At 54.9% G+C, this 112,863-nt stretch carries 103 protein-coding genes and 31 pseudogenes (1 of these 134 running past the window's edge); 45 read left to right on the top strand and 89 right to left on the bottom strand.

Going from position 1 to position 112,863, the window contains the following annotated elements:
* Window positions 1-382 precede the first annotated feature (382 nt).
* Together HTUR_RS23490 and HTUR_RS23500 are read right to left on the bottom strand one after the other, a co-directional pair.
* Window positions 383-1,525, bottom strand: a complete 1,143-nt coding sequence (locus tag HTUR_RS23490) for a tyrosine-type recombinase/integrase (RefSeq protein WP_012945862.1) — start codon at window positions 1,523-1,525, stop codon at window positions 383-385.
* Between the two features lie 487 nt (window positions 1,526-2,012).
* On the bottom strand, window positions 2,013-2,690 hold the full coding sequence (locus HTUR_RS23500) for an IS6 family transposase (protein ID WP_012945864.1): 678 nt from the start codon (window positions 2,688-2,690) through the stop codon (window positions 2,013-2,015).
* A 55-nt stretch (window positions 2,691-2,745) separates the two neighbouring features.
* Between HTUR_RS23500 and HTUR_RS28745 the strand changes: the two are divergent.
* Both HTUR_RS28745 and HTUR_RS23505 read left to right on the top strand, forming a co-directional pair.
* Window positions 2,746-2,976, top strand: a pseudogene (locus HTUR_RS28745) (tyrosine-type recombinase/integrase); the annotation flags it as partial.
* A 488-nt stretch (window positions 2,977-3,464) separates the two neighbouring features.
* A complete protein-coding gene (locus HTUR_RS23505) occupies window positions 3,465-3,674 on the top strand; it encodes a hypothetical protein (RefSeq protein ID WP_012945865.1) in 210 nt (69 codons plus the stop codon).
* Here the strand turns inward: HTUR_RS23505 and HTUR_RS28285 are convergent.
* Window positions 3,671-3,786 (bottom strand): annotated as a pseudogene (locus HTUR_RS28285) (PadR family transcriptional regulator); the annotation flags it as partial. The gene HTUR_RS23505 and the pseudogene HTUR_RS28285 sit on opposite strands and share 4 nt — an antisense overlap.
* 378 nt (window positions 3,787-4,164) lie before the next feature.
* Here HTUR_RS28285 and HTUR_RS23510 point away from each other — a divergent pair.
* Window positions 4,165-4,431, top strand: coding sequence for a MarR family transcriptional regulator (locus HTUR_RS23510; protein WP_012945867.1), 267 nt, complete (start codon window positions 4,165-4,167; stop codon window positions 4,429-4,431).
* Window positions 4,432-4,530: 99 nt separating this feature from the next.
* On the opposite strand, the pseudogene HTUR_RS27045 reads toward HTUR_RS23510, so the two are convergent.
* Window positions 4,531-4,678 (bottom strand): annotated as a pseudogene (locus HTUR_RS27045) (ISH3 family transposase); the annotation flags it as partial.
* Between the two features lie 78 nt (window positions 4,679-4,756).
* Between HTUR_RS27045 and HTUR_RS28290 the strand changes: the two are divergent.
* Window positions 4,757-5,044, top strand: a pseudogene (locus tag HTUR_RS28290) (hypothetical protein); the annotation flags it as partial.
* 3 nt (window positions 5,045-5,047) lie between these two features.
* Here the strand turns inward: HTUR_RS28290 and HTUR_RS23515 are convergent.
* The 3 genes from HTUR_RS23515 to HTUR_RS26330 all read right to left on the bottom strand — a co-directional run bounded on the left by HTUR_RS23515 (window position 5,048) and on the right by HTUR_RS26330 (window position 8,525).
* Window positions 5,048-6,562 carry a phosphoenolpyruvate carboxykinase (ATP) gene (locus HTUR_RS23515; RefSeq protein ID WP_012945868.1) on the bottom strand — a complete coding sequence of 505 codons (1,515 nt, stop codon included), beginning with the start codon at window positions 6,560-6,562 and terminating at the stop codon, window positions 5,048-5,050.
* 295 nt (window positions 6,563-6,857) lie between these two features.
* Entirely contained in the window at window positions 6,858-7,760 is a 903-nt protein-coding gene (gene pdxS / locus HTUR_RS23520) for a pyridoxal 5'-phosphate synthase lyase subunit PdxS (RefSeq protein ID WP_012945869.1), read from the bottom strand.
* Window positions 7,761-8,147: 387 nt separating this feature from the next.
* Window positions 8,148-8,525: a RidA family protein gene (locus HTUR_RS26330; RefSeq protein WP_081443538.1), complete on the bottom strand. Its 378-nt coding sequence runs from the start codon at window positions 8,523-8,525 to the stop codon at window positions 8,148-8,150.
* A 102-nt stretch (window positions 8,526-8,627) separates the two neighbouring features.
* Between HTUR_RS26330 and HTUR_RS26335 the strand changes: the two are divergent.
* Window positions 8,628-9,185 (top strand): annotated as a pseudogene (locus tag HTUR_RS26335) (IS6 family transposase).
* 60 nt (window positions 9,186-9,245) lie between these two features.
* Here the strand turns inward: HTUR_RS26335 and HTUR_RS23525 are convergent.
* Window positions 9,246-10,325 (bottom strand): pyridoxal-phosphate dependent enzyme, encoded by a 1,080-nt coding sequence (locus tag HTUR_RS23525; RefSeq protein WP_012945870.1) that lies wholly within the window; start codon window positions 10,323-10,325, stop codon window positions 9,246-9,248.
* Window positions 10,326-11,158: 833 nt separating this feature from the next.
* Entirely contained in the window at window positions 11,159-12,298 is a 1,140-nt protein-coding gene (locus HTUR_RS23530) for an alanine racemase (protein WP_148225479.1), read from the bottom strand.
* 22 nt (window positions 12,299-12,320) lie between these two features.
* On the opposite strand from HTUR_RS23530, the gene HTUR_RS23535 reads away from it, so the two are divergent.
* Window positions 12,321-12,749: an IclR family transcriptional regulator domain-containing protein gene (locus tag HTUR_RS23535; protein ID WP_449271842.1), complete on the top strand. Its 429-nt coding sequence runs from the start codon at window positions 12,321-12,323 to the stop codon at window positions 12,747-12,749.
* 46 nt (window positions 12,750-12,795) lie between these two features.
* Here the strand turns inward: HTUR_RS23535 and HTUR_RS23540 are convergent.
* Window positions 12,796-14,086: pseudogene (locus tag HTUR_RS23540) on the bottom strand (dicarboxylate/amino acid:cation symporter).
* Window positions 14,087-15,026: 940 nt separating this feature from the next.
* Between HTUR_RS23540 and HTUR_RS28295 the strand changes: the two are divergent.
* A pseudogene (locus HTUR_RS28295) lies at window positions 15,027-15,134 on the top strand (IS6 family transposase); the annotation flags it as partial.
* Here the strand turns inward: HTUR_RS28295 and HTUR_RS26340 are convergent.
* The 4 genes and pseudogenes from HTUR_RS26340 to HTUR_RS23555 all read right to left on the bottom strand — a co-directional run.
* Window positions 15,132-15,890: an IclR family transcriptional regulator gene (locus HTUR_RS26340; RefSeq protein WP_187291522.1), complete on the bottom strand. Its 759-nt coding sequence runs from the start codon at window positions 15,888-15,890 to the stop codon at window positions 15,132-15,134. The pseudogene HTUR_RS28295 and the gene HTUR_RS26340 overlap by 3 nt on opposite strands.
* A gap of 691 nt (window positions 15,891-16,581) precedes the next feature.
* Complete coding sequence (locus tag HTUR_RS23550; RefSeq protein WP_012945874.1) at window positions 16,582-17,301, bottom strand: alanyl-tRNA editing protein; 720 nt, start codon at window positions 17,299-17,301, stop codon at window positions 16,582-16,584.
* A gap of 101 nt (window positions 17,302-17,402) precedes the next feature.
* Window positions 17,403-17,558: pseudogene (locus HTUR_RS28300) on the bottom strand (RNA-guided endonuclease TnpB family protein); the annotation flags it as partial.
* A pseudogene (locus HTUR_RS23555) lies at window positions 17,548-18,277 on the bottom strand (IS4 family transposase); the annotation flags it as partial. The pseudogenes HTUR_RS28300 and HTUR_RS23555, both read right to left, overlap by 11 nt.
* A gap of 573 nt (window positions 18,278-18,850) precedes the next feature.
* Between HTUR_RS23555 and HTUR_RS23560 the strand changes: the two are divergent.
* Both HTUR_RS23560 and HTUR_RS28870 read left to right on the top strand, forming a co-directional pair.
* The gene (locus tag HTUR_RS23560; protein ID WP_049942136.1) at window positions 18,851-20,161 is read left to right on the top strand and encodes a dicarboxylate/amino acid:cation symporter; all 1,311 of its coding nucleotides are present in this window, start codon (window positions 18,851-18,853) and stop codon (window positions 20,159-20,161) included.
* A 95-nt stretch (window positions 20,162-20,256) separates the two neighbouring features.
* Window positions 20,257-20,331, top strand: a pseudogene (locus tag HTUR_RS28870) (IS6 family transposase); the annotation flags it as partial.
* Here HTUR_RS28870 and HTUR_RS23565 read toward each other — a convergent pair.
* The 3 genes and pseudogenes from HTUR_RS23565 to HTUR_RS23575 all read right to left on the bottom strand — a co-directional run.
* A pseudogene (locus HTUR_RS23565) lies at window positions 20,314-20,607 on the bottom strand (hypothetical protein); the annotation flags it as partial. The pseudogenes HTUR_RS28870 and HTUR_RS23565 sit on opposite strands and share 18 nt — an antisense overlap.
* Window positions 20,604-21,056: pseudogene (locus tag HTUR_RS23570) on the bottom strand (transcriptional regulator TrmB); the annotation flags it as partial. The pseudogenes HTUR_RS23565 and HTUR_RS23570, both read right to left, overlap by 4 nt.
* A gap of 308 nt (window positions 21,057-21,364) precedes the next feature.
* Window positions 21,365-22,216 carry a hypothetical protein gene (locus tag HTUR_RS23575; protein ID WP_012945877.1) on the bottom strand — a complete coding sequence of 284 codons (852 nt, stop codon included), beginning with the start codon at window positions 22,214-22,216 and terminating at the stop codon, window positions 21,365-21,367.
* Window positions 22,217-23,254: 1,038 nt separating this feature from the next.
* Between HTUR_RS23575 and HTUR_RS28305 the strand changes: the two genes are divergently transcribed.
* The 3 genes and pseudogenes from HTUR_RS28305 (at window position 23,255) to HTUR_RS26360 (ending at window position 25,168) form a co-directional block, all read left to right on the top strand.
* The gene (locus tag HTUR_RS28305) at window positions 23,255-23,674 is read left to right on the top strand and encodes a helix-turn-helix domain-containing protein (RefSeq protein ID WP_081443540.1); all 420 of its coding nucleotides are present in this window, start codon (window positions 23,255-23,257) and stop codon (window positions 23,672-23,674) included.
* A gap of 9 nt (window positions 23,675-23,683) precedes the next feature.
* Complete coding sequence (locus HTUR_RS28310; RefSeq protein WP_226377591.1) at window positions 23,684-24,379, top strand: IS630 family transposase; 696 nt, start codon at window positions 23,684-23,686, stop codon at window positions 24,377-24,379.
* Between the two features lie 70 nt (window positions 24,380-24,449).
* Window positions 24,450-25,168, top strand: a pseudogene (locus HTUR_RS26360) (IS6 family transposase).
* A 173-nt stretch (window positions 25,169-25,341) separates the two neighbouring features.
* On the opposite strand, the pseudogene HTUR_RS23605 reads toward HTUR_RS26360, so the two are convergent.
* From HTUR_RS23605 to HTUR_RS26375, 7 genes and pseudogenes are all read right to left on the bottom strand, one after another.
* Window positions 25,342-26,283, bottom strand: a pseudogene (locus tag HTUR_RS23605) (archaea-specific SMC-related protein); the annotation flags it as partial.
* A gap of 869 nt (window positions 26,284-27,152) precedes the next feature.
* Window positions 27,153-27,731 (bottom strand): hypothetical protein, encoded by a 579-nt coding sequence (locus HTUR_RS27735; RefSeq protein WP_187291523.1) that lies wholly within the window; start codon window positions 27,729-27,731, stop codon window positions 27,153-27,155.
* Window positions 27,732-28,376: 645 nt separating this feature from the next.
* Window positions 28,377-28,562, bottom strand: coding sequence for a hypothetical protein (locus tag HTUR_RS23615; RefSeq protein ID WP_012945881.1), 186 nt, complete (start codon window positions 28,560-28,562; stop codon window positions 28,377-28,379).
* Between the two features lie 404 nt (window positions 28,563-28,966).
* Entirely contained in the window at window positions 28,967-29,092 is a 126-nt protein-coding gene (locus tag HTUR_RS28500) for a hypothetical protein (RefSeq protein WP_264183152.1), read from the bottom strand.
* 1,358 nt (window positions 29,093-30,450) lie between these two features.
* Window positions 30,451-30,765, bottom strand: a complete 315-nt coding sequence (locus tag HTUR_RS23620) for a HalOD1 output domain-containing protein (protein WP_012945884.1) — start codon at window positions 30,763-30,765, stop codon at window positions 30,451-30,453.
* A 65-nt stretch (window positions 30,766-30,830) separates the two neighbouring features.
* Entirely contained in the window at window positions 30,831-31,622 is a 792-nt protein-coding gene (locus tag HTUR_RS23625) for a TrmB family transcriptional regulator (RefSeq protein WP_012945885.1), read from the bottom strand.
* 813 nt (window positions 31,623-32,435) lie between these two features.
* Window positions 32,436-33,113: pseudogene (locus HTUR_RS26375) on the bottom strand (IS6 family transposase).
* 328 nt (window positions 33,114-33,441) lie between these two features.
* On the opposite strand from HTUR_RS26375, the gene HTUR_RS23630 reads away from it, so the two are divergent.
* A complete protein-coding gene (locus HTUR_RS23630) occupies window positions 33,442-33,882 on the top strand; it encodes a hypothetical protein (RefSeq protein ID WP_012945887.1) in 441 nt (146 codons plus the stop codon).
* Window positions 33,883-33,993: 111 nt separating this feature from the next.
* Here HTUR_RS23630 and HTUR_RS28320 read toward each other — a convergent pair.
* A pseudogene (locus HTUR_RS28320) lies at window positions 33,994-34,116 on the bottom strand (IS5/IS1182 family transposase); the annotation flags it as partial.
* Between the two features lie 11 nt (window positions 34,117-34,127).
* Here HTUR_RS28320 and HTUR_RS23635 point away from each other — a divergent pair.
* Window positions 34,128-34,370, top strand: a pseudogene (locus HTUR_RS23635) (DUF302 domain-containing protein); the annotation flags it as partial.
* 91 nt (window positions 34,371-34,461) lie between these two features.
* On the top strand, window positions 34,462-35,208 hold the full coding sequence (locus tag HTUR_RS23640; RefSeq protein ID WP_012945888.1) for a DUF2270 domain-containing protein: 747 nt from the start codon (window positions 34,462-34,464) through the stop codon (window positions 35,206-35,208).
* 16 nt (window positions 35,209-35,224) lie between these two features.
* On the opposite strand, the pseudogene HTUR_RS28325 reads toward HTUR_RS23640, so the two are convergent.
* A pseudogene (locus HTUR_RS28325) lies at window positions 35,225-35,572 on the bottom strand (FAD-dependent oxidoreductase); the annotation flags it as partial.
* A gap of 181 nt (window positions 35,573-35,753) precedes the next feature.
* Here HTUR_RS28325 and HTUR_RS23645 point away from each other — a divergent pair.
* Window positions 35,754-36,357: pseudogene (locus HTUR_RS23645) on the top strand (class I SAM-dependent methyltransferase).
* A 473-nt stretch (window positions 36,358-36,830) separates the two neighbouring features.
* Here HTUR_RS23645 and HTUR_RS23650 read toward each other — a convergent pair.
* The 5 genes from HTUR_RS23650 to HTUR_RS26385 form a co-directional block, all read right to left on the bottom strand.
* Window positions 36,831-37,250 carry a hypothetical protein gene (locus HTUR_RS23650; RefSeq protein WP_012945889.1) on the bottom strand — a complete coding sequence of 140 codons (420 nt, stop codon included), beginning with the start codon at window positions 37,248-37,250 and terminating at the stop codon, window positions 36,831-36,833.
* Window positions 37,243-38,181 (bottom strand): ParA family protein, encoded by a 939-nt coding sequence (locus HTUR_RS23655; protein WP_081443550.1) that lies wholly within the window; start codon window positions 38,179-38,181, stop codon window positions 37,243-37,245. Before HTUR_RS23655 ends, HTUR_RS23650 begins: the two co-directional genes overlap by 8 nt.
* Window positions 38,182-38,432: 251 nt before the next feature.
* Window positions 38,433-39,236, bottom strand: coding sequence for a nucleotidyl transferase AbiEii/AbiGii toxin family protein (locus HTUR_RS23660; RefSeq protein ID WP_012945891.1), 804 nt, complete (start codon window positions 39,234-39,236; stop codon window positions 38,433-38,435).
* A 5-nt stretch (window positions 39,237-39,241) separates the two neighbouring features.
* Window positions 39,242-40,072 carry a type IV toxin-antitoxin system AbiEi family antitoxin domain-containing protein gene (locus HTUR_RS23665; protein ID WP_012945892.1) on the bottom strand — a complete coding sequence of 277 codons (831 nt, stop codon included), beginning with the start codon at window positions 40,070-40,072 and terminating at the stop codon, window positions 39,242-39,244.
* 220 nt (window positions 40,073-40,292) lie between these two features.
* On the bottom strand, window positions 40,293-40,478 hold the full coding sequence (locus HTUR_RS26385) for a TRAM domain-containing protein (protein WP_226377574.1): 186 nt from the start codon (window positions 40,476-40,478) through the stop codon (window positions 40,293-40,295).
* A gap of 1,135 nt (window positions 40,479-41,613) precedes the next feature.
* On the opposite strand from HTUR_RS26385, the gene HTUR_RS23670 reads away from it, so the two are divergent.
* The 3 genes and pseudogenes from HTUR_RS23670 to HTUR_RS28330 all read left to right on the top strand — a co-directional run.
* The gene (locus HTUR_RS23670) at window positions 41,614-42,972 is read left to right on the top strand and encodes a Cdc6/Cdc18 family protein (RefSeq protein WP_012945893.1); all 1,359 of its coding nucleotides are present in this window, start codon (window positions 41,614-41,616) and stop codon (window positions 42,970-42,972) included.
* Window positions 42,973-43,701: 729 nt separating this feature from the next.
* Window positions 43,702-43,995, top strand: coding sequence for a PadR family transcriptional regulator (locus HTUR_RS23675; protein WP_012945895.1), 294 nt, complete (start codon window positions 43,702-43,704; stop codon window positions 43,993-43,995).
* A 1,781-nt stretch (window positions 43,996-45,776) separates the two neighbouring features.
* Window positions 45,777-46,045: pseudogene (locus HTUR_RS28330) on the top strand (site-specific integrase); the annotation flags it as partial.
* A gap of 447 nt (window positions 46,046-46,492) precedes the next feature.
* Here HTUR_RS28330 and HTUR_RS28335 read toward each other — a convergent pair.
* Window positions 46,493-46,693, bottom strand: a complete 201-nt coding sequence (locus HTUR_RS28335; RefSeq protein ID WP_081443543.1) for a hypothetical protein — start codon at window positions 46,691-46,693, stop codon at window positions 46,493-46,495.
* A 740-nt stretch (window positions 46,694-47,433) separates the two neighbouring features.
* Window positions 47,434-47,622 (bottom strand): hypothetical protein, encoded by a 189-nt coding sequence (locus HTUR_RS26400; protein WP_081443552.1) that lies wholly within the window; start codon window positions 47,620-47,622, stop codon window positions 47,434-47,436.
* 61 nt (window positions 47,623-47,683) lie between these two features.
* Here HTUR_RS26400 and HTUR_RS23690 point away from each other — a divergent pair, with 61 nt between their 5' ends.
* From HTUR_RS23690 to HTUR_RS23705, 4 genes are all read left to right on the top strand, one after another.
* Entirely contained in the window at window positions 47,684-47,917 is a 234-nt protein-coding gene (locus HTUR_RS23690) for a hypothetical protein (protein ID WP_012945897.1), read from the top strand.
* A gap of 350 nt (window positions 47,918-48,267) precedes the next feature.
* Window positions 48,268-48,621, top strand: coding sequence for a DUF7344 domain-containing protein (locus tag HTUR_RS23695; protein WP_012945898.1), 354 nt, complete (start codon window positions 48,268-48,270; stop codon window positions 48,619-48,621).
* Window positions 48,622-49,000: 379 nt separating this feature from the next.
* Window positions 49,001-49,351 carry a winged helix-turn-helix domain-containing protein gene (locus tag HTUR_RS23700; RefSeq protein ID WP_012945899.1) on the top strand — a complete coding sequence of 117 codons (351 nt, stop codon included), beginning with the start codon at window positions 49,001-49,003 and terminating at the stop codon, window positions 49,349-49,351.
* Window positions 49,352-49,446: 95 nt separating this feature from the next.
* The gene (locus HTUR_RS23705) at window positions 49,447-49,716 is read left to right on the top strand and encodes a hypothetical protein (RefSeq protein ID WP_012945900.1); all 270 of its coding nucleotides are present in this window, start codon (window positions 49,447-49,449) and stop codon (window positions 49,714-49,716) included.
* A 44-nt stretch (window positions 49,717-49,760) separates the two neighbouring features.
* Here HTUR_RS23705 and HTUR_RS23710 read toward each other — a convergent pair whose 3' ends face one another.
* The gene (locus HTUR_RS23710; protein WP_012945901.1) at window positions 49,761-50,597 is read right to left on the bottom strand and encodes a DUF7504 family protein; all 837 of its coding nucleotides are present in this window, start codon (window positions 50,595-50,597) and stop codon (window positions 49,761-49,763) included.
* A gap of 220 nt (window positions 50,598-50,817) precedes the next feature.
* On the opposite strand from HTUR_RS23710, the gene HTUR_RS23715 reads away from it, so the two are divergent.
* From HTUR_RS23715 to HTUR_RS23730, 4 genes are all read left to right on the top strand, one after another.
* Window positions 50,818-51,018: a hypothetical protein gene (locus tag HTUR_RS23715; RefSeq protein ID WP_012945902.1), complete on the top strand. Its 201-nt coding sequence runs from the start codon at window positions 50,818-50,820 to the stop codon at window positions 51,016-51,018.
* A 156-nt stretch (window positions 51,019-51,174) separates the two neighbouring features.
* On the top strand, window positions 51,175-51,408 hold the full coding sequence (locus HTUR_RS28750) for a homing endonuclease associated repeat-containing protein (RefSeq protein ID WP_226377592.1): 234 nt from the start codon (window positions 51,175-51,177) through the stop codon (window positions 51,406-51,408).
* A 217-nt stretch (window positions 51,409-51,625) separates the two neighbouring features.
* Window positions 51,626-52,414 (top strand): TrmB family transcriptional regulator, encoded by a 789-nt coding sequence (locus HTUR_RS23725; RefSeq protein ID WP_012945904.1) that lies wholly within the window; start codon window positions 51,626-51,628, stop codon window positions 52,412-52,414.
* A gap of 546 nt (window positions 52,415-52,960) precedes the next feature.
* Window positions 52,961-53,347, top strand: a complete 387-nt coding sequence (locus HTUR_RS23730; RefSeq protein WP_148225480.1) for a hypothetical protein — start codon at window positions 52,961-52,963, stop codon at window positions 53,345-53,347.
* Between the two features lie 26 nt (window positions 53,348-53,373).
* Here HTUR_RS23730 and HTUR_RS23735 read toward each other — a convergent pair whose 3' ends face one another.
* On the bottom strand, window positions 53,374-54,180 hold the full coding sequence (locus tag HTUR_RS23735) for a hypothetical protein (protein ID WP_012945906.1): 807 nt from the start codon (window positions 54,178-54,180) through the stop codon (window positions 53,374-53,376).
* A gap of 103 nt (window positions 54,181-54,283) precedes the next feature.
* On the opposite strand from HTUR_RS23735, the gene HTUR_RS23740 reads away from it, so the two are divergent.
* The 5 genes from HTUR_RS23740 to HTUR_RS23760 all read left to right on the top strand — a co-directional run bounded on the left by HTUR_RS23740 (window position 54,284) and on the right by HTUR_RS23760 (window position 57,918).
* Window positions 54,284-54,679 carry a CopG family ribbon-helix-helix protein gene (locus tag HTUR_RS23740; RefSeq protein WP_012945907.1) on the top strand — a complete coding sequence of 132 codons (396 nt, stop codon included), beginning with the start codon at window positions 54,284-54,286 and terminating at the stop codon, window positions 54,677-54,679.
* Between the two features lie 265 nt (window positions 54,680-54,944).
* Entirely contained in the window at window positions 54,945-55,796 is an 852-nt protein-coding gene (locus HTUR_RS23745; RefSeq protein ID WP_012945908.1) for a ParA family protein, read from the top strand.
* A complete protein-coding gene (locus tag HTUR_RS23750; protein WP_012945909.1) occupies window positions 55,793-56,263 on the top strand; it encodes a hypothetical protein in 471 nt (156 codons plus the stop codon). The genes HTUR_RS23745 and HTUR_RS23750 overlap by 4 nt, the downstream gene beginning before the upstream one ends.
* Before the next feature lie 62 nt (window positions 56,264-56,325).
* Window positions 56,326-56,781, top strand: coding sequence for a hypothetical protein (locus HTUR_RS23755; protein ID WP_012945910.1), 456 nt, complete (start codon window positions 56,326-56,328; stop codon window positions 56,779-56,781).
* A 948-nt stretch (window positions 56,782-57,729) separates the two neighbouring features.
* Complete coding sequence (locus HTUR_RS23760) at window positions 57,730-57,918, top strand: hypothetical protein (protein WP_012945912.1); 189 nt, start codon at window positions 57,730-57,732, stop codon at window positions 57,916-57,918.
* Window positions 57,919-58,459: 541 nt separating this feature from the next.
* Here the strand turns inward: HTUR_RS23760 and HTUR_RS23765 are convergent.
* The 7 genes and pseudogenes from HTUR_RS23765 to HTUR_RS23785 form a co-directional block, all read right to left on the bottom strand.
* Complete coding sequence (locus HTUR_RS23765; RefSeq protein WP_012945913.1) at window positions 58,460-58,843, bottom strand: hypothetical protein; 384 nt, start codon at window positions 58,841-58,843, stop codon at window positions 58,460-58,462.
* A gap of 186 nt (window positions 58,844-59,029) precedes the next feature.
* Window positions 59,030-59,230 carry a hypothetical protein gene (locus HTUR_RS27080; protein WP_148225481.1) on the bottom strand — a complete coding sequence of 67 codons (201 nt, stop codon included), beginning with the start codon at window positions 59,228-59,230 and terminating at the stop codon, window positions 59,030-59,032.
* Between the two features lie 80 nt (window positions 59,231-59,310).
* Complete coding sequence (locus tag HTUR_RS23770) at window positions 59,311-60,243, bottom strand: ImmA/IrrE family metallo-endopeptidase (RefSeq protein ID WP_012945914.1); 933 nt, start codon at window positions 60,241-60,243, stop codon at window positions 59,311-59,313.
* A gap of 108 nt (window positions 60,244-60,351) precedes the next feature.
* Window positions 60,352-60,492, bottom strand: a pseudogene (locus HTUR_RS28875) (DUF6610 family protein); the annotation flags it as partial.
* A 6-nt stretch (window positions 60,493-60,498) separates the two neighbouring features.
* Window positions 60,499-60,708 carry a hypothetical protein gene (locus HTUR_RS23775; protein WP_012945915.1) on the bottom strand — a complete coding sequence of 70 codons (210 nt, stop codon included), beginning with the start codon at window positions 60,706-60,708 and terminating at the stop codon, window positions 60,499-60,501.
* Between the two features lie 109 nt (window positions 60,709-60,817).
* Complete coding sequence (locus tag HTUR_RS23780) at window positions 60,818-61,849, bottom strand: hypothetical protein (RefSeq protein WP_012945916.1); 1,032 nt, start codon at window positions 61,847-61,849, stop codon at window positions 60,818-60,820.
* A 307-nt stretch (window positions 61,850-62,156) separates the two neighbouring features.
* Window positions 62,157-62,492, bottom strand: a complete 336-nt coding sequence (locus HTUR_RS23785; protein WP_012945917.1) for a hypothetical protein — start codon at window positions 62,490-62,492, stop codon at window positions 62,157-62,159.
* 675 nt (window positions 62,493-63,167) lie between these two features.
* Between HTUR_RS23785 and HTUR_RS23790 the strand changes: the two genes are divergently transcribed.
* Window positions 63,168-63,551, top strand: coding sequence for a hypothetical protein (locus HTUR_RS23790; protein WP_012945919.1), 384 nt, complete (start codon window positions 63,168-63,170; stop codon window positions 63,549-63,551).
* A gap of 444 nt (window positions 63,552-63,995) precedes the next feature.
* Here HTUR_RS23790 and HTUR_RS26415 read toward each other — a convergent pair whose 3' ends face one another.
* From HTUR_RS26415 to HTUR_RS23825, 10 genes are all read right to left on the bottom strand, one after another.
* Window positions 63,996-64,313 carry a hypothetical protein gene (locus tag HTUR_RS26415; protein WP_012945920.1) on the bottom strand — a complete coding sequence of 106 codons (318 nt, stop codon included), beginning with the start codon at window positions 64,311-64,313 and terminating at the stop codon, window positions 63,996-63,998.
* Between the two features lie 386 nt (window positions 64,314-64,699).
* Window positions 64,700-64,855 carry a hypothetical protein gene (locus HTUR_RS27750; RefSeq protein WP_012945921.1) on the bottom strand — a complete coding sequence of 52 codons (156 nt, stop codon included), beginning with the start codon at window positions 64,853-64,855 and terminating at the stop codon, window positions 64,700-64,702.
* 122 nt (window positions 64,856-64,977) lie between these two features.
* Window positions 64,978-65,232 (bottom strand): HalOD1 output domain-containing protein, encoded by a 255-nt coding sequence (locus tag HTUR_RS23800; RefSeq protein ID WP_012945922.1) that lies wholly within the window; start codon window positions 65,230-65,232, stop codon window positions 64,978-64,980.
* Window positions 65,222-65,383 (bottom strand): DUF7563 family protein, encoded by a 162-nt coding sequence (locus HTUR_RS28880; protein ID WP_012945923.1) that lies wholly within the window; start codon window positions 65,381-65,383, stop codon window positions 65,222-65,224. The genes HTUR_RS23800 and HTUR_RS28880 overlap by 11 nt, the downstream gene beginning before the upstream one ends.
* 2 nt (window positions 65,384-65,385) lie before the next feature.
* Window positions 65,386-65,562 (bottom strand): hypothetical protein, encoded by a 177-nt coding sequence (locus HTUR_RS27755; RefSeq protein ID WP_012945924.1) that lies wholly within the window; start codon window positions 65,560-65,562, stop codon window positions 65,386-65,388.
* Entirely contained in the window at window positions 65,562-65,786 is a 225-nt protein-coding gene (locus HTUR_RS23805) for a hypothetical protein (protein ID WP_226377575.1), read from the bottom strand. Before HTUR_RS23805 ends, HTUR_RS27755 begins: the two co-directional genes overlap by 1 nt.
* A 196-nt stretch (window positions 65,787-65,982) precedes the next feature.
* Window positions 65,983-66,369, bottom strand: a complete 387-nt coding sequence (locus HTUR_RS23810; RefSeq protein WP_012945926.1) for a DUF7567 family protein — start codon at window positions 66,367-66,369, stop codon at window positions 65,983-65,985.
* Complete coding sequence (locus HTUR_RS23815; protein WP_012945927.1) at window positions 66,369-66,713, bottom strand: hypothetical protein; 345 nt, start codon at window positions 66,711-66,713, stop codon at window positions 66,369-66,371. Before HTUR_RS23815 ends, HTUR_RS23810 begins: the two co-directional genes overlap by 1 nt.
* Window positions 66,713-67,177 (bottom strand): hypothetical protein, encoded by a 465-nt coding sequence (locus HTUR_RS23820; RefSeq protein ID WP_012945928.1) that lies wholly within the window; start codon window positions 67,175-67,177, stop codon window positions 66,713-66,715. The genes HTUR_RS23815 and HTUR_RS23820 overlap by 1 nt, the downstream gene beginning before the upstream one ends.
* A complete protein-coding gene (locus HTUR_RS23825) occupies window positions 67,174-67,815 on the bottom strand; it encodes a hypothetical protein (protein ID WP_012945929.1) in 642 nt (213 codons plus the stop codon). Before HTUR_RS23825 ends, HTUR_RS23820 begins: the two co-directional genes overlap by 4 nt.
* 364 nt (window positions 67,816-68,179) lie before the next feature.
* On the opposite strand from HTUR_RS23825, the gene HTUR_RS23830 reads away from it, so the two are divergent.
* Window positions 68,180-68,794, top strand: coding sequence for an SAM-dependent methyltransferase (locus HTUR_RS23830; protein ID WP_012945930.1), 615 nt, complete (start codon window positions 68,180-68,182; stop codon window positions 68,792-68,794).
* Window positions 68,795-69,199: 405 nt separating this feature from the next.
* Here the strand turns inward: HTUR_RS23830 and HTUR_RS23835 are convergent, their stop codons facing one another.
* From HTUR_RS23835 to HTUR_RS23875, 10 genes and pseudogenes are all read right to left on the bottom strand, one after another.
* The gene (locus HTUR_RS23835) at window positions 69,200-69,580 is read right to left on the bottom strand and encodes a DUF1428 domain-containing protein (protein ID WP_012945931.1); all 381 of its coding nucleotides are present in this window, start codon (window positions 69,578-69,580) and stop codon (window positions 69,200-69,202) included.
* A 364-nt stretch (window positions 69,581-69,944) separates the two neighbouring features.
* Window positions 69,945-70,292 carry an SWIM zinc finger family protein gene (locus tag HTUR_RS26420; protein ID WP_012945932.1) on the bottom strand — a complete coding sequence of 116 codons (348 nt, stop codon included), beginning with the start codon at window positions 70,290-70,292 and terminating at the stop codon, window positions 69,945-69,947.
* Between the two features lie 550 nt (window positions 70,293-70,842).
* A complete protein-coding gene (locus HTUR_RS23845) occupies window positions 70,843-71,199 on the bottom strand; it encodes a type II toxin-antitoxin system PemK/MazF family toxin (RefSeq protein ID WP_012945934.1) in 357 nt (118 codons plus the stop codon).
* Complete coding sequence (locus HTUR_RS23850; RefSeq protein ID WP_012945935.1) at window positions 71,200-71,469, bottom strand: AbrB/MazE/SpoVT family DNA-binding domain-containing protein; 270 nt, start codon at window positions 71,467-71,469, stop codon at window positions 71,200-71,202.
* 327 nt (window positions 71,470-71,796) lie between these two features.
* Window positions 71,797-72,207: a hypothetical protein gene (locus tag HTUR_RS23855; protein ID WP_012945937.1), complete on the bottom strand. Its 411-nt coding sequence runs from the start codon at window positions 72,205-72,207 to the stop codon at window positions 71,797-71,799.
* A 534-nt stretch (window positions 72,208-72,741) separates the two neighbouring features.
* Window positions 72,742-73,179: pseudogene (locus HTUR_RS23860) on the bottom strand (DDE-type integrase/transposase/recombinase); the annotation flags it as partial.
* Between the two features lie 218 nt (window positions 73,180-73,397).
* A complete protein-coding gene (locus HTUR_RS26430) occupies window positions 73,398-74,672 on the bottom strand; it encodes an MFS transporter (RefSeq protein WP_012945939.1) in 1,275 nt (424 codons plus the stop codon).
* Complete coding sequence (locus HTUR_RS26435) at window positions 74,669-76,258, bottom strand: GMC family oxidoreductase (RefSeq protein WP_012945940.1); 1,590 nt, start codon at window positions 76,256-76,258, stop codon at window positions 74,669-74,671. Before HTUR_RS26435 ends, HTUR_RS26430 begins: the two co-directional genes overlap by 4 nt.
* Window positions 76,259-76,260: 2 nt before the next feature.
* A complete protein-coding gene (locus HTUR_RS23870; RefSeq protein WP_012945941.1) occupies window positions 76,261-77,514 on the bottom strand; it encodes an alkyl sulfatase dimerization domain-containing protein in 1,254 nt (417 codons plus the stop codon).
* Between the two features lie 99 nt (window positions 77,515-77,613).
* Entirely contained in the window at window positions 77,614-78,312 is a 699-nt protein-coding gene (locus HTUR_RS23875) for a helix-turn-helix domain-containing protein (RefSeq protein ID WP_148225483.1), read from the bottom strand.
* A 138-nt stretch (window positions 78,313-78,450) separates the two neighbouring features.
* On the opposite strand from HTUR_RS23875, the pseudogene HTUR_RS26440 reads away from it, so the two are divergent.
* The 3 genes and pseudogenes from HTUR_RS26440 to HTUR_RS23885 form a co-directional block, all read left to right on the top strand.
* Window positions 78,451-78,689, top strand: a pseudogene (locus tag HTUR_RS26440) (helix-turn-helix domain-containing protein); the annotation flags it as partial.
* 155 nt (window positions 78,690-78,844) lie between these two features.
* Window positions 78,845-79,246 (top strand): winged helix-turn-helix transcriptional regulator, encoded by a 402-nt coding sequence (locus tag HTUR_RS26445; RefSeq protein ID WP_148225484.1) that lies wholly within the window; start codon window positions 78,845-78,847, stop codon window positions 79,244-79,246.
* A 31-nt stretch (window positions 79,247-79,277) separates the two neighbouring features.
* Window positions 79,278-79,955 carry an IS6 family transposase gene (locus tag HTUR_RS23885; RefSeq protein WP_012945943.1) on the top strand — a complete coding sequence of 226 codons (678 nt, stop codon included), beginning with the start codon at window positions 79,278-79,280 and terminating at the stop codon, window positions 79,953-79,955.
* A gap of 48 nt (window positions 79,956-80,003) precedes the next feature.
* On the opposite strand, the gene HTUR_RS27760 is transcribed toward HTUR_RS23885, so the two are convergent.
* The 3 genes from HTUR_RS27760 to HTUR_RS23890 form a co-directional block, all read right to left on the bottom strand.
* Window positions 80,004-80,147: a hypothetical protein gene (locus HTUR_RS27760; protein ID WP_187291518.1), complete on the bottom strand. Its 144-nt coding sequence runs from the start codon at window positions 80,145-80,147 to the stop codon at window positions 80,004-80,006.
* A 171-nt stretch (window positions 80,148-80,318) separates the two neighbouring features.
* The gene (locus HTUR_RS26455; protein ID WP_081443545.1) at window positions 80,319-80,624 is read right to left on the bottom strand and encodes a hypothetical protein; all 306 of its coding nucleotides are present in this window, start codon (window positions 80,622-80,624) and stop codon (window positions 80,319-80,321) included.
* Between the two features lie 93 nt (window positions 80,625-80,717).
* Window positions 80,718-80,960: a PadR family transcriptional regulator gene (locus HTUR_RS23890; protein WP_226377593.1), complete on the bottom strand. Its 243-nt coding sequence runs from the start codon at window positions 80,958-80,960 to the stop codon at window positions 80,718-80,720.
* Between the two features lie 374 nt (window positions 80,961-81,334).
* Here HTUR_RS23890 and HTUR_RS28595 point away from each other — a divergent pair, with 374 nt between their 5' ends.
* On the top strand, window positions 81,335-81,943 hold the full coding sequence (locus HTUR_RS28595; RefSeq protein WP_012945945.1) for an HTH domain-containing protein: 609 nt from the start codon (window positions 81,335-81,337) through the stop codon (window positions 81,941-81,943).
* Between the two features lie 602 nt (window positions 81,944-82,545).
* Here the strand turns inward: HTUR_RS28595 and HTUR_RS23905 are convergent.
* The gene (locus tag HTUR_RS23905) at window positions 82,546-83,427 is read right to left on the bottom strand and encodes a DNA-binding protein (protein ID WP_012945946.1); all 882 of its coding nucleotides are present in this window, start codon (window positions 83,425-83,427) and stop codon (window positions 82,546-82,548) included.
* Window positions 83,428-84,752: 1,325 nt separating this feature from the next.
* Between HTUR_RS23905 and HTUR_RS23915 the strand changes: the two genes are divergently transcribed.
* Complete coding sequence (locus tag HTUR_RS23915) at window positions 84,753-85,838, top strand: PAS domain-containing sensor histidine kinase (protein WP_012945947.1); 1,086 nt, start codon at window positions 84,753-84,755, stop codon at window positions 85,836-85,838.
* Window positions 85,839-86,221: 383 nt separating this feature from the next.
* Here HTUR_RS23915 and HTUR_RS28885 read toward each other — a convergent pair.
* The 5 genes and pseudogenes from HTUR_RS28885 to epsC form a co-directional block, all read right to left on the bottom strand.
* Window positions 86,222-86,314 (bottom strand): annotated as a pseudogene (locus HTUR_RS28885) (DUF7567 family protein); the annotation flags it as partial.
* 73 nt (window positions 86,315-86,387) lie between these two features.
* Window positions 86,388-86,753, bottom strand: a complete 366-nt coding sequence (locus tag HTUR_RS23920) for a DUF7568 family protein (RefSeq protein WP_012945948.1) — start codon at window positions 86,751-86,753, stop codon at window positions 86,388-86,390.
* Between the two features lie 2 nt (window positions 86,754-86,755).
* A pseudogene (locus HTUR_RS23925) lies at window positions 86,756-87,244 on the bottom strand (hypothetical protein).
* A gap of 102 nt (window positions 87,245-87,346) precedes the next feature.
* A complete protein-coding gene (locus HTUR_RS23930) occupies window positions 87,347-87,763 on the bottom strand; it encodes a hypothetical protein (RefSeq protein ID WP_012945950.1) in 417 nt (138 codons plus the stop codon).
* 444 nt (window positions 87,764-88,207) lie between these two features.
* Window positions 88,208-89,080 (bottom strand): serine O-acetyltransferase EpsC, encoded by an 873-nt coding sequence (epsC, locus tag HTUR_RS23935; protein WP_012945951.1) that lies wholly within the window; start codon window positions 89,078-89,080, stop codon window positions 88,208-88,210.
* A 658-nt stretch (window positions 89,081-89,738) separates the two neighbouring features.
* Between epsC and HTUR_RS28755 the strand changes: the two are divergent.
* Window positions 89,739-89,894: pseudogene (locus HTUR_RS28755) on the top strand (sulfatase); the annotation flags it as partial.
* A 123-nt stretch (window positions 89,895-90,017) separates the two neighbouring features.
* Here the strand turns inward: HTUR_RS28755 and HTUR_RS28600 are convergent.
* From HTUR_RS28600 to HTUR_RS23945, 3 genes and pseudogenes are all read right to left on the bottom strand, one after another.
* On the bottom strand, window positions 90,018-90,407 hold the full coding sequence (locus tag HTUR_RS28600) for a hypothetical protein (RefSeq protein WP_318842644.1): 390 nt from the start codon (window positions 90,405-90,407) through the stop codon (window positions 90,018-90,020).
* Window positions 90,401-90,847: pseudogene (locus HTUR_RS23940) on the bottom strand (hypothetical protein); the annotation flags it as partial. The pseudogene HTUR_RS23940 and the gene HTUR_RS28600, both read right to left, overlap by 7 nt.
* Window positions 90,848-91,484: 637 nt before the next feature.
* Window positions 91,485-92,531 carry a hypothetical protein gene (locus tag HTUR_RS23945; RefSeq protein ID WP_012945953.1) on the bottom strand — a complete coding sequence of 349 codons (1,047 nt, stop codon included), beginning with the start codon at window positions 92,529-92,531 and terminating at the stop codon, window positions 91,485-91,487.
* A gap of 434 nt (window positions 92,532-92,965) precedes the next feature.
* Here HTUR_RS23945 and HTUR_RS27085 point away from each other — a divergent pair, with 434 nt between their 5' ends.
* The gene (locus HTUR_RS27085) at window positions 92,966-93,310 is read left to right on the top strand and encodes a hypothetical protein (protein WP_049942130.1); all 345 of its coding nucleotides are present in this window, start codon (window positions 92,966-92,968) and stop codon (window positions 93,308-93,310) included.
* Between the two features lie 327 nt (window positions 93,311-93,637).
* On the opposite strand, the gene HTUR_RS28345 is transcribed toward HTUR_RS27085, so the two are convergent.
* Window positions 93,638-93,805, bottom strand: coding sequence for a transposase (locus HTUR_RS28345; RefSeq protein ID WP_226377577.1), 168 nt, complete (start codon window positions 93,803-93,805; stop codon window positions 93,638-93,640).
* Here HTUR_RS28345 and HTUR_RS28350 point away from each other — a divergent pair.
* Together HTUR_RS28350 and HTUR_RS26480 are read left to right on the top strand one after the other, a co-directional pair.
* A complete protein-coding gene (locus HTUR_RS28350) occupies window positions 93,779-93,922 on the top strand; it encodes a hypothetical protein (RefSeq protein ID WP_226377595.1) in 144 nt (47 codons plus the stop codon). The genes HTUR_RS28345 and HTUR_RS28350 overlap by 27 nt on opposite strands.
* Window positions 93,923-94,017: 95 nt before the next feature.
* A pseudogene (locus tag HTUR_RS26480) lies at window positions 94,018-94,440 on the top strand (sensor histidine kinase); the annotation flags it as partial.
* 52 nt (window positions 94,441-94,492) lie between these two features.
* Here the strand turns inward: HTUR_RS26480 and HTUR_RS23965 are convergent.
* The 6 genes and pseudogenes from HTUR_RS23965 to HTUR_RS23985 all read right to left on the bottom strand — a co-directional run bounded on the left by HTUR_RS23965 (window position 94,493) and on the right by HTUR_RS23985 (window position 99,373).
* A complete protein-coding gene (locus tag HTUR_RS23965; RefSeq protein ID WP_012945956.1) occupies window positions 94,493-95,608 on the bottom strand; it encodes a glutamate-cysteine ligase family protein in 1,116 nt (371 codons plus the stop codon).
* Window positions 95,609-95,993: 385 nt separating this feature from the next.
* Window positions 95,994-96,404 (bottom strand): annotated as a pseudogene (locus HTUR_RS23970) (DNA-binding protein); the annotation flags it as partial.
* A pseudogene (locus HTUR_RS28890) lies at window positions 96,392-96,562 on the bottom strand (DUF7437 domain-containing protein); the annotation flags it as partial. The pseudogenes HTUR_RS23970 and HTUR_RS28890, both read right to left, overlap by 13 nt.
* A gap of 120 nt (window positions 96,563-96,682) precedes the next feature.
* Window positions 96,683-97,340: pseudogene (locus tag HTUR_RS23975) on the bottom strand (ISH3 family transposase); the annotation flags it as partial.
* Between the two features lie 121 nt (window positions 97,341-97,461).
* Window positions 97,462-98,397: a cation diffusion facilitator family transporter gene (locus tag HTUR_RS23980; RefSeq protein WP_012945959.1), complete on the bottom strand. Its 936-nt coding sequence runs from the start codon at window positions 98,395-98,397 to the stop codon at window positions 97,462-97,464.
* A gap of 415 nt (window positions 98,398-98,812) precedes the next feature.
* Window positions 98,813-99,373: a hypothetical protein gene (locus HTUR_RS23985; protein ID WP_012945960.1), complete on the bottom strand. Its 561-nt coding sequence runs from the start codon at window positions 99,371-99,373 to the stop codon at window positions 98,813-98,815.
* 278 nt (window positions 99,374-99,651) lie between these two features.
* Here HTUR_RS23985 and HTUR_RS23990 point away from each other — a divergent pair, with 278 nt between their 5' ends.
* Window positions 99,652-99,924, top strand: a complete 273-nt coding sequence (locus HTUR_RS23990) for a HalOD1 output domain-containing protein (protein WP_049942132.1) — start codon at window positions 99,652-99,654, stop codon at window positions 99,922-99,924.
* 67 nt (window positions 99,925-99,991) lie between these two features.
* On the opposite strand, the gene HTUR_RS27765 is transcribed toward HTUR_RS23990, so the two are convergent.
* The 5 genes from HTUR_RS27765 to HTUR_RS24010 all read right to left on the bottom strand — a co-directional run bounded on the left by HTUR_RS27765 (window position 99,992) and on the right by HTUR_RS24010 (window position 110,802).
* The gene (locus HTUR_RS27765; protein WP_012945962.1) at window positions 99,992-100,300 is read right to left on the bottom strand and encodes a HalOD1 output domain-containing protein; all 309 of its coding nucleotides are present in this window, start codon (window positions 100,298-100,300) and stop codon (window positions 99,992-99,994) included.
* Between the two features lie 1,336 nt (window positions 100,301-101,636).
* Window positions 101,637-103,172 carry a primase-associated protein gene (locus HTUR_RS23995; RefSeq protein WP_012945964.1) on the bottom strand — a complete coding sequence of 512 codons (1,536 nt, stop codon included), beginning with the start codon at window positions 103,170-103,172 and terminating at the stop codon, window positions 101,637-101,639.
* Complete coding sequence (locus HTUR_RS24000; RefSeq protein WP_012945965.1) at window positions 103,165-104,091, bottom strand: DNA primase; 927 nt, start codon at window positions 104,089-104,091, stop codon at window positions 103,165-103,167. Before HTUR_RS24000 ends, HTUR_RS23995 begins: the two co-directional genes overlap by 8 nt.
* 56 nt (window positions 104,092-104,147) lie before the next feature.
* Window positions 104,148-108,680 (bottom strand): PH domain-containing protein, encoded by a 4,533-nt coding sequence (locus HTUR_RS24005; protein ID WP_012945966.1) that lies wholly within the window; start codon window positions 108,678-108,680, stop codon window positions 104,148-104,150.
* Window positions 108,667-110,802 carry a helicase HerA domain-containing protein gene (locus tag HTUR_RS24010; RefSeq protein WP_226377578.1) on the bottom strand — a complete coding sequence of 712 codons (2,136 nt, stop codon included), beginning with the start codon at window positions 110,800-110,802 and terminating at the stop codon, window positions 108,667-108,669. The genes HTUR_RS24005 and HTUR_RS24010 overlap by 14 nt, the downstream gene beginning before the upstream one ends.
* 132 nt (window positions 110,803-110,934) lie before the next feature.
* Between HTUR_RS24010 and HTUR_RS28355 the strand changes: the two genes are divergently transcribed.
* Window positions 110,935-111,336, top strand: coding sequence for a hypothetical protein (locus HTUR_RS28355; protein WP_226377579.1), 402 nt, complete (start codon window positions 110,935-110,937; stop codon window positions 111,334-111,336).
* A gap of 11 nt (window positions 111,337-111,347) precedes the next feature.
* Here HTUR_RS28355 and HTUR_RS24015 read toward each other — a convergent pair whose 3' ends face one another.
* The 3 genes from HTUR_RS24015 to HTUR_RS28360 form a co-directional block, all read right to left on the bottom strand.
* The gene (locus HTUR_RS24015) at window positions 111,348-112,298 is read right to left on the bottom strand and encodes a hypothetical protein (protein ID WP_012945968.1); all 951 of its coding nucleotides are present in this window, start codon (window positions 112,296-112,298) and stop codon (window positions 111,348-111,350) included.
* A 6-nt stretch (window positions 112,299-112,304) separates the two neighbouring features.
* The gene (locus tag HTUR_RS24020; RefSeq protein ID WP_226377580.1) at window positions 112,305-112,595 is read right to left on the bottom strand and encodes a hypothetical protein; all 291 of its coding nucleotides are present in this window, start codon (window positions 112,593-112,595) and stop codon (window positions 112,305-112,307) included.
* Between the two features lie 219 nt (window positions 112,596-112,814).
* A protein-coding gene (locus HTUR_RS28360; RefSeq protein WP_226377581.1) for an ATP-binding protein crosses the window boundary here: on the bottom strand, window positions 112,815-112,863 show its 3' portion. Its footprint extends 1,325 nt past the window's final position; the window shows 49 of its 1,374 coding nt (coding positions 1,326-1,374); the start codon falls outside the window, past its right edge; its stop codon occupies window positions 112,815-112,817.

Raw genomic sequence — 112,863 nt, forward strand, 5'->3', positions numbered from 1 at the left:
GGCCCTGCTCAGGGCTTGCTCTGAGCCCAATCGTCGAGTTCAGATAGGCCTGGATCATAGGGCTAACAACCACCCTGGTTAGACCGCCCAGCGGCCAGATTCGGCCGACGTAGTTGGCGTATTCGATCTGACTGCCCATGCTGAATGCATCCTCTGAATTCCTTGCTGGTAACGCTCTCTTCTGTACTTAGCAGTAGGGATCTATACCTGCCTCTCACTATACGCACCATGTATCGCCGTTTTTGAAGCCATGAGTCGTTGCTGTTGGTCGTGATCGTTGACCGCAATTAGGTCGTCCTCAAGGTCAAGTTCTATATCGGCCACAAATTAGCGTTCAATCATTTCAGGTTCGAATATATTGATGGCTGATTCGTAGGCGAGATCAGTCGCGGACTTCGTCGATACTGTTGGAGACGTCTTTCATTTGAAGGTCCGTATACGCCTCGTGCGTGGTTTCGATCGACTTGTGGCGTAACGCCTCTTGGGCCTTTTCAGACATGCCGTTGGCGTATAGGTCGCGTCCAAGCGCCCGTCGTGCGCCGTGGAGTGTGAGATAGTCGTAGTCGCCGTCGGGGTCGATGTTCGCCTCTTTCGTGAGTCGTTTCAACAGTCGGCGGACGCCCTCTTTCGAGATCGACGGCGGCGGGACCTCATGTTCACGGTGCAGGCGGTCGAGAACTGCGGTCTTGCCCTCGTCACCCCCTCCCTTGAGTGCCGCGTTCACCCGTTCCTCGCCGAGTTTCTTGATCAACGCGTCCTCTTTCGAGCCGTAGTGGCCAGTCGGGAAGACAGGCCACTCGTCAGTCGGCGGCTCGAGGTAGTCATACCATCGCTCGAGGACATTGTGGACACTGTCAGGGAACGGCGCCTCTTCGTACTCGCGAGATTTTCCGTACACTTCGATGAGTCGCTGTTCGAAATCGACGTCCGACCACCGGAGGCCGGGCCGTTTGTCGTCTTTCGGGTCGGCGAACAGTTCGGCCCCGCGAGCGCCGGTTCCACCGAGCATGACCACGATCGCCCGGTCTCGCAGCGCCGCTTTCGGATCGGTGCGGATCGTTCCCTCGAGTGCCATGTCGACGCGCTTGGTTGCGTAGGCCTCGAGTTGCTGTCGGTCGTCCTCAGACCAGTATTGTGTTTTGCGCTTCCCGTCGTCCTCGGGGAGCGGGTCCATCGCCGTGTTCGTATTCGCCGGGTTCTGCTCGAGGTGCTGTTCACGGACACACCAGGAGAGGAACGCCCGCACATAGGCGAAGTACGCGTTCGCCGTCGACGCCGCGAGGTTTTCGTCGATCATGACGCGGTCGTAGAGGTGTTCACTGTAGCTGCGAATATCCTGGTCGGCCAACTCGCCGACGCAACCGACGCCGCGCTCGTCCTTGCAGTGATCGGCAAACGACTCGAGTGGCGAACGCATCGTCGTCTCCGAGCCGTCGGCTTTGATCTTGTATCGCAAGTAGTCCTCAACCGCTTCGTGGACGGTCGTGCCCTCGGGGGTAGGTCGTCTCTCGCTGGGAGTAGACATTCGTATGTGGGGTACAGTATCGACCCTAGTAAAGTCCCTTGGTTAAACTGGTATTTAGACAAGTGCACCCACTAAGCCCTGTATCCGCCATTCGTTCCCACCTCGATCCCTCTATCCCTAATTTCGGATTTTATATATCCTATGTCGCTATACCAAAATCCAGCTTCTATCGCTAGACCCTATTCTTCTGGAAACAAGCGTCTGACGCGTTCTAGAAACCGTACGCAAAATGGTGGAGTATGTACACTCTGATCAAGGGGTAGTCTCGAACTCGTCGGCCGAGAGGATCGTGGCCGACTCGCCGTTCTCGAGTTCGGATAGCCGAATTAGAGCGTGAGCCTCACAGTAGTATGTGTGCTGGCGGCCAGAGTCTTGAAACAAGATGCTCAGACGCTGGGTTGCGACCTTCGTACAGTTTCTTTGCCGCCATTCGCAGCGCATTACCGTTCTATTTAGGACTTAGAGGTGTATAACTGTCGGGCACTGTCTAGTTTAGCACCTCGGCTGGCGTTTGTCCGTTGAGTGACTGGTGCGGTCGTTGTGTGTTATAATAGTGTACGAACTGTTCAAGCCACTCTCTGACGCTCGCCCGACTGCCCACCCACGAATTATGGAAGCGGTCAACTCGCATCTTGAAGGTGTGAAACCACGTTTCGATTAAGTTTCGATCAACGTAGTCGAGCTGACCGCTCAATCCTAATCGGGAGAGGGCAGTCAGATAGCCGTAGCCATCGACGAGAAACATGGTGTCGGAGAGATTGTGTTTCTCGGTCAATCGATGCAGGAACGCAGCGGCTGGATCGGTGCCTCGTCGTCCGAACACTGCGACATCGAGAACAAGCCTAGTGTCTACGTCTATTGCAGCGTACACCCAAGACCAGTCGCCGTTAATCTTGACAGCGGTTTCATCAATGGCGACCCGCGACGGCTGCGCCGTCGGCGGGTCTGACACGCTGTCAGCCAGCCGATGTACCCAGTGCCAGATTGCTTGATGAGAGCGTTTGACGCCGATCAAGCGAAGAATCGCTTGTGTCTCTCGAAGCGAACAACCGGTCACGTGAAGGCGGACGGCGAACACCCTGACGGGCGTCGCCGTCCGCTCACGCTCCCAAGCTTCATCAAATTCCGTCGCATAGCACTCGCTGAGCAGGTCTGCGAGCATCATCCCAAACTAACTCCACGACCTGCTCGCTTCTCAAACCACGCTAACTAGACGGTGCCGATTGATGAAACACCTCACGAAGGAGGTAGGTATCGAACCAGACGGTGATTACGACTATCACACACACCACGGCGCACGACGGGCACTCGGTCGCGATCTGTACGCCAACGGACTCTCGGAGAAGGCCCAAGAAGCGCTGCGTCACTAGTCGATTGAAACCACACACGAAGCCTACTCAGATGCCAAGATGAAGGAGGTCTCTGACAGTATTGACGCAGTTCGAGATTGATCTGGCCCCAAGGACATAAATAATTCCATATATAATTCTATTTGAACTCTTTATCTAGTAATATATTATTCTATATATAGGTATTTAAACACTCGCCTGCCCCAAGAGTATGTGACAGATGGTGGCTGACGCTCAGTCGTAGATGTTCCGTCAATGGCCAACTTTCGAACAAACAGCACCTCAGGGTCTTCCTCTCGACGCCACTCAACGATAGCCCGATAGTCGCCTACTCAAAGTGGATCGTGTGGTGAGCCGCTTAGTCGTTTGAGATAATGGCTGAGTTTCCAGACAATGTCGTCGAACTTCGAAACGATTCGCTCAGCGGTCTCTCTCGAGGGATTCCAACGTATCTCCAGATAGGCGTTCTACCAGACTATTATATCGTCGTAATGATTGTCAATCTACCAGCCCCAAAATCGGTTTCAGATTGACGGTCATAGATTATCATGGAAAAAATATTGAAGACGCTGCGATTGGTATGACGTATCATGAGTCAGAACGTGACACTCAAACCGGTTGAAAATGTTCCCTCTGATTCCCGAATTTGCCACTACGACGAACTAGGCGAAGACGCGAAGGAAGAATTCCCGATCCTCACCGAAAACACCGACGCCTCTGTCGATAGTACAATTATGGATGGGTTCGAAGGGTACGACCTCGTAAAGTATACTGACTACTACGAGGTCTCCATTAGCTAATCCATATACTGGGATTCCCACTCTTGTCGTTCCTCAATTGCAGTTTGCCAGGGTCGTTGATGTCGTAGTAATTCGTCTGGCGATCGAGTTGCTCTTTCTCGACCAGTTCCTTAGGGTCGTTATCGGCTCGGCGATCGCCGTTGACTGACCGTCGGTGAGCTGTTGATCGGCCCAAGTGACGGTTACAAGTCCATGATTGGTCTTTGAATTGTGAGAGAAACGAGGCCGGCCAAGCGATACTGAGAGTAGTCCAAATGGCCGTTGAGCATGGTTCGTGTGAGAGCAGTAAGATACCCCATGCCACCGACGAGAGACTCCAAAAACGGTACGTCCGAAGAACCTGCTACGTCAATCTGGAGTTCAGCCTCAATCTAGCAGTGCCCTGCTTCACGGAGTTTCAGATAGATGAACTTGAGCTCGTTTTATAACTGACGAGTATACAAAAGGATAGGAAATATTATTATACTGTATTTGAAATGGGGTGTATACAATGGGTACGTCAGAATCACTGCATCAGAAAACTACTCAAAACGGGTCATGGGACGACATCCGCGACCTGCCACCGAGCGCCAAACTCGTCGCAAAAGTCCTTGAGTACAACGATACAATGACCCAGCAACAGATTGCCGACGAAACGCTTCTGCCAGCCCGGACGGTTCGCTACGCCCTGAATCGGCTCGACGATGAGAACGTCGTCAATTCTCGAGTTTCGTTCTCGGACGCCCGCAAGCGCCTATACAGGCTTGATATCGAGTAACACCGCTGTTCTTCGCTGTCTTCTGTAGTTGTACGTGAATGGCGTCTCAAATATCTGTGGAGGATTTATTCTCACTGAGAACCTGTATAGTGGACGCTACAGCCTTGAGTACCTATTCCCGTCAGCGTATGCGCCGACGAGAACCTCGTAACTGTCTTCAGACGCCGCTTCGGCGTTTGGAGCGATCTAGATCGACTTCCTCATCAATCCTGTTGACGAGGAAATTAAGGAGCTGGTCCTCGTGGATTGAATCGTCTGCTTGCTCGGTACTATGCGCACCTTATGCAAGCAGACTCTTCAACTAACCAGCTTCGTGAAGTGCTGAGACTGGTTAGAGACAGTTCCACCGCAGAACGTGTGTACCCGCTTCTGCGTGTTCTTCCCGGACGGCTACCAGACTGCCCTACGGAACATCATCGATATGATGGCCGCGCTCGGTGCCTGGCGAGTCTGGACCGGGAGCGCAGCCGCGTGCGGCTCCTACGGCCATCACGAACGCCGCGAAGTCCACTACCTCTGGCCAGACCATCCGGTCGAGGAGCTGCTCCGCGACTGGCTCAGTGGTCCTGTAGGAGCTTTTGCACCGGATGGTGGCCGAACCGGAGACATTCGAATCTCAGTATGTTGCGTCCACGATGTCATCGTCGAGGGCGTCGAACTGATCGAGATACGAGCGCCGCTCGGTGCGAAGCGACGCTTGAGCGTCCTCAAAGTCTTCGACGTGGTCAGTGATTACATACTGGTCGATATCGATACCGGGAACCGACGTCGGAACCGTGAGGTCAAGCACGTCGTCATCAACCCACTCGATGGTCCCGCGTGCGACACCGTCGAGAATCGCGACTGTTTCCTCGACGCCAACATCGACGGGATCGTCGGTGCCGACCACGCCCGTGTTGATCACGTAGCACTCGACGTCGAGATTGGCGATGAGGTCCCGGAACCGGTTACCCTCCTCACCCTCCGGGCCGATAATAAAGGGGTTGGTACCGACGACACGAATCGACTCGCCGATCCGTGAGGGATCACCCGCGCTCGTCTCCACGGACTCTCCAAGCATGAACGTGACCGCCGCCTGGGCGTCCGTGAGTTTCGCGATCGGCGGCATAAGGGGGTTTCGGGTGATGAAGAACACTTGGTCGACACCAAGCAGGTCGACATCGTCAGACGCACTTCCGAGGTGGTCACGGCGAATTACGGCCCGCGCGTTCTGGCCGTACTGTGGGTCGTCGAAGTGGACGGCTCCGTCCTCATCGACGGCTACATTCTCGAGAACTGCACTTTCGTCGGTTGCTGCGTCGTGAAGTTCAGGCTGCTCGTCGGCCTCTAGGCCGAGCGTTTTGATGTATAGTCCACCGCCCTCGCTACCCGCGACTGTCCCCGAAGGGAGGAGTGCACAGACATCGTCTTGGATCATCTTTGCGTTCTCAGGGTCCTCAAGCCAGAGACCGTGGCTCGTGAGCGTCGATTTCCCGGTCCCGGAGAGGCCGAGAAAAAGCTGGCCAACATCCTGCAGTCCGTCAGCGTCGTCGATAGTAACGCGCTTACTACCGGCGTGGAGACCGAGCCCACCCTGTTGTTTAGCGCGGAGCATGAACAACCGGAGGAACGACTTTTTCGCCTCACCGGTGTAGTCGCTCCCCAGTACCGTCGTGACACCGGCCTCTGGGAGCACGCGAACCTTCGGTTCTGACGTCGCCTCCGGTATCTGTACGGTCACGAAGTCAGGGTCTGTCCCAGTAGCGGGTTCGAGGAGCTTTGCCCACGCCAGCGCGATGCGGCTGTACTCCCGCGGGAGAAACAACCGGCAGACGTACGACGACTCGGAATGCCGGCCGACGACGCGGTCAATACAAACGACATCGTTGTCGGGGTTTTGGATCCACTCGAAGCCGCACTCGAAGACGCGGAAATCCTCGTCGCCGAAGCTGTCATCGACAGCGTTCTTCGTTTGGTCGGTACTCCGTGAGCGGTATTCGCTGACGTACGCAGGGGCGCCATAGTCCGTCGTCGTCTCTAGATGCGAGGAGTACTCTCGAAGCACTGCCAACGACGGATTGTACGTAATGTGGTCAGCCTTCACTGGGTCAGGATAGTCCGTGATTGTGGGTCTATCGTAAGAGGATCCCATGCTACGGCACTGTAGGAAAAAGGTTAATAAATTTGTGGTCTATGATTTCATTTGCACTCGCGATATTTTCGTAGACCACCGTAAGAGAAACATGGCGTTACGAGATATGTTACATCTTTTTCAGACATCTGAAGGTAAGTGTTCTGAGGACGCTGTCAATGTCGTGTTTCTCGCGTAATTCCGTGAATACACCGGAAGGCGTCTGTTATCATTGTCCACGTCCTCCTGCCGTCGGCTTCACCATAGAGAATTGGATCTTATGTTGGGGAGAATATTAGATAAATGCAATTATATTTCATATCCCTCGGTCTTGGAAATATTCTTCTTCTGGGAGATCTATGTTCGCATCACCTTTCATCCCCTTGCCAAGGTTCTTCGAAATCTTGGTGAGCTGTTCAGGGTCGTTCCAGTGATTCGTTGCCTCGACGACCGCCTTAGCCATCGCGGACGGGTTCTCCGCACCGAAGATACCGCTGCCAACGAAAATTCCATCGCATTCGTGGTACATCATGAGCGCGGCGTCGGCTGGTGTCGCGATGCCACCTGCCGCGAAATTCACGACCGGCAGTCGACCACGGTCGGCGGTCTCGTGGACTAGTTCCATAGGCGCCTCAATCTCACGGGCGTAGGCTTCACGCTCTTCGTGGGTCATTCCTTCCAATTTGCGGATCGAACCCTTAATCTGGCGCTGATGGTGAACGGCCTGGTTGACGTTACCAGTGCCTGCTTCGCCCTTAGTGCGAATCATCGCCGCGCCCTCCTCGATGCGCCGGAGCGCCTCACCGAGGTTGCGCGCGCCACAGACAAACGGCACCGTAAAGTCGCGCTTGTCGATATGGTAGGCGTCATCAGCGGGAGTGAGTACCTCGCTCTCGTCAACCATGTCCACACCAACGGCCTCGAGGATCTGGGCTTCCTTTCTGTGGCCGATACGAGCCTTGCCCATCACTGGAATCGATACTTCGTTGACGATCTCTTCAACGTCTGCGGGGTCAGCCATCCGGGCAACACCGCCACGTTTGCGGATGTCTGCCGGTACTGCTTCTAGTGCCATGACAGCGACCGCACCAGCGTCCTCGGCGATCCGAGCCTGCTCTGGATTGATGACATCCATAATGACACCGCCTTTTTGCATCTGTGCAAAGCCACGTTTGATGAGGTCAGTTCCATATTGGAGACTCTCCAAGTCACTTGCCATTTGCTTCTTCTAATGTATAGATAGATGCTCCATATACTTTTTTTGTATATAGGTTCGAAAATCAAACCTGGAAGAACTACCTCCGAAGGCCGAATGAATCGACTTGGAGTATTCTTCTCAACTACCAGCTATCTACTACTTGCACTGCTTAATTGAACAGCATTCTCAGAAAAACCGTGTGTACTGATACCATTCCCACTACATTCGACCTAGTCGTCGTGAACACCGATGATGAGGTTGTGGTGATTGATCTTCGTACGGACGTGTGGAACGATATCCACAAAAATTTATTTTGTTTTACTCACTTCTCTGGTGAGTAGAGCTAACAATAACCGTTTCCAACAGTAGTAATCGTGAGTATCTCGGTTTTCTCACGATGAGTACTGGCTATTGATCGGTCTTTGCAATGAGCTCTACTTCGACATCGGCTTCTGGACGAGCTAGAGAAACAATAAACGCACTCCGTGCAGGATACGGTTCAGGCATATATTCAGAGTAAACCTCATTGAACCCTTCAAAGTGATCAGTGTCTGTAAGAAGCACAGTCGCCTTCACTACATTATCTAGTGAAGAGTTGGACTCTTCAAGAACAGAAGATAGGTTCTCCATGACTTGTTCGGTTTGTTCTTTAATACCTCCCTCGACGTACGTGCCGTCTGATTCTCTCGGAAGCTGGCCCGATGTAAATACGAGGTCGTCCTCTACAATTGCTTGGGAAAGTGGGGAACTACTAGGTGCAACTTCGCTAGCCTGGATTTGTCTCATGCTACATCAAGATATGAACAGTCCTTATACAAATAGATTTCCATAAGTAGGCAGGGTTCAGATAAGGTCGGAGGTCGAGGCAGACGTAGTTTCTTGGTGTCTATGCCAGAAACTCGCCGCCTCACCGACTGTAGCGGCTTCCCCGAGTTAGGATTTGTGGAGCGAGAGGTGACATCCGAGCCGGCGATAAAGCTCGGTATCCGCTCCACTTGGCGGGGTTGTCGCTGTCAGATACCGTCTTGGTCCTCGAAAGTGGGTGTCAACCGCTGTCGATCTACCAGACAGTGGTTCAGGCTAACGACCAGCGCCACTAGCTTTCCGCCACAGTCACTCCCGACACGAACCGCCTACTACACGTCCGACTCTTTCCGATCAGAACCCAAGCGGTAACCGAAATGTTCCTTTCGGAAATCAAGAGAACCATCTCGTTGAAGACGCCTCTTTCTGGTTGATGGAGCGCCGTGGTTGCAGGCGGACTGTCAACGTCGTGGGCTCCGACTCCAGTATGTCACCCACGGGAATGGGAATGTCGCCGAACACGTATTTAAATAACGGAAATGCCGAACAAACGTATTTGCCAACCACTTCAGACATGCCCAGCCAGAAACCACTGAAACCTGGCTCCGATCATTTTCTGCCTGCTGGATTCAGCTAATCTGAACAATTCCCCTCCCAAATCTGATAACAGTCGAAGAAATAGCTTGACGTTACTCTAGCGAGTCAGGTCTTCAACCCATGCCCTGTGAGCGGCATCACAACGTCCGCGTCCGGCTCAAGACTCCCCTGTTCTCGGTATTCCTGCAGTGCTGCAGGAGCGATCGCCGATGTAGGTTCCACGTAGAATCCGTTCGCATGCAGCCGGTCCAACTCGGCTTCGACTGTATCTTCTGTAATCGCAATGGCATCCCCGTTTGTCGCAGCTATCGCGTCGAGGAGTTGCTGTTTCCGTGTCGGCTCTCGTATGTGGACGCCATCTGCAACATCGTTCTCACTCGTGGGGACTGTGTGGAGTTCACTCGCTATCGGTGCATATCCCGCCGCTTGCGCGCCGAGCAGACGGGGGACCGAATCAATCCACCCTGCTTCAGACAACGCCTTGAATCCACGGTACACTCCGAGGAAGAGCGTCCCGTGGCCGAGTGGCATCACGACCGCATCGGGAACATTCCAGTCACGTTGGAGTGCAACTTCGTACGCGAACGTCGCCGTCCCAGCAAAGAACGCTGGACTCCACGAATGACTCGCGTACCATGCATCGCCCGATTCGACAGCCTCGATGCATGCATCGGTTGCGGCTTGGCGTTCGCCTTCGATTCGAATCGGTGTTGCACCGACCCGTTCGATTCCCCGGAGCTTTCCCTCTCTTACAGAGGCCGGAACGTAAATCTCTGCGTCGAGTCCAGCGCGAGCCGCGTAGGTTGCGATGGCAGCCCCTCCGTTCCCCGATGAATCCTCGACGACTCGATCTGCGCCGCACGCAAGTGCATGGCTGATCGTGGTGGTTGCCCCCCGATCTTTGAAGCTACCTGTTGGCGAGACATATTCGAGTTTAAACTGAGCATCCCATGTCGATGATGAAACCAGCGGCGTCATTCCTTCGCCGAGAGAGACACCTTTCTCAACCGGAATGAACATATCGAACGACCAGAGTCCATCTCGCGTATCAAACTGAGCTGGGTCTGGCCGGTCGGTTGTCGGAAGCGGTTGCTCAGCAAAGTCAAGTACACCGCCGCATTCGCACCGCCATCGGTCTGCATATGTCTGCCCACAAGAGGAACAGACAAGCTCTGGTCGAACCATACATTTGCTCAGTCAGCCGCACCTAAGTAAGCATCGGTTCGATAGGTAGTGACACGTTTGACTGAATACGTGGTCCAGGATGACGGCCCTATACCCAAGTGCGTGCGCGAAGATATGATACTATATGTCGATCGAACCGCTAGTTCTACGAACTGCTCACTCCTTCAATTCCTTAACTAAGAGCTGACCTCTTCAGGAGATTTGAAAACATCGTCAAGGCGCTGTACTGCGATGCCAACAATAGTTCGGATGCGTGTTTTTTGTAGGTTCAAATCACTATAGTAACATCCGAGTTCCTGTAGTGTCTCCTCGCTTCCTCGGTATCCGTAGGTATTCTGTGAAAGTCGGCCTTCAGGACATCGAGTTGTCGCGATAATTGGCGTGTTATTTTCGGTTATAGTTCTTAGTACAGAGATGAGTCACGGAGGGATGTGTCCGGCACCTAGTGTTGCGAGACAGAGCGCATCGCTTTCCTCAGCGGAAGCGAGCTGTTCTGGAGGCATATCTGCGGTCACAACGGCTGCATGTACGTTGTCATACACCCCATTCTGAATTTGTCGGTAGATCAATGGATACTGTCTCAAACCCATGTTTCGTACGATAAGCTGTTACGTGACGTACTCGCCGAAATACTGACCTACCGATTTGCTATAGCCATCGGCAGATGGTGTCCTGGTGGCAGCGAAGTAACCGACACTGTATCTCTATGAAATTCGCCGAACACTAGTGTGATGGTCAGTGCGTATCTTCGGTGAGCTGACTTCCGAGAGCCTGTTAGCTTCAAACCTTCAACTGGTTTCGCATAGGAGTTTTACTGAGTCTATTCGTTGCTGTTAGCGGACCTTCCCTCTCGCCTGCACCTCCCATAACTCTTCGACCTGGTCGTCTCGAACGCCAATGATGAGGTCGTGGAGGTTGATCGTCGTGCAGACGTGGGGGACGATGAACTCCAGCCGGTCGCCCACTGCGAACGACTCGTCCGAGTTGCTGGTGTCGATCCACCCGTGTTCCTCACTGGCGTTGGCGTATTCGATATCGTCCCGATTCTTCGGGACCGGCATCTGTGGTTTGTCCAGGGAGAACGTCTTGCTACCTCCGTCGACGACGAGTCGGTCGTCGTCCGGCACGGAGATGACCGTAGTGACAATCGTCGCGGCGCAGTCGTCCTTCGATACTTCCCACGGGCGGAGTTCGAGTTCGCCAACGTCGTTGAAGGGATACATCCCCGGGTTGATCTCGGTGACCACCGGATGCTTGCCACTGTACCTCGACGTCGCCGTCCCGCCGACCTTCACCTCGTCGACGGGGATTCCAGCGGCCTCGATGTCGTCGACCACGTCCTCGCCGAGTTCCATCGCCTCCCAGCACAGTTCGTCGAACTCCGATTCGGTCTCCGCTTCGGCCTTCACGTGGGACTCGTACGCGAGGATGCCGTCGAACGAGAGGTTGGCCGCTTCGTCGATCCGTTCCGCAAGAGCGACGGCCTCCGGACCGGGAGCGACGCCAGTCCTGTGCAATCCCACGTCGACCTCGAGTATGACGTCGGCCGTTATCTCGTGGGCTTGAGCGGCGTCCTGAAGCAGGTCTATCGTCGCCGCAGAGTCAACCGTCGTTGCCAATTTCTCGACCTTCTGTGAGAGCCAGCAGAACCGGTCGAGTTTCCGCTCGCCGACGACCTGATAGGAGAGGTAGATATCGTCGATCCCGTTTCGCGCCATTGTCTCCACCTCGCCCAGCGTCTGACAACAGATTCCACCACCGTCGGTCATTTCATCCTCAAGCGCCGCGAGTTCGGCGTTCTTGTGCGTCTTGATGTGTGAACGGAGCGTCACGTCATTCTCATCGGCAACTGCCGCGTACTCTTCGATGTTACGCTCCATTGCATCGATGTCGACGAGCAATGCCGGGGTTTCGAGGTCCTCAACTGGTTGATACAGCGTCGGAGCCATCTTGTCCGTAGTCCAACTGGACATATCCCAGGATAGTTCTCTGGAGATGATAAAGGTTGTCAACACGGGTGAACGCAGATTTTCTCCGGTGATGACGCTTAGACAGTACACCCTGATCCATGCGAGTGCCGTAGGGAAGGCGGTTCTGGCGGAGAATCCGATGGAATACGTCCACGACATTATTGAAGGGCTACGGAGACACACGCAGAACACACTCACCGACCGTAAGACGCTCCTTGAGGAACTGAAGAAAATCAGGGAATGGGGATATGCGACGACCGATGGGGAGAGCAGAGACGGGATTCAGGCAGCTGCACGGGTGGTCCAGGGGTCGAACCAGGGCGCCCTCGGTTCGATATCGATCTACGGACCAACGTATAACTTCCCATCATACGAGATAGTAGCCGAGACTCTGTTACCGGCAGTTGATGAACTTGAGGAGGAGATCCGAAGTCGGTGGAAAAAGGAATTGTAGCGTCGCCGTTCGTCAGTCGAACTTAGTGGTGGACTCGGCAATGGACTCAACGGCGGACTCGGCACCTCTGGGGCCCCCAGACACCCGAGCTGAAGTCGATTGCACCATTCCACTTAGCAACAGGCATCGTTACCGCGAGGTCGCCGCTGATGTTCGTCATCATCCGCATTCGGTCTAAGATAGGATCAACGCCCACAACGAATCCGATGGCTTCGAGCGGGAGCCTGAGTTGTGTCAGCACAAACGATACATGAGAAGCTCGACCCAGGCACGCCGGCCGTGCCGATGCTCGCCAGCACCGCCACCGTGACGACAGTGAACTGCTCGACGATGCCGATCTGAACACCGACTAAGTTAGCTGCGAAAATAGCGGCGACGCTCTGGTACAGGGCGGTCCCATCCATATTAATAGTCGCGCCGAGTGGGAGAGAAAAGCTGTACACCTCTTCTTCCACTTGCAAGTTCTCATCAGCGTTCGACATCGACACTGGGAGTGTCCCACTGGAGGAGCGAATGCTGAGCGCCGTAATGAGCGCGTCGCGGATACCGCGGAGGAAACTCGTTGGTGATTGACCGACGAGCAGCACGATAATGCCGCCGAGGTGGACCACCGCCATGTGGAGGGTCACACCGACCGCTAGCGTGAGAATGAGCAAGGCAAACGGCACGATAGCATCTATGCCTGCCTCCCCGAATACGCCTGCCATCAGCGCGAATACGCCGATCACCCCGTACTCCATCACACCCCAGACGACCTTGAACATTGCCTCGGCCCCTGCCTCCGCGAGGTCGTAGAAGATCTCGATACCGTTGCGGATATCTTCACTGTTAGTCCTCTGCTCGACGAGCGCGAGCGCGAGGCCAAATATAATCGCGAAAAAGATGGTTGGAAGCACATCGCCGTTCGCCATCGCGCCGATGGGGTTCTCCGGGACGATGCCGAGAAACACCTCAACGATGCTAGGGGCCTCAGAGGTTTGAGCCTCTGCCTCACCGCTAAGTTCGATTCCAGTGCCTGGATTGATGAAGTTCGCGGCCGCCAATCCAATTGCGACAGCGAAGGCGGACGAGATCGCGTACAGTAGGACGACCTGCCCGCCGATTTTCCCGAGGTGGCTCGGGGATAGCCGTCTGGCCCCCATTACCAGAGTAAACACGACGAGGGGGATGATGAGTATACTCAATAATCTAATAAAAAGATCTCCGAGTGGCTGGAGCCGTGTCGCCAGCTGACCGACAAACAGCCCAACCAGTGAGCCGAGGACAAAGGCTATTCCAATCCGATATTCGATCGGGATTGACCGATACTGCTGCCAGGTATTGCTTACCACACTCATGCTCCATCCCAATGTTTCCCTGGACTCCCATAAACCCTATAGTAATGAAAGTCCATGAGGGACTTCTTCTCTGAGCCCGAATATTTCTCGTTGGGACGGAAGGTTTTCGTATTTATCGAATTTTATATTGGATATGACTGCTATAGTGTAATTCTCTCCGTTAGGATCGCTACCTTCTGTGCTCTCGCCTTTTCCGAATATTCCAAATAAGCCATAACCGCTTCCACATACCGAATTTTAAGTAGGGGCCTGCACATCTTTCGTCTAGCCCTCAAAAGCCATCAAAGACCCCATGGTGTATGTGCCAGGAAAAGATATCCTGGTTAGTAAGCTCCCGATCTTCCCGGCGATAGCGTAGTATTACAGGTTTCTCTATCGAGTCATGATTACGCCAGCATGACGGATACCCTCTCAGTACTGCACTATTCCGGATAATACGAATACTATATTAGATTTCATTCGGCAAGGTGGAACAAGCCCATGAGCAAGACGTATTCTTTCCAAACTGACCCAACTAGATAAGGAGTGTTACAACCATACTACTGTAATGACATCCGGGTTTCTAGGCAAAAAGTATTACAACCGTACTGCTGTAATCGCCCAGATTCGCAATGTACAACTCGGAGTCAACGCCCCATCGACTCTCTGGATATATCTGAGTAGGTCTACTGATCTGCCCATTGGGATGTGCGTTTTTCAGTGCTCATAGTCCAGACTGTACCCCACCGGTATTTAAAATTTGTATTTGTCGAATAGAAAGATCCAGCGAGCTACTGATTTCTAAGAGCCATAGTGGGGGAACCAGCTGTAGAAGAGCCTGGTTCAGTATCTGAGCAAGCCGAACCAGACTTCGACATGAGACTGTCCCCCCACGTCTCACGACGTAATTCGCAGAGATCGGGGTCATCGAAAGCCCAGTTGGACCAGGGCCCACAATTCACAAACCGTGATCCGAATCAACGGCCAGCAGTTCTGGCTGTAAACTGCTGTGGATCTAAAAGCGAACGAATTCTTGCTTCTACGGCTATCTACGTCAACTATAACGTCAAAGTGTGAGTTCTAATTCAAACTCATTGACGATCTCCTTGACTGCACGTGGTAGGTCCTCACGGAACGTTTCCCCTGTCATCGAGTGTTTTGGGCCAGAAACAGAGAAGGCTCCAATAACGTTTCCAGCAGTGTCTTTAGCTGGGACTCCAACTGCTCGAACGCCCTGAATATTCTCACAGTCATTAAGTGCAAACCCGTTCTGACGGATTTCCTTTAGTTCGTCCAGAAGCGGTTCAATATTGGTAATCGTCTTCTCTGTCCGTGCTTCTAGTCCTTGTGCTGTAAGTCTTTCTCGGGCAATGGGTTCGGGTAACTCGGCTAAAATCGCTTTTCCAGTTGCGAGACAATGGAGGGGTGCGTGTTGTCCCGGTTCTTCATGCTCCCAAGATGGCTGGCTACCAGAGAACTTGTGCACGAATATACATTTTCCATGTTCTTCCGTCACAAATTCTGCACGGTACCCTGTTTCCTCGACCAGTTTCTTAGTGTATTCTTCTGCCAGTTCACGAGCTTCTGTTCTGTGTTGTGTATATCTCCCCATTTCAAGGAAGCGAAGCCCAAGATGGTATATATCCCCTTCTTTTACCACCATCTCTTTCTCTTCAAGGGTTTTCAGATATCCATGGATGGTGCTTGGTGCTAAATCAAAGGCGTCTGCAAGCTCTGTAACGCGGGCTCCATCAACTCTCTGGATATGTCTGAGTAGGTCTATCGACCGACCGACAGTTTTGAGTGTGCGTTTTTCAGTGCCCATAGTCCATACTGTGCTCCATAGGCATTTAAAGTTCTCATTTGCCAAATAGAGGATGTCAAAGTTAGAGGATTGCATTGTGAAGAGCTGCGAAGGCTTTGACCCAGTGATCTACTGGTTTCCAGGAGCTATAGTGGGGAACCAGCTGTAGAAGAGCCTGGTTCGGTATTTAAGCAGGCCAAACCAGGCTTCGACGAGAAATCCTCAGCAGGCACTTCGTTGCGGCGTATGAGGGGTATCAGTTTATCTACGCCCATGTTGGCCAGGACGAGGACTATGCTGTCAAGGATGTCAACGATGCCCTTCTCGAGGCAGCCCAGCAGTTACACGGGCTTATCGGTGGGGGTGCGGATGCACCCGGCCACCAGCAACTACTTGATGACACTATCCGCAGGTGTTAGATGGTCGGCGATTCATACTTGCAGGTCCTCGGTGGCGGGCTCGTGTGGGTCAACTTCAGACATCTTCCGCCCGACACACCGCCGCAAGTGGTCGGACATACACGTCACGAGCGGGTGACACAGAAGAGGACGCTCATCTGTGAGAATGTTATCCGTAGAGCCGTTGGGTCGCCGGGAGGCGAAGCAGTCGTCGTGGAAATATCCGACTGGACTACTGTCCTGCGCCGGAAGTCGGACGGAAGTGTGAAAGAAACGTCACCCGTGAGTGAACGTGGCGAGTGAACGACGACGTCCTACTCGCCAAGTTCGAACTCGATACTTTCGACGTCTCCTTTTGAGGATCGATCGGTAATGTAGATAGGTCCGATCGCACCCGTGTGGTCAACGTGAGTCCCGCCACATGGACACAGGTCGAAAGTGTCGATTTCGACGACCCGGAGTGGGTCAACGCTGTCCGGAATCTGGTCAAATTGTGTGCGCCCCTCCGGTGTTTCGGCTTCGACTTCAGTCCGTTGGCGTTCGGCTTTCGTGACTTGGAAGTCCGCATCGACGATACGGTTGGATTCCCGTTCAATGGTCGCTACGTCCGTGGCATCGAAGTCCGCGGGTTCGAAGTCGATGTGGGAGCGGTCGACGTGTACCTGATTGCCGACCGTGGCAGCGTCAAACATGTCTAAGACGACTTTAGAGACGACGTGTTGGGCAGTGTGCATCCGTCGAAGGCGCTCCCGGCGCTGGGCATCTATCTCGCCGGTGATGCAGGTCCCGGAGTCAGGAACTGTCCCCTCAATGGCCTCAACATAGTGGCGCACGTCGCCGTGATTCTTGCGCACGTCTCGAATCGTCGCTGAGCCTCCGTCCCACGAGAGCTGGCCGCGGTCAGCCGGCTGGCCACCACCTTCCGGATAAAAGTACGTCCCGTCCAGTACTAGGTACTCCTGTGTCGCCTCTGTGACTGTCGCCTGGAACGAGGTAACATCGTCTGCATCCGGGAGATATCGGAGTTCGGTCATACTACTCAATAGGGCTGCTCGGCAAAAAACTCCTTGGTTGTGTCGAAGACATCCTCAACCACAGGGGGGATATTACCCGAAAATATTCCTCGCGAGAGTCGATATCGACTGTGGAGTGTGTCACGGTTGTCGTCGGGGAGGACGTACTCAATCTCGGTGCGTCCATCAACGGTTGCCAGCGACACGTACTCGTCGTGGAAGGTCGCACACCGCTTGTCGTAGACAACCGTTGGCTTCGAGAGATGTGGCTTGCCCGCGTTGCCCTTCGAGTGGGATACTGTTGCCCAGCCACGTGCGCAGTTCCTCGACGACCTCCAAGTTCGCACCGTCCTTGACTCGGGAGACAAACCAGCCGTCGTTCGCGTCGATACGGTCGAACAGCCAGAAGTCGTAGGATCCGAGGTCAAGCAAGATGAGTGCATCAGCTACCCACTCGCCGGTGGGTAGCTGGCTCCGCTCTTGGGTTTTCGCGTCGGTTGTCCGGAACCGTGTCGGGAGACCAGTTGAGAGGGACTCGATGAGATGGAGTTTTAGCCCGGCCTGGTCGCCACCGGTTGCTGCGTAGACATCAGCAGCGTCCTGGTACAGCGAGACGATGGTCGCGTCGGCGATGAGGACGTCTTGAAAGCGTTCGAGGCGTCCGTTCAAGTCGGCTCGTCCGGTCTCGAGATTCTCGATGGCGTCATCGAGAATCTCTCGAAGGAGCGCAACGAACGCCGGTTCGAACCAGTCGTAGAACGTTGCGTAGGAGAGTTCGTCACAGTCAGCCATTTCGACGTAGCGTTCGAGAATGCCTGGATCGAGCGATCTGATCCAGCAGCGAAACCAAAGGAAGTGTGTAGAACAGCGCAACCACGTCGAACTTCCGCTCTCGCTCAACCAGTGACGTTGCGCGAGCGCGCTCGCGCAACTCATCGGAGAGAAACGCTCTTTGAATCCGGCCAACGATTACTGAATCCGGTGGGCTGTATGGCATAACACCCACCGGGTTTCTGACACCAGTAGTTCCAGCGATATCTAATCAACAAACAGCGGTTGGTCATTGCGTTAAACTAGAACGCATAGCCCCGGCATAGACTCACCCTGCAGTCATACAGGCGGATCGCCACCTAAATGATCTGGCGATCCGTCCGATAGCACTCGAACAACTTACTCTTCTCCAGCACCTCAGCCAACGCGAGAAGATTCAGGTTATCGGCTCCAATAGGAGCCAACCTTCCCGTCCGTTTCGCGAAGTCAACGGTACCTGTACAATCCGCGACATCCCGATGGGGCGCTTGGGATAGAGCACCGAGTCGAGGAGCATAGTGAGGTCGTGCATTTCAGGCCACCGATATCAGACGAGACGGACAACCACCAGACGCAAGTTGAGCGGACGGACGATATTGTCAGGGACAACCGTCTCCGGCATGTCCGCGATTGAGGCCGCGTTCACGGAGAGCACATGGGGTTCCTCGCACTGTCCCTCCAGCTTGTCAAAGCGATTACCAACTAGATATAGTTAACTTTAAGTGCATGCATAATGGCTCTCTTCCTGTGTCACAGACACATGGCTGGTAATAGCATGCGCAGATCGTGGCAGAAGTATCGTTCCGTTCCCATCATCTATCGGATCGGCGTAGCGTTCATTCTCGGATCGGTTTTAGGACTAATAGTCGGCGAACCGGCGACCCGTCTTGAGCCACTCGGCACTCTTTTTGTCCGACTTCTCACGATGATTATCATACCCATTGTGTTCTTCACTCTGCTGATGGGGGCACGGCGGCTCTCTCCTTCGAGTCTCGGGAAAATCGGTGCTCAAACTGTATTTCTATATATTATTACGACCGGTGTAGCAATCGGATTTGGACTATTAGTTGGGAATTTGATAAATCCTGGAACCGGCCTCGAACTGGCCGATACAAATGTTGAGCCTGAAGAAGCACCCAGTATGCTTGAAGTCTTCCTGAACATCGTCCCGGAGAATCCGGTGGGTTCGATGGCCGAGGGGAGTGTCCTCCCAACGATCTTTTTCACTATCGTGTTCGGTCTGGCGCTGACATACCTTCTAGACGAATACGATGCCGGGACAACCGTTCACGAGGGCGCTCAGACGGTGTTCAACATCGCCGAGACCGGTGCGGAGGCGATGTTCAAAATTGTCTGGGGCGTCATGGAGTATGGCGTTATCGGGGTATTCGCATTGATGGCAGCGACATTTGGGCAAGCAGGCGTCAGTGCCATCGTGCCGTACGCAAAACTGATTGGAGCGGTTGCCCTCGCAGTTGGACTCCACATCGGAGTCACGTACCTCTTAATTATACAGGTTGGGCTACTCCGGAGATCGCCGATAGACTTCCTGCGAGGAGCTAAGGATGCGATGGTGACTGCCTTGAGTATCCGTTCGAGTAGCGGAACGCTTCCAGTTACCATGGAAGACGCTGACAAGAACTTCGGCGTCAACGAGGAAGTTTACAGCTTCTCACTGCCACTCGGGGCGACAATTAACATGGACGGGACAGCGATGTACCAGGGCATTGCAGCTATTTTTGCTGCCAACATGGTGGGACAGACGCTTACCCTCGGAGAGCAACTGACTGTCCTTGTGACAGCCCTCCTCGCAAGCGTTGGAACCGCTGGCGTTCCTGGGAGTGGGTTAATCATGCTAACCTTAGTTCTCACCCAACTCGGACTCCCGCTTGAGGTCGTTGGTATGGTGGCAGGTGTCGATCCGATACTAGATCGGATGCGGACGATGAACAACGTGACTGGTGACCTCGCGGTGACGACCCTCATTGCCGACTGGAACGGCAAGATAGACCTCACGGGAACCGTCTGGGAGGTGACAGATAAGGTGAGTTCGGTTACGAGCACCGACTGAGTCATCAATTGTTCCGATTTAATGACTCGGATAGTCGCATAGGGCGGTGTTCAGATAAGGATGAAGAGTGAGGCGGAACGATCGTTGAGTGGTCAATGCTCGAAATCGCCCGCCTCAACGGAGGTAGAGACTGCTTCGAGTTAGATTTTGTGGAGCGAGAGGCGACACCCATCGTCGTTCTCGACGCAGCTCGTCGCCCCAAGCGCCCGGTAATCTGGATCCAGCGACTGGACCTCCGCGTACCCGAGGTCCATCAGGACGGCCCACAGCTGGCCGTACGCGTCGCCATCCGGGACGACAAGGTCGATATCTTTCGTCGCCCCCTTGAGGTCGCGCAGCGACATCGCGCCACCACCGATCAAGTAGACTGTGAGCGGTGCAGATAGGCCATCCCCGATCCGCTGGAATTCGTTCTCGATGTACTCGCGGCCGAATGTTGGTCTCATTGTGGTAGTGGCAGCTCGTAGTCAGCCGCCAGCTCCTGGAACTCGTTCCATGCCGGGAGACGGTCGTCGTCGACATCGCCGTGCGTCTCGAGGTAGCGGAGCGAGGCGTCGATTTCGGCTTCGAGGCCATACTTCGCCGCCTGCTCTCGGAGGTCCGTCTCGTCGACGTCGACGTGACTGAGCAGGAGGAGACAGTACGAGCGGTGGCGGCTGCCGTCGTCGATGAGCAGCGTGTGACAGCAGAGCTCTGCCGGCGAGACTGCGTCGAGGTCCTCGGAGTAAACGTAGTAGCGGTGGCCGGTGAGCAGGAACTGGAGGTCGAAGGCTGCGAATCGAGCGAGGCTGGTTTCGTGGAACGCCTCCGCATCGATTTCCGTCTCGGTCTGGGCGAGGAATTCGTCGTAGTCCTCCCAGAGAATCGTCCCCTTCGGGGCGACGGCTTCGAGGCGTAGGAGATATGTAGGTACTGTGAGTCGCGTATTTTCGACCACGGTCCTCTCTGTGTCCGCGATTGTGACGATATTGAGTCAGTGAGCGAGCGGCCCTCAACGAGAGAGCACACTGCGGAAACGCCGTGGACAGATGGTGGCCATGGGATCTCCTCCGAATCGGTCCGCGGAGTCGACTGTCGACAGACTGATCGAGCGGTATACGAGTTAGTAGCGGTACGTTGCTTACAACCGCGTGCTGTGTGCAGTGTGTTAAGTTAGGTTGATAGCTGAGAGCTCATGCCCGGTCTGCTTGGTCGGGGACATGGTCACTCGTGGACGTCAACTGTCTCGTCCCCAATGCTCTCCTGGGAGGTCTCTCCAGGGATCTCGGTTCCTTCCATGATCTTGACTCGGCGTTCCTTGCTGGTCACGCCGCTCCGGCCACTCTTGGTCTTGTCAACCTTGATCCGGTCCTTCGTAAGGTCCTTCATGGCGCCGATCGTTCGGGAGACGAGTTTCTTCGCGTAGGCATCGTCAACGGCACCACGACCGAGTTCACGGCGGATCCAGTGCTTCATCTCACTGGCGTCGATGTACGCTCGGACACCCTTGCAGCCGTTCTTCCACGGGTTGTCAACTTCGCTATCACGTGCCTGCCAGAGTCTCGCTGCGAGGTAGTCTCCTTTCGTCTTGGCCGTCCGATCGAGCATCTCGTCGTCCATCTGAGCCAGCTGCTGGATCGGGAGGAGATCAGCGTGTGCCAGGTTCGTCGATCCCCCTCGAGCAAGCGGGTCCTCGCTTTCGGGTAGGCGGTAGTACTCGCCACTGTCCTTCTGAATCTTCTCGAGTCGGCCTTCCTTGATTGGGAGGTCGAACTCGATGACAATCTCCGCGGGCAGATGCGCGCCCTTCTCGAGTTCGCGGGCCATCAATTCGTTCAGCCGATTGTCGTTAAGATCGGTCGCAGCATCGAAACGGGCGTGCTTCCGATCTTGTTCATCGGCGACCTCGTCCAGTTGCTCCTCGAGCTTGGAGATCCGGTTGTCCTTCTGCTTGATGACGTCCTGTTGCTCCTCGACAATCGCCTCGAGTTCGTCGACGCGCTCGCGTAGCTGCTGTAGTTCGGCGGCAAGTTGTTCGTTCGTCGGTGCGGTTGTCGTGTCCGGGTGGATTGACATTCTGTGTTCGAATTCCTGCGATTAGTTTTCTCGCGATGCTTCTACGAAATGCAGACTCGCCTCTCGAGGGGGAGTGGTAAGCCGCGCAAGACAGAGCCGCAGCTCCTCGAGAGGCGAACCTTTATGACGATCTAGGTCGCAGAATTGAGTAGCCAACTTAGGGGGTGCGGTTCCCCCTTCTCCTGCGACCCACACCGATAAGCTGTGGATGTGTTCTTCCTATCGTGTTGCCTAACCGGTAGACGTGGATGGTACTTAAAACCGGCCGTCACGTCAGACGAATCTCCCATCGTGATCCACCCGCTACAGACCGCTGCTGAGTTCCACCATGTGGATCGTAGCTGCCCGTAGCGGAGATTTCCTTGGGACACTCGTCTCAGCGCGTCGCCACTCCCACGCAGTCGTCTCGAGTTTGCACCCAAAGCGGTTGGCTCGAAGGACCGGCGACGCCGCCGCCGGCGGCCTTGAACTGACTCGCGGGACACGTAACCGTCGTCGTGTACTCCGATTCGTCCGGCTGGGCCATCTCTCGGAGTGAGTTCGAATCCGAGAGTGGAACGTAGTCGATGCACGACGACGCCATGATGGTGAGTTCGTCCTCGCTGTCACGAAGCGTGAGCGTCTGGGTCTCGGGGTTGTCGATTCCGACGAGTCCGCGGTCGAACGTGTCGTGCTCGATGGTGATCGTGACCGCCTCGTGGTTGGTCTCGTACTCGACCGGGATGGAGATGCCGCCCGCGAGGACGTGTGCCCCATCGACGATCTAGGCCTCGATAGCGTCGGCTTCGAAGAGCTCATGGAATGCTCAAGGCGTAAGCCGGACAAAGACTTTCTCACGGTCATCCTTATTCGCCCGCTCTGGTGCAGCGAGGCTCTGATGAATCGCCAGAGCCGAGTTAGGCTTTGGCTGGGAGTCGGTCGTCAATCGCCTCGACAATGAGGTCCAAATCGAGGTCACTGCCGTGAGCCCGGCACTGTCTAGTGCGCTCGCAAACGTCGACTGCTTAGCTTATCTCCTCTGAGCACCTCTCTACAGGGATGGGACGGAAGAAGCATATCGTCAACCTCTCTGACGAGGAACGAAGCAAACTTGAGGCGGTTATTTCGACGGGTGAACACAGAGCTGAGGACATCACCCGTGCACGAATCCTTCTAAAGGCTGATGAGGGGCTCACAGATCCCACGATCTGTGAGCACCTCGGCTGTTCGATCTCTACACCGTATCGCACGCGCAAAGCGTACTCCGAGCGAGGGCTTGCGGCGCTACACCGCCGCAAGCCCGACCGCGACTACGAGCCAAAGCTCGATGGTCGTGGTGAGGCCCATTTGGTCGCACTCGCGTGCTCTGACCCACCAGCGGGGCGCTCTCGATGGACGTATCAACTTCTCGCCGATCGGTTGGTCACTCTCGAGGAGATCTCGAGTCGGTCTCCCGAGAGACTGTTCGACAGCGGCTAAAAAAACGATCTGAAACCGCATCGCTCGAACTACTGGCTGATTCCACCAAAACAGAACGCTAAGTTCGTCTACCGCATGGAAGACGTTCTTGCGCTCTACCATGAACCGTACGACGAAGACCGCCCAGTCATCTGCTTCGACGAATCTAGCAAAACGCTCCACAAGCATGTACGCGACCCGCTCCCGGTGCGACCGGGAGCGGTCGCATGCGAAGACACCCACTACGAACGTAACGGTAAGCGAAAAATCCACGTCGTCACCGAACCGCTCACCGGCTGGCGGCACGTCACGGTCACGCCGAGACGACGCAAGCGCGAGTTCGTCGAACAACTGCAAGAGCTTGCGGATGAGCACTACCCGGATGCGACCTGCATCCGGGTAGTGCTCGACAATCTCAGCACGCACAATCCGGCTGCCTTCTACGAGTTTTGTACCCCGAAGGAAGCCCGAGAGTATCTCGACCGATTCGAGTTTCACTTCACTCCGGTTCACGGCAGCTGGCTCAATATGGCGGAAATCGAGCTGAGTGCGCTTCGTACCCAGTGCCTCAACCGACGCATTCCTGACGCGGCGACACTCCGAACGGAGGTCGCCGCGTGGGAACAGCACCGAAACAAGGTTCCATCTGCTATCGAGTGGCAGTTCTCAACGACCGACGCTCGAACCAAACTTCGAACGCTCTATCCCGTCTCGAATGACGCTTGAAGCAACACTAGTTAGCGCGGTTTGAGAAGCGAGCAGGTCGTAAAGCTAGTTTGGCATGTAGCTCGCAGACCTGCTTAGCGAGTGCTACGCGGCGGATTTTGATGAATCTTGGGAGCGTGAGCGGACGGCGACGCCCATCAGGGTGTTCGCCGTCCGCCTCCACGCGACCGGATGTTTGCTTCAGGAGACACAAGCGATTCTTCGCCTGATCGGCGTTGAACGCTCTCATCCGGCGATCTGGAACTGGGTTCGTCGGCTGGCTGACAGCGTGCCAGACCCGCCGACGTCCACGAGAACACAATTCTCGTGCGGCCCATCAGAACGCTTCGCGTTCTGCGGACGGCGCAGCCGTCGCGGGTCGCTATTGATGAAACCGCTGTTAGAATTAACGGTGACCGATCTTGGATGTACGCTGCAATAGGCCTCGACACGAAACTCATCCTCAATGTCGCACTCTTTGGACAGCAAGGCACCGATCCAGCTGCTGTGTTTCTGCATGGACTCGCCGAGAAACACGATCTCTCCGACGCTGAGTTTCTCGTCGATGGTGCTGGCTATCTGACTGCCATCTCTCGATTAGAATTGAGCAGTCACCTCGACTATGTTGATCGAAACCACATCGAAAAGTGGTTTCACACGCTCAAAATGCGGATCGACCGCTTTCATAACTCGTGGGTCGGCAGTCGGGCGAGCGTCAGGGAATGGCTTGAACAGTTCGTACACTACTATAACACACAGCGGCCGAATCAGTCACTCAACGGACAGACGCCAGCGGAGGTGCTAAACTAGACAGTGACGGCTATAGATAGTGATCTCACAGCTGACACCACAACATCACCATCACTCAGTCCTGCGGTTTTCCGTATCTAGACAGTGCCGGAATATCCCAGTTGACCGGACGGGTATATACGCAATGTTTACAGAAGATGAACGTTATAGATCAACCCCTAACATTGGTTTATTTATATTTCCGTGATCTGAGCGTGATTTCCGTCGACGGCCTGCGCGTCCTCTTCTAACAGCGCCACGACGAGATACGGCACGTGGGACTCGAAGTACTCGAGCAGCGTCGCGATCCGCTCGGCGTCGATCGCCTCGAGGGAGTCAAGCAGCATGAACGGCAGCGTCTCGTAGACGTCGTGGACGAGGTACCCCGCGAGCGCGAACACGAGGCCGATTACCTCGCGTTCGCTCTCGCTCAAGTGCGTGATCGTGTCCTCGTAGGCCGCACCGGAGTCGGTGCTCCGCACGATTTTGAGATCGAACGACGACTTCGTAACCTTCCGACGGCCTTCGCGGACCTCCCGCGTGGTGCGATCGATCCAGATCCGGTCGAGATTCTCGTACTCGAGGATCTCGAGGAGGTTCTCCATGTGTTCGTTGAAACTCTCCACGGCGGTCTTCTCGATCTGATCGATCCGCGTTCGAAGGTCCGTCAGTTCGTCGGTGACGTCCTCGCGGCGCTCCTCAAGCGTCGAGCGCTCCTCGAGTCGTTCCTCGATCGACGCGATCTCGTCGTCAATCTCGTCGCGCTCGCGCTCCTTGCGCTCGAGTTCGAACTCGAGCTGGTTGACCTCCTTGTGCTGGTCGAGCACGTCGCTCTGATCGGGTGTCTCGAGGTCGTCGATTTCAGCCTCGAGCTCGTCGATCTCCTCGGTGAGAGCCTCGCGGTCGTCGGTCAGATCGTCGATCCGATCGCGTCGGCGTTCGATCTCGTCCTCGATCGAGTCGAGACGCCGCTGGGCCTGTCGGTACTCAGTTCGATTCTCGTTGATTTTCGACAGCGTTTCCTGGTGCTCCTCGAGTTCGGAACTGATCTCCGAGCGCTCCTCGAGTCGCTCCCGGCGCACGTTCTGCAACTGCTCGACGGTCGAATCGACGTATTCCGCCGCGGGATCAGTTCCGCGGCGGCGTTTTTATATCGGCTCACACTTGAGCCAGTTCTACTGGCGGTTGCGGAAGAAACGTAACAAGCTACTTATTCCAATTCCGACAGCTGAAGCAATATCAACTGACTCGGCAGTAATGAACTGCTTGCGCAATATAGGAGTTCGCGTCCTGGACCGACGTTCACGGCGCCGTGATCCCAGCAGTCCAGAGTACCGCTGAACGAGCGCAGACGATTCGAGGTGAGCAACAGTGAGCGAAACCTACGAACCCCACTGGATCCAGAAACTCCAAACTGGCGAGTATAGAGTCTTAATACGATCAGCAGCGGGCAGAGAAGTCTCCACAAGCTTCCGAACACGGCCCGCCAACGCCTGATCGAATCACCCGGACGCTGTTCGCCCTAGGCCCGAAGGTCCGCCCGATCGTTGAGGCGATCGACGGTCGTAAGCGCAATGATGAGATCGAACTGACGGCGCGGCGTCGGGCCCTCGAGACCGCTGCGGGATCGGTGGCCGTCTACTTCGGCCTCGGCTGTGACCACGAGTGGTGGCTCGCGTACGATCCGGTCGACGGGTACCCAGGTGATTACGACGGCTCGTACCACCTCTGGTCAACCTACCCGACCGGCAGGTGGGACCACCGTCGCTTCCGTCGATCGACCACGAACTCGAGAACGCGTACGGCAAGCATGATCGCGACCGTGAGTGCGAGATTTACAGATCGAAAACGGTGTGTCTCGAGGACGCGCCGAATTTCATTCGACGGGTGGTGTGTAGCGATGGCGAGTAACGGTTGGGATCCCTACGACGTCCTCGAGCGGCCAACACTGGCCGAACAGATCGAGCCCTACCGCATCTATGGCGATACGGAGTTCGCGTTGTCGCTACTGGCCTTCTATTGCCAATATGCCGTCCCGGTCCCGGCGCTCGGAACGGACGGCGATCGCCACACCTTCGAGGTGAGATGCCGACCGGCTGATATCGGTGCGGACTATCACTACTCCAACTGTGTCGAACTCGTTCGAGGCGTTGCTCGGCCTGGAGAACACGTCTGTCAATATCCGCTGTGTAGTGAGACGCCGAGTATGGTAGTACTCGGGTGCGGGGTAAGCGACGATGACTGGCCCGAAGTCTATCCGCCGACTCGAGGAGAGCGACGACGGCGTCCGCGTCGTCACGAAAGACATCTCTGACCTGTATGACTCTCGGCGAACGTCCTCTCGCGAGAGTACCAGGCACTGTTCACCGACACGCCACCGAAGAAGGGCGGCCCCGATCGCGTCCAGGTCGCTAGTGCCGCCCGGATCGATGACGGGGCGCCGTAGCAGATCCACGGGACGAACGGTATCCACGCAGAGGTGCCGCTCGTCGAGTGCAAGCTCACCGACACTGAGCATGCCTACTGTGACGAACATCCGCTGTACCGCGATACTGAGTCGGTCATCGAATTCGAGATCTCGCACCCAGAGGACCTCCGGTCGGCATCACGAACCACGACTGCGGACGCTTCGACTGCCTTGAGGCCGTCATCGAGGACCACGATCGGCGCCACGACATGTTCATGGGGTTGCAGGAACGTCTCGAGAGCGAGCACGTGCGAGCGAATCAGTGCACCTGCATGAGGGAGCTCTCACCAACGTCGACCCCGAGTAAAACCCAGAAGACAGTCACAACGACAGGAAGGCTCGCGAGCATCTGTACGATATGGCAGGGATGCGGAAGGACGCCAATCTGACCGACTTTGAGTCGCTCGCCGGCTTCGAGTACTGGACGCTCTCGAGTGCTCGACGTCCACGAACTAGACCTCAAAATGTGGAATCTGTGTGGTCCAGTGTCGCCGGCTATCCCGAGTGGACCTCCTGCAAGGAGTGTGAACCGTCGGACCGCCGGCGGTGTTCCTGCCGGTCAACCTCGAGCGTCGCGACGGACGGCGTCAAGTCTGCGACCGGTGTGTCGATCGGAAGGCCGGGTGCGATAGCTTCCCACAGTACACAGAAGAGAACGTGGCTACAGCACGTGACGAACGAGCGCAAAACGAAGGTGGTCAACGGAATCTGACCGGAGAATACGAATGAGTCGCCCGTCGATCTCTAAAGAGAAGCGGGTTGTTAGATGTCTTCGTTTTTAGCCGACTTTATCCGCTTCTCTATAAACCGTTCTGGGAACTCATCGAAGTTCTCGATTGCAACCTCGAGTACGATATCGTGTAGTTCCCGGAGTTCGTCGTCGCTGATATCCTGTTTCCGGAGCTCCGGTATCACTTCGATTCCGAGCTGTTTCTCGAAGCGTTTCATTCATTCGAGCAACTACCGAGAAAGTACCTGGCTAGACACGATTCCCAGACAGGGCACGAAAAGCCGCGATGAATGGTTATGAAGTGGGGGTGCGGCAATGACCGTTCTGCCGCATTCTGATCTTAAGTCGTAGGACAGAAATCAGTGACTCCAAAGGATGTTGGCGCAGCATCTATTCCCGAACACACCAGCGCTCGTTGGCACTTCGAACGCTGGTATAGTAGATTCTCGAATCTATCGCGAACGTCATAACGTGTAGTGCACGTAGCAGAGACGTCAGGACGCGGGATGACACACTACGTTTCGAGCGAAAACAGGCCATTCATCGACGTTCCACAAGAGTCCGAGCCGACCCAGCAGCGCGACGAGTGCCGCGTTGCGCGTCGGTGTGCCTCGAGTTCCATTCAGACGTCTTCGTCGCATTCGTTGACGACCCACGGCTCGCCCTCACGGAAGTCGTGATGGGTCACCTCGAACCGGGAATGGGGAACGCTGATCGATAGATGGTCACCGAAGTCGATGATCTCCATGGGCGTCTCAGTGGTCCCCAGAAGATCCCAGCAGGGCGGACGTCGGGGACAATTCCCAACACCATGGGAGAGTTCCTTGAGCTGCCGGCGCGTCAGCTCGACCATCGCGTCCTGGTCGTCGTGGACCTGAACGCGAACCGTCTCAGAATCCGTTTTCCGAAGTAACTCGCGGTCGTGGGGATGCGATTGGCCGTGATTCGTTCGATCTCCATAAGTCTCGCGATGGACGCGCTCCTGCTCGTCAGCAGGTGGTTCGGGTTTCGATGATTACTGGTCTTCGTGGATCTCGACCCGATCGTCGTTCCACTCGACCATCGCCAGTGTCTCGCCGGTATCAGCGTGGACAATCTCGTTGCCCTTGAGGAAGTCGCGATAGCTCATCTCGAACTAGCCGTGAGGAACGTTGATCAGTGTCGGCTGGACAGGACGACGTTGGACCGATCCTCGATTAGTGGTGGGTGTCGCTATAATAGCGCGGATCTCTCGAGAGAGTAAACACCATAGAGGAAAACACTCACTCCATGGCAGAACGACTTTCTATAGGTTCAATCTATGCAGTGACCTCTGTAGCGCTCTTTGCGACCGAGTTGCAACTGTAGAGTAAGCGCCTCAGAGAACCTATCTTCCCGTCACAGCATTATGTTGTTGATCAGAATTACTTAAAGAACGGCTAGGCTGGATTCTTCGCAGGAAACACCCCTATACATTATTTGGGGCTTCTTACTGCCGTTCACGGAGTAGAAACAGTATGGGGGATTTTTACGAACAGGGGTGGGGGAAACACTCGCGGCGCGCACATCACGGTGTAACGCTGGGGGTGGCGCGTTACACCGCAGGAACTCATCCCTTTCAGTGTGCCGCGAGTGTGAGAGATACCACCATATCTATGTATATAAAACTACTCTGAACTAACACCCCGTTGTATGGTCAATCCTATCACTCGAGGACGTTGGTAGCGAAGATTGTAGCAATCCTCAAACCCGAGAATTTAGAAGAACGGCTTACTTTCGTTGCAGACATTCCCCCCCTCAAAGCGTCCATGCAAAGGGCGGGTCAACTGATGTGTGATAGACTAGCAAACAGTCAACTGACCGACCTTCGGTACGATCCCATGATTCCGAAGGTGGGACAAATCCAATCATTGGTCACTCTTGAAGGGGTATTGGCAGGCCCACAATACCCTTTCAACTGAGGCAGTCATAGAACGGTTCTCATACCTACAACACGAATACCCGAATTCGATGAGTAGAAGTGAAGCAGGTAATAGAGTGTCGATCGATTCGGAAACTACATTATCCTCCTTTTTTCATTGCTGAAAAGTCCGACAGAACCTGCTGCCTATCGCGATCCATAGGCGCTTACCGGTCATGTGAGCGAACAGTCAACTTGTCGCCTTCAAACAAGATTCGATAGTGGTCAAAAGTAAAGGAGACAGTGACCAGCTCGGATTTTTGATCCCGGACGAGCTCATCGAGTGCGTCCGGGTCAACGTGATCATATAAGGTGGTTTCGAGTTCGATGGCAAGCTCGGTTGGATCGATACCCGTGACGGTTGCGAGAGCGGAGACTGTGGCGATGCTCGGTGGTGTAGCCGACCAATCGTACGCTCTTTGGAAGTGAATAGTGGTCAAATCAGACCTGTGCCCGCCGCTCACTTGGGTGTCCTCACCCATAGTCTGCCTATGTCAATAAACTCCATAAATGTACTGTAATTTTCCGAGTAAAGGCCGATGTGAGTTCACACTGCTTGTTCTCCGTTGAGTCGCCATGTAAAGATCGTCCGGAGGACGACAACGAGGCTATTTCGATCGCCTGCGCCCCAGATCGCCGTTTCTTCAATCTCATTTGCGCCGTCGGAACCATTTACGAGAGCACTGACGAGCGCCGTCTCTTCGTCAGTGATCAATAGGCTCCCAGCGGGCGTATCCTGCCATTCCCACAACGTTTCGAACAGCTCGGCAGACGGTACTATTTTCTGAATTTGATTTTGGACATCGTCTGAAATGCCTGCAAGGTAGATGTCTACTCCACGGTCTTCGGCGGCCTGAAGCTGATCGAGATGCTCGTCGGTAAGTAACTCATCGACGGTCATATAGACGATTTGCTCGTCTGCGTCGCCGATGAACTCATCAATACGAGACGCGACCGCCTCCCGACCGGTCACCGTCCAGACGCCGAACTGTTCGCGTTGTGGTTGGGCCGGCCCGATCACCTCTAAACACTCTGCAAGTTCAATGATTGTGTTTTCACGTTGGGTGTTGAGCATGCGGATGATCGACTCCTCCGAGATTACCGTGAATTTCCGTGGCGTCGTGTGCTGGATGTCGATGAAGCCCAGTTCGTGGAGCCGATCAGTCGCTTCGTACACACGAGTGCGAGGGACACCGTTGATGCGGGTAATGTCTTGTGTGGTTCCTGTACCGAGCCGAAAGAGGTTGATCAGCGTCTGGGCTTCGTATTGGGATAGCCCGAGATCTTGTAATCGGTCGAGAGCCTCAGCTTCGGCCTGCTCTTCGTCAAATGATACCATATCTGGCGGTATGATCCAGAGTCGAATAAAGCCTGCTCGAGCAACTAGTTCATTGGTTGTTTGTTGAACTCAGTCTCTATGTCGGTCACAACGCTTCTGGCAGAAGCCAAGTAGTTCGGACTACCTGTCTGAACTCACAGTGCGAATGGGGTATGTGATCCGACTTGAATTGTAAATGGGTGCTTGGTCAGTGCAGAGGATATAGTTACCAGTACACTCAGCTATCCTTTGTTCTACATATCTACGTCTTCGAGAACGGACCCATCGCTACTGAGAATACGAAGATCGCCATCGCCACATGTACAAGAGTCATCTCGTCCACTTCCAATAGGCCGTATTTCGCCGTCAGGCCCGAGACGCACTGCATGGGCAGTTCCACAGTTTTCACAGACTGCTGCTGCCCGCTCTCTCTCACCTTCCTTCGTCATAGCTACTCTTGTGTGAGGATGTGAGTTAACCATTGTTCATAGGGAAGAGAGATAGTGTCTTGCTGATCAGTTCGCATACATACTTACCGAATTGTAGAGACTCGATGACTACGACCGATCAGGGCTCGTGGAGTGACCAGTTCGAAAACGTATGATGCAGTCAATCTAGGATTAGAAGCGCCTGACGAATTCAACCTGCGAAATGCTGCAGAACTGGAGTGTCAGGTGGTCGTAGTGTGATTTTTATTCAATCACAGGGAACAACGGCGACTCCGTTATGCGTCGTGGCGAACGAGAACTCAAAGCACAACGTAAGTAGGAAAACCGGGACGTGAGTCTCGAATGATGTATCGACTAACTCGTATATTTGGTACGTTGGCACTGTCTAGTTTAGCACCTCGGCTGGAGTCTGTCCGTTGAGTGATTGGTGCGGTCGTTGTGTATTATAGTAGTGTACAAATTGTTCAAGCCATTCTCTGGCGCTCCCCCGACTGCCCACCCACGAATTATGGAAACGGTCAACCCGCATCTTGAAAGTCTGAAACCACTTTTCGATCAGGTTTCACTCGGCGTAGTCGAGCTGACCGCTTAACCCTAATCGAGAGAGGGTAGTCAGATAGCCGTAGCCAACGACGAGAAACACCGTCTCGGAGAGATCGTGTTTTTCGGTCAATCGATGCAGGAACGCAGCGGCTGGATCAGTGCCTCGTCGTCCAAACACTGCGACATCAAGGATTAATCGTGAGTCTAGGTCTATTGCAGCGTATGACCAAGACCAGTTGCCGTTGATCTTGACAGCGGTTTCATCAATGGCGACCCGCGACGGCTGCGCCGTCGGCGGGTCTGGCACGCTGTCAGTCAGCCGATGTACCCAGTGCCAGATTGCTTGATGAGAACGTTCTACGCTGATTAAGCGAAGAATTGCTTGTGTCTCACGGAGAGAACAACCGGTCGCGTGGAGACGGACGGCGACACCCGTCAGGGTGTTCGCCGTCCGCTCACGCTCCCAAGATTCATCAAATTCCGCCGCGTAGCACTCGCTGAGCAGGTCTGCGAGCATCATTCCAAACCAACTCTACAACCTGCTCACTTCTCAAACCGCGCTAACTAGACGGTGCCGATGGGGAAGTGCTGTCAGTCTGTGTTCCTATCATTCAGATCTAATACACTAAACTCAAATTTAAATACTCGAGGCAGAGCAGGTCGAAAAGTAGTTTCACACCTTCAAAATGCGCGTTGGCCGCTTCCATGACTTGTGGATCGCAGTCGGCGAGTGTCAGGGTGTGGCTTGAATAGTTCATACACTATTATAACACACAACAACCGCACTAATTACTTGACGGGTAGTCGCTAGCGGAGGTGCTAAACTAGATAGTTTCATTCTCGCTAATTTGTTTCTTGCTCTGATCGTTGTCTACGTCCTCGGCTATCACCTTCGCAGCGAGGCGTTCGGTTCGTACGTCTACGCCCCCAGTTACGGGATTTCAACTGTGCTGCTGAGTGCCGCGCTATTTCTGTTTCTCCTCTCACAGCCGAAGCTGTTCGCCAACACGCCGCTCCCCGCGTGGGGAACCTACGCGGTGGGAATCTATGTTACTCACCCGACAGTATTTGCGATCCTGCGAGCCTTGCGTGAGACACTGGAGTCGATGGGCTATGCAATCGATTCTATGATCATCTGGCATCTCGTCACAACACCCGCGACCATCGTCGGCGCGCTCGTAGTCTATCTGCTCGCTCACAAGCTCAGGCTGATAGAGATCGGGGCAGTCATTTGCCCGGGGAACCATGGCTCGAAACTCGCAGGTCGAATTAACACTACAATTCGATGAATCCCTCTTCTATCTCAACTAGTTCCACTAAGAACGTCAAGATGAGACGAACTGGGAACTCCTGATCTGATAGCTGTTTCCTGCGAGAGACGCGCCCTATATTCAGCACAACTGCTGAACTACCTGCGGTGCAATCTGCGTATCGTGTTTTCGTGTTGTCGTCACGTGAATATCGAGAATGGCGTTGGTCGCCGTATCGACCAACAGGATCGTCTTCAACTGCTGGATTTTCAGGTTCATTGGCTGATTTCCGACAGTACAGTATCCTAGGTGCGTGCAATCCGCAGTTGGCCCATCAGAGACTCGAGAACGATCTCGAACTCGGGACATTGCTCCCGTGTAACATCGTCGTATACAACGGTGACAAGGGCATGGTCATCACTGCGGTCGACCCGCAGCGTCTGATTGGTGTCGCTGACGACGACAAGCTTGACCGGATCGGCAACAGCGTGTACGAGCGCTTCGAACGGGTTCTCGAGTCATTATGACCCGGGTCCGGTGCGGCCGTTCGGTCGCTCCCGCCGCACATTTCATGCTGACGCTGCATTCACTTATGGAGCGGGGTGGTGTCCGTCGTGTATGACAGATTCGAATGACGACGAGTTCGACCCGACGGCACCCGACCAGCGTGAAATCGGCCGCGAAATGGTCGACGAAAGCACGGGTCTTGGCTCGGTGATGGCCCACGCGTACCGCGGCGAACTCGGCCGGGTGGATACGTGGCGACAGCGCCTCGACCAGACGACGACGTGGGCCGTGACCGTGATGGCGGCGATCCTGACGTGGGCGTTCTCGAGTCCCGACAATCCCCACTATATCCTGTTGATCGGCATCGTAGTCGTCACGGTTTTCCTCGGTATCGAGGCACGGCGGTACCGGGACTACGACGTCTTCCGGGCGCGCGTTCGGATTCTTCAGGAGAATCTACTCGCGACCGCCCTTGACCCGTCGCGGGGCGTCGAGCACCTCAACTGGCGAGCGGAACTGAGTCAGGACTACCGCGAGCCGACAGTGAAAGTATCGATGCAGGAAGCCCTCGTGAATCGCCTCCGGCGCGTGTATCTCGCGCTACTCGGTGTCCTCCTCGTTGCGTGGCTCTTCAGAGTGACCGCATTTGCGGCACGCGAAGACTGGATCGAAACCGCTGCGATCGCTCGAATCCCTGGATCGATCGTGATCGTGGTCATCGGCGTTTTCTACGCTGCGCTGCTTGTGACCGCGCTGTGGCCGCGAGAACGTCAGGCGAAGGGTGAATTCCGCAAAGAAACAGAAACGGAGGGTGACTGGAAAGATTCAGATGCGAAAGATGAATCGCGTAATCGATGATCAACCGTACGGAACTGTACGCTCGAGCTTCGACGGTCACCTCGTCGTCCACTTGCGAGGCCGCGACGGCCTCCCGTGTAGACGTCGAACCGTTCGGTGTAGCGCTCGGTGAACGCGGCCGAGATGTTCCCGTCAGCCGTCAGGAGGAGCTGTGGGCGACAGCCGACGATCGACACGTCGCGAAGAAGTACGCGAGTTCGGCCGCGATGTAGCCGCTGCCGACGATGACGAGATGATCGGGCGGCACCTCTAACTGGAGTGCCTCCCAACTGGTGATGGAGTCGACATCCTCGGTCCCGTTGATCGGCGGAATCGACGGCCGCGTTCCTGCCGCAACGAGGACGGTATCGGCTCGAGCGTCGCGATGGGCAGCGCCGAGTCTGCGATCGGTGTGTCGATCGGAAAGCCGAGTACGACGACTTCCCGTGCTACACGCCGGAGAACGTCGACGTAGCGCGGGATCGGCTCGTAGACCGAAATTCCGAGCGCATATGCGAACCGTTTACCGCCCCAAGGGTTGAATGTGGTAGATCTGAAGAAGAAGCATGAGGAACGCCGCCAATCGCTTCTCGCAGATAGCTACAGACTACGACGACAGGCAACACAACGACGAGTATAACGCGTGCGTCTCGCTCGTCATTGACCACGCCGACCCGCGTCCCGACGACGTGGTACTCGACCTCGTACAAGCACAGGCCTGATTGCACTCACGCTCGCCGAGAACGCTGAGCACGTCGTCAGGCGTGACATCAGCGAGGGGATGCTGGAGAAGGCCCGCGCGAAGGACGACGGCGGCGGCATCGATAACGTGGAGTTCGGCGACGGTGAGTTCCGAGACCCGCAGTACGATGGTGAGGGGATATTGTCGTCTCGAACTTCGCCATGCACCACCTTCCTGACGAGGAGAAACGCGAAGCCATCGACGTCATCGCCGGGCTCGGCCCGCGCCGGTTCGTCCTCGGCGACGCGATGTTTTTCGGCTCTCCCGACCCCGAGCAGCCGTTATTTGGCCACGGGGTTGACGCAGCAATCGTCGGCATACTCGTGAACGAACTCACCGACGCTGGATTCGTGGTGACGGAGGTCGAACGCGTACACGACCAGGTGGGTGTCCTTGTTGCCGAACGACTGGAAATTCCGCAGAAATAGCAGACACTGAGATGTCCACAACCGAGGAGAGATTGGCTATAAAACACCTGTCCAGGTACATCCGCCCTCGCTGACGGTATCTCGCCGTCGAGAGAGAAACGTTGCTCAATTCCTTTCTCTCGCATGTCCGTTCCAGTACGAACGCTGGTTCGCCGCACAAGTACAAAACTATAATGAACAGACCGAGACTAGTTCATCCGCGTTCTAATTGAGTCGAAGGTATGTATCATTTCCATCCACCAAGGTTGTGTATCTTCGAGTTGTTTTACCGATCTATACCGGAGAGGCCCCCTCTTCGGTCGGATCCGCGAATACCGTTCGTTGGGGAGCGTGGACTCTATATTCAAAATTCGGTAATCTGGGGATGATTCCTGAATAGAATGTTATTCTTCCTATTTCAGTAATCCACCTTCCTGAAGAGATGGGCATCCCTCCGTCGCCCTCTCTAAAAGAGAAATAGAATGCTATTCAGGCTATTTTGAAATCGCATTTTTTCGTTCTTGTTCGAACCGTTCAGCGACCTCATCCACTAAGTCTTCCTCTACAACCGTGCGCAGCAAGGCGTCAGTCATTTCACGGACAACGATGTTCTGATATCCACGCGTATTGAGTTCGCGCTCTAATTCGTAGTTCAGCCAGGAGTCAAAGTCTTCAATAGTTTCTTCGCGTGCGTAAAATGGCCGTTGATTGGCTGCCTCGTATGAAAAGGCAGTGTCTGTCATCGGGTCCAGTTCCTCGATATCCCCCTCATCTGATTCGTCGACGTGTTCGGTTGTTGGGTCTGAGGTAGGTGGCTCGGTCGGTGCCTGGTCACTCTTCGTATCGTCCTGCTCGTCAGAATCGTCATCTAATGTCTCACTCAGATCTGCAAATGGGTCACCGTCATCAGTCATCGCGAACCACCTCACCGGCCTCAACAATGTGCGCGAGTTCGTCGAAATTCTTCAGTTGATCACAGTTGGGGTCGTAGTCCAACAGCGGTTTGCGTTCACCGTACGCCTTCGTGATACTCGTTCGGTCGCGGATACCTGGTGTCGGACTAAGATCCCCAGCACTAACAGCCTCCCAGTCCGTGATTCGAGCGAAGTTCGGAATTCGATCCTGCAAACTGTTGTGGGAGTTCAGTCGTTCGAGGAGCTGACGATCCTGCGTCTGGTGGTCGATACGCGCGTTCAGCATATTCGGAACAAGCGCGAGAACGTCGACATCCATGTGTTTTCGCAGCGGAGCAATCTGGCGCTCAATAGTGCGTTCTAGTCCGGACATCGCCTCGTTCCCGGGCGCTAGTGGAAGCACAAGATTAGACGTCGCGACGAGTGCGTTGTCGGTCAGTCGGGAGCGATATGCGGGCGAGTCCGTGACGATGAAGTCGTATTCGTTGCCAAGCAGCGGCTCAACGACTTTGCGCTTCAATAGAGCAGACGGCTGGAAGACGTCACCGACGACGATTTCTCGCTCAACCTGCTCGAGATCCTCGCTCGAGGGAAGGATGTCGAATTCATATCCAGTATTGTAGACAACTGAGGTTGGGTCTGCCTCGTCGAAGAAGACCTCACCGATCCCCTCGTCTGTATTGTGGTAGTGGTCATCGAACCCGAGACCGACTGATGCGTGTCCATTCGGATCGAGGTCAATAAGGAGAACATCATGGTCGTGGGTAGCTAGCTGACGCGCGAGATTCACTGCGATGGTTGACTTGCCAACGCCACCCTTCAGCATACAGACTGAAACAGCTCGAGAATTCCCCGCTGTATCCACGGATTCGTATGGACTATTCGGGCTATTCGTACTATCTACGCTATTCCTACTATTCGTTCCCGCCATGCTATTCTGGAATAGTTCCCTGCCCCACTTATAACTAAGGGAAGTGAATAGTCTGGATATAAGAAATAGTATGGATAGCATGAATACTTCGAATAGCAAGAATAGCATAAACAGAAAAAGAGTCCGAGTTTATAGAATAGTATAAATAGTGTAAAATTCATAAATAGAATACTATCTTGAAATAGTATCCAATTTCAGAATACCCCTAATAGAGGGGACCCATTACATGCCTCAGACGAGAGGGTTCGTACCTACTCCGTCCCTTTGTTAATGATTGCCTCGTCCAGTCTCTTCCAGACAGTATCGAACAGAGGTGGATCGCCGGTCAGGTCAGGGAGTGAGGTTTCCCACTGGCGCTGAAGGTCCTCGCGCTGATCCACCGGTAGACCCATTGTAAGATCGATGTCAAGGTCGTCGTGGTTGCACTTTGCTTCGAAGGCAGGAAGGACAACGCCGAAGTCAATCTCAACAGACTCGGTCTCTAAGAGCTGGTAGAGGTCGTAGTAGTCTCTGGCAGCACCCCGTTGGAAGATCGCCCGAAGTTTCTCCGCGAAGATCTCTTCGACACTATACGCCTGCAATTCGAACTCCGGGATATCCTCGTAGGAGTGCGTATAGTGAACTGGGTCGAACGCGACATACTCGTCGACCATCACGTCAAGGCTAGTCGTATTCGGATGGTCAAGCACTGCCCGATACTGGATGCTCATGTCAACGTAGTGTGTCGGATAGTGTTGCTGGCGGGACTCGTGGTGCTCGCTGATAGTGAACTCAATCCCGGAGCGGTCGGTTACCGTGTCGAGGACGTCGCGGAGGCCGTCTTCTGATCCTTTATACTGGCCTTCGACGCCGAAATCGAGATCCTCTGAGAACCGCCACGACTGAGGGAAGTAGAGTTTGCTCAGCGCCGTTCCACCTTTGAACATGAGGTTCTCGCCAAAGCCACTCGTGAAGATACCCCAGAGAATCCAGGAGTTGACGTAGTTCTTCTCAGCATAGCCCTGGCGGACACCTAGCTCACGGGCAAGGACACGGAGTCGGTTTTGACTGATCATTAGAATCAGGACTTCGTTGGACCGAGCGTGCCCGGGTCGACATTGATTCGAAGGCGGTACTCGCTGTCATAGGTCCCTTGCTTGCTCCACGTTGGGTCGAGCAGCGAGTATCCACTCGTGAATGACTCGACGAGCGTCTCACGCGTCGGGAGGTCGATACCTAGCTCGTCGGCAAGGTAGACGAGTCGCTTGGTCGCCGCGCCGTTGTCGAGCCGCTGGAGATACTCACCGACCGTCGCCCACGAACAATCCTGGTCGTCCGCTGCGACCATCGCCTTTGCGAGTTCTCGGATGCCACCGCAGTACTCAGGATGATCGGCACAGTCGACGAGCGTCTTCTCCAAGTTGGCGACGTTCACAGTGGTTCCCTCAATGGACGTCGGCTCGTAGCCGAAGAACTTCCGTTCCGTAATGGTCGCGACGCGATAGGGGACGCCGTGAATCTCGCGACTCTGGGCTCGCGTTGGGGTGACGACGTACACCGTTCGCGGGACCTGCTCAGTTAGCCCGTGATGGCTGAGGGCGCTATAGTAGCCGATGTACATCGGCTCGGCAACGTGTGCGGCGATGAGATACTCGTGAGTCGTATACACAGCGTCCTCGCCAGCAGCGAGCGGAATGATGAGATATCGGCCGGGGAGAAGCCGATCCAGCCACCCTTTCTCGGTAAGTCGGGAGGCGATCCCTCGGGCGGTGTTAGGCGCGATCTCGAGCGTCGCTTCGATGTCGTCGATCGAGATGATTTGATGGCCCTCAGCGGCGAGATGCGAAAGGAGTCGGCTCTCACGAGTCGAAAGCCCCCTCCGTATAGTTTGGGTCTCTTGTGTAGAACTCATACCTGCGTTTCGTACATAGAATATGAAGTCCGGCAGGCTTCAACGTTGCGCCTCCACCTTGTCGGACGGACACCGGAGCATGAGCCTAGTGGACCATCCAGTAAGTTCCGACCCGGTTACGTAGCGATTCTCACGGTAGATACGAGGGGAGCACTCCGCTGCCAAGAGTTGCCCCCATCGATCAGTTCCCTAACTGGGTATGGATTTACTGGATCATCCACTAGTTAGAGTGATTGATTGAGTCGTTATCGAGAACGCTGGCAAATGCAACATTCTGTGTGACCTGTTCAATTTCGACTCTAGGCTCATTACCGGGATGCGCACCTGGAATGATTACGATATAGCCGCGTTCAGCTTTTGTAATTTCGAAGACGCCCAGCGCAACTATCTCAAGATCCTCGGTCAAACGAATTCTCCGAACATAGTTCTCAGTCGCTTGGAATGGCGATTTCAGAGCTTCACGTTGGCAACGTCAATTCTACCGACTCATTGAGCGGAACCGCGTTTCGAAGCCAGTCAAGATGTACATGCAGTACACGCAGAGCGGCTGCGCTTGAACGTGCTCGCGACCAGGGCCCCGCTGTCCATCCCGAACAGGATGTCAAGTACATATCATCGACGAAAAACCGGTGCGAGAGCGTGTTACCCTTGCTCACGAGGATACGGAACAGTATGATCTATCGTACTATGAGACGGAACTATCCGAGCGGTCGAGAATATCATCTCGCCCCTGGGATGAGATCAATTAGATATTCGACGAACACTGGCAGATACACGAGCGTCTAAGATCACGTCGTTCTAACTACATAGGTAGATAGGAGTGAGACCACACACCCCCCTCGTTCGGAATGAGATAGTGCCCTCTATACCACCAGATTTAGAGTTGTGTTTCCACCCGATCAAGAGGTTGCAGAGATGAATACGGTATGTGGACGGTCTCGGAGCGATCTATTCAGCAGATAGAATAGCTGGACTTCCTGTGTTAGGCGTATTCACGAATACCCCTAACTAAGGCGTATTTAACTTAATGAACTATTTGCGCAGCTAGGTAATAAATCTAGGGCAGTAACTAGATGAGAGATACTTGGAGGTATACGCAGCCTTTCGATTTTGGGTAGATTACCAGCTCTAGATGCCTTACTGAAAGATTGCGTCCATACAGTCGACCATACGGGATCTCATTCCGAACGAGGGGGGTGTGTCCCTGTAGCTCCTGTCTGCCTTTATCCTAATTGGGCTAGAATCAATATCGTCAATTAATTCGGCAAACAGCTCACTCCGAATCAGGGGGGTCTGTAGCACTCCCGAATCTCGGTCAATGGCATTGGAAATATTATAGTCTTATGATGGATCTCATTCCGAACCAAGGGGGTGGGGCCACCGTAAGACGTGTACTGGATCGATAGCTCATTCTGAATCGGGTCTCATCGTGTAGGGTTCCGATATCATCCAATTTCACGCTATATAACGTCTAATGAAGCCAAATCTCATTCCGAACTAGGGGGGTAACGACTAAGTAGTAGCCTTCCCAGGATAAATCTATGACAAACAGCGAAGAACCAGATAGGGGAGGTGACGCATCGACCACGGACCAACAGCTGGATGATTTTTCGTCGACCTCGGAGGAAATCCAACGACAAGACTCGAACGACCCGGCAAATGACCCGTTATTCGTTCGGGAAGGCGATGAAGATGGTTCTTCAACTCATATCTGGGCAGATCGAGATTTACTCTCAATTGGAACAGTTCCTGGCCCCGATCGAATTGTCGGTCGTGACACGGAAATCAAATCGGTTGCTGGAGAAATCCGACACCTCATTCATGAATCACAACCAAACCATGTCGTCATTTATGGCGAAACTGGAACTGGAAAATCACTTGTCAGCCGTCACGTGTCCGACCGCCTTGTTGATACTGCCACGGCCCGTAACGTTCCCGCTGCTAGCGTCTACGTTGAGTGCAAGAAGAATAATACCGAAACACGAGTCGCTCGAACAATCGCTCGTGCCCTAAGCGACAAATCTGATTCTGATCTAGAAATCCCTCGAATCGGATTAGGCTCCGCCGAGTACTACGATTATGCCTACGACATCATCGACGAGTACTACGATGGAATCATTGTTATCCTTGATGAGATCGACATGGTTGATAACGCTGAGGGCCTCCTCCATGAGCTCTCGCGAGCTCGAGAAGCCGGTCACACCGATGCCTATATCGGAATCATTGCTATCAGCAACGACATCGATTTTGGACAAAAACTCAACGCACGCGTTCAGAGTTCGATGCGGACGACGGACTTCGTCTTTGAACCATATCAAAGCGATCAGATCGAGCAGATCTTGGAGTATCGACGAGACGCGTTCCAAGATGGCGTCGTTCAAGACGGCGTCATAACCGAGACTGCCGACCGGTCGGCGGATGAACACGGTGACGCAAGGAAGGCAGTCGATGTCCTACGGATTGCTGGTGATATCGCTGACGACACCGATGCAGAGGTCGTTAGTACAGAACACGTCGATAAAGCAGTCAAGCGTGCAGCGGTTAATCGAGTCAAGGAGACGATCGAGAGCACCTCACCGCAATCTAAACTCGTTCTCTACACTCTTGGTCGCTTGACTGGCTCGAATAATCGCCGCTTCCGCACCTCTGATATCTACAATCAATACGAGACGACCTGTGGTGATGTCGGTGCTGATCCTCTCTCGTATGATCGAGTGAGTCAGATTCTCAGCACGCTCGCACTAATGGGGATTTCTGAGTCTCACCAAGTCGGTGGCGGACATAAACAGGGTGTCTATCTGGAACACCAGCTTATCAAGGACAAAGATGTAGTGATGAAGGCAGTTGTCGAGAGCGATGAACGGCTTTCAGAACTTCACAATGGAACCTACAAGATTTGATCATGCATCATGAGGGTTCGCTCTACCTAGAACCCTTCTACTGAAGCTCATTCCGAATCAGGGGTGTCTAATCTTCTGAGAAGTGAACAAGCTCATTCCGAATCAGGGGGGTTGTTCTCGAGAGATCCAAGTTAGCTAATCGTTTGGACTGACCGGTCCTTTGTACTGCGAGCACACCTTCTCACCTTCCCGCCACTGCCAGTAGTAGTAGCGGTTGTCGTTGATTTCCTTTATTGTAGCGTCCCTATCTATAGCTATTTAACTCACAACACACTACGGCACTGTCTAGATAAGGAAAACCGCAAGACAGGACGATGACGAAGTAACAGGATCGATTGTGAAACCACCGTCTGTGATCTGAGATAACGAGATCCTGCTCCACGAGCGGCGAACATTCGACTGCTTCAGCAAACGTCTCAGAAGAAGTGATCATCACAGATCATACGGTACTGCTGTGACAGACGCTGAAACACCGTTCTACATCAGAAGCGCTTAACTAGACAGTGCCCACACTACCGAACTACAATGAGCGCTGAAAGTCGAGAAAAAGCCCGGAAAAAGGGCCAAAAAAGCGGCAAGGGGTCGGAGCTCTTGTCCCGATTACTCGGCCGCAAGAGTAAGGACAGCGACGACGAAGACTGACAGGCTTTTCTCTCCGTAAGTCTACCACACGAGCGACGAGCTATCTTGTTTCCGTACTTTTATACTCTGATAGAACACTGTTTCGATATGTACGATTTAACAGCCTTCCAGCGCGACCTGCTGTATGCGATCGCCGGCCAAGACGAACCGCACGGCCTCGCGATCAAGGAGGAGCTCGAAGATTACTACGAGAAAGAGATCCATCACGGCCGACTCTACCCAAATCTGGATACGATCGTCGATAAAGGTCTTGTCAAAAAAGGGGAAGCTGATCGCCGGACGAATTTCTATACGATTACTGATCGTGGTCGTCGCGAGATCGAAGCGCGTCGTGACTGGGAAGACCAGTACGTTAGCGATCTGCTATCAGAGTCAGAATAAGACGTTCTGACGCGTTCGATGTCCTCCTGCAGCGACGATCCTGAACTCAACACGCGTAGTGAGGATATTTGGGAGAACGGCTTCCCGACATAGCTTTGGCTTGTGGCGAGAACTAGTTAAAGAACGACTGGACCAAATTCTTCGCTGGGAACACTCTGTAGCTCATTTGGGCTTCTTACTGGTGTTTACAAAGTGTGAACAGTATTGGGTTTTTAGAATGGAGAGTGTGAGAATACTCGCGGCGCGCCGCAGGTCAAGGTGCAACACTGGGGGTGGCGCGTTGCACCGCAGGAACTCATTCTTAGCAGTGTGCCGCGAGTGTGAGAGATACCACCATATTTGGGTATATAAAACCACTCTGAACTACTATACAGTTGTCCCATCAATCCGCCTACTCGAGGACGTTGGTAGCTGGGATTGGAACAACTCTCCAACTCGAGAACCCAGAAGAACGATTTGATCTCTTCGCAGACGTCACCCCCTCAAAGCGTCCATGCAAAGGGTGGGGCAACCACTATGTAATAGGCTAGCAAACCTTCAATTGACCTGCCTTCGGTGCGGTCCCATAATTCCGAAGGTGGGTCTAATCTGCTGTTGGGACACTCTCGAAGGGTATTGGCAGACCCGCAATACCCTTTCAACTCGATCACTCCGACAGTAACTCTGAAGCCTCTCTGATTCTCGAGAGAATACTCGCTAGGGCACCGTCTAGTTACGCGGTTCTGATGTAGGACTGTGTTTCAGCAGCTGTGGCGCTGCTGGTGATGAGATGTCTGAGAGTCGCTCCTCGAGAGAAGTATGCTGAAGCAGCGAATTTTCGCCCCCTAGAACAGCGTTTCTGTGTGTCGGGTTCTAGCCGGTAGTTTCACAGTCAGTCTTGTAACCCCATCGTCGCCATGTCTTTCGATTTCTCTTATCTAGACAGTGCCGAAGTTCAGGAAATAAATATTTTTAATTGATTTCCAACATATACTCTGCAAGGCCATAGGGATCAGGGTGATCGCATAGTGCGCAGAGCACCTCACACTTGTCAGTGTAATCACGCGTGTTCTGAGGCCGGGGAGAAATGGGTAGCTGGCGGATAGTGTCATGTCTCGCGAGTACGGTCACTCCCCCCGACCGGGGAGAGCTACACTCGCCTAACAGATAAAGCAAGCACCCGTTCTCCCCACTTAGGCCCTCCCCTCGAGTACCGAGAGCAGGACTTTCGACTCGCTTTCTGCCGAAAGCATTACAGCGGAAAGGAGGGGTGTCAGCTGACTATTCGTCGGCGATCCGGCATCGATTGACTGGTGGCGAGGATGGCTTCGCCGAATCGGCCAGTGCTCATCGACAATTTGATCAACGAACCAACACTCTTAATTGCCACTGGTTGGAATCACCAGCTGGCGGGAGAACGGAACAGAGCCGTTCCACAGTTCCGTCCGAACTGAGAAATGCCCGCCAGTGATCGAGGAACGTTTCACCATCAACCATTCCCCCGATGCCTGATCCTCGATCGACCCCTACCTGATTCACCCATTGACCAGTCGGAAGGGGGCTCCGACGCCGGCCATCCCCCGGCGTTTTCGTGTACCACTCGAGGAACCCGAACTACCCGCTTGGATCCTACCCTCGCGTATCTAAATGACGGCCGTAGATACGTCTCCTCCCGCTAACACGACCCGCACGTCTACGATGGGGGTTGACGGATCCACCATTGTGATCTCTCTGTTGGGGGAGATAGTGGGTTACCCCCATACTCTCCTTGTACTGAGATAAGGCAGAAGTAGTGGAAGTTCGTCGATCTCACTGAGCGGGGTGTGCGAGCAGTGATAAAGCATACAGCAGAGCGTACAGCCGCCGAGACGGGTGACGGCGACATCAGCACACAAGTTCTCACGATCTCCGACGTCGGTATGCACAGCGGCTTCTCGTTGATAAGCAGGGAAACCCTGGAGTTGTCATGGCGGTCGGTGGCTGGGACTCATTCCAAGCGATCGAATCCTATCTGAACGCACCCACTGCCGACGTAGTCAATGAGGCTTTCGAGGACGCTGGCCTAGCGTAACATTCGATCAACAGGGTGACAGAGAAAAGGTCCTGTACCCTCTCTGTGACTACCCGATAAACGGTAAGTACAGGCTGAGGCGTTACCGCTGCGGTCGGAGCACAAGCGCAGCACCCGCGAGCGACCGAAAGGGAGCGAGCGGCCTTTTTCATCGAACTTTTTGCGCCGAGCGGTTCCGCGCGAAGCGCGGAATCCCGAGGCGGAAAAAGTTCGTTGCGCATGTGTAGTGAGCGTGTGCTTCACGCTAAAATATATTTGAAGAATAGAATTTCAATAGAACCGTCTCAAGGAGTGTCTCATGCAGTTCGTTGACGGGAATCTGCTCGTTATCCACGGCGCCGCGTTCTGGTGATACCCCTGATCACCGTAGTCCGAGTCGGGACCGGATCGTCGCACCGAGATATCGGTTGAGTTCAGGGACGTCCTATGGACCGGGCTCGTCTGTCGTCATCGGTCCAGTACCTCAACATCGGGATTCGCACCAGCTGGACCAGCGACTGCTTTCGCACGCTCGAGTTCGCGGCGCTCTCGTTGGGCCTGCCGTTCGAGGGTAACTGCCCGACAACAGCGGTCGCTTCTCCCGTCGTCGACGACATCGTCGTCAGCAATCGTGAACCGCTTGCCACGGTGGCCCATCTGCTCGAGCATCAGAGCACAGCCTCCTGAGCCACGTCTCGAGCGTCCGCCTGTAGGTGTTCGTATCGGACCTCACAACTGTCCGAGCAGAACCGGCCAGTGTATCCTGCCTGATTGCGAATGAGTGCCAAGCAACTCGGCATCCGGCACGCATTGCGCTCGGTCATCTGGCGATACCTCGGTTCAGAAACCACGCCGTCTCAGTGTCTAGTGACGCGGTTGCTACGTTGATCGTCCACATGGATTTCTGCGGTGGGCTTCATTGAGCCCCCGCACTCTTTCAGGGGGGGTATAAACTCATCAGGTGCAGTGCTATCGCGCGCCGTTTGTCGAATCTCCTGTTCTGGGTTACGGCCGTGATCTGGTGTTCTACATAGATCACAGCACCAAATCAGCGTCGCAGGGATAGAGGTATCTGAGTCGGTCTCATGGCCGTCGAACTGGTGAATGACTCCTCTACCACAATGTCGGCAGAAGAGCCATTGCTTAGTCGGGATACACAGTTGCTCCTGGATTGTAAGCGTGGGCACAAACAGTGATAATGCCTCTAAAATTGCTTCTCTGGCAAGCACTATTCGTATCAATATATCGAACGCCCATCTTGACAACTTATCACCCACGCAGTGAGTGCTCTGCTACGTTACCCGACTGATTGTGTTCTCTGTGGTCACGAGAGCGAAACGCACGAAGACCACGAACAACACATGGAGGAGGCTCATGGCTGCTAACGATCACTCCTCGAGCGGTACTGATCAGTCGCCGTTAATCGATTCGTCGAAATCCTCCTCATCAACTCGAGAAAACGATGTCCCACCACATCGACAGCCGTTTCGAGCACCAAGTGGGAGGATTTCTCCATCATCGGTTATTGCTGCAGTATATGCTGTTCCACATCGGTCGCAGGTAGCAAGTAGGTCTCTCTCCTCCTCATCTTCCGGCATCTGGTATTGGGCTCCGACCATATCTGACTATTTAGGACTGAGACAACCGGATATCGCACGGATGGCTGGCCTCGAACGCAAAACGGTCTACTCGCATCTTGACCCGTTGCTCGCCTACGGGATTGTCGAAAAGTCGCGAACGGTCGGCAACAGCACGATGTATCAGATCAACACGGATAACGAGGCTACGAAGGCCCTCAGAAAGTTCGACCACGAACTGATGCAGATCCTCGCCGCTAAAGAGGACGCTGGTGAGCTCGATAAGGATGGGACGCCGATCGTCGCCGAAAGCTGAACTGGCCAGCTACTCTTTCCATTCAAGTTCCTCGAGCGCTGTCTCAACTCCGCGTATCTGCCTTTGGTGATGGTGCCGCAATTGAGGATATCTGGGAAATTTCGTACCCAGTCACCGCTGCTCCAGAGTGGCGGTTCACGATTGAACGCCACGAAACCGATGATGAGCTGCCATACGAACCCGACTTCCTCGAGGACTAACCAGTAGCAACTCCAGATCGTTTATTTTCTAGCTGTATTTGTAGACAACAAAAGCTATATGGGGCGAACTCGCACCTATATTTGTACTCTGCTGAAGTCGCTCTACGAGATCACGTTGGTAACAGAGCGTAGGTAAAGTACAGAGGAGATATGAAACCCGATACCCAGAACCCTCAGAAAGCAGAGCTTGACCACGAAGACCTGACGCCAACGGAACTGTTCGGTATCCTTTCAGCAGAACGCCGCCAACACGCGCTCATCTATCTTGCTCAGAAGCCAGCAGCAATCTACCTCGGTGATCTTGCGGAATACATCGCACTCAAAGAGGGGGAACCGACGCGCGAACGATACGAACGGATCAGTGTCGATCTTCATCACTGCCACCTTCCACACCTGTGTGGTGCCGGTCTTGTTGATTATGATGCTGAGACCGAGCTGTTGGAATTAGACGTCGATCGCAGTCTTATCACCCCATACTTACAACTCACCGAATATACGGCTTAGTCGATATATTACTCGAGACTTACGTACTGGCTTTCCCATTCGTGACATGCTTCGAGTTCTCGTTCGCCCCGACACGGAGTAGTCGTTGTTCCCTGAGTGAATAAAGAAATCACACTGCGATCTCCAGCACTCCAGTTTTGCAGCCTCTCGCAGGTTGGGCTCGGTAGGCGCTTCTAATTCTGGATCAACGACGTTTTCGAGTTGGTCGCTCCACGAGCCTTGATCGGGTCGTAGTCCTCGAGTCTACGCAATTCGGTAAATGTGTATGCGTAGTGATCAGCAAGCGTGTTGTTTGAATGAATCGAAGTTCGAAGCAGACTGGTTGGTCGGAATCGTAGGTTTTACTAAAAGTGTATTCTTATTATGAAAGCATCCACATATGAGGCTTCGTCAACCAACTGACTTTCTTATCCTTGAGGAACTCGAAGACAAAGGTCGAAACGTTGCGACGAATTTAGCCGCTCATACGGGGAAGAGTCGCAAGAACATCAACACACGATTGCCGGTGCTTGAAGACTACGGCCTCGTTCAGAAGATCGGTCCGGCCGAGCGATCCGGATTGTATGAAATCACGTCCGAGGGGAAGGCAGCCCTCCTCTACCAGGATCAGTACGACCAGGTAGACAACTTCGAGGAACTCATTGAGGGGCCCGACACCGTCACCGGCGACAATGACGACAATCCTCAAACGAGTTTCGCTCGCGGTGGGGACGAGACCGAAGACACCTGAGTGGCTGCTCGACATCACTGAATTTAGGTCTCGAGTCACCGACTTCAGCTAGTTATTGGGTAAAGTATATTTCATCTGCGTCGACAGACTCCACTATGGGATTCGAGGATATCCTCCCCGATCGAGGATTGACTGATGGCGAGTTCCGACAGCTCCAACAGCAGGATACGTTCGATGCCGTTCTCCGCGACGATCGGGGCGGCCTCGCGACGTTCTTATTCCTGCAGAAAGATGGGACCGAGACAGCCCTTCATTACAACGACGACGAGGGTTGGCATGTCCACCACGAGGACATGGAACTCGAGAATCCGCACCCGCCGACGCATGATCACGGCGAGAGCTGCGGGTGCGGTCACCACAACTGAACGCTACGCTTCCCTGCTATCTGAATGAAGAATCTCACCTATTGCTAAGCGCCGGTCGATACAGTACGGTCACCATCCTCGGAAACGATCGCATCAAAAAGCGGTGTGAGAATGTTTATGACATCGTCATCACAGGCTAATGGATCAAGATGGTAGTGAGCGACCGTCTCTGAATCATGGACCAACTTCGTGAGTGAATAGAGAAAGCTAAACGTGGAATCTAGATCCGTTTTGGTAAGGAGTTCATCAATTGACCTGAAGCAAAGCGTCGTCAGATGCGGATTGGACTGCCACGCCGAAAGAGATGATGCAATTCGCTCATGGAGTGTATCAAGGTCTTGGTCATCAGCGATTAGGTCCGCTTCAATTGGCCCAGGAAGCGTGACCGATTGTGTGCCTGCCGATCGGGCAAAGTCACCAAGGCTGACGATCTTCCGTTGAGCCCGCATTTCGAGTCCCTCCGCATGCCACTCGTTTACTGTCTCATCTGCAGCTTGATCGACGGTCACGGTGAGGATGTTTTCCCGATCTGGTGGATGGGTGAACTGAAGATCAGTACACAACTCGTTGTCATCCCCCTCTGGTGCTAATAGTAGCACATTTGATACATTTCCCAGTCTCGTATGGACTGACTCTGGATCTCTGAGTAAAATCTGTCCGTCGCTATGGACACTCACATGGAATCCCTCATATTCGAACGAAAGAGACCACTCTCCCTCGGTATGGGCCATCTGATTCAATGCGTCCGGGTCGATCACGGACTGCAGCGGTGAGAGTTCTCCATGTCCCGCTCCGACAATAGATGCGATTGCCTGTATCACCTGGACGCTTGGCAAACCCTCATCATCAAACGTGAGATAATATGGCGTCTCATAGTCCATATCTTCCGATTCACCGATCAAGATTATAAGAGTACTTGCCAGTGAATCAACAACATCTGTTAGCACCTGCCAATAATTCTAATATTGGACAATGTACTCGATAACTGCCAACCAGACCACTCGGCCAGTAGAGGTATCTGAACGGATTCTGGAGCTTCTAGTTCAACAGAGCCTCTCGAGTAAGAGTTGAAGCTGATTCGATCCATTGGCTGAGATAACAATGAGTGATCCAGTCCACACGTGTCCGGCGCCGGACGGCTGCAACTTCACGACCGACGAGATCTCGGAGCTGACGGCACACATTAATACCGAGCACGCCGGCGAGTACACTGATCCACGCTGGCCGGACACGCCCGCGGGTCGGGCCTCGAGAGCGGCAGACGGCGGAGACGAAGACGATCAAGGCGGCACCGATGAGTGACCCCTCCGAGCGGCCAACACCTCCTGATGATCCGTTCGAAGACGTCGACACCTATCTTCAGTTCATCGGCCCCTGCCAGATAGAGCAAACGCTCGAGTCGGCCGGTATATCGACCCGCTGACCGGCGAGCGCCGCAATTTCAAGTACGACAATCTCATCGTACTCGCCGAGCTCCACCATCTTCACGATCACCTCGAGCGCGTCCCTACCAGCACTGACTTCGAAGAGCACGGCGAGATCTCGATCGGTGTCTATCAGGACCGGTTTGGTTCGTATCCACGGGCCCTCGAGGTTGCTGGCTTCGACCCAGTGTTCGTCGACGCTCAGGAGAAGGCGCGGTACCTGCGGGAGTACGAGGAACTGGTCGATCCGGAAGAGCACTCACTGTAGTTATCCCATTACCAGTGCATCCGAGACTGAAATGAGTAGTTCGGTAACTATGAGTGTATACTGAACGGCCTAACATTGCTTGACCCAGATAATCAGGGTGCTATGCAATCCAGATATACAGGAAGATGAGGTGGATATCTCTTTAATGGAGTCTCGATAGGGTGGGAGTAAATGAAGACTCCCAATAGCCTTTATATGAGTATTACTTAACCACTCCATGTCAAGCGAGGTTGCCGCTGCCAATGCTCTAGAGGAGTTGGGACTAACCGAATACGAAGCACGGTGTTTTGTCGCACTCACCCGTATCTCACAGGGGACCGCGAAAGACATCAGCCAAGTTGCCGATGTCCCTCGATCGCGGGTTTACGACACAGTTGACCGACTCCATAGAAGGGGATTGGTAGATATACAGCAGTCTGAGCCCCGAGAGTTTCGCGCAATCGCAAAAGAACAAGCATTTGAGAAATTACGTCAGGACTACAACGCTAGTATTGATGCTGCCGATGAGGCGTTAGACCAGGTTGAGTCGGCCAAGTCACAGGAAAAGAAGGGTGTCTGGGCAATTGCGGATGCCGGACATGTAGCCGACAGAGTCATAGATCTCATTGACAATGCAAATGATCACATCCATTTCATCATTGCCGATGAGGAAATGCTTGAACAGTCTGCTCTTGATCAGTTGGCGGCAGCCAGCGAACGCGGAGTCACAATCCTTGTGGAAGCACCATCAGACCTAGTACAAGACCGATTTCAACAGGCTGTTCCAGACGCCCACATCGTTGTCCAAGAGAGCTTACAAGAATCAAGAAAGGTCGTGAACAAATGGCCAGGACAGTTGGTGATGGCAGACCATCAATCAATCCTGATGAGCGGAGTTGAAGAGAATAGACTGCCAGGGGTTAACGACGAGACTGCCATGTGGAGCCATGGACGCGACCACGGTTTTGCCGCGTGGATGCCGGAGTTACTAGAAGACCGGGTAGATGAGAGTGAGAGTTCTGACTGAGCGTCCCTTGCAACCCGACTGCAACGGTAACGCCTCCACCTGTACTGAACGGCAACTACAGATGCGAACTGATCGCGTGAAGCAAATCAATCACCCAGTTAATCAACACACAGAGAGTCAGTGTAAATGTCAGGGTAATAAGAGCCACTAGCTCCTTATACATCCGATGCGCGATACTAAGTACCCCAAAGCGCGATCACGGAGTGATCCACCATCTGCTAACGAGGAAGTAGCGAAACTCCGTCTTCAACTCTCTGACTGGTCCCTTTCTGAATTAGAGCAGGAGGGATTGGTCAATTGGAAGAGAGACGAATACATTGTGACGAAAGGTCCTCGATTCGAGGAGAAACGACCAGAGTGGGAGATCGACTAATAACAGATAGCGAGGTTGGTATCTTGGTTATCTGTACTGAACGGCACACCTTTCGTCACGGTTCTCAAAAGGCAAATGCAGTGGGGATGTCGCTGCATTTGCCCTCACCGTGTACGCAGCCAACGGAACGGGATGATTTCTCAGTGGTCCAGTGCAGGAGCATTCACGGGAGCGTGACCGTGCCGATCAACTGCACGACCTGCCCTGTTGACGGTGTGTATCCGCTGGGACAGGTCATGTTAATGTTAGTCAGTAACACGGATAGCCATTCGGCCGTCCACTGCAGGCTTGTAGTGATTATCTGGGAGACAGTCTGTGGGAAAACCAGCAGTGCTTGGTTCTCCACCTACACTGAGCGGCTTGAACCCGAGGAGTGCGTCGTTTGTGGATCGGACGAACACGACGACGAGGGATGGATTTTTTCGATAGAAGATAACGAAGTAGTGGTGATAAATGGAAACGGCCTCGAGAGGAAACTGAAGGACGACGCTCGGCCCATCTGTTCCATCGAATGCAAGGACGAGTTCGAACGACAACGCGAGACGGGTACTGAGCGATAACTACGTGTGCGAATTGAACGGGCAAGTCAGAATACTCCGGTGATGAAGCCAACTCCCATGATGATGAGGACAGCTGCGGAAAACGCTGGGAGGTACGGCGTGTACTGCTCGACTTTCTCCTCGGAGTGCTGGTAGCCTGCAATCAACAGCATCGTCAGTCCGACGATACCCACGATGACGGTGAGGGCGTACGCACTCATCAGTTCGAGGCAGTGGTTTGACCCGGCGCAGAGCGCAATAATCTCGAACTCCTCTTCGTGGGCGAACCCGAGAACGAACGCGAACCACGCAATCCCGAGGAGGCCACGGTCAGCGGTCTCTTCCGGGTCATCGTGTGAGTGAGTGTGCCCACCGACGAAAGGAATAAACCCTTTTAAACGGCTGACCAGTCCATCGTCGTGATCGTGCGAATGGCCGGAATGTTCGTTCAGATCGTGTTGGTGGTCGTGATGGGCTGAGTGGCCGTCATCATCGTGACTGTCGTGAGAATGACCGTGAGAGTATTCACGAATCCCGAGCGCGATGAGCAGGACACCGGCAACGAGACTGACTGGCCCGCCGATTTGGAAACCACCGAGTATCGTCGTCGGCTCGTTGATCTGCGTGAGGTCGAAGTAGTCCTTCGCGTAGAAGAAGACTCCCACCATCGCGATACTGCTGATAAGGTGGCCGACGCCGATGATGAGACTCGCCGCGAACCCGTACACCCACTTGTTCGTCTGGTCGAGAGCGTACGAGGCGGCAACGGGCCATCCATGACCCGGTTCGATGCCGTGAACGGCACCGAGAGCGACCGCTCCGAGGAAGAGACCGAGTGCGTCGCCGTGTAACATCCTGATTGAAAATCTGCTACCGGCGCGAATAACGGTTGTTAATACCGAAATGGGTACATCGTCATACGAGAACCTCTTGTACAATCCCGACGAGCCAGTACCTATGCGAACGAGTTTCAATATTCCAGACGAAGTCATCGAAGAGTTCGACCGAGTCTGGCAAGAGCAGGACCTCGAAAACAGGTCGCGAGCGGTCCGAGAAGCGATGCTGGAGTACATCGAGTCTCACTCCCGCCTCGAAGAGACGAGCGGGGAGATCGTCGCACTCGTCGCGTTCGATTATCGCCACCATGAGGTGATACAGGAACTCCACGCAGTCCAACACGGGTACCAAGACGTGATCCTCAACACGAGTCACACGCACCAAGGGGAGTGGTGCCTCGAATCGCTGTTTTGTCGGGGACCAGCCGAGCAGGTACGGAACCTCACCTACCGACTCCGCGACTTTGACGGCGTCAATCGGGTCAAGGTGATGGTCATCCGGGACGGCGAGGAATAACGATCTGCCAGAAACCTCCGCGAGGTACATTCGGCATGTCCTTCACCTATACTGAGCGTGATTTTCATCATATTACTGACTACCGTTATACTGTCCGATTAGTCTGATCGGTTAGGCTATCGGGAAGATCTGTCTGAATAGGCTGATCGATATAACCGTACTAATGGATCGGTGTGGAATGTTACCTCAACCGGTTAGGCTAGCCAGTTAGCCTACCCGATACGTCTGACGGGGTACTATAACTGATTAGCTTACTTGATAAGTCATGCTCACATACGCAACCTACAGCGAGGCTGGCGGCGTCGGGAAGACGACGCTCGCCGCGTCACTCGCCGACGAGCACGCTCGAGCCGGTCGCAACGTCCTGGTGATCGACCTTGACCCGCAGTACGGATCGTTGACGCACTTGCTCGGCATCGACGCACCGCGCGATGACGGTGACGCGGACAACCTGGTTCGGCACCTGATCGACCGGCCGAAGGGCGACTTTGAGGACCTCATCCTCGAGACCGACTACAGCTTCGACATCGTTCCGAGTCACAATATGATGGAGCGGCTCGGCGATCTCCTCACGCGGGCCGAACAGATGGCTGCCGATCTCGATGAGGACTTTGATCCAACTGACCAGCTGCGGCGTGTCCTCCTGGAGGCCGACGTCCCCAGCGAGTACGATACGATCATCGTCGACCCGCCGGCGACCGCGGGCCCGCATCTCTACAACGCAGTGAACGCGACTCGGTCGCTGGTGATCCCAATCGAGCCAACAGGCAAAGGGATGCAGAGCATCTACGGCCTCGAGGAACTCGTCGGTGGCCTCGAGGAGACGCTCTTGAGCGATGGCGAGCAGGTTGAGATTGGCGTTCTCGCCGCCGTCCCGAACGGTGTCGGGCGGACGAGCGACCAGCAGGAGTACCTCGAGGAGATCCGCAACCGTGGCTACCCGGCGCCGGTTGCGATCCGCACGCGCGAGTCGCTGTTCCAAGGCTGCTGGAAGCAGCAGTGCACACCTCGGTACTACGTTGAGAACCACCGCAGTCGCAAGCGCGATCACGAGATGGATACCCTCGAGAAGTTAGAGCAACTGGCTGCGGAGATCACGGAGGTCGGTGAACGATGAAGAAAGGCGCCGGCAGTGACCCGTTCGGAAGCGGGGACGACGATGCAGTGGACGGCCAGGACGGCGGGACCGGTGACGACGTCGACGACTCGAGCAGTCGAGACGACCGATCGGAAGACCTCGATGAGGGACTCGAGAGCGAACCTTTCACTGACGATGCCGCTGTCGAGCAAGCGATCGAGACTGCTGATGATAACGAGCTGGACCTTCCGCAACCCGGTCGTGATGACTCGGGTGTCCCGTGGGTCTACACGCGGTCGAACGTCAAGGACAGCCGGGACATGGTCCAGTTCTACCTCCGTGAGGCCGTCCAGACCGCCGAGGATGACTTCGTCGACGCAGTCAGCGATGTGCTCGGGACCGACGTCTCGAAGACAGACGTTCGGGAGGCAGCGTACGTTGCTGCGATGCGTCAGCCCGAGATCGTCGCTGAGGAACTCGAGCGGTGGGGTTTCGAGTCAGAGTGACTTCCGGGATAGGTCTTATCTGTTGAAGTTTTTATGCACTTGTACTTCCTTTCGGGTGATAGATGCATCTACCATCGGGTGAAACCCTTGCCCTGACACCAGAGCAGACTGCCCGCGCGAAGCAGCTTCTGAAGCGAACTGTCGATGGTGAGGTTGAATCGCCGACCAACATCGTGGACTCGTGGAAAGAGCCGACCAGCACTATTGACTGGGAGCGGAAAGAGGATCTGTTCCCAGAAGAGGAGGGCTTCATCACACCGTCGGCAATCGCGGGTTCGGTCAGCTCACCGAACCGACTGGAAAAGCACCGAATCAAGAAGATATTGGTGTGCCTGCTCGAGGAAGAGTTTGAGGTTCAGAATATAGCTCCGCCGAAACTCCGGAAGTACGGTGACTGCTTTTATGTGACGGGTGACGGACACCACCGCAGTATGGTGGCAAGAGCAATCGGGTTAGATGAGCTGTACGCCAAATCCGAGATCGTCCCACCAGAGCTCCTCATACAGCCCGACCGGTGAACTACTGAATCTGTCGTTCCATGTAGCGATATGTGGTATATAGAAGGTGTAACACACCACCCTCGCGGGTGTAGTCCAACAGGATTAGGCTCCGAGGTTATCGCCTCGAGACCGCTACTCGCGAATGCGGATTCCGGGAATGGACGTCTCTCGAGCGCTTAATCCCCCAGTATGGTCGCTCGAGAACCCTTTCCTACACGGATTACGAATAGACTTGATTATCCGAATAATCAAGTGTACTGAACAATATTGGAGAGTTTCCAGAAAATAGATTTAGGCGATATCGGGTGGTATGAGTCCTCAGACGGCCACCAAGCTTAATCGGGACCAACCGAATGCTCGAGATGGCGGGATGGGGAGTCCGTCGTTGCCGATAGACTATCCATTCGACTCGAGACATCGAAACCCGCCACTGATCGAGATCGCTCCAACGTCAATGGCCAGTCTCGATTTCGATCGCACCCCTACCCGATTGGCATACCACCTTTCGATAGGGGTCTAGCGCTGGTTGTCCCTCGGCGTTTTCTCGTGCCTCTGAGTAACTGTAAGAGAAGTGTCCGGGTAAGTGGGGGATTGAAGTTGGATGTAAGTTACCCGGACAGGAATCAGTATCAATAGGAGAGTAATAAGGACTGGGGCTGTTTCGAGTGCTGAGTCGTGCTTATGTCTGGTGGTTTCGGACAAACGTGCTGCGACAGATAACCAAGAATGAGTATATGTTGGGACAAATACTATTGTGACTCGTCTCAAAGCTGAGGATGCTCGAGCCGGCTGGTAGGCAGTTGGTGGTTTCGACCGGCTCGAGCATTCTGACAGTAGGAGTCACACCTAATAAGCTCCTAGAATGGTTCATTCAATCCAGTATACCTAATACGATAATAATATCTGCCATCCAGTAGGGTGCTGAGCGCCGAGACTGTTTATACGAAGCCGCGGCTAGCGACAGTGATGCCTCTGGACGATCGCAGCGACGATCTCCTCGTCGCGGTCGCGCTGACGGAGTTCTCAGTTCACTATGAAACGATCGACTCAGACCTCTCGAGAAGAGCGTGGCAACTGGCCGCGAATCGACTCCTCGAGTACGACGTCGACCCTCGCGACGTCGACGAAGCACTCGAGATCGGGCGAGAGTGCTAAACGGTTATGTGTATCAAAAGCCCCAGCGGTCAGGATGGGGCCGGTCCACGGTAGCTGAGCGGCAAGGGTGTAGTCGGCGGGTAGTGGGATGACTGGTCGCTACGTCGCGTGGGTGCTACGCGACAGTGGAGACGTTCGGCGCAAGCACTATCAATCCGGCCACGATTCCGAGTTTATTGGAATCGCCGCTGGTTGTCACTATTCCCCAGACTAACTCGACGGCAACTGATTGGCTCTACGAGTACGATGTCGGACCGCGTGATGTTGATCGCGAGGGGATGAGCTGTAACGACGATGTTTCGCTGGACGTTGACCACAAGTCGATAGGTTGACGCCTCCGAACGTCTCGCGGAGGTGGTAGATGTGCGGCCCAGTTCGGTTGGCCTCGCCGTTACGGATACAGCTCTCGACGATTTCGCCGTCCAAGTGCCGATTGTGTTCGTCGTACTTGTCCCGGAGTCGCTCCTGGAAGTGGACGGTCGGCCGATACGCCGATGGCTCTTGAGGTGGATAGGCTGAGCGTCGGAAGACATGAGCGAGATCAGTCGGAGATCGCGACTGGCCGGACAGCGTGATCCACGTCGGCGGTGGCTCGATCAGACTCGAGAGCTCGGGCGAACGCCGCGCCGAGAACCTCCGTTTCGTTGCCCTGAGCCGACCGCAGTTGTTGCAGCTCGCGGACCGCGGTGTCGAACTGCTTGGCGTCGAGGTCGTATTCAGTCTCGAGGGTGATGTAGCGGTAGATGTTCTTCGCGAGCGGTTTGAGCTTCTCGAGGGACTTGTTGCAATGATTCCCGTTGCAGTCAGTCCCGCAGTTCTCGCAGAAGCAGGTTTCGAAGCGTCGGTTCGAGTCGTTCGAGTCCCACAACGTGTGCTCCTGTGAGCCGTTCTCGGTGCGCTCGAACCACTCGTTTAGTGTGATCACGACCGGGTCGCCGTCCTCGAGGCACTTCTCCGACCCGAACCGCTCATCGCTCAGAGTACCTCTTCGGTCGCCTCGTAGCGACTGGCAAGGCTTTCGAGACCGCTCGCGAGGTCTTGGAGCTTCTACTCGTCGGGATCGTGCCGGCGGATGACGTGACGGATCTCCTCGCGGAACTCGAGGTCGCCATCACTCGACATCGGTTTCTCCTCCGTCGGTTGCGACCCGCCAGTCTCTGTCGCTACGCTCGGTCAGACACTCGAGACACGGCAGGACGTCGGCGTCCGGTCCCGGACAGTCCTCGACGCCGTTCCAGCACTTGTTGGACTGCTCCGCAACGCCGGCGTTCAAGTAACCGCCAGCGTCGATCGCAGCGCGGTCCCAACTCAAGCGTCGCCACCCCCGTTCTGATCACTATCTGTCGGTAGTGTGCGTGTGTTTCATGCTAAATACGTCTGAAGAATAGGGTTTTAACAGAGCCGTTCGAGCGTGTCGATTAGCTTTTGGGCCGTGTTGCTAATCCGGCCAAGCCGGTCAGAGATCGCCTCGGGATCGTCACCATTCCACGCCGCAAGGTAGAACGCTGATCCACTCATATCTAGCTCGAAGTAGCGCCCCACAACGTACGCAACGGCTTCGGCTTCCAGCTCGCGTTTTGACCGCTCATTACGATCCTCAATATCAAAGTGCAACAAGGCGTGGGCGAACTCGTGGATGAGTGTCCCAGCGAGATCCGCTTGGTTGTCTCGATCTTTTACTTCGACTCGCGGGCGCATGGTCATCGGACAACGTTGCTTGCAGACTCCCTTCGCTTCCCCATAGTACCACTCGTCAGGGGAGACAATCTGTGCGTCGACATCCAGCTGCTCTGCACTCTCGAGGAGGGCCGGCACTAGATTACTGGCATCTCCATATGCTTCGGTTTCGAGATCAGGAAGCGGCTCTCCGTCGGTCTGCGAGACATCGAAGACAGCGGTCGGTTTGAACCCGACAAGCCCTTTCGACCACTCCTCGGACTGCGTCTTGTCGTATTCACAATCACTATTTTCGTGGTAGCTCGGCGAGTTTCCGCATTCGGGACACTGTTTCGTGATGATCGGTGCCCAGATCCAGATCGCGCTCTCGCCTTCTTGGACGTAGCGCTCGAACTCGTTTGCCCACGTGTTGTACCCTGCAACCCGAGTTGCGTGGGGACACTGGTGCTTGATGAGGAGCGTATTTCGGTACGAGTAGTCGTGGAATTGGCTCTGTACGTCGAGCCAGGCTTTGAACTCCTCACTGGCTGCAGCGTCGTTGACGAGGTCTGTAAGGTCGTCAACCCACGTTTCGATCGTACTGTTCATCTCGTCGCTGCGCGTCTCGGTGTCGGTGAACGAGGCTGCTCGCTCTGTGGTCACTGCCATTGGAATCACTTGTGTTGACGCTCTCGCCTGCTCGAAAGCGCCTCACCCCTCTCAGGGGAACAACAACACCACTCTCGTCGCACACCGGATTTCGAGTGAAAAACCGGCTCACGGCGGGATGAAAACGCTCTGTTCATCGACGATCTCCTCGAGTCGATTCTGCGGCCGATGCTCGAAGTAACAGTTGTACGAGCAGTACCCGCAGATCTCACCAGTATCGTACTCGGCTACGAACGGGCCACGATCGGTTACCAGTCACGACTCCTCGCGAAGTTCTTCAGCTCGCTGGGCTAGCAGTTTGAGGATCGGAAGGCGTTTCTGATGCTGATTTTCATAGGCGACACACGCCTGGAGTGTCTCCATGTCGGTGATCGTCGTGATTCCCGCATCAATAAGCCGGGGATTCGATGACTCGAGGCGCTGTGCTGGCGTCAGTGGCTCGTCAGTGCAATCAGTTTCAGACATCGTGGGAACCTCTCACCTCTCGAGGAGAGAAACAACACCACGAGACAGTGCCGCTGATCTGACGGTCATCTTGGAGCAGCGAGAGAGTCTCGCCGCCCGTGTTCCTGGTTCACTGGTGGTGCGTGTCCTCTCTTGGATTGTCAGGATCCGGACCGTGTCGAGGTGACTGACACCTGGTGCACTCCCAGATCGGCGAGTCGGGAATCTCTGGAACTGGTACTTCATCGAAGCCACCGAATGTGTGGCGCGTCGTCTCTCCACACGATCGACACTCCAGATTACGACGAGTTCGCCCCTCGCGACGGGGGGTCTCGGAGCGATCCGGTGGGGAGACGTGTTCGAGGGCTATTGCGGGAACGATCCAGGTGAGTGTTGGTTCGTCCCGTCGTGGGTATTCCGCAGTATCCCAGTTGGGATTGGTTCGCTTGAGCGTGCCGCCGGCAATCAGCTGGCCGATCTCCTCGATGTCAGTGATCGGCTCGCCCTCAGCGTCGAACAGCACTGGATCGAGCGTCGGCCGGTTGTTGGTGTCTTCATCGTCAGCGCTCTCGTCAGCAACGATGGTGTAGTCGTGACCGGCGTTCTGGCGGATGATATCGAGCTGGCGTTGCCCTTCGATCGTATCGACAGCGGCGGCAGTAGGCAACTGGCCCCACTCACGAGTGAAGCGTGTGACGAGTTCGCCCTCGAGATCGGCGATGAGTTCACACTCGTCGATGCCGTCGATAGAGGTGGTGAAGGGATCATCAGTCAACCCTTTGTAAACGGCTTTAGCTTTGCTGATGGCGTTCTGCTCGGTTTTCGCGTCGACGAGAACGTGAACCAGCCCAGTCAGTTCGCGCTTGGTGTCGGGTTCAACCGCCAGATCACCGTAGTCGAGGCTGTTCGTGAAGCAGAAGTCGCACTTTGTTCGATCGTGAGCGATCTCCGTGCCACACTCGCACCGATTCTCAGCGGTGGAGTCGTCCTCGTGAGACGCTGGTTCAGGAGCGTCTGGATACCCTACGTGACCGTTCTCGAGCGAGTCGTCGACATGTTCGTAGCTACCATCGTCGACGGCTCTTGAGTCGGTCGCATCGGGGGCAATACTACCTTCGTCTTCGGGAGCGAACTCCCGGCGGTCGTCATCGTCGTAGTTCATGGTGTCGTGGAACCTCTCGGTGTGTCGTCAATTTTCGCTCTTATCCCTGCCCTCGTTACTCTCCGGGTAGTGGAGTGAAAGTGAAATGAAATCTTGTCAACGAATCAAAAGAGTTATCAATATGTGTTGTTTAATACACATGTAGGGGATCAGAGCTGTCAGAGACACCTCATCCGCGCTTTCCGTATGTTTTGCTTTTCTATCGTCGAGGCGATGAGTTGACTCTTCTCTCTCGTCCATAGTCCTGAATGCGCTGTGCAGCGGTGCGTTCGCCAAACGAAACTCCACTCTTCTCGATCACTCGCAATCACTGAATTCTGAGAATGTTTGTTGGGTGCTGTCTGCACTCGACCTTGCCGATGAGCGTCGCGACGGCATCGACGCTCCAACTGGGGAAAAGACCCTCGGCACCGAGTGAGCAGGGAAGTGTCGGGAGCGCATCTGGATCAAGTAGCTCTTCACTATCCGTCTCCTCGATCGTCACCGTGTCAGGGTCGAACGGGACGTCTGCAGGAACGGTCGGTCCGGCACAGATCACGGCGTTGTCGGTCTTGCACGGACACTTTGTGTAGCCAGTCTCGTACGCGGCGTTGATCCGATCGGCATGCGGCTGGCGGATGCGATGTCCACTCGGTCGTTGCATTTCCGACCTGGCTTCGCTCCACACGACGAGCACTCGATCGCCAGAACCGGATGATACGGTTGAGCAACGCCACAATCTTCGCACGTGACGGCTGCTGTCACGGAGTCAATGGTTGGTTCCATGGGGCTCACCCCTCGAGACCGTCGAACAACACATCGGTCGTACTCGCGTCATCCCAGACCGATCTCGCTCACGCTTCCGAATCGATCGTGAACTGCCCGGTCTCATCGCTCTACGCGGAGGCTGAACCTACTTCGTGAGTACTATTTTACGGTTATTTTCATGCTTATTGCTAGCAGTAGACAAAGTATTACGACTGCACGCTACGTAGATGTATTGAGGACCCATGAGGATCGTTCAGAACGTGGTTCGCTGGTACAGACTCAACCATGGCGTCGGGAAAGAGATGCTGGATAGTGGTGCTGAACTCATGCCATGTCCGTACTGTGAAAAGGAGACACCAGTCTTTCAGTCAACATATAATTCGGCAGGGTTGCCAATTTTGTTCAGTGTCTGTCTCTGGTGTGATGGATTTATTGAATTCGGTGGCGCCTCCCTGCAGCCGCACGAGCCGTATGCAACCGCACACGATCCCCAGAGTGAGGAGCGGCATTCGAAGCCATAGTTTGTTCGTTTACCTGTAGAATTATGGATGCTGTTACCGTGACTCGTGACATGGGCACGGATGATTCGTACTCGACCGGTCTCCTTGAACGAGATACAGAGAACCCGGCTGTTGGAACGTTCCCACCGACCGTGTCGTCGACTGCGTTCGATGCCGTGACCCGTGGCGATCTCATTTATTGGGGAGAATGGTCGAATCGGGATGCTCTCGTGGTCACGAGGCACCGGTCGGTCTACGACGCCGATTCTCGGTTCACAGAGCTGGGCCAGTCTCTGCTTGACAGCGACGGTGCCACTACGCTACCGCCACCTGTCGTGGATCGCATCGAGCAGTGGGCAGCGGAGAAGATCCATTTTGTCCGGGACGAGTCAGTACCGATGGTCTGCTTGCTTATGGCCGACGACGCGTTTCAGACGCATAGTAACGAAGAATAGAAAGGTGAGTTGTTATCTCTTCTCGGCTGGAGTGTTCATCCGAAGTATCGACCTGATAGAGGTATCCGCGTTCGAGCAGTCGTGTGATCGTGTGTTCAGCATCCGCTCGTTCGAGTACCATCTCATCGGATGCATATAGTACGTCTACTGCTTGTTCCCGGTTGGCGGTGGTACAGAACTGTTCTCAAGGACTACCGCGACGGATCTCGGAGATCACCCTCATCATATACTCAACCGGATCTCGTATATCATATCCTGATATTCGATAATGGAAAATCCCCTTCGGAAAATCGAGTTCTGGCAGCCCAGGGTGTGTGAAGACTTCTGCACCACCGCCCGACGAGCAGTATGAACGGTTCATGAGCGAAATCCAAGAATCAGAATCACCGCAGGAGTTCGGCTACGACCACCAAGCTTGGCACGTTTTGCCCTAATAGGGATGTGTTATTCGCGACTCGAGGTTGTCCCTTCCGTTGCAGCGGTGACCTGGTCAAGAAACTGCTCAATGACTGCACTGGCTTCTCGTTCCAGTTCCTTAGCAGCAGTATTGCGAGGAAGTTCATACACCGTGATCTCACCACTCTGGAGGTCAGTGAGTTCGTCTTCACTGCTTTCGATATTGAGGATGGCAGTCCTGAAAATAACAAGTGCACGTGTTTCGTTGATATCCAAATACTGGATATTGCAGGACTCTAAGGTAGCAAAGAGATCTATTGGAGCGGGGAAAGTGTAGCGCTGAGTGAGATCCGAACAGTCATCCATTATAGTCCAGTGATGGTTCTTTCTTAATAGTCCCTCTTGTCAAATGAATGACTTTTCAAGGCGAATGGCATTCGTTTGTCATCCGATCCAGATGGTATTCATTCTATCAGGCATTCAGTTTGATTATCTGTCAGGACATCTCTTCTTCCTCAATTTCGGGGAGGATACTATTTTATACGCATATGTATACTAGCTGAAGTGAAGCCATGATTCCCTGTCACACGCTCCATGGCTTTGTTCCCACCTTGTCAGTAGACCATTCGTCTTTTGGTGTCTGCCCGTTCTGCGAATCAACCGGTAACTCACACTTTAGCGCCAGTTAGCTGAGGATGCTTTATGAGGTACTGGTACTTGCCGTCCTGACGTGTGTTCTGGACTGTCGATCGTCATGGTGAGGATCGACCCTCCTCGGCGTTGTTGTCTGCGCTGAGTCCGTCGTAGGGCAGTAGCTGTTCCTCGCTGTCCCCGTCTCCGACGGGCGGCTGTTCAGAGAGGGGAACGTCTTCGTCGAACGTGTGTTCGTATACGTCTAGGAGTGGCATGATGATCAGTCTTGGAGAGCGTGTATTGCTTGTACACGCTCCTTCCACCCCTCTGAGGGGGTGAGCAACACCACAGAGAATCCACGTGGTACAATCCTTACTGTTGATCGACCGTTCGCGTCTCAGGTGTCGCGAACGAGCAGCATCTTCTCGGTGAGTTTGACGTCGTACTCACCGACTGAGAACGCGACCGACACCGATTCGCCGGTTGTGACGAGTCGATCAAGCGCCTCAGGGTCGATCGTGTCGGACAAGACGATCCCGTGGGTTGGTCCCAGCTCGGTTGACGGGCAGTTTTCGAGACTCGCGATTGCTTCGATAATTGCAATGCTCGGCGGCGTTTCCGACCATTCGTATTCAAGGTGCTCAGTATTCATGATTCACCTCCGCTAGTCCGGCCCCTGCTCCTGAAAATCGCTCGCGCTGGGATCGGCAGTTCGGACAGGCGTGGAGCGTTCCGGTGTTGTCCGAAAATACCCGCTTATACTGTTCTGTGACGTGCGCGCCACAGTTCGAACACTCAGGCATCGTCAGGCCTCCATAACCGCGTGTTCGTACATCGCACGCGTCGCCTCGAGTTCGATGATCGAGTCTGCGAGGGTCAACGGTTCGACTAGGTGCTCATCGAGCGTTTGCAAATCGGCCAGCACTGCTTCGAGTTCGGCCTGCATCTGCTCGTCAGACCAGCTGCCGACGGGGTCACTCATCACGACTCACTCTCCGGGCAGCCGGGCGCATGCGACAGGTTGTCCTGTCCACCGAGTTCGACCAGCAGCTCGCGTTCGCAGTACGTACACCGGACGTACGCCTTCCCGCCCTGTTCCGGCGGTTCGACATGCCGCGTGTACGTCGGTTTCTCGGGCTCACTCTGAGTAGCCTCGGCGGCTACGGTCCCGCCGTCGGGAACTAACCGCTCTGTACGAGCAGTCACCTCGGCTTCCGCACGCAAGCGCCGTTTGCGGGCTGCTTCGGTTTCGTAATGTTCTGCTCGCTGTACAATCTGCTTCAGCTCTCTGAATCGATTCATCTGTCAAACCCTCCACCCCTCTCGAGGGGAGAACAACACCACCGAGCGGAGAGCTGGGCGTCCAGTGCTGTCGCTGGGTGTCTTCGTGTCTGATTGAGCTCTAGTCAGCTTCTGGGGTCACTGTCTCTCGATCCCACACTGGCTCCCACTCGCTCTCGTGTCCGTCAACGTGATCTTCATACGCCGAAAACCAGTAGCGATCGTAGCCGCGAGATTCGGTCCCAAGCCACTTGCCTGATGCGAGCGCGCCGTACTCATCAGTCTCGGGAATCGGCTCAGCCTCTTCGATGGACCACGTGTACTGGCTGTCGAACTCGGCGATGAAGCCCTGGTCGCCAGACGGTTCACGCAGCGTACACCGAGTGTTGCAGGTCGCACAGAAAACGCCCTGGTAGACAAGATGTGTCCATTCGTCGGAGCCACAGACAGGACACTTCACCGTGTCGAACGCACCAGCATACCGCTCTTCAGTGTCGACGATCGCCATCACTCGTCACCTCTATCTGGACCGATCCGCGTCACGCGACCGATCCTGGCGTGGGCACCAGCCAGTACCAGCGAAACGTGCTCGAGCATCGAGATGTCGGTCACAATCGTGTTCCCGTCCTTCTGGAGGACGACGACACCGCTGTCGTGGAGCCAGATAGAGACGCCAATCCCCCAATGATGCCATCGACCTGGTGAGAGTGCTCTCGACGGAAGTGAGAGACTCTCGTCACCGCAATCGATCGCCGCCTGAATGCCCTGGCGAAGCGCCCACACTTGCGATTCGGTGAGCGTGTCCACGGGTGCGTCAATCTCGTCGACATACGTCAGCAGATCTGCCACCATCAGACCTCACCTCCGATGATCCGATCGATCTCGGCCAGTTCGCGCGCTTCAGCAGCCTCGTCCGCATATCCGACGTCGGTGGCATAGCGCTCGAGGACGGCCACGGCTCTATCGTCGTCCGTGGCTGCTCGTTCGAACAGCTTCTCAAAGACGGTGACGACCATCCGATCGGCGACCTGGCGGCCAGCATCAGCTGCTTCACTTTTGATGCGACCAAGCCGTGACTCGGGATACGCGTAGGTTTTCGAAGGCCTGGACTTCAGATTTGAACAGTAGACGACATCGAATACGCGCTCATCGTTGGTTGTGTCGAATCGCGAGTTCCCGTAGTTATCGAGCAGATTGTAGTTGTTCACCTCAGACCACTCAGCTACCGTCTGTCCAGTATCTGCGATCACGTGGACTGGTCGCCCCTGTGCGAGGTCCAAGCAGACGTCACCAAGTTTGATCGACTGTTCGTTCATCGGCTCACCTCGTCACTGAGAGTGCGAGCAAGCGTTGCGGCCTGCTGTTCAATCGGCTCGTGGTGGGCGTGTCTGACGTTCAGGAGCGCAAGGTGCGCTCCAACCCCCCACAACTCTGCCTGGTGCAACTCGTCAGCAAACTCCGTGAGAACGTCGTCAGTCGTCTGGCGACCATCGGTGAGACCGTTGATCCGAGCTGCAATCTGATGAGGGATTGCATCTCGACAAGAAGGATCTCGTCCTGTGTAGTCGGCCATCGTCTCGACGAGTCCCGCAAATGCCTCAACACGTCCGTCGACCATGACGTCCCACTCTTCGAGGTCATCCTCGTCGACGGCGTACGTCACAGCGTCGGGTTCCTGTCTCTCAAGGAGAGCCTCGAGAGCCGCTCGCTTCCAGCTGCGGTAATCACGGAACTTCCAGAACGTGGCGAACTCTTCGAGCGTCTCGATCGAGTACTCGATTGAGATGTCGGCGCGAACACGCTCGGTCGTCTCGTCACCATAATCAGTGATCCGGGTAATCGGCCCATTGGCAGTCGCGAGGAACCGTCGTGGAAGCGGCGTCGTGCAGTCGGTTGACTGCGCTTCGTTGGGTGTTTCCGTTGGCTGTGCTGCCGTCTCGTCTGCTCGTGACATCTGTGATACCCTCCATCCCTCTCGAGGGTGCAACAACACCACGTGCGGTACGTTCGTGCGGATGCTGGTCGACTCTGGCGAAGTTACCCCACGATTTAGTGTCATTTTCACCTCGTGGCAGGGTGTCATAGAAAAGTTCCTATACCCTTTCTCTGTGACTACCCGACAAACGGCAAGTACAGACGAAGGTGTTACCGGATCGGCTATTTACCTCTCTGATAGCTGTCAAAAACAGCATACTGAATGCAGAGGATGTGGTTAGCACGCAGAGCTATTTAATTCGGATAGCACCGACTGGAACGGTCAATGAGGAGGTTTGGGAATGTATCAGAGCCATTAAACTGCCTGAAGGAAAGATCGAGCCATGAAGTTCGCCGACCGAGAGCAAGTATACGGACGGGAGGAGTATTACTGGGGTAGAGAGCCAAACGATATGGCCGAGAAGACGGCGGAAATTGCTTCACAGGCCAATTCTGGCATAACGGTGATTGACGTTGGAGCCGGTGAAGGTCGGGACGCGGTGTTTTTTGCAGAACAAGGATGGAACGTGTATGCGATGGAGGTTTCTCCGAACGGCCTGGCGAAGGCCAAACGTCTTGCCAACGAGCGAAAGGTGTCCCTCCAGACAATCGAAGCTGATGCAAACGACGCCACCTTCCCCGAAGCGGTTGACGTAGTTTATTCGGCCGGTGCGATTCAATATATCCGACCTGAGAACCGGGACCGACAGTTCAACCACTTCAAAGAGAAAACGACTGTCGATGGGGTTCACGCAATGTTCGCTTTCGTGGATCATCCTGACGTTCCGACCGCACCGGACTGGACGGAACGCGAGTATTTCTACGCACGAGGCGAGCTGATGAAATACTACCGTGACTGGGAGGTCCTCGAATTTGAAGAGGTGATCTTTGACGACGAATCGGGGAGTGAACCCCACCGACACGCAGCAGAGATACTGTTCGCACGGAAACCAAACTAAACCGTCGATCTATCCGTCCACCTGCGCCATCTGTTACACGTAGACGCTGGTTCGAACGATTCCCCTGCCCGCGCTTCTGGGCTACTATCGTGCGAGATACGCGCGTTCTATTCAGCAATGGCTCCGCGATATTCCCGAAAACTGTCACAAATAGCGCGATGGATACAGAGGGTGTATATAGCAAGCAATTTTCATTTCTTCCAGTTCCTTTGTGCGGATGTCCCGTTGAGTAGGTGTGCACATTGACCGAGCTTTCCCATCAAATTGTGATCATTTTCAAACAGTGTACCCGATACGCAGCGCGTGTTTCGCTAGGCCAGCAGTATCGAATGCTCCGTTAACGGCAATTGCATCGGTATTCGTATCGAGGCATGGATCGGTCTGGTCCTCGATCAGTCTCTTTCATCAATCCTCGTAATTAACGATGGAGCGGAAGCCGCCGTAGGCCATACGCTCCGAGTCGAAAGGCATGTCCTCGGTGAACTGTTCTGGGTCCATCGCGGAATCATCCATCACCTTCGTGTTCACCTTGTCGCGGTGCTCCCGAGACTCGAACACAATAAAGGAGAACACGACCGTTTCGTCGTCCCCGGTTTCGGCGAGCTGTGGGAAGGTCCGTATCGACATCTCGTCCATATCTGGCTCCATGTCGTCTCCAACCCCTTCGAAGTACTCGAGAGCACCGTGTTCGATCCAGAGTTTGCCGGCCTCATCGGCCATTTCCCGGTACGAATCGAGCTTGTCGTTCGGAACAGGGAGGACGAATCCATCGACGTATCGTTCCATAACTTGTGCATGGAAGACGCGACAGAAGTTGAACTTTTTTCCTACCAACCGAGATATATCTCACTGGTATATTTTCTCTCGTTATATACATCCACTGTACATAACACGCTGTTTTTAACAGTATAGAGAGAAGTATAGTACGATTTCGGTAACTGTACGGCCGCTACTGAGCGATCACTATCTTCGCAAACCGAGCTGAATCTCGTGCTACATTCGCACCCTGTATTCAGTACGATTCTCAAAATTCCATTGGTACCTGACAGAAATTACAGTGGTAAGTTCGCAAGTGTAGTGAACAGATAGTTCGCTCCAGGTTAAAAGAACGTCATGTGGATCGTTCTCTGATACCCTCTCGTGGGGTAACTCACGACGCCGGCGGACTCGCTGTGGCCTGCAACCCGCAGGCCTCGAGTTCTCGAATCCGCTGTGCGTTGCGTGCAGCCTCGAGAACGGACGTTCGGATCGCGACTGCAACCCGATGTTTGCATGCACCCTGGTGGTGTTCGTCTGCTGGACACGGACAGCTGTGCGGCAAGCCGTCCTCGATCGTCACTAGGTACTCGTGGTCCTCGGGATTTGCGTGACTGGCGTTGCGAACGAGGACACCCTGCGCGACAAGTTCGAACTCGAAGGCTTCGTACTGGGCGCGTCGGAGCGTCCGCTGAGTCGGGTCAAGTCGTTCGATCGGATGTGCTGATGGTGATAGTGACATAGATTGGGAGTAACTACCGCTAGACTGGTCGATCGTCTCGAGTTACGCGCTCTCACAGTCGGAGCAGATGAGTTGAACGCCGAGGTCACAGGCAGTTTCACAGCTCTGGGTCGGAACAAGCCCGAACTTCCCGCAGTAGTCACAGCTCGTGTTAGTGTGCTCAGGCGCGTCGAATACGCCGAAGCGAGAATGCTCGACGGTCGAATCGGACTCGGTAGTGAACTCAACGGCGAGTGGGTTCGTGATCCGGCTGGCAGTTTGCATCGTCTTTGATTCCTCTACCCCTTTCAGGGAGCGAACAACGCCACCGGCTGTTCAGAGAGCGGACGTCCAAAGCGTGAACGAGAACCAACAAGGAAGGCCCAGCAGCACAACGAGCGAACGCAGCAACCGATGGGAGCGAGGTGAGCGCAGTGAGCAGCCCGAGACTTGGAGGTGGGTGGGAAGCGGTGGGTTGGGTGGAGTGGGATGGAAACGACGCACTAGAACAGCCACCCCCGTAAAAGACGAGAGTGAAGGGCCTGCTCGGGTGCGTTAGTTGTCCGGGAAACTACCACGAGCCGCGCAGCCCGAGGCTATACTCGAGTGCACTATCAACCTCATTCATCCGCTCATCGGGGATGGATCCGACGACGTTTTTGATCCGGTGTTCGATCGACACAGTTCGGATCTGACTGCACATCGCGACGGAGTCCTCGCGAAGGTGGCTTTCATCGGCCGTTATGAGCACTTCGAACGGATACAAATTGTCATCAACCGACGTCGTGAACGGGACAATGATCGTTGTGGGTGCGTTTTCGTTCCCGACGTTATTCTGGACAACGAGACATGGTCGCGTCCCCCGCTGCTCCGATCCTTTCGTCGGGTCGAGCTCAACGATCACAATGTCTCCCCGGCGCACCTCCATCTATTCCCACTCCGGGACGTCGCCGAGATACTCGTCGGCCTCTTGCGAAACGCCGTCCATCTCCTCATCGAGGTCTCGAAGCTGATCGGCCCGCGCACGATACCCGGCCGCTAGATCGTCCCGAGTGATCGGTTTCTCGATAACGATTTTCCCCGACTCTTTGCGGATTTCTATCTCGTCACCGCCGCCAATGTCAAATTCTTCGCGTAGTTCCTTTGGGAGAGTGATCTGCCCGCGGTCGCCAACACGTCGTTTCTTTACCTCGCCCATACATATTCATATCATATCCATACTCAAAAGGATATCGGGCGGGCGGAGGCAATTGCTTGGCTGGCCAATCGCCCGGCCGTGCTGGACCCTGAGGATTCTGAGCGTCCTCCACTCTCCAAGAGCGATACGTCTTCAAGGAGTGCTACTGCATCAGCGTTTCTCTCTCGATCTTCCTCGCTCAACTGATCCTCGTCGATGCTTCTGAAATTGCTCCACGCACGCCACAGCAGGTATCCGAGGATGTGTTGGTCATCCATCTTTTCTACTTTATCCCTTTCAGGGGTCGAACAACGCCACCGGCTGTGCGTTCGTTTCGAGGCTGTTGGCTTAGACGATCGGCTTTGGTCCCCGCGACGAGAGGGCGCCCTCGCCGTTCTCTCGCTCGTCGTCCGTCAACAGATCGTATTGCTCCTCGCGGTCACTGCAGACGGTTTCTACGACCTCGAGTGCTTCCTCGAGCGTTGAGACTTCGGCTTCGATCGATCCCCAGTCAGGATTCATGTTCGGGTAGACGGCCACTTGGTACGTGCCGATGAAGCGATCGTGCCAGCTTGCCGATGGCTGGTACGACGTCTTAGGTACGATCGTCACTTCTACTGGCGTCGAGAACGCTATCTCGTCAACCTCGTCCGCGATGAACCGAACTAACGAGAGCACATACTGCTGCCGACCCAGTTCCCACGGACGGACGCTGCCTTGTTTGCAGTCCCACGTGTCATACCGTGCGTCAATACTCACCGATGTCTCGAGTGCCTGTGTGGTCGCTGATCGGCTAACCGATTCTTTGAGTCACTTATTGAGCTTACAACAGCGATCGACAACGCCCTCGACTAACTCTCGGTCCCAAAGATGAGTGATTATTTCTAACGTCTACTATAGCTGGCGAACTTTAGTTCAATTCCGAAATAGGGAATTAATGAAGGTCCTGATTGAATCCAACTCAGAGAAATTACATGAAGAGCTTAAGGTGGACTCCAGAGGTAGAATTACACTTGGAAGCGAGTACGCCGGTGAAACTCTATCAGTCGCTATTGTTGACCGAGAAGATTAACCTGCTCTCAAGTATAGCAAATCTATCTTTGCTGATTGATAAATCAATCAATTATTGAATATTGTTTCTGCGAAAGTTTTCAGTTAATTGAAGAGCATTTGGATTACGAGGGAGGAGAGTACCTTGACCATAGGTGTCAAATGACTTTCAAGAACTTGGCGGTATGTTTTGCTTGTCACATACCCGACAATGTTATCGAATTCATCCCCATACTGCTCGAGATAGTCGTGAACACGATTAGTCACGAGTTCGATTTGCTCTGTATCCGTGAGTTGATGCAGAAATGCAGCCGCCGAATCGGTGCCGTGCCGACCAAATAGCGCGACGTCGAGAATCAACTTTGTCTCGATGTCTATTGCAGCGTACAACCAAGACCACTCGCCGTTGATTTTGACAGCAGTTTCGTCAACAGCGACCCGCGACGCCGTTGCTGTCGGCGGGTCGTGTCCTCTGTCAGCCAGCCGATGTACCCAATTCCAGACCACACCATGAGACCGTTCAACGCCTAATGAAGCAAGAATCGTTGTTGTCTTCCGAAGCGAACAACCGGTCTGATGGAGGTGGATGGCGAACGCCCTGACGGGCGTTGCCGTCCGCTCGTTCTCCCGGGATTCTTCTAAATCCGCCGCATAGCTCTCGCTGAGCAGGTCTGCGCGCATCCTAGTCAAGTCACTCAACGACATGCTCGTTTCTCAAACTGGCTCAACTAGACAGTGCCGTCCTCGTAGATTGCACCGTCTGCTTGATTGGTCGTAGACAAACCTTCAGCAAGCAGACGTCTAAACTAACGAGCTTTGTGGAGGTACTGAGTCTAGGTACGTAGCAGGCTTACGTCCCATCAGTTCCGCCACCACTAAAACTCAATATGAATAGAACGCTATTTAGAGTTAACCACGTTCCCCGATGGATTTGAATTTACAGGAGTAGGGGAACTATCTGATCGAAGATTCAGCTTCCAGATCGCCAGTAGACCTACTAGTGATGGGAGGCTAATGGCAATTGCAGAGATAGCGATACCACTTGATTCAAGCAAGCGGCCACCGATAATAGGGCCAACAACTGCACCGATTTGGCCAATCGAAAGAAGGACGCCTGCCATAGTACCGGCACTAGCCGGAGTGATCTCAGGAAGGTCTCCTGGAAGTACATAGAACATCCCGAAGAGACCTCCACCACAGAGCGAAGTTAACACTGCCCCCAAAACAAAAATTAGACGGGAGGGAGCAAACCCGACGATGAGAACACCAGATATCTGTCCGGTTAGCGTGAGATAGAGCACTGATTTTCTCACGATATAGTCGGAAACAGCCGAAAATAGCACCGAGCCAGCCGCAATTAAGAAGAATAATCCACCGATGAGAGTGCTAGAGACCGAGAATGACGAACTCACTGCCCATGTGGGAAAGAGACCAATGAATCCAACACCAGTATAGAATCCACAAATCGTCAGTAACGAGGCGAAATATGTGTTTTTCTTGGAGAATATATCTCTAATCACACTTGTGGTTGACTTGTCCTGATTACTTCCAGTCTCAGTTAGACTGATGTAGTCTGGTTGTTCTTGAGCAGTTGGCGACCGAACTACGAGTAACCAGACGACCGCAACCACGAGGGTAGCAACTCCGTAGACAAGAAAAACATTCTCCCACGAACCGACAATATCGAGTAGCATGCCTCTCGAAAGAAATCCTGCTAGACCAGCACCAACACCCCACCCTGCAAATACGACCCCCTGTGCAAAGCCGAGTTCGTTTGACGGAAACCACTCCGTCGTTGTCTTAATCAGGTTCGGGTTGACCAGAGACATACCGATTCCCGCGACAATGCTTCCGGCTATAAGACCTGTGTAGGTCGGAATCACCCACCGGAGAGCTGTGCCGATTCCTGCAATGAGTGCCCCGATGCCAACGACCCATCGGACGTTGAAATGATCGGCCAACATCCCGCCAGGAAGCATCAAGAACACAAACATGATACTAATCAACGAGTAGGCGAAAACTGCTTTTGTTGCTGGGATCGCCAGTTCACCAGCGACTTCGGGAGCTAGAGCTGATACAGCCGTCCAAATAAGGCTAATTGCAATAATATGTGTGACGGTAACTATCGAGAGAATCACCCATCGATATCTGGGTGGGGGGTCCGAGGAAGTCATTGGGATCCCTCAGTCATGAAATCGGCTGCCTGTTCGGCAATCATGATGGTCGGCGCGTTAGTGTTGCCGCCAACAATAGTCGGCATGATCGAGGCATCGACGACTCTGAGTCCTTCTACACCGTGAACTCGCAAACGGTCGTCTACGACAGACTGTGAGTCGTTCCCCATCTTGCAGGTTCCAACGGGGTGATATATTGTCTCTGCCGTCTTGCGGACGTGTGCTTTGAGTTCCTCGTCGGTCTGTACGTCCTCACCTGGCCAAATTTCACGCTCCCTGTATTTATCTAAGGCGTCAGCACGGGCAATTTCACGAGCGGTTCGAAGTCCCTTGGCGAGTATCTCTAGATCTGTTGATTCAGCAAGATACTGTGGATCGATAGTGGGTGTAGCAGATGGATCTCCGGAAGCAAGTGAAATACGTCCTCGGCTCTCGGGGCGTAGCTGTGTCACACCAATAGAAAACCCCTGTCCTTCCGCCGGGTTGTCGAAGCCATGGCGCATGAAGTACGACGGCCCGAAGTGGTACTGGAGATCGGGCGCTGGCAGGTCAGACTCTGTTCGGACGAACCCACCGGATTCAGCGATATTCGATGTCAATGGGCCACGCTGGTGCTGGGAATACGTATCGAAGTACTGAGGGGAGTTGGCATCATCAAGCGTATCAACCCCTGTTGCCTCGCAAACCACATGTGTGACGAGATGGTCTTGGAGGTTGTGTCCTACGCCCGGCAAGTCTTGTTGCACTTCGATATCGTGCTCACGGAGGTGTTCAGCCTCTCCAATGCCCGAGAGCATAAGAAGTTGAGGCGAGTTGATTGCTCCAGCAGAGAGCACGACTTCGCAATCAACGTTGGCTCGAACGTGGTCACCATCAACTTCGTATTCGACACCAGTGGTGCGACTGCCGTCGAACACTATTCGTGTGACCTGTGCATTCGTACGTGCTATTAGATTGGTTCGGTCTAGTACTGGCTTTAAGAACGCATCGGCGGCACTATGGCGTTGGCCATCTTTCTGGTTGATATGGTAGAATCCAACGCCTTCCTGCCGCTCACTGTTGAAATCGTTGTTTCGAATATGGCCTGCCTCAACTGCAGCCTCAATAAATGTCTGTGATAGCGACCGTGGCGTCCGAGGAGAACAGACGTTCAACGGGCCGTTCTGGTCGTGGTATGCTGAGTCACCAGGCTCAAAGTTCTCACTCCGCTTGAAATATGGCAGTACGTCATCGTAGCTCCACTCATCGTTACCCAGTGATGCCCAGTGGTCGTAATCTACTTGATGGCCTCGGATATAGATCATCGCATTGATCGCACTGGATCCTCCCAAGGTTCTCCCTCGAGGCCAGTACAGTTCGCGACCGTTCAGCTCGGTTTGCGGTTCCGTGTGGTACTCCCAGTCAACCGAGCTCTTGAGTAAATCGGGGAAAGCAGCTGGGATATCAATCTCCGGTTTTTCGTTTGGTTCACCGGCTTCAAGTAGCAATACAGATGTATCTTCATCTTCACTCAGACGGTTCGCAAGCACGCAACCTGCCGATCCAGCGCCGACTACGATGTAGTCGTAGGTAGCTTCGGCGCTCATGGTTATCGGAACCTCCGGCCTTCATTCGCGTATTCGGACGCTGACGAGAAGATATTCTTCGACATGAGATCACTCTCTGCCTCGGCTCGATGTTCGTAGATATCTGCGACCGCCGACTGGACGTCCTCGTTGTCCGGAGCAGCTTCGAGCGCGTAATCAGCAAGGTGGCAGGCTATATGCGAGTCGCCATTTGCTGCGAGGTCCTCCGCCCGACCTACCAGTGTCTCGGCGTTCCCAGCTAAGGCAACGATTTCCTCTGCGAGTTCCTCACGGGGTGCGGGTTTCAATTCGCTCGGACGACCCGACCACCAACCGCCATAGTACCGGAGGACGTTCCGGACGATGAACTCCCCGTCGTCGTAGGCTTCTTGCAACCACGGTTCCTCGGGATCCGGGAGTTCGACCTCTTTAACGATATCAACGTGCGGTGGCGAACCATTATTGAGTGCGTCAAGCGTCCGATCAACAATAGTCTCGAGGTAGTCCGCACCCGTAAGCAGGCGGTGCTGGACTTCCTCTGAGTCATTTACGATTGGTTCACCGTGGCCCGGACAGAGTGTCTCAGCTTCGACAGCAGCCATCTCGCGGAGTGCCTCTGCCCAATCCCATGGGTATCGCTGGGCTTTCTGTGGATTTCCGGCATTTGGAGCGACACCGATAACGAAATCTCCAGAGCAGATAATATCCCGCTCAGGACAGTTCACCCAGGTGTGGTCGTCGGTTTCTCCACGAGCGTGATGGAGTTCGAGCGTGATATCGCCCACGTGGATCGTGAGATCGTCATCGGACAAAGTCGTAGGCGGGTATTCGGGCCACCCGAACTGGCTTGACTCCGCCATGTCGTCAAGCTCGTCAATTCCAGCCGGAGTGCCCCCAAACTGCCGACTGTTGATAGCGTCGTTGTGGCCGACAGTTTGCTCGTACCTATCAAATCGGTCTGGCATCGTCCGGTGGGCGATTACATCTGGTGACTCTTGCCCATTCACCAGGAAATCACCGAGATTGAATGCGTGGTCGAGATGACCGTGAGTGTAGATCGCCGTATGCACCGGTGCGTCGGTATACTTGCGGAGAGCCTCGGCCATCTCTGCTGAGGTTGCTGATAGACCAGTATCGATCAGCACTAACCCTTCACTCGTTTCAAAAGCCGTCACGCCGCTAAAGCCCGAGCAGTAGTAGGTCCTGTCGGTAACCTCGGTGATTGCGATGTCGTCAACGAACATGTCGATCGCGAATGGATCAATGCTTCGTGGCATCACCTACCATTCGAGGGGAGGTAGCAATCAGGACTCTCTTTGTCATAGATAGTCACTTATATACCTATAAGAGACTTCGGCGGCAACAGTCAGCCCAATTCACCACACAGATCGCATTGGTGGGGCCTCGTGGTCCGTATCAAGGGCAGTTCGAACAATCTCGTCTATAACCATATTTTCGATTCGTCGCAAGACATCCCCGACGTTCGCTGCTGTGCAATCAAGCTCGCTGGCGATCTCTTGATACGTTGTTTCCCGTGGCTGCTGGTAGTACCCGAGTTCATGTGCAGTCCGGAGAATCTCCCGCTGCCGGCCACTCAACTTTGTGAACAGTTTCTGTACGCTGGGTTCATACTCGCCAACACGTTCAACGGTCGTCGAGAGAATGCTGGGTGTCTCGTCAAGAGCCCGCTTAATGTCCGCTCGAAGTCCGATGAACGTAACCTCTAGCCCACCGTCTTCATGGAATAGCATAGGCTTATCAACAATTAGTCCATTTCTCATTGGAATATCGATTAGTTCTTCGACAGTCGTTGTCGGCTTATAATGGATATACGCAACCGTGCATTCACGGTGTTGAGTTACCCGATAGTCCGTTGTTATCTGACTTTCCGACAAGATTTCAGAGACAGCAGCAGGGTCACCTTCAAACTCGTAGAGCATGACTGCTGTTCCATCTCCAAGTAGGTGTGAGGAGTGTAATCCAACGGGGACCACACCATCATGCTCAGCGAACTTATTACCGAGCGACTGTGGCCATCCGTTGGGATGTCGGTAGATAATTGTGGCGTATTGCACGATGTCTCCCTTTGTTAGTAGTACACATGAAAGTTCATGAAGATTTCGGGAGTACCAGTTCAGTAATCTTGACCGGCGCCAACTAACCACCTATAATAACCGTTAGGAATTCTTACTCGTAGACTGTTGCAGTATGTAGTGAATCATCTCGACGAGATCTCCGTCGAGGAATTACAACATGCCTTCGACAACGTGGACGGGAAGAAGTCGACAGAACGGCTCTTAGCGGCAATTGCGTTCAAAACAGTGTGACCCAAACTGAGTTGGCCGAGTGGTACGACGTTCAGCGGCGGACGATCTACAGCTGGCTCAAGCGACTCGACACCGACGAGTCGCTTGAACAGGCTGTATCTGACGATAAACGAACTGGGAGAAACTGAAAACTCTCAGAATCACATCTAAAAGAATTTGAAGAAACCGTATACGAACCACCCCACCTAACTCCTCGAGGAGTTCCCGGTCGGTCGCTGAGGACGCTCCCGAATTCGCTGTCCACGTCTCCATCTCGGCGATCAATCGAACGGGCTACGCGATGGCTGCGACGCGGATCCTGCAGGCCAAAAACCTCCGACCGACTCAAGACCGCATCTCGCTACTACAGGTAGTAGTCAGTTCGCCGTATGCTACTGCTCGAGCACTGTACCAACTCGTCGGTGAAGACGAGAGCCGAGAGCTCCGGCCGGACGACCGCTACGCGCTGGGTATGCTCGAACCCAAGCAGTTGCTCGCCAATCTTCCACCGACAGTTGGCCGAATCGTTCACGCGCTTCTCACAGCCGAAAACCGCCTGTCACAGCGGGACCTCGCCGACCGAGCGGGCGTCTCAGCACGGACCATCCGGAACTATCGCAACCGGCTTGAGGCGTTCGATCTCATCCGTATTGACGAGAACGGATATCGTCTGGCGTGGCAGTGTCTAGTTAGGCCAGTTTGAGAAGCGAGCAGGTCGTGGAGCTAGTTTGGCCATGACACTCGCAGACCTGCTCAGCGAGTGCTACGCGGCGAAATTTGATGAATCTTGGGAGCGTGAGCGGACGGCGACGCCCGTCAGGGTGTTCGCCGTCCGCCTCCACGCGACCGGTTGTTCGCTCCGAGAGACACAAGCGATTCTTCGCTTGATCGGCGTAGACCGCTCTCATCAAGCAATCTGGCACTGGGTACATCGGCTAGCTGATAACGTACCAGACCCGCCGACGGCGCAGCCGTCGCGGGTCGCCATTGATGAAACCGCTGTCAAGATCAACGGCGACTGGTCTTGGGTGTACGCTGCAATAGACCTAGACTCACGACTAATTCTTGATGTCGCAGTGTTCGGACGGCGAGGCACCGATCCAGCCGCTGCGTTCCTGCATCGATTGACCGAGAAACACAATCTCTCCGACGCTGTGTTTCTCGTCGATGGCTACGGCTATCTGACTGCCCTCTCTCGATTGGGGTTAAGCGGTCAACTCGACTACGTCGAGCGAAACCTGATCGAAAAGTGGTTTCAGACCTTCAAGATGCGGGTTGACCGCTTCCATAATTCGTGGGTGGGCAGTCGGACGAGCGTCAGAGAATGGCTTGAACAGTACGTACACTACTATAACACACAACGACCGCATCAATCACTCAACGGACAGACGCCAGCCGAGGTGCTAAACTAGACAGTGCCTCTGGCGTTATCGTTCCAGATGACTTCCGAACGCCGTGATTCAGTTGTTCCAACAGTCCTCGAGGAGAACCAGACGCTCCTCGACGCCGCCGACACATTGCTCGAGACACTCCTCCCGCCAGCGCGAGACGGTGATCCCAACGACCCACTTGGCAGCGTACTGTTCTGGCCGCCGGATCCCCAAGGATTACTCAATCACCACCGAGTTGGTCCGTGGCTGCGACTCGCAGCTGCGCTCACAGCAGCAGGGTCTACCGGGAACAACCAGGCCGTGCAGATGGGCCCACCGCTCGAGCAGCAAGCGCTTTCTCATACAACTCCCTAGGATTTAGTGAAGCGAGACCGCATTGCCAGTCTAGCTGTTGTTCTTCCGGCCGGGGACGCCGTAATCGATGTGGACTTCCGGTGTGCTCGGTGATTCAGATGCTGGAGTTCCGTTCCAATCGAGAACATGGACATTCGCTAGTTCCCCAGAAAACTGGAACCGATGGACGCCGGTTTCGATCGTCCCTTCAACAGCATGTTCCGAGACTACTGTAGTCTCCTCGAGTGAATCAGCAGCAACTGGTTCGATATCACCATCGACGCTAATCTCGTAGTTGGATGGCACTCCACGACCGATTACTGTAACGAGATTTGTCATCGTTCTCCCACTTGACATACAGTGGAAGACTCAACTTTGCCAGTATAAGCCTTCTCATTGGCAAAACGGTCGGCATTTCCAACGGTCTCGAACGAACGAATATGGGTTGCACTACAATTCGACGTACTGATCTTCCCACTCTCGTCTATCCTGGATCGCTTGCTCTCCTGCGTCGCCGATCGCATAATAGTTCGTCCGTCGGTCGAGTTCGCCCTTCTCGACCAACTCCTTGTTGACAAGCGTGTCGAGGTTTGGGTACAGCCGGCCGTGATTGATCTCGCTCTCATAGTATCCCTCTATCTCCTCCTTGACATCTTGGCCGGACGGGCGGTCAGCACCTGCGATCACATACAGGAGGTCTCATTGGAAGCCGGTAAAGTCATCCATATTACGAGAGTATTCAACGATGCTGTATTTGACTTCTTTCCATGGAGAATTGTATATTTCCGCGCTGTGAAAGTAGAATATTGTTCCCTGTTGGATATATTCCACACTAAATCAAACGGTGAAAACTATAGCGGAGGCTGGTTCGTGGGTGTCATAGAACGATCCGCATGACGTTCTTTTCACCGAACCTGGAGCTATCCGTTCACTACACTTGCGAACTGAACACATAAACCAGTTTATTCAGACAGATCCTTAACTATCAGAGACAATCGTTTCATACCGTACCAACCGTTATCTAGCCACGGACTGTAAGTCTCTTACTTCCCCTTCGTGGGGATCTCATGAACATTCATACCGACGAATTGACCGTAGAAGTATACATCCGTCCGGACGGACTGGTTGAGCCGATCGACACCAAAATCGACGCGTTACACCGGCTCGACTCTGCGGATCATATTGACAACCTGATGATGAACGCGTGGCCGGATGCAATCACGCTCACAGACCAAACACCCTACAGCGACGCGATCGATGCGTTTGAACAGATGGAAGCGTGGGCCGGTAAACACGGGGCCAGCATCCAACCGCCATTCAGCGTTCGGACTTCCACGTCCACCTTTACGAACGAAACACAGACCACGCTCCGGACTCCAATGATGTGTCTTGCTGTATACGCTGGAGAACAATTGGTGAACGTCTTCCCACACTCATCAGGTGACGATCACCACGGAGTAATGGACGCGATTACAGCCCTCAGAACGGATGACCTTGAGCTGTTCCCGTATGCCCCTGATTCGGCTACACCACCGCCGAGCCACTGTCCAGAATGTAATACTCAATTAACAAACGTACAGGGGATTGGTATATGTCAGTGTTGTGACCGAGTCGAAGTCGGCACCATGCCTCATTACGAGCGAAGTCAGCGGTCGCAGCTTGCGCTCCGACCGTGAGCGAAGAACACCCCCTTTCCTGGTGACAGTCTCCGTAATTTGGTGCTCAATAGATGCCCTGTACTTACCGTTTGTCGGCTAGTCACAGAGAGAGGGTATGGGAACTTTTCTATGACACCCTGTGGTTCGTTTAGTAACTGTGGATAGCGTACCTATTTGGCTTCGGGGCAAGAATGAAGCGTGATTTCTGAGATGTTGTCCTTCGACCTCTCGTCTATGGCTGGCGCACACCTCCCCCGACGCCGTACCCCTATTCATCAAAGCAAACCCAACAACAATCGACTCCTGCTCGCTGTCTGTCACCGTCATCTCTGAGTCCTCTCCCTCTCGTAAGGGACGAACAACGCCACAATCGCGTCGAACTGAGCAGTCACTCGAGCCGTCTCGTTTCTGCCTTCTCTGCTGCTGTGGATGCGGTGACTGGACAGCTCTGTGATGCTCTCTGAGCTGTGCCAGCGGTGGCGCACGATGAATGCGCGCTTCAGCGCGCAGAACGTGCGAGGGACGAGCGATGCGACCACAGGGAGCAAAGCGAGGAGGGTGGGGAGGACGCGAGCGAAGCGAGCGTGTGGTCGGACACACAAAAAAGAGGGGAGGCGACGCTATTCCTGGATCCACCACCGCCCGCGTTCGGGGAACTCGAGGCGACTCCAACCGGTCACGGCCAGGTTGCATCGCTCGTTGTGCCAGTTCTTCGCCGCGTTCCTGATCCGCACCGTCTCTCCCTCGCTCACTGTTGTCTGGTAGGAGTTCTCCCAAATCGTGAACTTCATCTTCTCGGTCTCATCTGCGATCAGTCCCACTTGGCTGATCGACGACTTCGAGGGCTCCCACAGTTTGATGATCTCGCCTTCCACGTCCACTTCGCCTGCCTCCACTTCCGGCACGTCTGCGATGTCCACGATCGTTCCCGATTCGGCCTTCACTTCCTCCATCTCCTCGAGGGTTGCATCGATCATCGACGTCCCGTCCGTCACCCTCTCCGCCAGTCCACGGCTCACTGCCGCCCGGTTTGGCCCCCCACGCACCGTCTCTGTGATTCGCACCGATTGTGTGTTGACCTCCGCTAACTGCTCTTGCTTCAGCTCCGAACGGGGGTCCACCCGTTCAACCCGCCGCTCTCGGCGCTGCTCGACCACGATCTCTCGCGTCCGCTTCTCTCGTCCCTCCTGCCGTCCGAACGTCGCCTTTGCGCTGATCAACTCGAGCTCCTCCTCACGACCCCGAATTCGCTCTTCCTGTGCCAGTGGTAGGTGACCGAACTCGTTCTCCTCGCGCCCGACCACCGTTTCCGGGTGGTTCGTCTCGACTTTCGCGTGTGTCTCCTGATCAACCGACGCCGCGAACTCCGGTGTTTCGTCCACGACATCTTCCGTGAACGGATCTTCCACGTCCACGCCCACGTCCGTCTTTTCCACAGCCGCCTCCTGGTTGACACTCGATTCATCCGAAGTTTTATCATCTCGGAAGTTTGTAGAACTCATTGCAATATCCTCGAAGGCGCTACCCACCGCGTCTTCACCTCAACTCTGCCTAGTCCCAACTGTGATCGTCTCCTGCAACCGCTCTCGCTCGCGCCTTCAGGTCCCCTGAGGCGCGAGTAGAGCGGGACACTATCCCTACCAGCCAGCACCGCGCGCCGGGAGTGACCGGTGCGAGCGGCCAGCGGAGTAAGCTCGCTCGTGTCCGGCCCGAACTGCAGGTCCGTGTCCAGTGCGACTGTCGAGAGCACGGCGAGTCGCATCGTGGCTCGCCGCGCGCATCGGCACCAAGTACTGGAACGCGAAAGCCTGCGAGGGGCGCAACCGACGGGCTTACCCGCTGGCGTCGAGGGCACATGCCCGGAACGGGAGCTCGCGGTGCGGAGAGCGCCCGCACGCCCGGAATGGTCAGTCGCGAAACGGCGAACGAAGTGAGCCGTGTGCGACGCGGAGGGAGCGGAGGCGAGCGGGGCGTGCCGTTTCGTTCACACCAGTCAAGGAACCGCTAAAACACCCCACCTTCAGCTCAGCCTGGTGGGCTTCGAAAGGGCGAGGACGTCTCGGTCGTCCCCCGCCGACACAAGCACCGCAACAACCGAGCACAGCGAGGGAGTGAGGCGCGCAGCGAGGCGCGGGATGCCGAGCGGCCGAGGGCTTTCGGTGGGAGTGTACCCCTCTCTCTTCTTGAGTCACCTCCTCGACGACATCGTCTCCCTCCCATTGTTCTGACTCCACCCCTCCGTCAAGATTTTCTCCCTCCTTCTGCCCTCTTCTCCTCGAGCGTCACCTTCACGTCAACCCCACTCTGCCCTATGCGATCCGAGCAATTTACACGTCTATCCGCATCCCCGCAACATCGTCTTCGTCTCTCTCCCATCGTTCCAATGTACTCCCATCTTGCGTGTACTGCCTTCTCGAGTGGTCCGTTCACCACCGAAATCAAACCCGTTGATCGTCCACGTCGCCTCCTCTATCAGAATCGTCCACCGTCCAACACTCGGGCTACCGTCGAGGCGAGTATTCTATCCACCACCTGGTCTCCGTCTCGATCGAGACCTACGACCACCGGCCGGCCCAGCTGCCCAACACTCGGATCAATCTCGAGTAGCAGGACTACCGACTGAAAGGAGCCAACCTAGACTGTATTGAGCGATCACTGCCTTCAGAGATCGAACCGGTCTTGTGTGACCTTCGCGCAATCTATTCAGTAACAGCCGAATGAACTACCGAGAGCTTGTTTGAAAACACATATCGACTACGGAGACTGTTTCGTCGCCTGTAACCAGAATGGGAACAACGTTATCACGGTCAGTCAACTGTAACCCGATATGAATGGCTGGGAGTCAGGGGCTCTTATTCCAGCGGCTGTAGATACACTCCCGATCAACTTCGCAATCCTTGATGACGATGGAACAATCCTGTATACAAATCGTGCCTGGCAGGAGTTCGGCGAAGCGAATGATATCGAACTTCGACCGGATACAATCGGAACCAACTATCTTACGATCACCAGACAAGCGGAAACGGAGACGGCACAAACTGCTGCCGCCGGGTTATCCGAGATTTTAACGGGCGAACGCAAATTGTTCGAGTTTGAATATCCGTGTCACTCTCCCAACAAACAACGGTGGTTTCTCATGCGGGCAGCATCGTTCACTACCGGTGATCAGAGATACGTCGCTGTTGCCCATTTTGATATCACTGATCGGTACCAGTATCAGCGTCGGTTGGAAGAGTCCAACGAGCGCCTCCAGCAGTTCGCCTACGTTGCCTCCCACGACCTCCGAGAGCCGTTACGAATGGTCACGAGCTACCTACAACTGCTTGAGAGTCGGTATAGTGACGAACTTGACGAAGACGCCAAAGAGTTCATCGAGTTCGCAGTTGACGGTGCCGAACGGATGGAGGCAATGATTGAGGGGCTGCTTACGTACTCCAGAGTCGAAACACAGGGGAAGTCCTTCGAGTCGGTCGATCTCGAGGCAGTGCTGGACGACGTGTTGACGGATCTCAGTATCCGGATCGACGAAACCGGTGCTGAAATCACTGCTGAACCGCTGCCGACTGTCAGCGGTGACGCCAGCCAACTCCGTCAACTCTTCCAGAATCTGTTAGAAAACGCCCTCCAGTACAGCGGTGAGCAGGAACCCCGAGTGACAATCTCTGCGACGCGTGACGAGGACGAGTGGATGATTTCCGTTAGTGACGAGGGGATCGGTATCGATCAAGAAGATGTAGACCGGGTGTTCGAGGTATTCCAGCGACTCCACAGTCACGAGGAGTACAAAGGAACAGGGATTGGCCTTGCACTCTGCCGACGAATTGTCGAACGCCACGGGGGCGAGATTTGGGTAGACTCCGAACCCGAAGAAGGATCGACGTTTTCGTTCACGCTTTCAGCAACCGATACGTGAACACTTTTTTGAGAAATTCTCATGCTGTATTCGCATGTGTACTTACCAAACTGATCATCCTCTTTCTGGAATAACGAGATTGTGCCACGGTTTACTGCCATTTGTATCGTAGGAGTTGACCGGTCCAACCTCGCCATCGGTCGTGGCTGCCGGCCGCAACGCGGCCGGGAGCGGTGGGTGGGGAGGCGGGAAGTAGGTGGATGGCCAGACTGAGCACGAGAGCGCCGATGGGCTACTCCCGTGTCGAATTCAGTCCTCGAGTTCGAGGAGTTCGTCGCGACGGACTCGGAGTATGTTCGGCGTCGATCCAGCCACATCTGCGATTCGCTGCTGGGACAGATACAGGCCGGATCGTTTACTGACGAGATACAGGTAAGCCGCGGGGGGATGTGAGTGAAGACCTCCTGCCCGCAGACGGGGCACCAGAGGAACTCGAACAGTGCCTCACTGTGTCGGTCAAGTACTTCGAGACTCATTGGTTGACTAACTTGACCGGACTGGGCCACCACCTCGTGCCCGGCCGAAAAACAGCGCCCAACGCTCTCCCCTTCACCGTTCGGCGCCGTAGACGATGCGGGAGTGGGCTTCGTACCCACAGTCGGGGCAGTCGTACCATCGCTGGACCTTCGCCCCGTCTGCTGACTTCTCGCCGACGCGGACGTTGTCGTTCGGACACTCCGGACAGCTGAGTTCCGGAGCCGGCCGCTCCCGGAGCTCGTCACGGAACGACTTCGCGTCCTTCGTCTCGTATCCCCGCGACCATACTGGATAGCCGTCGACGAGAATCACCCCATGCCATTTGTACCGGTAGGAGTCCGGCGCTCGATGCAAGACGGCTCGCGCATCGGTCTCGGTATTCCGATACGCGAGCGTCGGCGAGCGGCTCTCGCGTCGCCAGTTGGTAATGCGGGGCATATTCAGAAGTGGACGTCAGCGGGCACGATCCAGAGTTCCTCACTCCCCTCAAGGAGTCGATCCAGCTGTCCACGGGCGAATACCGGTCCCGTGTTCGGTGTACAGAAGATCGTCGGATCGTCGTACGCACCAACCTGGTGGAAGGCGTGCCGAGCGAGGTCCTCGTCCCGCATGATCTCCTCGTCGGAGAGTTCGTCGATGGCCTCTTTCACCCGCTCAAGGTTGCGCTCGGACTCTTCTTTCGTCGCCTCCCACTCACGCTCGAGCAGGTCTTGGCCGTCGTCGGAGTCGACAGGAGCCGCGGTCGGGAGTTCACCCCATCGCGCCTTCCCCGCAACGGACGTGTCCTCCTCGTCGAAACAGACGTAGTAATCAAAGACGGCGCCGGCGTGTGGGTCCGTGCCGACCAGGCGGTCGAATACCGTCTTTCTGGTGGCCAGGGCGTCGTCGTGGGTCGATGCCTCTACCAGTGCGTAAATCACCATGTGCATCTCGAACACCTCGAAACGCCGACGCACCCGAAGTCGATGCTCACTCCTGCTGCGCCGGCACCCATCGCCGGCGCTCGAAAAACCTGCGCAGGCGGTCGATTCTCAGGATTCGTCCGCTCGGTCGACAGTGATGGTCAGATTCCCGGACTCGTAGTCCGCTTCGAAGTCGACGGTGAACGCGTCCGAGTCGTAGGCGGCGTGGTAGGTGCGGTGACGCTCGAGCGAACCGGTCGCCTTGAAGTGGAAGAACGCAGCAGACGTGTAGGGCTTGCTCTGGGTTTCGATTTGCGTCTCAACTGACGCCGGAAGCGCGATCTGTGGCGTGTCGGAGTCGATACTCGCTGCAAACTTCTTCGCCTCCTCGACGGTCGCCCGTGAATGCGCTGGTGTCTCGCCGGTGAGCACGTTCACCGGGGTTTCCGTCTTGTCGGTGAACAGGACATCTTCGAATGTGTGGGTCTCGAGGATCGCCTCAGGATCTAACCCGCAGTCGTGAAACGGGTCGTCGTGTGGAGTCATCGAATCACGAGCCTACAGAGGGGCTCGGTCCTCTCCGTCCCTGAAAAACAGCATCTGGTTCGACGCAGCACCGGTCAGCACTATCGCTATTGGGATGAGAAAGCGATCCCTCATGCCGATTCATAATATTACAATCGGCTGCTAGTGAGGGAAGCATTCTGATAACGCAGTTCTCGACCGGGACACGACCTTCACACGTGATCTAACTTGTTGAGAAGGTGGGCCAGAACCCTGACCCACACGGGACCCCCAGAAAGGCGATTACCGCGTTCGACCGCGAAACGGGTGACGTGCGTTGAAACTACGCTATATATAATTTCCACTCAATGACAATTCCACCCATACTCGTCGAGGGTGGCATCTTTTTCGCCACGAGTCCCATCGACGGCCTCGCCGTTCTCGGGGACGTTCCTGCGGAGGGGTAGTCATACCGTTAGTGCAGCGCTACTTGTTCGGTTTCCGCTCTTGCTCGGGATGGTCGGAGATGAACACGCTCGTGTCGTTCGGCACGTCGTCGGTGACCCACGAGTTCGCCCCGATACTCACGTGGTCGCCGACATCGACTGGCCCGAGGACGTTGCTCCCGGCGCCGATGACGACGTGGTCGCCGATGTCGGGATGGCGCTTGTAATCTTTCGCCAGCATGTGTTCCTCGCCCTCCTCCTCCTCGAAGTGGAGGGCCCCCAGCGTCACGTTCTGGTAGATTCGGACCCAGTCACCGACCGTGGCCGTCTCACCGATGACGACGCCGGTCCCGTGGTCGATGAAGAAGTGGTCGCCGATTGTCGCGCCGGGGTGGATGTCGATGCCCGTCTCGACTTTCGAGTACTCGGCGAGTTCGCGCGCGTACTTGACGTGGTCCGCCTCGTAGAGGCGGTGTGCAACCCGGTGGGTGAGGATGGCGTGAAAGCCGGGGTACGACCGAATGATTTCACAGTAACTTTTTGCCGCGGGGTCGCCCTTGTACGCCGCCTCGACGTCTTTCTTGAGGGTGCGCCGGATTTCCGGCAGTCGGTCAAGTATCCCATCAACGACGCCGGTCAGGTCGTCCGCGTCGCGACTCGAATACGCCGTGATTCCCTTCCGAATGCAGGTGCCGAGCGCCGTCAAGTGGCGTCTCGTTTCGGCCGTATCGTCGACCAGGTCCGTCCCGTTCCAGCATCGGGGGAACAGAAGTTGTTTGAGTAGAAGGGGTTCGTCACGCAGAAACTCCCGGCACGGATACACTCGTGAGTCGTCAGTCGGAAACGGTGATTCGTCCGCTTCGTAGGCTGTGACGAGTTCGAGGTGGGCGTCGCCAGTGTACTCGTATCCCATTGTGTGACTGGAATACGGTCGATGGATGTAGTTCCTTCACTTTGTCTCCCGTCGGTACATCTCGAAAATCAAACGATGACAATGATTCTACGAACAACAATGGTGAAGCAGACGATGGCCCCCCGTCACACGTGATCTCCGTATCAGAACTGACGAACAATATCGACGAAAGCAGTGTTCGATGCCAGTTTGCGGATCTTCCCGTCGGAGCACAGGAAGAGGTGAAGAGTGCGATAGACGATCTGCGGTCCAGCTCCGAAGATATGGGACGGTACGCAACGTATGAGCGACCGGAACTGTTGGACACAGATTACTATTTTGTGGCTCTGTTGAAATCCCCAGAGAGTTATAATTTCACCCTTTAATTTCACTATTTAGTAATATTGATATAAATAATTTACTGAAGGTTATCTATAATCGATGCCTGGATCAGCTCCGTACGAGCGAATGAATACAACCACTCCAACCAAATCCCCGTTACAGGTCGCGGTGACCATCGCAAGAACTTGTTCGTTGTTCGCAACGGTTATGACCACGATGTCACGTGTTTCGAACTCTTCGATGCGCGTTGGCGTCGTCTCGTTCGGCGCGAGTGTGTAGGTGCCGTGGTGACGGGTTCCGTTCTGGCGAAACCGAATCGATGTCACGGTGGCATTCCTACGACGACGACCGACACACGCCGGTGCTGGAGTCGGTCAGGAATCGCGGGACCGTGTTCGATCGCGCTTTCTCGATGGGGAACTGGACCCCGTTTTCCTTTCCGTCGATGCTGGCGTCACGGCCGGTGTTCGCCGACGGCGGGGACATCGGTGTCGGGGGACTCGATGACGCTCTCTCGATCGTTGACGGACTCGCTCCGAGACCTCGAGTATCGTAGCGATGCTTGGAATCCGATCGGTCGCCGACACCGGCTGCGTCGGCAGTTCGATCTCGACGTTCAGCGCCCTGTAGGCGGCCGTGAGCTAATTTTCGTCACAGGGGCACACGCTGCGATCTCCGTTCGCGTTTGTCTGAGACCGAGACACCGACACATCGCATAGACGCTGGCTGGGGCCACCGACTCGAGCGAGCGGCCGACGGCCAACTGCTCGGCGTGCGCGTTCCGAAAGCGGACACAGGCCCGATTGCGGATCCGATCGGCCAGTCCAAGACTACTCCCGAGACGTTGGACTTCGCCGAGTCCGTAACCGAGATTCCGCTCCGCCTTCGACTGCCACCGCGCCCGCGACTGTTCGTGACGGAGGCGGTTCAGTTGGCATCGTTTCGTACTCGAGAGTTCGTTTCCGTTTCTCTCGAATGCGCCCGATTGTTGTCGAGAGGCTACGATTGTGGCGCGTCGACGTCAGCGGTGCCCCGGTTCGTTTCCCAGGACTCGTCTGCTCGTTCGACAGTGATCGTCAGGTCGCCGGACTCGTAGTCGGCATCAAACTCGACAGTAAATGCCTCTGAGTCGTAGGCTGCATGATAAGCCCGGTGGCGTTCGAGCGATCCGGTCGCTTTGAAATGGAAGAACGCGGCAGCGGTGTAGGGTTTGTTTTGGGTCTCGATCTGCGCCTCAACTGAGGCAGAGAGTGCGATCTGTGGCGTGTCTGTGTCAATGCTCGCTGCGAATGCTTTCGCCTCCTGGACGGTCGCTTGCGAATGCGATGGTGTCTCGCCGGTGAGCACGTTCACCGGCGTCTCCGTGTCGTCGGTGAACAGAACATCTTCGAAGGTGCGCGTCCCAAGGACTGCGTCGGGGTCTAACTCACAATCGTTGAATGGATTCTATTGATAGGATCTGTTCACACTAAGGTCATCTCATCCAGAAAAGCAGTGGTCTCTACTAGTAACTCCACCAATGCGAAACCAGAAGCAAGCTCCACAATGATGGATATATAGTGAGGTGTCTTCTGACTCTCAATCGAATGTTTTTGAACTCAAGTAGGGTAGAGTCTCTCGAACCCGGGTGATAGGTACCCCTACGGAGTTGGAATCGCTTCAGCAACAAATCCTGCTTCTTCTCGAGTGAAACGTACGAATTACACTATATCGACTGGACTTTCTGGACGCTGAACCGAGTTATCTTACTCGGGTATTCAATGCCTGTAGCAACCGATCACGACTGGGATCGTTGAAATCAGATCGCTTAGTATCTAGCTTCGAAGGACCCGACTCTGAATAGTCGGGTATACGACTCTGTTGGGCCCTTAGTGAGAGCAGGTATAGATCCCTGCTGCTAAGTACGGATCGAACACGCATCACTAGTGGACCTAATAATAGGGATTGACAGTAACGGCAGTTCTGAGTCGTTTGAATCTCCCGAACCGTGTTTCAGCGCGTTTACAGGGGACACTAGACGCTTCTATTGAGGAGTATCATAATTGGAGAAACGGAGGCGTTAACGGGCGCAGCAGATTCGCTATTATTCCTCGCTGTCGGTTTCGTTGCCGCCTTCGGCCTCACCATCAAGTTCAGTGACGTCCTCCGCCGCGATACTGAATCCGTACGTCAGATTGCCGATATCGGCATAGTATTTACGTCCCGTGTACTTGAAATCGGCCGTCTCCCCCGGATCGAGATCGACCGTTTTGTCATGGAACTCGCCATCTGGCCCGCGCACGGAGAGCCGGTAATCGCCAGTGACGTTCTTCACCGTTGCGTACCGGTCGCTGTACTCCGCATTGTGGGCATAGAGCGGCGCGTACTCATCGCCGTGCATGTTGATCGAGTGGTCAGTGATCTCGAGTTTGTCTTCGAGTTCCGGATCGAGGTCGAAATCGGGTTCCAGCTCATCGAGAGGCACGTATGCTTCGAAATATGCGACACGGGCCTCGTACGCAGCCGCCCCCTCACAGGAGGTCCCCCTATCCTGCCCGATTGAATACACGCGCATCTCCCCTTCTTCAAACGGTGATCCATCCTCCCCGCCGTCAAGGATCCTTTCCAGCTGTTCGCCGTCGTCGGAATAGACGGTCGCTTTGGTCCCAAACTCGAGGTGGTACTTCGCATCGGTGGTTTTCTCGAGTTTGACGTGGACCGTACAGCCCCCATCGTCCTCGTTCCACCCAAACCAGTGGTCGCGAACCGTCAAGTGGTCCTGCGCAGTGTCGGGGAGGGAGACCTCGCCGTCGATATCCTCGTCTCGTTCACCGTTCGCTTCCTTGTCTGCCTGTTCCTCTTCGTCGTCAGCCTCGTCCTCCGCTTGCTCCTCGTCGGCGGCCTCGTCCGAGTCGTTGTTGGCCTCGTCATCCTCATACGGGTCTTCGTCGTCGTGTTCCTGATCGGGGTCGTCGGTCTCCGGTTCCTCGCCGCGATCATCGTCTCCCGCAATCTCGTCGTCGGTGCCGTGATCAGCGTCCTGCTCATCGCTGTCATCGTTGATGGCTGGTTCGTCGTTGAGATCGGCACAGCCAGCGATAGCCGTAGAAAACGCAAACCCAGTACTTGCGAGCACCCATCGTCGATTCATACGAACATTATTAATTGACCCTATTGATAATAGCGACGGAAAGAACTGGATAGATGAATTACTACCGAGCACTACAATAAAAATATTTAAAACTACAATACAACACTACTTATTTATATTCTTACTGCTTAGATATAAATATTACCCTACAGAATTGGCTGTTCACGCCGGACGATCAGACGGGTGCTCGCTGGGTTCGCTGACATCGGCTACCTCGAGCGGCGGGAGACGAAGCTCAGCATGACCTTCTCACTCAGGAATTGAATCGAGAAGCCCGTCAGCAGCATACGGAGACACTTCGGGATCGGGTGCGGCTGTGGCATGGAAATCCAGACAGGGAGACGGCTGACAACCCGCTTGATCAACCGGGGACAAACCTGTCGGCAGTAGCCAACGCCTCGTTTGAATCCGCACCAACGGGGTCGTATACGGCGATGTCCGTTGAGGAGGAGTCGTTCCAGGTTCTTCCGAATCGTCTTGAGGGTGATCGGTATCTTGATGATCTGCTCGAGAATCATGAGCGACAGGTTGCGAAAGAGAGGATATCAGCAATTAGAACCATGAAAAGCTACCTGATCCCAGAGGGCACAACGACAAACCTCAAGACGGCTTTTCACATCTCACCCGATGAAAGGAACAAACACCACAAGCGAGCAAAGTGGATGGCTTCGATCAGCCTCATTTGCATGTTAACGGTGTTGGGCGTCCCGATCGGTATTCCGTTATTCATCTGGGCGATGAGGGAAGCGAACAAGGCCGAGGAGGAGCGTGAGAAATGACCTTGAACGCTTCGTCTGCTGAACAGGCTGTAGCATGACCGCTCATGCTACCCCACTCTTCTTATCCAATCGTATGAATGTCAGCGTCCCTGTTGGACCACCGACCGAACCCATCATAGAAGTCACCAGTGTCCTCCTGGCAAGAAGACGCTCGAGGACGTCGTTTTGACGTCCTCCGCACGACTGAAGTCGTGGGATTCCTCCGTGGGAAATCCGGCCAGCAGACTACCCCGACTGTGAAATTGCGGGTTTACTGATACTGGTTTGGTCAAACGAGCGCGACTGTTCCCCAAATCTCGCGGGTGTCTAATCGTGTCCATTTCACTCCTAGTACGCCCCTGAATCGGGTGCGTCCCTATCGTGTTCAGCGAGTAGGGCAGCGGGCCGCGCCATCGGCCCAACGTTGTCTTGTAGTAGATTCCACGCCCCTGTAATATCACTATGAGCGCCTAACCCGCATTCATAGCAGTGGAACGCGTCGCCATCGCGCGACACGTCATCACTTCCACACTCGGGACACTTGCTACTCTAATTAAACTCGTTCACTTGCTCGACGGTGATGCCGACATCGCCGAGCGTGAGTTCGATCCGGTTGATGAGTTGGCGGTGTGACCAGAACGCGTGCGTTTTCTCGTTCACGTCCGCCGACCAGTGCGTGCCCAACACATCGGTGAGATCGCCGACGTATACGGTGTCGACGTTGCGCGCTAAGAGCCTTACAGGTTCAGATCGAAGAGAGCAACGCCGAGATTTCGACTGCCGACCTCCCTCGTGTCGAAGGGGACGCGAGTCAACTGCGGCAACTGTTCCAGAACCTGTTGAGTAACGCAATCGAGTACTCCGGAGACGAGCCTCCGCGAGTCCATATTTCGGCCGAGAACAGGGGGACAGAGCAAGTGATCTCGATTTCCGACGAGGGTATCGGGATCGATCCGGACGATCAGCAGCGCATCTTCGAGGTCTTCCAGCGCCTTCACACGATCGACGAGCACTCTGGTTCGGGAATCGGGCTGGCAACCTGTCGGCGAATCGTTGAGCGTCACGACGGGGAGATTTGGGTCGAGTCCGAGCCCGGTGACGGATCGACGTTCTCCTTTACCCTTCCTTCCAGCAGGGATCCGCCAGTATAGACGTCCCACTATCTATCTGCGCTCACTTGCAGAGAGATTCGACCCAGTGCCGTTATCGGGCCGATTGCGTCATTTCTGTCCATGCCGGCGATTGCTCGACGGTGAGCGCTTCGACCTCTCGCTCGAGCCTATCGGCGTATCGGAGCCGAAGCCACTGTGCTCGCTCTTGGCTCATCCGGGACGTGTTGCCGAGCTCCGCCGAAATGGGACGATAGGCGGCCGTATCGAATCCCATCGTTTCCAGATATCGCCTGATAGTGAGGTCTTCGAGCCCGTGGTCTATGGCTAACTTCACGTACTGTTGCAGCCGATCGAACGCTGGTATCGACACGGTTGATGTCGTGACACCAGCGCGTCCACCTATCTCGACTCGCCTATCCGGGACAAGGCTCAGGATGTCCCGGATGTCCTCGACGAGTCGCAAGATCTGTCCGGGTAACGCGACGTCCGGCGCCCGCCATTCGATCGTGTCGAACTTCTCGCGCAAGCGAACCGGTGCCCAGATCGAGTCTTCTGGCGTGAAGTGCGCATCGAACGTCGCCGGTTCGACACCGTAAGACAGCGCCTGTCGACGGAACTGATCGAACGCGGCGTCGATTCGATCGTCCCACTCGGCAACGTCCTCGACGTAGGGCCACAACTGACCGAGTTGGGGATGGTCGCCGTAACACGTCTGCCGGTAGACGTGGGATCGGGCGCAGGCAGCCACGTTGTGCCCCTGGTTGTACGAAGAGCTCGCAACGAGCGCAAACGCCGGATCTAGTGCGGTCAGCAGGTTCAGCTGGTCGGTTACGGCCCCCTCGATCTGGTCGACGTGCAGATGTGTGCCGGCACAGTGGGTGGCATTTTCGAACGCCTCACCGAGGACCTCTCGCTGAATCCGCGTTCGAGGACCATCGCTCGTGGTGACCGGGCCGGCGTTGAGTGGCGTGCCGAGTGGTACGAGGTGGCGTCCCTCCTCCTGAGCGACCTCGATCGCTTCTCGTAGTCTGACAGTGACCTCCTCTCGGAGTTCGGGCACGTCGTCACACGGATCAGTGACGATCTCGAGCATCGGGTCAGCGCTCTCGGCGTGGAGATCATCGATGCGCTCGAGTACCGGCCTCGCTGATGCGAGTGCTCCCGTATCGTCGACGGTCCAGTATTCGAGCTCAAGACTGAGTTGCATGGTATTAGTGGTGTGCCGCACATCGGGGGTTCGTTTTACAACGTCGCCGACGCGGGATCAGTCCCGAAAATCGTCAGTCGATCGTATCTGCTCTAGTCGGGTGAAGACGAAGAGGTGACCGCCGAAGTATGTAGGTCGGACGCCGCTATGTTATGAATACAGTCGAGTCAACATCGGCGGAAATACAAGTCGAGATACAACGAGCCGCGGTCAAATATTACACTCTCACTATAAACCTCTCCAAGAGATGGCAACATCAGCGGATTCATGCTGTAGCGAAAGCCCGGCAGCGAAACGGCCATCGGCCGTGAGCAGCCCGGACCGTGGAGGTGGTGGGAGGTGGCGGTGACTGCGTTCACACCAGCAAAAAAGGGCTCAGACATGGCTATTCCCACCAGCGGCCGCGCTCGGGGAAGTGGATCGTCGTCCAGCCGGTCACAGCCAGTGAGACGCGGCCCTCGTGCCAGTTCCGGGCAGCCTTGTGAATGCGCACCTGCTCACCTTCCTCGATCCACGGCGCCTCTGACGACTTCCAGATGGTCACGCGTGTCTGGCCACTGTCGTCTGCGATGAGCCCGACCTGTGCGATGCTCGGGTGCGATGGATCCCACAGGGTTTCGACTCGCCCTTCGATACTCACCTCTTTCTGAGAGACCTCCTCGAGTTTCGCGATAGGGATGACGTGTCCGGGCGCCGTCTGCAGTTCCTCGAATACGGTGACGACTGCACTTGTCAGGTCTTGGCCACCGACGACAGCTTCACTCAACCGCCGACTGATCGCCGCTCGAGACCGTCCATAATCTCCGGCGGCGAAACGGGCCCCCAATAGCAGACGTAGACGTACACACGAGCAAGCGCTGGCTTATTGAGGAGTTGAACAACTGTCTCGAGGCGAGGTGCGTTCTGGGCAAGCGCTGCCGGGTCGAGCGTCTCTTCATCCATGATATCTCTCATTGATCGGAGTGATCGATGTAGTTCACTCCGGAGATCGACGAGGAGCTGTCGCTGTCGGCGGCGGTCAGCCGCCGACGCGACGGCGTTGCCACTCTCTACACAGACTTGCTCGGTCAGTAACTACCGGTGGAACCGGTCGTCAGGAGGCCGGTTCGCGGGGACGGCCCGACGCACTGCGAGGGCCGTCCCCGCAGCCCGGCGAACCATGTTGACGAACTCCTTGTATGGCCACCACCAGAGGCGACGCCCGCCTCGGCGGGGCGTCGCCACGTATTCGTAGTGCAGATACCGCCAAACGTTCTGTAGCAGCAGACTCACTACGACGTACAGCAGTCTGACCGTCGCGTCTCGCGTTGTTGTCGTCGCTATCGCTTGTCCGAGCAAGCGATAGCTTGACTCGATACCGAAGCGTTTGCTGTAATGGTATCGAGCGTCGCGTGGTGTCTCGATGAACGGCGCGTCAGCGGCGTAGCCGTGACGCGCCACGTCGTGCTCGTCATATCGTCCATTCAGGTACGTACAGTCGATGTAGACGGGAAACTCGACGGTCCAGCTGTGACCGTCGAGTTTCCCTGTCAGATCGTGTTCAATCACGCAACTCCATCCTTCCGAGAGTTCCTGCTGAATCGTCTCTCCCCACTGAATAATTGGGATAACGTAGGCGTAGTTATGTCTGCAACAGCGAGAGGCACTTACTATCATAGAATCCGCGGTCGAGGTAGACGGCCTTGACACGGAGGTCAAGGCCATCAAGGAGACCAAGAAACTCAGCGTATATCATTTGTTTCTCACGCATGTGTAGAGTATCACGTTATCTTTAGTCGCTTTAAGAATCTCGAACATAGGGGAAGTCGTCCGCTCTGTGGCCGTGAACTCGGAGGCAAAATCGTCTGTCATCGTTAGTGGGCGTGATTGTTCAGGTGCGTACTGCGATCGCCATAGCCGGGACACAGTTCGACAGTGGCGTGATCGACACCGTGATGGGCAAGTTCCTCGTGGACGCTTCGAGTTACCGTCTCGGCCTCAGCCATCGTCTCCACGTCGGTCTCAAGATGGACGGTGGCGACCGTGATCTGACTACAAATCTGCCATGCATGCAAATCGTCTACAGCGGTCACGCCATCGACCTTCCGCAGGATGGCCCGTACCTCGTGCTGCTCGAATGGTGTCCGGTGTAGGAAGATTGCACTGCTCCCACGGAGTACTTTCCCCGCCGACCATGTAATGACAACAGCGATTAGCCCTGCAACGATTGGGTCGATAATCTGGAGTCTAGTCACCTCAATAATAACCGTAGAAATAATGACGGCAACTGAACCACCGGCATCGCCGAGAAGGTGGTAGAACGCCCCTCGTTCGTTGAGGCTCATTTCGCCGCCCTGTAGGACGTACACTGAGCCGATGTTGACTAGCAGGCCACCCGTTGCGATGGCGAGCGTGGGGCCAGTGCCGATTGCCACCGGCTCAAGAAACCGCTGGTAGGATTCCCAGAGGATAAACCCGACCATCGGCAGCAATAAGAGGCCGTTGAGGAAGGCGGCAAATGGTTCGAGACGATGGAGCCCGTACGACCAGCGGTCGCTATCTCCGTAGTTGTCGGCAATGTGGGCGGCAGCGAACGCCATCACGTACGCGAGCGCATCAAATAGCATGTGAAAGGCGTCGCTCAGGAGCGCGACTGAACCAAATAGTAGACCGCCAGCAAGTTCAGCGAGGAATCCGAGGAGGTTGATGACCGAGACGGCAGCTAGCTTTCGACTGCTCGTCGATGATCCCCCGTGTCCGTGGTTATGGTCGTCGTGCGATCTATCGTAGGCCGACTCGTGTTCGTTCATCTTGCTCCACCGTTGCTATCCCTATTTTATTAAAATAGCCGCTATAAAATCCGGATTCTCAGCTAATAGTTAGCAATATATTTCACATGAGTTATTAACAGAGAAGGGTGCTAGCACTACACCAGTACTGAAACTGGGAGGACTCACAGCGGTCAGTATGCTCACCTACATGCCAGCTGATTCACTAGAGCATGGGATGAAATCCATCTTTGAGAAGAACTTATGACATCCTGCACTGGGGGAAAGCCCGGCAGCGCAGCGAGCTCGAAGAGAGCAAGCGAGCAGCCCGGTACCTGGAGGTGGGCGGGTGCTCGTGGGAGGTAGTACTATGCGGTGCGGTCCTCCCTCTGCTCGCCGCTCTACACTCACCTCATCTCACCACTCACATCCATTCTTCCTCAAACCGACCGATTCCCTACCTTCTGTACGGTTTCCGCATCCAGGACTTCATCGAACTGCCCCATGCTCGTAGCTGTACCCGGATCGCTCGCCGCAGATCCTGCCGCAGCACCGCCACTTCTGTATAGTACGATCGCGCACTCCTCGGTAATTCGTGGAACCGTTCCTGACACTCGAGACACGTGTACTCGAACTCTGCCCGAACATTGTTCTGGTGCCCCTCGAGTTCACCCCCTTCGCTGTAGTGGAACTCCTCGTACACGAGCTTCTTCGAAACGAACTCACGACCGTCACACCGCGGGCACTGGTCCATCATCAGCGGTTCATCTCCCCTCTGCCTCGAGACAGTACTCGAACTCATCGATGCAACCTTGGCCTGCTCACCCTCACTACTCTCCTCGCCATCCTCGGTTGAACCCTCGGCTTCGTCCGCTGCTGTGGTATCAGCCTGGCCGTCGTCTTCTGCGTCTTCCTCGCCTGGCGCTGCTCCTTCTTGAACCCAGTCGTCGAATTCCTCGCTCAGGATCTGATCATCGTCCTCTGCGTCTTCCGTCTGATGTTGATCTGTCCAGCTCATATCCCGCTCACCCCTCTCAGGTGGGCGAACAACACTGCCGTCGCGATCACCTAGCCTGACGTCTTCCCTGCCACTCTAAAGGTGCCATAGAACTTTTCCCAAGAATTGGTTTCACCCATTACGTCGGTGAATCAGCCGATATGTGGGTCTGCTTATTTATCGCTTTTAAAATCCTCAGCGTCACCAGCAAAGCAGTTTGGACTGCTTTATTTCAAATAAACCTCCGCGTTATCCTATATAAATAGCTATACCGACAGTTCTCGATAGGTAGTCTCGTAATGCCAGATCGAACTGACAGGGAAGTTGTCCATCGTGAGCTTGACTCTGACGGCAATAACCCCTCAGTACAGGTTATTGAGGCGATCATGGATTTTGAGGGTGTAGATTCTGCCGAGTTACCTCCGATCTACGACTGTGTAGATGGAATGCTCAATGAACTCTTTTCTAATCCCCCAGCACCAGAGGCCCAAATGGAGGTTACGTTCAGCTATCACCAGTATCGAGTCACTGTCGAACAAAACGGTAACGCGAAGTTCGTGAAAACAGGGTAAGGGCTCCCCTCCCATAGCCGTGGATCGCTCAATACGTCTGCGAACTTATCGGCAGTAGCATGGGGTTTTACATCGTTTCATCCGGTGGTGAATCCGTGATTTTTATCGGGTCTTCGTTTCGCACCAGAACAGCACATCCTTCGTGGATGAATTTCATGGATATATCTGATGAGACACGCTGTGAATGTCGCACCAGTTCGTTCAGCGCCTCTGGGTCGATACTATCGTATAGCGGATCAAGGTCACACTCGGGAGTTCCTTGTACAGCTGCAATTCCTCGTATTACGGTCTGTACTATGGATTCACTTGGTTGCTCTTCTACAAGGACCGCTGACCCGCCGTCTGCGGCTATCTGATGTTGATTATGATATTCCATTCATTCTTATAACGAATTATACCTCTATCAGATCTTTCCCTTGGCATATAGGATGTGATTTTCTGAGTCAACTTCTCTCTGACAATTAGCGGTACATATGCCAACCGTATGTAACGTTCGCCGGGATTAACACAATCGGTACGCAGCCATTCTATGACAGCTCACTCTACGTACACCACCATCACGATCATCTACCCTGACGTCCTCCTAGCTGCTCTTCACTCACCACTGTCTCGAGTCCCACCTCACTGTCGACGTCCTCACCCACGGCCACATTCTTCCCACGAGGTGAGCAATCCCCGCTCCACCACCTCCCTCTCCAAGTCCTCTCTATCCTCGAACTCTCTTCCATATTCTCCGTCATGGGCTAGCTCCTACCTTGTACGTTCCTCCCACTCTCACCTCTCCTCAGCTTCATCTCAGTCCACTCCACTCCGGTCACCACACTCCACCCTGTTCTCCCCCTTCACTCCGTTCTCTGCACCTCACTCTCTTTTCTCCCTCTCACCTCGAGCACCATCCTCTTTCTACTTCTCCCACCCTCTTCTTTCTCTATTGGCTCCTCACATTCTGCTCTCTTCTCAACTTTCTCTCACATCTATTACCTTGTCTCACACCCTGTCCCCTCCCACCTCTCTACCGCTCTCCACTCACCCACTGATCGAGTTCTAAAAATGCTTCTCACTCCTCTCTCATTCCCCTTCCGATCACCCACTTGTTACTGCCCCTACCTTCCACCCGTTCTACACCCAACTCAATCCCTCCATTCTCGAGTCGTGAACATACTTCAGATCGAACCTCCAACTTCTGATACATCCTCCTTCCCCTGCCCTCTGAACTCTCCACGTCTCACTACCCGTCGTGCACACCTCTGTTTTTGCACAAACCCCCATACCTTTGGACGGTTTTCCGTCATTCACGACCAGATTTAAGCCCTCAAATCGTTTTAAATCTCTGTTGCGCATATCTAAGGGCGTAACAATACGCGCAACGAGCAAAGATTTCAAGCACGAAAGTCAAAAAACGCGCAACGAGGAGTTTCAGCCACTCAACTCAGCCGGTTCTGATTTCAATGTTCAAATTGAGGAACGACAGAAGAGACAGTTAGATGTCGCATTCTCAGAAGAATCCCCCTTATTCGCTGATTTCTCCATCAGCAAGGCTCAGATAATGCGCAACGGGATATTATCTTTTAGATAATAGCTGTAATTAATATATACTAGATATCATATTGGTTGAGTAGAATAGCACCAAATCCGGCTTTTTAGATCTTTTGTATAGCTGTGGAATAAATGGTCTGAAGAGAGGATTAAATCCTGGGTGGTTTTCTTCTATATTAAATGGGGTCAGTTTCCTCGAGTTGGTCGTACATGTCGTCGGGGAATGGGAGGCTTCCATAGATTGAGTAGGGGCACTGCTCTTTGCCGATACAGTACCGTTGCATATCGTCATTATTACAATTCATTGGCAGGGGTGTGTTCCCCTCGGAACCAATGCCACGATCGCCCCGTCGGGCTTCGTACTTGATCTGGTAGGCAGAGATCTCTGGATCGAACCATGGCCACCGGCTGAACAGATCTTTGAGTTCATCAGTGATCGCGTCGACCGGCTTCTTGCGATATTGCGGAAGCCACATCACCATCCGAACGAGATTGAAGAGGTCTTTTCGGACTGGCTTTTCCTCTTGGAGCCGTTCGTCGAGTGCTGCCAGACAAGGTAATTCAAACAGGTCTTCGAGTTCCGTGATTTCAAGTGGGCGCGATCCACCGCCCGAGTGGCCGATGCGATACGTATTGACGCGGTCACTCCGATCGATCGTCACCGACCGATGTGACGTAGAATTAGCGAGTGTTTTTGCGATACTACGGTGGTTGGACAGTTGCCCCAACTGAGCTTTCTCACCCTCGTTCTCTGGTTCGTATGCCTCGAGCGCATCGGATAACTCCTGAGCAGTATGAAACTCGCCGATCTGAGTCTGGGGTGACGCTCGCACCGCATTTTGGAGCAGTCGGACGATCTGCTCGCCTTGATCCCAGTTTTTCCATACCTTCTCGTACTGACCGATCTCAAGGGCGTAGTCAGTCCGTTCGGTGATGGCAGTTTCGTGCTTTCGAAGCCACTTGCGTTGTGGTTCACCGAGTTCCTGGTCTTGAACTGCCTGTAACCGGCCAAAACACCGCTTGGCGTACGATCGATAAGTGTCATGGAGGTGGTCGAGCGGAACGTAGAGATGGTTGTTCTTGACCTGCGTTCGAATCTCGCCCGTCTCATCGCTACTTGTGGCTTCGGTGGATGCTCGCGCGAGACACTTTCGAGAGGCAGCCGCCATTGGGATTTCCACGTAGAGATCGCACTCATTTTCGGCAGTCTCCTCATCGTCGAATTCGGGCATCGGTTTGACGCCCGTACAGACGCGACCCGGGTGAGGACCGTCCTGACCGGGGCCTTTCGCGTAGAGGACCTCAGCAATATCCTGATACAGAGTCGGATCGTCGTACTCATGTACAAGTGCGAGGAGATTGGTCGCGAACAGCTCGCGGATGTTATGAAGGACTTGATTCCGACGAGGCGGCGTGTCTTCGAAGCGGGGTTGTTCGCTCACGCAAACTGTACTGAGAGTAGCCAACAATACGAGCGTGGCAGGTTCGTCGACGAATGGGTACTCGAGCGGACGGTTGCGCTGGGAGCTCTTGAATGCAGCAGTCCCGAACTGTTCGAGATCCGAAAGCAATGTCTCTCGGTCTGGTGTATTATCGACGACGTAGCGGTCGTACCCGCGGGTGAACAGTCGAACGATCTCGTTATCGGTGTAATTGGTTGGGATCGCTGCAGCGAGGTAGGCATCTCGGTCAGTCTCTCGTGGGTCAATCATGGGTGAGTTCACTCTTCGTTTCAAGGAACTGTGGGCGAGCTTCCGTTCGGGGATCGAACGCTGGGCTCTCGATCGGCTGGACGACGCGACAGACGTCAGCGTGCAACGAGTAGGGCACGCGAAGCAGACGGCTCCGGTCGGCGGTCACAACGGGATCGATCGGAATCTCATAACGCTCGAGCAGGAGGTCGTTGAGCACTTCTCGGCTTTTCTCGTCGTACCCATATTCAAGATCCTCATCAAGCAGGTAGACGTGAACGCCTTGACCGGAATAGACGACCATCGTCTCCTCGGCAGCAAACACATCCATGAAGATCTCACGCGTTTTGAAGCCATACTCGATCGCACGGTCGATATCCTCGAACGAGTAGGGATACCCCGTCGGGTCGGCGTCACGAATCTCAGTCTCGGCGAGCAACGTGTCGTCACGACTCGCATCTGCTGATTGGATCTCGAGGTCGGTCTCGTCAAGCTCGCGTTCAGCGCGTGCTGTGGCGATATCTTTCGCATCGATATCGACCGCGAGAACCCACGATCGGTCCCAGTTGTCTAACCCGTAGTAGACGCCATCCGAAATCGGATCGCTCTTCTCGAGCAGATCGGGATCGGCCAACGCGTACTCACTCCCCTGGAACGGGTCATACCGTGCAGGAGATTGGATGAACGAGACGAGTTCTTCGACGTTGCTGAAGTTCTGTGCAATCGGCTTTCCATCTGAGGTGGTACGCCACGTCGGCCGTCGAATGAAGTCTCGGTCAGGTCGCTTCTCTTTGCGGATGGGATGGCGCTCGCGGAAGCTGATCCCGAACTCTTTCGGTCCCGTTGGGGTGATAAACGGCGGTAACTGATCTACATACTCGGGGAACTCCTCGGTATAGTACGCATAGACCTCGCCACGGGTTGCCTGTCGCCAGGTCATAAGGGTCTACCACCGGTGAGTTCGAATGTCATGTCAACCGTCATTATTCAACTCGTTTAAGTCAGCTTTCTGAAGGTGTGGATAGTCGTCATTCCATCGGCTTCGAATCCTTCGACTGCCTCCTGGAGAAGTGAACATGAGTTAGCTGTTCGACCGCTCACATTCTCAGGGAGACGTTCTGCATCGGCGAGTACATTCACGATCTCGCCAGCGTCGTCACGTGACGGGAACGCCCACACGGCATCCGTGTCGACCGCAGCCATCTTCTCGTAATCATTCACAACTGCTTCCGCGTTATTTGACGTCATCTCCACTTCTCCAACCCATACGAGTTCGTTGTCGCCGCCGAACGCGGCAACGTCGAAAATCGTCTCCGAGGACTGCTGGTAGTATCGCTCCACTCGACCGACCTCCTCGAGAGTCTCGAGCCAGCGCGCCAGGAGTTCGACTCCAACTTTGTGTGGCGTCTTCTCTCCAAGATCACCAATCCCCGGTTGGGCGGTAATTGTCTCGCCGAGAAGCTCTCGTCCATCCGGAAGCACCGTATAGTACGGTCGTCGGTCCACCTTCCCTTTCTCGAGCAGCTCGAGTTCGATCAACACGTCAACGTCAACCCCATCGAGATCCTCTTGTAATTCGCCCATCCCTTCTAACAGCGTGTAATTCGGGAGGTCACGGTTCATCGCGTCAAGAACACGTTTGAGGAAGATCGCATCGTCTCGAGAGAGCCCCCGCCGCCGAAGTTCATCGTCCGAGACTGGGCATTCCTCTTCGTCCGTAGACGAATCGAAGAAGGCGGCTCCATTTGCAACGTCAACTGGATCGTCATCGGTGGTCTCCGCTTTACTGCTATCGTCTCTATCATCGTACTGATCGTCGGCCCTGTCGTCAAGGCTGATCTCATCGAGCGGCTGCTGGGCTTCTACGTCCTCACTCTCTTCGTCGAACACCTCCATCTCTTCACCCTGGTCTTCGTCCAGCGCCGGCGGCGTGCCAGCCCGCCGATCTGTATCGCTCCAATTCGACCACTCCATCGCGTCCTCGTGGGACGGTACGTACAACCCGTATTCGTCCTCTGTCCGCTCGAGCACCTCCGGCAGAAGCTCTTCGTCGAATTGCTGCTGTTCGGCCGCTGTCAACGGCTCGTCGCTTTCTGGGTGCCCGCTTATGATCGGGGGCGAGTGCAGAGTCAACGGCGCTGGTCGCTCCTCACCGAATCCAGGGGAGACGAGTTTCGTGAACCACTCGCCCGCTGCCATCCGGTTGTTCCGGTTCCGGACATCCTCCACAGACAACTCGTCGTGCGTGAACGTCTTCGCAAACCGATCCTTCATCGAGATATCACCAATCAGTTTCGTATGCACCTCCGTCAGCAGTTCCTCGTACGCACCGTTCCCATTGTGGTACTTCTTGACCTGCTCGGGATACTGCATGATGAAGCCAAGGCTCAGTCCCGACGATCGGCCCTGAGGGAGCAGTTGATCGGCGACCAGTTCGGTTGCGACGAACGGTGCAGCCTCTTCCATGATAACGTTGACCACGTTCTCAGGGTTCGTCCGCCGCCGTCGTTGGATCGAGTGCCACAGATCACTCAACATCACTGTGGTGAACCCACGCTGGGCGTCGAGCGTGAGATCGCCGAGGTCGAACAGAATCGTGACATCTTCATCGAGGAACTCACTGAAGTCGAAGTGGGTCTCCTGCTGGTGGAAGCCGTAGAGATCGTCTCCGGTGGATTCGACTTCGCGACCGGGTTTGTGTCGAAGCATCCAGTGAAGGTGGCGATCCTCTTTCAGTTTGTTCAGCCGGTTCATCACCGCTCCCATCGTCGTGTCGAACTGATTTTCGTCCTTGGCGAACTGCGCGGCGAGTGAGTCGTGGATGTCGGCATTGATCTCCGAAACCTCCGGCAGCTCCTGATGATGGTGCATTCGCGTCGCGGCCTCGACGAGATCATCCAACCCGAAGACGTCGTCACCGTGTTTCGGATCGAACAACGCTTGGATCAGGAACGTCAGAATTTCGTTCGCCACGAACGCCTGTTCGTACTTCTCCGCTCCCATGATCATCCGCATCAGCTCATGGAAGTGATCGACTTTCTCCTTGACTGCCGTCTCCCGATCGTTCCCCTTGAGCGCTGATCGAATATCGAAGAACGAGATGGCTGGCAGTGTTCCTGGCTCCCGGAAGTAGTACACGTCGTCGAGGTTCCCGAATTTCTTGTAGTGGGCCATCAGGTAGTTTTTACACATGTTGTCGCCTTTCGGATCGAAGAGGACGTTCGGGCCGGGTGTCGTCTCGGCGAGCGAGCGCAACATGTGATACGTGACTTGGCTTTTCCCAGAGCCAGTCGCGCCACAGAGCAACCAGTGGCGCGACTGACGGTTTGGTGGTAACCGAAGCGGGCCCTCGACAGCACTGTTGGCGTCCTGACCGAGGAACATCCCCGTGGTATACTGACGGCGTTGGGCGGTGTCCAACCCAGGAAGAGTCGTGCGGCTTTCGGGATTTGCGTGCGTTTCTTTGACCGCCTCGTCGGTGAGATGCTCGGTACTGGGGACGATGACCATGTTGCAGAGTTCGGCGGGATCGAGATGGAGATCGGGTTCGGACCGGCTCACCCGCCCACCAGCAACAACCTCACCCTCGAGAAACCGATTGAAACAGCGTCGCGACTGCTTGCGCCGGCTGCGCTCAAGAACTCCTTTCTCGTGGAGGGGTTCGCTCTCGAGTTTATAGTAGTCGCCAGCAAGCGGATCGAACACGGTACTCAGGTTCCGGAGGTCGTGTTCAATTTCAGATGTGTCGCTCAGAGACGAGTTCGTGGGGACAGTCACCGCCCGCAGGTTGGTCGTGAACGTATGTCCCCAGTCTTCGTTTTTGATCTCAGCGATGCGCTCAGATCGAGATTCACTGAGTGACTCTGACCGCGATGAGGACGACTCGGTGTTCTTTGGACCGCGTACAAACTCTTGAAAGGCCACGGTGATTTCACCAGCCAACGTATCGCGTCCCTGTTCGATTTCGTCGATGTGGTATTCACCCTCTCTCGTCAGGTCGGGCTCGCCTTCGAACGCGGCCTGGAAGACGATCGGGTGATCGGTGGTTGCAAAATGATCGATCAGCACGGTCAGCGGCGCGTGTGAGCTCGCCTTCGTTCGATCGTCCTCACCCATCTGCCCATCGAACTTCTTGATCGCCGCCATCGGATCTCCACTGCCGGTCCACCGCAACCCATATGGTTCAACTTCATCCGGATGTGGCCGAGCGAGTACTCCCTCACTAGTGTCGACTGGCGTCTCGAGAGAGAACGTGAGCGACCCTGGATCGCGGTTTTCTGCGTTCTCTTTCGCACGGAGTGCATCGAGGTCAACACTCGGGAGTTGCGTGCCGAGTGGGTGACTGGACTCAGGATCAGAACCTTCTGTATCGGACGTAGAATCGAAAGCCTCCGTACTGGTGCTCTCTTCGGCAGTGCTGTCTCGATCGACCTGCTCGCTGATGGCCGTCGCTCCTCCATCAGCAAGCGTCGGTTCGGAGCCACGAACACGAACGAGCGCTTCGACCTCCGCGGGCGTACACTGGAGCGTCCCGTTCTCGAGAGCGGTTTCAAACTCGTCGTACGAGTACTGCTGTGGAGTGATGAGCTTCTCCGCAAAGTCAACAGTCATACGTTCGATTTCCACGGAGTCGGGGTAGGCCGAGTTGAGCCGATCGTAGAGCGTGGACAGGTGTTGTTCGCAAGTGTAGTAGAATTCGATCGGAGAGTCCGTCCCGTCGCTGTAGATCACAAACTCGAACGTGAGCGGATCGGGATCCGAAAGCGGGTTGAGCTGTTGCCACCACGACAGTCCACCTCGTCGGACGTCGTGCAAGGGACGGATCTGGTTGATGACTTCCGGTGGCGCTCGTTCGCCCGTCGATGGAACGACTCGGATGTACTCTTGGGTGCGCTCGAGCGGCGAGCTAGCGGACGCCTCAAGCTCGAGCACTCGTTCGTGAAGCTCTGTTGGGTCCTCGATCGCCCAGCACTGGATTTCGGGCGACGTGTGGTCGAACGTACTGAACGTGACAGTGCCATACGACAGCAGCTGGCCGATGAGCGACTGCTGAAAAGTGGTGTCGACGACACGGTCGAGGTGAAGCTTCGTGAATCCATCGCCACGAATTCCCCGCGTGCGGACGTAGAGGTTCTCCGACGTGAGGACGTACGTGGTTCGAAGCGCCCGAACAATCGGACGCATACCGATCGCGACGCCTGTCAGACCAACCAGAATGGGGACAGCACTCAGCCACCAGAGTGGAATCTCGGCAGTGATGAGTGCTGTCTCGAGCGTATAGGACTCGAGTCCGACGAGCGACAGTCCTGTTGTGATCCCAGCGATGCTCTTGGTCCCAAGAGCGAGCGCGACCGCCACGAAGCCGAGTGCAACCAGAAATGCCCGAAATCCGCCTCGAAACAGTGGTGTACCGGACCACTGCGCATTCAGGTCGGAGACCTGCTTCACTTGCTCGTCCTCTGCAACGATCCACTCGAGCGACTCAGCGTCGATATCGGAGGGTCCCTCGGTTTTCTCAGTCGTCTGCATCGGTTGTCACCTCCGTGGTCGGGGAGGGTTCTCCACTCGCTGTCGCTGGTTCACACATCGAGCTGGCAGCACCAGCCCACTCATCAAGCAACATGAGCGGGATCGACGTCTCCTCTGAAAGTGACTCGGTATCTGCCACAGCGAGCTCGCCAACCGTCTCGACACCCGCTTCAGCGAGATACCCTGCGTACGTCTCGCCGATTCCAGTGATCGTGGTGAGATCGTCTTCTGGATCCGCTGCCGCTTCAGCACGGGAATCCTCCGCTCCCTTCTCATGCGGTTCCTCTACTGCTTCTTCATGCGGTTCCTCCGCTCCCTCATCTGCAGCTGCTGTCGCTCCTTGACTGGCCTCAACAGTCTCACTAACGTCTCTTTCGTGATATTCGGTCTCCACATCAGCTCGCTCCCGATCGGCGTTCTCGACGACCGCCTCATCGGTCTCGGGCTCCTTGTCGATCTCATTCAAGTCCACCTTCTCGAGCACCGACTCCGGAATCTCGTACTCATCAAGTCGGCCCTCTGCGGCAAGGAACCCGGCGTCGTCGGCGTCGATATACCGGTTCTCGGCGAGATACTCCCACGGATCGAGATCATCGTCGAGGACGGAGACTTCGTAGTCGTTCACGTGGAGGGCAAGTGGTTTCGACCACTCATTGACTTCGAGCAAAAACTCCGAGTAGCCCCCGTCTTCGCCAGTCTGGGCCGTCGTCAGGAACGTTTGCTCCGAGGGGGTGAGGTCGTGGAAGTCGATCATCTCGTCGCTGACCGACTCGTGGTGGAAGATTTGCTTGATATCACAGAGATTGTAGACGTTGCGCGCTTTCTCGGCGGCCTCCTTGGACTGGTCGTCTGACTGGGCGACGAATTCATCGACAGTCTGGGAGATAAGCGTGATTGCGGTATTGAAGTGGCGACTGTGCCGGATGAACAGATCGATCATATCTGTCGTCGCCTCCCGCCGCAACAGGTAGTGAGCCTCGTCGATCGTCACCTGTGTCCGGCGGTCGTGATCGCTGGCCGCTCGCTGGTAGATCCAGTCGAACATCACGTGCATAAACAGTGGTGCCTGCCCCGTATCGGAGAACATCGACATGTCAATGACGACTAAGCGATTGTCGAGTTCGACGTTCGTCCGGCCGGTCAGATTGTCGTTCTCGCCGCCCTTCTGGAACGCCTCGAGACCAAGCAGCAATTGGTAGGCGTACTGCTCGTCGCCATCCCGAAACCGTGTCTCGAGCTGGTCAATCTCGGGCCATACCCGCTCGTCGTTCGCATCCCCGTGGAGTTCCAGGAATTCCGATGGCAGGCCACCGTCTGCGATTTCCGCGAGGATATCAAGGAGGTCCTTGATCGTTGGGCTCGTGTTCTCGTGGGTCGCCGTCTCTTCCGTGATGCCGTACTGGAGGTAGGCAAGTCGGACCGCTCGCCGCAGGATTCCCTCCTGTTCCTTGCTCAACGACTGCTCGGCCACCGCCGAGAAATGGATGCGAAACAGCTCCATCACCGAGCGCAGTTTCTTCTTAAACGGATCGTCCACAGCGTCGTCGATACCGCGCTGGATCTCGAGGGGGTTGACTGTGTTATCGCCGCCGAAGCGGATTACTTGCCCACCAAGATCGTTCGCGAAGTCGACGAAGTCTCCAAGCGGATCGAGAACCAGCATCTCGATCTCGGGGTCCATCATCAATCGATGGTACATCTCGTGTTTCTCGGCGAACGTCTTTCCGGAGCCCATTGTACCGGCGATTGCCTTCGAGTACGAGGAGAGCTCGTATCTGTCGAGGATTACGGGTGTGTTCGTCGTATCAAACCCATAGAAGATCCCCTCGGGATCGGTAATCACCGGCTCAATGAACGGAAACATCGTGCCGATGGCAGTCTCCTGCATCAACTGGGTCGACTTGATTGAATCGTCACCGAGCGGACTGAGTGCGTCCTGTGATTCGACTTGCCGTTTCTCGAGGGGGACTGCTTCCGCGTTCGCGGTACTGAGCGAATCAACGACGCGTTCGGTTGCCTCGTTGAGCTCCTGTTCGCTGTCGGCGACTACCTCGATGTAGATCGCGAAGTCGAATAATTTCGTCTCCCCGAGGATGATGTCCCAGATCAACTCCTGGACCATGTCACGGTCGGCCTCCTCCTCGTGGGTGTCGGTCTGGCTCTTCTCGTGTTTCTTGTGGAGGCGAGCCCGTAACTGGGTGAGGCGTTTCTGCAACTTACGGAGAACCGACCCAGTATCGCGTGGCTGGATGTGTTGCGTGACCCGAACGTGATCGTTCGTCGTATACAGTTCATCGAGCCAACCCAAGGGGACGCGTTCGGGGTAGCCGTGGATCGTCAGCGTACGGACGAACTTGTCGTTGCGGATCATGTACCCCGATTCAAAGAAGTTGGAGACTTCTTTCAGCTTTCGTGGGGCGATGATATCCCGGTCGGCAAGCGACTGTTCAGTGTCGTCCTGGACGACACCCAGTCGGAACTCACCTTCGTCGACCTCCTCGAGTTCGAGGAGATGCTCGGCTTGCTCGCGGATGTTTTCCTTGGTGAGGTCGTCGCCGTTGGCCTCGACGATCGCTGCTGCCCGGTCGAACGTCTCGTCATCGATCTCCTTGAGCGTGTGCTTACTACCCGAGGTGAGACGAGAACGAAGCCCTGAGAGGAGGCCCATCAGTACTCTCCCCCCGTTTTGGTCGCTTGATTGAACTTCTCGAACTGCGGGTCGACATGGTTGTAGTAGTGGTACAGGATTTCCATGGTTTCCTGACGGTCGGTTACCTGGTCGATCGAGACTTCCGTCCGGCCGAGCTTGTTCGTAATCCGGCGCTGGCGCTGTCTCACTTCGCGAATGCAGAGCTCAGTTCGTGCGTCTTCGTGTGACTCACCGAATGGTGTGTGAGCAAGCACTCGCGAGCAGGCAGCGCCGATGAGCGGGAGATTGCCAAGCTGGCTCAGAACGCTTCCCGTGTCGAGATTCTTGTGGACTTGATCGGCCTCGACACGGGTGACGATGTAGAAATCGCGTTGTTTGAGGTCGGCGTCTGTAATCCGGTCGCTCGCCCACTGGATGTAGAACTTCCGTCCATACTGGAGGATCGGCGTCTCTTCTCGAGCAGTCGTACTCGACGATGCCGTGTAGAAGCGCTCAAGATGCCCCGTAAGGTCAAACGTTTTCGGGTAGCAGGGGACGGCCACGCTGAACTCGAGCGACATCAGGAAGGACATATACGCGCTCATCGTGTCGTGTCTGGCCTGTTCACTGAGCGAGAGCCAGTTCTGTGGATGGACTTTCAAGAGGCCGATATAGCTGTCACCGTCGACGGCGATACCATCCTCCCGGACGTAGTCGAAGCTGAGTGTCTCCTGGGTCGTTGTCGATCCACCAAGGCGATCCTTGAGGTCGAAGTGATCACGCGCTCGGGAGCGCTCTCGAGCGGTTGGGAGGTCTGTGTCGATATCGTCAAGGAATTTGTCGAGTGCTCGTAGGACCTCGAGGTCGGACTCGGGTGTAGGCGGCGTGTGATCACTGCTGGCAGTCGACTGGACAACGGGATCCTCGCCCTCTTCGTGTGATTCTGAGGCTGTTTCGGTGGCTGTCTCGTCAGTGGGTGTAGTTTCCATTGTCGATCACCGTCTGTCGGCTTCCGCTTCCTGCTCGGCTTCGATCGTCTCGATATCGAGGCCAGCCTGCCGAACGTGGACGACGTCCTGGGCGACGGGTGTCTCTGGTTCGGGTCGCGTTCTCCGGTTGTGGTACTCGTTCGAGCCGAGATAGTACTCGGCGGCAGCACGGGCGTAGCTGATGGGTCGTTGGCCAGCAGGGGAAACTAGCAGGGTGAGGATGCCGATGGCGAGTCCGATCCCGCCGGCACCCAGGAACAATGTCCCAGTGAAGCCGAGGCTTTGGGCGATACCCATGGCCAAGAACGGGACCACGAGAACCTCGCCAGCTTCTCGGGCGGTCAACCCGAAAACCAACTTCGTATTAACGACACGTCCTGCGATAGGGAATGTTTCCATAGGCAATATGTATGTCTTAGGGATATCTAGTTAAAAGTTACTTCCAATTTTGATGTTCCAATGGGAAGAGCATTTGAATGATATTACGGTCCCACCTACCTCTTGCTAGGCACGGTCTCAAGACCGTTGGTCTGGTTTGTCTGGGAGCGACATGTGGAGATCCTCG

Origin of the sequence: Haloterrigena turkmenica DSM 5511 (assembly GCF_000025325.1) — an archaeon.
In the GTDB taxonomy this organism is placed as follows: domain Archaea; phylum Halobacteriota; class Halobacteria; order Halobacteriales; family Natrialbaceae; genus Haloterrigena; species Haloterrigena turkmenica.

What these genes read in the sequence shown, in the direction of transcription:
- HTUR_RS23490 (WP_012945862.1), bottom strand. Translation starts at nt 1,525, where the DNA reads ATGTCTACTCCCAGCGAGAGACGACCTACCCCCGAGGGCACGACCGTC.
- HTUR_RS23500 (WP_012945864.1), bottom strand. Translation starts at nt 2,690, where the DNA reads ATGATGCTCGCAGACCTGCTCAGCGAGTGCTATGCGACGGAATTTGAT.
- HTUR_RS23505 (WP_012945865.1), top strand. Translation starts at nt 3,465, where the DNA reads ATGAGTCAGAACGTGACACTCAAACCGGTTGAAAATGTTCCCTCTGAT.
- HTUR_RS23510 (WP_012945867.1), top strand. Translation starts at nt 4,165, where the DNA reads ATGGGTACGTCAGAATCACTGCATCAGAAAACTACTCAAAACGGGTCA.
- HTUR_RS23515 (WP_012945868.1), bottom strand. Translation starts at nt 6,562, where the DNA reads ATGGGATCCTCTTACGATAGACCCACAATCACGGACTATCCTGACCCA.
- pdxS (WP_012945869.1), bottom strand. Translation starts at nt 7,760, where the DNA reads ATGGCAAGTGACTTGGAGAGTCTCCAATATGGAACTGACCTCATCAAA.
- HTUR_RS26330 (WP_081443538.1), bottom strand. Translation starts at nt 8,525, where the DNA reads ATGAGACAAATCCAGGCTAGCGAAGTTGCACCTAGTAGTTCCCCACTT.
- HTUR_RS23525 (WP_012945870.1), bottom strand. Translation starts at nt 10,325, where the DNA reads ATGGTTCGACCAGAGCTTGTCTGTTCCTCTTGTGGGCAGACATATGCA.
- HTUR_RS23530 (WP_148225479.1), bottom strand. Translation starts at nt 12,298, where the DNA reads ATGTCCAGTTGGACTACGGACAAGATGGCTCCGACGCTGTATCAACCA.
- HTUR_RS23535 (WP_449271842.1), top strand. Translation starts at nt 12,321, where the DNA reads ATGATAAAGGTTGTCAACACGGGTGAACGCAGATTTTCTCCGGTGATG.
- HTUR_RS26340 (WP_187291522.1), bottom strand. Translation starts at nt 15,890, where the DNA reads ATGGGCACTGAAAAACGCACACTCAAAACTGTCGGTCGGTCGATAGAC.
- HTUR_RS23550 (WP_012945874.1), bottom strand. Translation starts at nt 17,301, where the DNA reads ATGACCGAACTCCGATATCTCCCGGATGCAGACGATGTTACCTCGTTC.
- HTUR_RS23560 (WP_049942136.1), top strand. Translation starts at nt 18,851, where the DNA reads ATGGCTGGTAATAGCATGCGCAGATCGTGGCAGAAGTATCGTTCCGTT.
- HTUR_RS23575 (WP_012945877.1), bottom strand. Translation starts at nt 22,216, where the DNA reads ATGTCAATCCACCCGGACACGACAACCGCACCGACGAACGAACAACTT.
- HTUR_RS28305 (WP_081443540.1), top strand. Translation starts at nt 23,255, where the DNA reads ATGGGACGGAAGAAGCATATCGTCAACCTCTCTGACGAGGAACGAAGC.
- HTUR_RS23615 (WP_012945881.1), bottom strand. Translation starts at nt 28,562, where the DNA reads ATGAAACGCTTCGAGAAACAGCTCGGAATCGAAGTGATACCGGAGCTC.
- HTUR_RS28500 (WP_264183152.1), bottom strand. Translation starts at nt 29,092, where the DNA reads ATGGAGATCATCGACTTCGGTGACCATCTATCGATCAGCGTTCCCCAT.
- HTUR_RS23620 (WP_012945884.1), bottom strand. Translation starts at nt 30,765, where the DNA reads ATGGGTGAGGACACCCAAGTGAGCGGCGGGCACAGGTCTGATTTGACC.
- HTUR_RS23625 (WP_012945885.1), bottom strand. Translation starts at nt 31,622, where the DNA reads ATGGTATCATTTGACGAAGAGCAGGCCGAAGCTGAGGCTCTCGACCGA.
- HTUR_RS23640 (WP_012945888.1), top strand. Translation starts at nt 34,462, where the DNA reads ATGACAGATTCGAATGACGACGAGTTCGACCCGACGGCACCCGACCAG.
- HTUR_RS23650 (WP_012945889.1), bottom strand. Translation starts at nt 37,250, where the DNA reads ATGACTGATGACGGTGACCCATTTGCAGATCTGAGTGAGACATTAGAT.
- HTUR_RS23655 (WP_081443550.1), bottom strand. Translation starts at nt 38,181, where the DNA reads ATGGCGGGAACGAATAGTAGGAATAGCGTAGATAGTACGAATAGCCCG.
- HTUR_RS23660 (WP_012945891.1), bottom strand. Translation starts at nt 39,236, where the DNA reads ATGATCAGTCAAAACCGACTCCGTGTCCTTGCCCGTGAGCTAGGTGTC.
- HTUR_RS23665 (WP_012945892.1), bottom strand. Translation starts at nt 40,072, where the DNA reads ATGAGTTCTACACAAGAGACCCAAACTATACGGAGGGGGCTTTCGACT.
- HTUR_RS23670 (WP_012945893.1), top strand. Translation starts at nt 41,614, where the DNA reads ATGACAAACAGCGAAGAACCAGATAGGGGAGGTGACGCATCGACCACG.
- HTUR_RS23675 (WP_012945895.1), top strand. Translation starts at nt 43,702, where the DNA reads ATGTACGATTTAACAGCCTTCCAGCGCGACCTGCTGTATGCGATCGCC.
- HTUR_RS28335 (WP_081443543.1), bottom strand. Translation starts at nt 46,693, where the DNA reads ATGCTCGAGCAGATGGGCCACCGTGGCAAGCGGTTCACGATTGCTGAC.
- HTUR_RS26400 (WP_081443552.1), bottom strand. Translation starts at nt 47,622, where the DNA reads ATGCCGGAAGATGAGGAGGAGAGAGACCTACTTGCTACCTGCGACCGA.
- HTUR_RS23690 (WP_012945897.1), top strand. Translation starts at nt 47,684, where the DNA reads ATGGCTGGCCTCGAACGCAAAACGGTCTACTCGCATCTTGACCCGTTG.
- HTUR_RS23695 (WP_012945898.1), top strand. Translation starts at nt 48,268, where the DNA reads ATGAAACCCGATACCCAGAACCCTCAGAAAGCAGAGCTTGACCACGAA.
- HTUR_RS23700 (WP_012945899.1), top strand. Translation starts at nt 49,001, where the DNA reads ATGAGGCTTCGTCAACCAACTGACTTTCTTATCCTTGAGGAACTCGAA.
- HTUR_RS23705 (WP_012945900.1), top strand. Translation starts at nt 49,447, where the DNA reads ATGGGATTCGAGGATATCCTCCCCGATCGAGGATTGACTGATGGCGAG.
- HTUR_RS23710 (WP_012945901.1), bottom strand. Translation starts at nt 50,597, where the DNA reads ATGGACTATGAGACGCCATATTATCTCACGTTTGATGATGAGGGTTTG.
- HTUR_RS23715 (WP_012945902.1), top strand. Translation starts at nt 50,818, where the DNA reads ATGAGTGATCCAGTCCACACGTGTCCGGCGCCGGACGGCTGCAACTTC.
- HTUR_RS23725 (WP_012945904.1), top strand. Translation starts at nt 51,626, where the DNA reads ATGTCAAGCGAGGTTGCCGCTGCCAATGCTCTAGAGGAGTTGGGACTA.
- HTUR_RS23735 (WP_012945906.1), bottom strand. Translation starts at nt 54,180, where the DNA reads ATGTTACACGGCGACGCACTCGGTCTCTTCCTCGGAGCGGTCGCTCTC.
- HTUR_RS23740 (WP_012945907.1), top strand. Translation starts at nt 54,284, where the DNA reads ATGCGAACGAGTTTCAATATTCCAGACGAAGTCATCGAAGAGTTCGAC.
- HTUR_RS23745 (WP_012945908.1), top strand. Translation starts at nt 54,945, where the DNA reads ATGCTCACATACGCAACCTACAGCGAGGCTGGCGGCGTCGGGAAGACG.
- HTUR_RS23750 (WP_012945909.1), top strand. Translation starts at nt 55,793, where the DNA reads ATGAAGAAAGGCGCCGGCAGTGACCCGTTCGGAAGCGGGGACGACGAT.
- HTUR_RS23755 (WP_012945910.1), top strand. Translation starts at nt 56,326, where the DNA reads ATGCATCTACCATCGGGTGAAACCCTTGCCCTGACACCAGAGCAGACT.
- HTUR_RS23760 (WP_012945912.1), top strand. Translation starts at nt 57,730, where the DNA reads ATGCCTCTGGACGATCGCAGCGACGATCTCCTCGTCGCGGTCGCGCTG.
- HTUR_RS23770 (WP_012945914.1), bottom strand. Translation starts at nt 60,243, where the DNA reads ATGGCAGTGACCACAGAGCGAGCAGCCTCGTTCACCGACACCGAGACG.
- HTUR_RS23775 (WP_012945915.1), bottom strand. Translation starts at nt 60,708, where the DNA reads ATGTCTGAAACTGATTGCACTGACGAGCCACTGACGCCAGCACAGCGC.
- HTUR_RS23780 (WP_012945916.1), bottom strand. Translation starts at nt 61,849, where the DNA reads ATGAACTACGACGATGACGACCGCCGGGAGTTCGCTCCCGAAGACGAA.
- HTUR_RS23785 (WP_012945917.1), bottom strand. Translation starts at nt 62,492, where the DNA reads ATGCAACGACCGAGTGGACATCGCATCCGCCAGCCGCATGCCGATCGG.
- HTUR_RS23790 (WP_012945919.1), top strand. Translation starts at nt 63,168, where the DNA reads ATGGGCACGGATGATTCGTACTCGACCGGTCTCCTTGAACGAGATACA.
- HTUR_RS26415 (WP_012945920.1), bottom strand. Translation starts at nt 64,313, where the DNA reads ATGGATGACTGTTCGGATCTCACTCAGCGCTACACTTTCCCCGCTCCA.
- HTUR_RS27750 (WP_012945921.1), bottom strand. Translation starts at nt 64,855, where the DNA reads ATGCCACTCCTAGACGTATACGAACACACGTTCGACGAAGACGTTCCC.
- HTUR_RS23800 (WP_012945922.1), bottom strand. Translation starts at nt 65,232, where the DNA reads ATGAATACTGAGCACCTTGAATACGAATGGTCGGAAACGCCGCCGAGC.
- HTUR_RS28880 (WP_012945923.1), bottom strand. Translation starts at nt 65,383, where the DNA reads ATGCCTGAGTGTTCGAACTGTGGCGCGCACGTCACAGAACAGTATAAG.
- HTUR_RS27755 (WP_012945924.1), bottom strand. Translation starts at nt 65,562, where the DNA reads ATGAGTGACCCCGTCGGCAGCTGGTCTGACGAGCAGATGCAGGCCGAA.
- HTUR_RS23810 (WP_012945926.1), bottom strand. Translation starts at nt 66,369, where the DNA reads ATGGCGATCGTCGACACTGAAGAGCGGTATGCTGGTGCGTTCGACACG.
- HTUR_RS23815 (WP_012945927.1), bottom strand. Translation starts at nt 66,713, where the DNA reads ATGGTGGCAGATCTGCTGACGTATGTCGACGAGATTGACGCACCCGTG.
- HTUR_RS23820 (WP_012945928.1), bottom strand. Translation starts at nt 67,177, where the DNA reads ATGAACGAACAGTCGATCAAACTTGGTGACGTCTGCTTGGACCTCGCA.
- HTUR_RS23825 (WP_012945929.1), bottom strand. Translation starts at nt 67,815, where the DNA reads ATGTCACGAGCAGACGAGACGGCAGCACAGCCAACGGAAACACCCAAC.
- HTUR_RS23830 (WP_012945930.1), top strand. Translation starts at nt 68,180, where the DNA reads ATGAAGTTCGCCGACCGAGAGCAAGTATACGGACGGGAGGAGTATTAC.
- HTUR_RS23835 (WP_012945931.1), bottom strand. Translation starts at nt 69,580, where the DNA reads ATGGAACGATACGTCGATGGATTCGTCCTCCCTGTTCCGAACGACAAG.
- HTUR_RS26420 (WP_012945932.1), bottom strand. Translation starts at nt 70,292, where the DNA reads ATGTCACTATCACCATCAGCACATCCGATCGAACGACTTGACCCGACT.
- HTUR_RS23845 (WP_012945934.1), bottom strand. Translation starts at nt 71,199, where the DNA reads ATGGAGGTGCGCCGGGGAGACATTGTGATCGTTGAGCTCGACCCGACG.
- HTUR_RS23850 (WP_012945935.1), bottom strand. Translation starts at nt 71,469, where the DNA reads ATGGGCGAGGTAAAGAAACGACGTGTTGGCGACCGCGGGCAGATCACT.
- HTUR_RS26430 (WP_012945939.1), bottom strand. Translation starts at nt 74,672, where the DNA reads ATGACTTCCTCGGACCCCCCACCCAGATATCGATGGGTGATTCTCTCG.
- HTUR_RS26435 (WP_012945940.1), bottom strand. Translation starts at nt 76,258, where the DNA reads ATGAGCGCCGAAGCTACCTACGACTACATCGTAGTCGGCGCTGGATCG.
- HTUR_RS23870 (WP_012945941.1), bottom strand. Translation starts at nt 77,514, where the DNA reads ATGCCACGAAGCATTGATCCATTCGCGATCGACATGTTCGTTGACGAC.
- HTUR_RS26445 (WP_148225484.1), top strand. Translation starts at nt 78,845, where the DNA reads ATGGCTGCGACGCGGATCCTGCAGGCCAAAAACCTCCGACCGACTCAA.
- HTUR_RS23885 (WP_012945943.1), top strand. Translation starts at nt 79,278, where the DNA reads ATGACACTCGCAGACCTGCTCAGCGAGTGCTACGCGGCGAAATTTGAT.
- HTUR_RS26455 (WP_081443545.1), bottom strand. Translation starts at nt 80,624, where the DNA reads ATGTCAAGTGGGAGAACGATGACAAATCTCGTTACAGTAATCGGTCGT.
- HTUR_RS28595 (WP_012945945.1), top strand. Translation starts at nt 81,335, where the DNA reads ATGAACATTCATACCGACGAATTGACCGTAGAAGTATACATCCGTCCG.
- HTUR_RS23905 (WP_012945946.1), bottom strand. Translation starts at nt 83,427, where the DNA reads ATGAGTTCTACAAACTTCCGAGATGATAAAACTTCGGATGAATCGAGT.
- HTUR_RS23915 (WP_012945947.1), top strand. Translation starts at nt 84,753, where the DNA reads ATGAATGGCTGGGAGTCAGGGGCTCTTATTCCAGCGGCTGTAGATACA.
- HTUR_RS23920 (WP_012945948.1), bottom strand. Translation starts at nt 86,753, where the DNA reads ATGCCCCGCATTACCAACTGGCGACGCGAGAGCCGCTCGCCGACGCTC.
- HTUR_RS23930 (WP_012945950.1), bottom strand. Translation starts at nt 87,763, where the DNA reads ATGACTCCACACGACGACCCGTTTCACGACTGCGGGTTAGATCCTGAG.
- epsC (WP_012945951.1), bottom strand. Translation starts at nt 89,080, where the DNA reads ATGGGATACGAGTACACTGGCGACGCCCACCTCGAACTCGTCACAGCC.
- HTUR_RS23945 (WP_012945953.1), bottom strand. Translation starts at nt 92,531, where the DNA reads ATGAATCGACGATGGGTGCTCGCAAGTACTGGGTTTGCGTTTTCTACG.
- HTUR_RS27085 (WP_049942130.1), top strand. Translation starts at nt 92,966, where the DNA reads ATGTCCGTTGAGGAGGAGTCGTTCCAGGTTCTTCCGAATCGTCTTGAG.
- HTUR_RS23965 (WP_012945956.1), bottom strand. Translation starts at nt 95,608, where the DNA reads ATGCAACTCAGTCTTGAGCTCGAATACTGGACCGTCGACGATACGGGA.
- HTUR_RS23980 (WP_012945959.1), bottom strand. Translation starts at nt 98,397, where the DNA reads ATGAACGAACACGAGTCGGCCTACGATAGATCGCACGACGACCATAAC.
- HTUR_RS23985 (WP_012945960.1), bottom strand. Translation starts at nt 99,373, where the DNA reads ATGAGCTGGACAGATCAACATCAGACGGAAGACGCAGAGGACGATGAT.
- HTUR_RS23990 (WP_049942132.1), top strand. Translation starts at nt 99,652, where the DNA reads ATGCCAGATCGAACTGACAGGGAAGTTGTCCATCGTGAGCTTGACTCT.
- HTUR_RS27765 (WP_012945962.1), bottom strand. Translation starts at nt 100,300, where the DNA reads ATGGAATATCATAATCAACATCAGATAGCCGCAGACGGCGGGTCAGCG.
- HTUR_RS23995 (WP_012945964.1), bottom strand. Translation starts at nt 103,172, where the DNA reads ATGATTGACCCACGAGAGACTGACCGAGATGCCTACCTCGCTGCAGCG.
- HTUR_RS24000 (WP_012945965.1), bottom strand. Translation starts at nt 104,091, where the DNA reads ATGACCTGGCGACAGGCAACCCGTGGCGAGGTCTATGCGTACTATACC.
- HTUR_RS24005 (WP_012945966.1), bottom strand. Translation starts at nt 108,680, where the DNA reads ATGCAGACGACTGAGAAAACCGAGGGACCCTCCGATATCGACGCTGAG.
- HTUR_RS24010 (WP_226377578.1), bottom strand. Translation starts at nt 110,802, where the DNA reads ATGGTCCAGGAGTTGATCTGGGACATCATCCTCGGGGAGACGAAATTA.
- HTUR_RS24015 (WP_012945968.1), bottom strand. Translation starts at nt 112,298, where the DNA reads ATGGAAACTACACCCACTGACGAGACAGCCACCGAAACAGCCTCAGAA.
- HTUR_RS24020 (WP_226377580.1), bottom strand. Translation starts at nt 112,595, where the DNA reads ATGGGTATCGCCCAAAGCCTCGGCTTCACTGGGACATTGTTCCTGGGT.